114 protein-coding genes and 2 pseudogenes (1 of these 116 running past the window's edge) are annotated in these 115,343 nt (G+C 50.9%); 45 read left to right on the top strand and 71 right to left on the bottom strand.

Going from position 1 to position 115,343, the window contains the following annotated elements; all coding sequences use genetic code 11:
- Positions 1-577 carry the 5' portion of a GIY-YIG nuclease family protein gene (locus tag KW848_RS24035; RefSeq protein ID WP_218538267.1) on the bottom strand. 173 nt of this gene lie to the left of the window's left edge, so only the first 577 of its 750 coding nucleotides appear in the window; its start codon is at positions 575-577; the stop codon falls past the left edge of the window.
- Between the two features lie 1,132 nt (positions 578-1,709).
- Here KW848_RS24035 and KW848_RS24030 point away from each other — a divergent pair.
- The 7 genes from KW848_RS24030 to KW848_RS24000 all read left to right on the top strand — a co-directional run bounded on the left by KW848_RS24030 (position 1,710) and on the right by KW848_RS24000 (position 4,430).
- Complete coding sequence (locus tag KW848_RS24030) at positions 1,710-1,856, top strand: hypothetical protein (RefSeq protein ID WP_218538266.1); 147 nt, start codon at positions 1,710-1,712, stop codon at positions 1,854-1,856.
- Positions 1,857-1,948: 92 nt separating this feature from the next.
- Positions 1,949-2,356: a hypothetical protein gene (locus KW848_RS24025; RefSeq protein WP_218538265.1), complete on the top strand. Its 408-nt coding sequence runs from the start codon at positions 1,949-1,951 to the stop codon at positions 2,354-2,356.
- 126 nt (positions 2,357-2,482) lie between these two features.
- Positions 2,483-2,926, top strand: coding sequence for a hypothetical protein (locus tag KW848_RS24020; protein WP_218538264.1), 444 nt, complete (start codon positions 2,483-2,485; stop codon positions 2,924-2,926).
- Positions 2,927-3,222: 296 nt separating this feature from the next.
- On the top strand, positions 3,223-3,420 hold the full coding sequence (locus KW848_RS24015) for a hypothetical protein (protein WP_218538263.1): 198 nt from the start codon (positions 3,223-3,225) through the stop codon (positions 3,418-3,420).
- A gap of 26 nt (positions 3,421-3,446) precedes the next feature.
- Positions 3,447-3,740, top strand: a complete 294-nt coding sequence (locus KW848_RS24010; protein ID WP_218538262.1) for a hypothetical protein — start codon at positions 3,447-3,449, stop codon at positions 3,738-3,740.
- A gap of 70 nt (positions 3,741-3,810) precedes the next feature.
- Positions 3,811-4,113: a hypothetical protein gene (locus KW848_RS24005; protein WP_256365263.1), complete on the top strand. Its 303-nt coding sequence runs from the start codon at positions 3,811-3,813 to the stop codon at positions 4,111-4,113.
- An 11-nt stretch (positions 4,114-4,124) separates the two neighbouring features.
- Positions 4,125-4,430: a hypothetical protein gene (locus KW848_RS24000; protein WP_218538261.1), complete on the top strand. Its 306-nt coding sequence runs from the start codon at positions 4,125-4,127 to the stop codon at positions 4,428-4,430.
- A gap of 417 nt (positions 4,431-4,847) precedes the next feature.
- Here KW848_RS24000 and KW848_RS23995 read toward each other — a convergent pair whose 3' ends face one another.
- Positions 4,848-5,780, bottom strand: a complete 933-nt coding sequence (locus tag KW848_RS23995) for a restriction endonuclease (protein ID WP_218538260.1) — start codon at positions 5,778-5,780, stop codon at positions 4,848-4,850.
- Between the two features lie 627 nt (positions 5,781-6,407).
- On the opposite strand from KW848_RS23995, the gene KW848_RS23990 reads away from it, so the two are divergent.
- The 5 genes from KW848_RS23990 to KW848_RS23970 all read left to right on the top strand — a co-directional run bounded on the left by KW848_RS23990 (position 6,408) and on the right by KW848_RS23970 (position 9,103).
- Entirely contained in the window at positions 6,408-6,668 is a 261-nt protein-coding gene (locus KW848_RS23990; RefSeq protein WP_218538259.1) for a hypothetical protein, read from the top strand.
- A 17-nt stretch (positions 6,669-6,685) separates the two neighbouring features.
- Positions 6,686-7,006, top strand: a complete 321-nt coding sequence (locus tag KW848_RS23985; RefSeq protein ID WP_010466309.1) for a hypothetical protein — start codon at positions 6,686-6,688, stop codon at positions 7,004-7,006.
- Between the two features lie 18 nt (positions 7,007-7,024).
- A complete protein-coding gene (locus KW848_RS23980) occupies positions 7,025-7,261 on the top strand; it encodes a hypothetical protein (protein ID WP_218538258.1) in 237 nt (78 codons plus the stop codon).
- Positions 7,262-7,402: 141 nt separating this feature from the next.
- The gene (locus tag KW848_RS23975) at positions 7,403-7,666 is read left to right on the top strand and encodes an antirestriction protein ArdR (RefSeq protein ID WP_218538257.1); all 264 of its coding nucleotides are present in this window, start codon (positions 7,403-7,405) and stop codon (positions 7,664-7,666) included.
- Between the two features lie 171 nt (positions 7,667-7,837).
- Positions 7,838-9,103 carry a hypothetical protein gene (locus KW848_RS23970; RefSeq protein ID WP_218538256.1) on the top strand — a complete coding sequence of 422 codons (1,266 nt, stop codon included), beginning with the start codon at positions 7,838-7,840 and terminating at the stop codon, positions 9,101-9,103.
- A 385-nt stretch (positions 9,104-9,488) separates the two neighbouring features.
- Here KW848_RS23970 and KW848_RS23965 read toward each other — a convergent pair whose 3' ends face one another.
- A complete protein-coding gene (locus tag KW848_RS23965) occupies positions 9,489-10,136 on the bottom strand; it encodes an SOS response-associated peptidase (protein WP_218538255.1) in 648 nt (215 codons plus the stop codon).
- A 124-nt stretch (positions 10,137-10,260) separates the two neighbouring features.
- The gene (locus tag KW848_RS23960) at positions 10,261-10,902 is read right to left on the bottom strand and encodes a hypothetical protein (protein WP_218538254.1); all 642 of its coding nucleotides are present in this window, start codon (positions 10,900-10,902) and stop codon (positions 10,261-10,263) included.
- A gap of 502 nt (positions 10,903-11,404) precedes the next feature.
- On the opposite strand from KW848_RS23960, the gene KW848_RS23955 reads away from it, so the two are divergent.
- Positions 11,405-11,689: a hypothetical protein gene (locus KW848_RS23955; RefSeq protein ID WP_256365262.1), complete on the top strand. Its 285-nt coding sequence runs from the start codon at positions 11,405-11,407 to the stop codon at positions 11,687-11,689.
- Positions 11,690-11,993: 304 nt separating this feature from the next.
- Here KW848_RS23955 and KW848_RS23950 read toward each other — a convergent pair whose 3' ends face one another.
- Positions 11,994-13,031: a hypothetical protein gene (locus KW848_RS23950; RefSeq protein WP_218538252.1), complete on the bottom strand. Its 1,038-nt coding sequence runs from the start codon at positions 13,029-13,031 to the stop codon at positions 11,994-11,996.
- A gap of 441 nt (positions 13,032-13,472) precedes the next feature.
- On the opposite strand from KW848_RS23950, the gene KW848_RS23945 reads away from it, so the two are divergent.
- The 3 genes and pseudogenes from KW848_RS23945 (at position 13,473) to KW848_RS31930 (ending at position 15,178) form a co-directional block, all read left to right on the top strand.
- On the top strand, positions 13,473-13,913 hold the full coding sequence (locus KW848_RS23945) for a LexA family transcriptional regulator (protein ID WP_218538251.1): 441 nt from the start codon (positions 13,473-13,475) through the stop codon (positions 13,911-13,913).
- Positions 13,910-14,356, top strand: a pseudogene (locus KW848_RS31935) (ultraviolet light resistance protein B); the annotation flags it as partial. The gene KW848_RS23945 and the pseudogene KW848_RS31935, both read left to right, overlap by 4 nt.
- A gap of 291 nt (positions 14,357-14,647) precedes the next feature.
- Positions 14,648-15,178, top strand: a complete 531-nt coding sequence (locus KW848_RS31930) for a DUF4113 domain-containing protein (protein ID WP_256365271.1) — start codon at positions 14,648-14,650, stop codon at positions 15,176-15,178.
- A gap of 71 nt (positions 15,179-15,249) precedes the next feature.
- On the opposite strand, the gene KW848_RS23935 is transcribed toward KW848_RS31930, so the two are convergent.
- Positions 15,250-15,555, bottom strand: coding sequence for a hypothetical protein (locus tag KW848_RS23935; protein WP_010466333.1), 306 nt, complete (start codon positions 15,553-15,555; stop codon positions 15,250-15,252).
- Between the two features lie 58 nt (positions 15,556-15,613).
- Positions 15,614-16,078, bottom strand: coding sequence for a conjugative transfer protein MobI(A/C) (gene mobI, locus KW848_RS23930; RefSeq protein WP_010466334.1), 465 nt, complete (start codon positions 16,076-16,078; stop codon positions 15,614-15,616).
- A 509-nt stretch (positions 16,079-16,587) separates the two neighbouring features.
- Between mobI and KW848_RS23925 the strand changes: the two genes are divergently transcribed.
- The 3 genes from KW848_RS23925 (at position 16,588) to KW848_RS23920 (ending at position 19,455) form a co-directional block, all read left to right on the top strand.
- On the top strand, positions 16,588-17,607 hold the full coding sequence (locus KW848_RS23925) for a ParM/StbA family protein (RefSeq protein ID WP_218538249.1): 1,020 nt from the start codon (positions 16,588-16,590) through the stop codon (positions 17,605-17,607).
- Between the two features lie 622 nt (positions 17,608-18,229).
- Positions 18,230-18,625 (top strand): helix-turn-helix domain-containing protein, encoded by a 396-nt coding sequence (locus KW848_RS31925; RefSeq protein WP_256365260.1) that lies wholly within the window; start codon positions 18,230-18,232, stop codon positions 18,623-18,625.
- Positions 18,529-19,455: an IS3 family transposase gene (locus KW848_RS23920; RefSeq protein ID WP_309140083.1), complete on the top strand. Its 927-nt coding sequence runs from the start codon at positions 18,529-18,531 to the stop codon at positions 19,453-19,455. Before KW848_RS31925 ends, KW848_RS23920 begins: the two co-directional genes overlap by 97 nt.
- Before the next feature lie 49 nt (positions 19,456-19,504).
- On the opposite strand, the gene KW848_RS23915 is transcribed toward KW848_RS23920, so the two are convergent.
- On the bottom strand, positions 19,505-20,200 hold the full coding sequence (locus KW848_RS23915) for a hypothetical protein (RefSeq protein ID WP_148306051.1): 696 nt from the start codon (positions 20,198-20,200) through the stop codon (positions 19,505-19,507).
- Between the two features lie 453 nt (positions 20,201-20,653).
- Between KW848_RS23915 and KW848_RS23910 the strand changes: the two genes are divergently transcribed.
- The 8 genes from KW848_RS23910 (at position 20,654) to trfA (ending at position 29,339) form a co-directional block, all read left to right on the top strand.
- Entirely contained in the window at positions 20,654-21,214 is a 561-nt protein-coding gene (locus tag KW848_RS23910; protein WP_218538248.1) for a transglycosylase SLT domain-containing protein, read from the top strand.
- Positions 21,211-21,717: a hypothetical protein gene (locus KW848_RS23905; RefSeq protein WP_010466342.1), complete on the top strand. Its 507-nt coding sequence runs from the start codon at positions 21,211-21,213 to the stop codon at positions 21,715-21,717. Before KW848_RS23910 ends, KW848_RS23905 begins: the two co-directional genes overlap by 4 nt.
- On the top strand, positions 21,710-22,147 hold the full coding sequence (locus KW848_RS23900) for a hypothetical protein (protein ID WP_218538247.1): 438 nt from the start codon (positions 21,710-21,712) through the stop codon (positions 22,145-22,147). The genes KW848_RS23905 and KW848_RS23900 overlap by 8 nt, the downstream gene beginning before the upstream one ends.
- Before the next feature lies 1 nt (position 22,148).
- Complete coding sequence (locus KW848_RS23895) at positions 22,149-22,922, top strand: FlhC family transcriptional regulator (RefSeq protein ID WP_218538246.1); 774 nt, start codon at positions 22,149-22,151, stop codon at positions 22,920-22,922.
- Between the two features lie 4 nt (positions 22,923-22,926).
- Positions 22,927-24,357 (top strand): 3'-5' exonuclease, encoded by a 1,431-nt coding sequence (locus KW848_RS23890; RefSeq protein ID WP_218538245.1) that lies wholly within the window; start codon positions 22,927-22,929, stop codon positions 24,355-24,357.
- Positions 24,358-26,545: 2,188 nt separating this feature from the next.
- On the top strand, positions 26,546-27,376 hold the full coding sequence (locus tag KW848_RS23885; protein WP_010466349.1) for a ParA family protein: 831 nt from the start codon (positions 26,546-26,548) through the stop codon (positions 27,374-27,376).
- A complete protein-coding gene (locus KW848_RS23880) occupies positions 27,373-28,380 on the top strand; it encodes a ParB/RepB/Spo0J family partition protein (RefSeq protein ID WP_218538244.1) in 1,008 nt (335 codons plus the stop codon). The genes KW848_RS23885 and KW848_RS23880 overlap by 4 nt, the downstream gene beginning before the upstream one ends.
- A gap of 11 nt (positions 28,381-28,391) precedes the next feature.
- On the top strand, positions 28,392-29,339 hold the full coding sequence (gene trfA / locus KW848_RS23875) for a plasmid replication initiator TrfA (protein WP_158491256.1): 948 nt from the start codon (positions 28,392-28,394) through the stop codon (positions 29,337-29,339).
- 771 nt (positions 29,340-30,110) lie between these two features.
- Here the strand turns inward: trfA and KW848_RS23870 are convergent.
- The gene (locus tag KW848_RS23870; RefSeq protein WP_218538243.1) at positions 30,111-30,584 is read right to left on the bottom strand and encodes a hypothetical protein; all 474 of its coding nucleotides are present in this window, start codon (positions 30,582-30,584) and stop codon (positions 30,111-30,113) included.
- 1,399 nt (positions 30,585-31,983) lie between these two features.
- Here KW848_RS23870 and KW848_RS23865 point away from each other — a divergent pair.
- From KW848_RS23865 to KW848_RS23855, 4 genes are all read left to right on the top strand, one after another.
- Entirely contained in the window at positions 31,984-32,955 is a 972-nt protein-coding gene (locus KW848_RS23865) for a DNA replication terminus site-binding protein (protein ID WP_218538242.1), read from the top strand.
- A gap of 54 nt (positions 32,956-33,009) precedes the next feature.
- Entirely contained in the window at positions 33,010-33,741 is a 732-nt protein-coding gene (locus tag KW848_RS23860) for a hypothetical protein (RefSeq protein ID WP_218538241.1), read from the top strand.
- A gap of 90 nt (positions 33,742-33,831) precedes the next feature.
- The gene (locus KW848_RS31920; RefSeq protein WP_256365260.1) at positions 33,832-34,227 is read left to right on the top strand and encodes a helix-turn-helix domain-containing protein; all 396 of its coding nucleotides are present in this window, start codon (positions 33,832-33,834) and stop codon (positions 34,225-34,227) included.
- Positions 34,131-35,057: an IS3 family transposase gene (locus tag KW848_RS23855; RefSeq protein WP_309140083.1), complete on the top strand. Its 927-nt coding sequence runs from the start codon at positions 34,131-34,133 to the stop codon at positions 35,055-35,057. Before KW848_RS31920 ends, KW848_RS23855 begins: the two co-directional genes overlap by 97 nt.
- 44 nt (positions 35,058-35,101) lie before the next feature.
- Here KW848_RS23855 and KW848_RS23850 read toward each other — a convergent pair whose 3' ends face one another.
- Genes KW848_RS23850 through KW848_RS23835 form a run of 4 tightly spaced genes read right to left on the bottom strand, consistent with a single transcriptional unit; the run spans position 35,102 to position 40,881 of the window.
- Positions 35,102-38,134 (bottom strand): conjugal transfer protein TraG N-terminal domain-containing protein, encoded by a 3,033-nt coding sequence (locus KW848_RS23850; protein WP_185710113.1) that lies wholly within the window; start codon positions 38,132-38,134, stop codon positions 35,102-35,104.
- Positions 38,134-39,561: a conjugal transfer protein TraH gene (locus KW848_RS23845; RefSeq protein WP_010466363.1), complete on the bottom strand. Its 1,428-nt coding sequence runs from the start codon at positions 39,559-39,561 to the stop codon at positions 38,134-38,136. The genes KW848_RS23850 and KW848_RS23845 overlap by 1 nt, the downstream gene beginning before the upstream one ends.
- Positions 39,545-40,576 (bottom strand): conjugal transfer protein TraF, encoded by a 1,032-nt coding sequence (gene traF, locus KW848_RS23840; RefSeq protein WP_218538240.1) that lies wholly within the window; start codon positions 40,574-40,576, stop codon positions 39,545-39,547. The genes KW848_RS23845 and traF overlap by 17 nt, the downstream gene beginning before the upstream one ends.
- Positions 40,577-40,578: 2 nt before the next feature.
- Complete coding sequence (locus tag KW848_RS23835; protein ID WP_218538239.1) at positions 40,579-40,881, bottom strand: hypothetical protein; 303 nt, start codon at positions 40,879-40,881, stop codon at positions 40,579-40,581.
- Between the two features lie 318 nt (positions 40,882-41,199).
- Here KW848_RS23835 and KW848_RS23830 point away from each other — a divergent pair, with 318 nt between their 5' ends.
- From KW848_RS23830 to KW848_RS23810, 5 genes are all read left to right on the top strand, one after another.
- The gene (locus tag KW848_RS23830; RefSeq protein WP_218538238.1) at positions 41,200-43,119 is read left to right on the top strand and encodes a hypothetical protein; all 1,920 of its coding nucleotides are present in this window, start codon (positions 41,200-41,202) and stop codon (positions 43,117-43,119) included.
- A gap of 252 nt (positions 43,120-43,371) precedes the next feature.
- Entirely contained in the window at positions 43,372-44,223 is an 852-nt protein-coding gene (locus tag KW848_RS23825) for a phospholipase D family protein (RefSeq protein WP_375154732.1), read from the top strand.
- A gap of 58 nt (positions 44,224-44,281) precedes the next feature.
- Positions 44,282-45,013 (top strand): hypothetical protein, encoded by a 732-nt coding sequence (locus tag KW848_RS23820; RefSeq protein WP_218538236.1) that lies wholly within the window; start codon positions 44,282-44,284, stop codon positions 45,011-45,013.
- A 119-nt stretch (positions 45,014-45,132) separates the two neighbouring features.
- Positions 45,133-46,551 (top strand): site-specific integrase, encoded by a 1,419-nt coding sequence (locus KW848_RS23815; protein ID WP_218538235.1) that lies wholly within the window; start codon positions 45,133-45,135, stop codon positions 46,549-46,551.
- A 36-nt stretch (positions 46,552-46,587) separates the two neighbouring features.
- Positions 46,588-47,073 carry a DUF6998 domain-containing protein gene (locus KW848_RS23810; RefSeq protein ID WP_256365259.1) on the top strand — a complete coding sequence of 162 codons (486 nt, stop codon included), beginning with the start codon at positions 46,588-46,590 and terminating at the stop codon, positions 47,071-47,073.
- A gap of 39 nt (positions 47,074-47,112) precedes the next feature.
- Here the strand turns inward: KW848_RS23810 and KW848_RS23805 are convergent, their stop codons facing one another.
- The 7 genes from KW848_RS23805 to KW848_RS31915 form a co-directional block, all read right to left on the bottom strand.
- Positions 47,113-47,556 (bottom strand): hypothetical protein, encoded by a 444-nt coding sequence (locus KW848_RS23805; protein WP_218538234.1) that lies wholly within the window; start codon positions 47,554-47,556, stop codon positions 47,113-47,115.
- Between the two features lie 11 nt (positions 47,557-47,567).
- Positions 47,568-48,293, bottom strand: a complete 726-nt coding sequence (locus KW848_RS23800) for a hypothetical protein (RefSeq protein WP_218538233.1) — start codon at positions 48,291-48,293, stop codon at positions 47,568-47,570.
- A gap of 385 nt (positions 48,294-48,678) precedes the next feature.
- Positions 48,679-49,815: a toprim domain-containing protein gene (locus KW848_RS23795; RefSeq protein ID WP_218538232.1), complete on the bottom strand. Its 1,137-nt coding sequence runs from the start codon at positions 49,813-49,815 to the stop codon at positions 48,679-48,681.
- Positions 49,816-49,951: 136 nt separating this feature from the next.
- Complete coding sequence (locus KW848_RS23790) at positions 49,952-50,740, bottom strand: hypothetical protein (protein ID WP_218538231.1); 789 nt, start codon at positions 50,738-50,740, stop codon at positions 49,952-49,954.
- A 69-nt stretch (positions 50,741-50,809) separates the two neighbouring features.
- Positions 50,810-51,136 (bottom strand): hypothetical protein, encoded by a 327-nt coding sequence (locus KW848_RS23785; RefSeq protein ID WP_218538230.1) that lies wholly within the window; start codon positions 51,134-51,136, stop codon positions 50,810-50,812.
- The gene (locus tag KW848_RS23780) at positions 51,133-51,288 is read right to left on the bottom strand and encodes a hypothetical protein (RefSeq protein WP_218538229.1); all 156 of its coding nucleotides are present in this window, start codon (positions 51,286-51,288) and stop codon (positions 51,133-51,135) included. Before KW848_RS23780 ends, KW848_RS23785 begins: the two co-directional genes overlap by 4 nt.
- Positions 51,278-51,400 carry a hypothetical protein gene (locus tag KW848_RS31915; protein ID WP_256365258.1) on the bottom strand — a complete coding sequence of 41 codons (123 nt, stop codon included), beginning with the start codon at positions 51,398-51,400 and terminating at the stop codon, positions 51,278-51,280. Before KW848_RS31915 ends, KW848_RS23780 begins: the two co-directional genes overlap by 11 nt.
- 65 nt (positions 51,401-51,465) lie before the next feature.
- On the opposite strand from KW848_RS31915, the gene KW848_RS23775 reads away from it, so the two are divergent.
- Positions 51,466-51,858, top strand: a complete 393-nt coding sequence (locus KW848_RS23775) for a hypothetical protein (RefSeq protein WP_218538228.1) — start codon at positions 51,466-51,468, stop codon at positions 51,856-51,858.
- A gap of 107 nt (positions 51,859-51,965) precedes the next feature.
- Here KW848_RS23775 and KW848_RS23770 read toward each other — a convergent pair whose 3' ends face one another.
- From KW848_RS23770 to KW848_RS23640, 27 genes and pseudogenes are all read right to left on the bottom strand, one after another.
- On the bottom strand, positions 51,966-52,343 hold the full coding sequence (locus KW848_RS23770; RefSeq protein WP_010465787.1) for a hypothetical protein: 378 nt from the start codon (positions 52,341-52,343) through the stop codon (positions 51,966-51,968).
- 100 nt (positions 52,344-52,443) lie between these two features.
- Positions 52,444-52,761, bottom strand: coding sequence for a hypothetical protein (locus tag KW848_RS23765; RefSeq protein ID WP_185710100.1), 318 nt, complete (start codon positions 52,759-52,761; stop codon positions 52,444-52,446).
- Positions 52,762-53,076: 315 nt separating this feature from the next.
- Entirely contained in the window at positions 53,077-53,217 is a 141-nt protein-coding gene (locus tag KW848_RS23760; protein WP_218538227.1) for a hypothetical protein, read from the bottom strand.
- Between the two features lie 63 nt (positions 53,218-53,280).
- Positions 53,281-53,457: a hypothetical protein gene (locus KW848_RS23755; protein ID WP_185710098.1), complete on the bottom strand. Its 177-nt coding sequence runs from the start codon at positions 53,455-53,457 to the stop codon at positions 53,281-53,283.
- Positions 53,447-53,731, bottom strand: a complete 285-nt coding sequence (locus KW848_RS23750) for a hypothetical protein (RefSeq protein ID WP_010465784.1) — start codon at positions 53,729-53,731, stop codon at positions 53,447-53,449. Before KW848_RS23750 ends, KW848_RS23755 begins: the two co-directional genes overlap by 11 nt.
- Before the next feature lie 300 nt (positions 53,732-54,031).
- The gene (locus KW848_RS23745; RefSeq protein ID WP_158491248.1) at positions 54,032-54,172 is read right to left on the bottom strand and encodes a hypothetical protein; all 141 of its coding nucleotides are present in this window, start codon (positions 54,170-54,172) and stop codon (positions 54,032-54,034) included.
- Positions 54,173-54,238: 66 nt separating this feature from the next.
- Positions 54,239-54,490, bottom strand: a complete 252-nt coding sequence (locus KW848_RS23740; protein ID WP_158456555.1) for a hypothetical protein — start codon at positions 54,488-54,490, stop codon at positions 54,239-54,241.
- 199 nt (positions 54,491-54,689) lie between these two features.
- On the bottom strand, positions 54,690-55,571 hold the full coding sequence (locus KW848_RS23735) for a DNA adenine modification methylase (RefSeq protein WP_218538226.1): 882 nt from the start codon (positions 55,569-55,571) through the stop codon (positions 54,690-54,692).
- A gap of 698 nt (positions 55,572-56,269) precedes the next feature.
- Complete coding sequence (locus KW848_RS23730; RefSeq protein ID WP_218538225.1) at positions 56,270-57,823, bottom strand: DNA cytosine methyltransferase; 1,554 nt, start codon at positions 57,821-57,823, stop codon at positions 56,270-56,272.
- 193 nt (positions 57,824-58,016) lie between these two features.
- Positions 58,017-58,325 (bottom strand): hypothetical protein, encoded by a 309-nt coding sequence (locus KW848_RS23725; protein WP_218538224.1) that lies wholly within the window; start codon positions 58,323-58,325, stop codon positions 58,017-58,019.
- A 56-nt stretch (positions 58,326-58,381) separates the two neighbouring features.
- On the bottom strand, positions 58,382-59,050 hold the full coding sequence (locus tag KW848_RS23720) for a hypothetical protein (RefSeq protein ID WP_185710095.1): 669 nt from the start codon (positions 59,048-59,050) through the stop codon (positions 58,382-58,384).
- Positions 59,051-59,261: 211 nt separating this feature from the next.
- Positions 59,262-59,723, bottom strand: a complete 462-nt coding sequence (locus tag KW848_RS23715) for a hypothetical protein (protein WP_218538223.1) — start codon at positions 59,721-59,723, stop codon at positions 59,262-59,264.
- 466 nt (positions 59,724-60,189) lie between these two features.
- Positions 60,190-60,651: a hypothetical protein gene (locus KW848_RS23710; protein ID WP_218538222.1), complete on the bottom strand. Its 462-nt coding sequence runs from the start codon at positions 60,649-60,651 to the stop codon at positions 60,190-60,192.
- 202 nt (positions 60,652-60,853) lie between these two features.
- Complete coding sequence (locus KW848_RS23705; RefSeq protein WP_218538221.1) at positions 60,854-61,051, bottom strand: hypothetical protein; 198 nt, start codon at positions 61,049-61,051, stop codon at positions 60,854-60,856.
- A 529-nt stretch (positions 61,052-61,580) separates the two neighbouring features.
- Complete coding sequence (locus KW848_RS23700; protein ID WP_218538220.1) at positions 61,581-62,516, bottom strand: hypothetical protein; 936 nt, start codon at positions 62,514-62,516, stop codon at positions 61,581-61,583.
- Between the two features lie 188 nt (positions 62,517-62,704).
- Positions 62,705-63,508 carry a hypothetical protein gene (locus KW848_RS23695; protein WP_218538219.1) on the bottom strand — a complete coding sequence of 268 codons (804 nt, stop codon included), beginning with the start codon at positions 63,506-63,508 and terminating at the stop codon, positions 62,705-62,707.
- An 82-nt stretch (positions 63,509-63,590) separates the two neighbouring features.
- On the bottom strand, positions 63,591-64,013 hold the full coding sequence (locus tag KW848_RS23690; RefSeq protein WP_218538218.1) for a hypothetical protein: 423 nt from the start codon (positions 64,011-64,013) through the stop codon (positions 63,591-63,593).
- Between the two features lie 71 nt (positions 64,014-64,084).
- Entirely contained in the window at positions 64,085-65,890 is a 1,806-nt protein-coding gene (locus KW848_RS23685; protein ID WP_218538217.1) for a VWA domain-containing protein, read from the bottom strand.
- A gap of 69 nt (positions 65,891-65,959) precedes the next feature.
- On the bottom strand, positions 65,960-67,186 hold the full coding sequence (locus tag KW848_RS23680) for a DUF3150 domain-containing protein (RefSeq protein ID WP_218538216.1): 1,227 nt from the start codon (positions 67,184-67,186) through the stop codon (positions 65,960-65,962).
- A gap of 200 nt (positions 67,187-67,386) precedes the next feature.
- Complete coding sequence (locus tag KW848_RS23675; protein WP_218538215.1) at positions 67,387-67,710, bottom strand: hypothetical protein; 324 nt, start codon at positions 67,708-67,710, stop codon at positions 67,387-67,389.
- Positions 67,711-67,765: 55 nt separating this feature from the next.
- A complete protein-coding gene (locus KW848_RS23670) occupies positions 67,766-68,230 on the bottom strand; it encodes a hypothetical protein (protein ID WP_185710084.1) in 465 nt (154 codons plus the stop codon).
- An 11-nt stretch (positions 68,231-68,241) separates the two neighbouring features.
- Positions 68,242-69,276 carry an AAA family ATPase gene (locus KW848_RS23665; RefSeq protein ID WP_185710083.1) on the bottom strand — a complete coding sequence of 345 codons (1,035 nt, stop codon included), beginning with the start codon at positions 69,274-69,276 and terminating at the stop codon, positions 68,242-68,244.
- A gap of 197 nt (positions 69,277-69,473) precedes the next feature.
- Positions 69,474-70,487, bottom strand: coding sequence for a YqaJ viral recombinase family protein (locus tag KW848_RS23660; protein WP_218538214.1), 1,014 nt, complete (start codon positions 70,485-70,487; stop codon positions 69,474-69,476).
- A 69-nt stretch (positions 70,488-70,556) separates the two neighbouring features.
- Positions 70,557-71,720, bottom strand: coding sequence for a RecT family recombinase (locus KW848_RS23655; protein ID WP_218538213.1), 1,164 nt, complete (start codon positions 71,718-71,720; stop codon positions 70,557-70,559).
- 178 nt (positions 71,721-71,898) lie between these two features.
- Positions 71,899-72,261 (bottom strand): annotated as a pseudogene (gene ssb / locus KW848_RS23650) (single-stranded DNA-binding protein); the annotation flags it as partial.
- A gap of 226 nt (positions 72,262-72,487) precedes the next feature.
- Positions 72,488-72,676 (bottom strand): hypothetical protein, encoded by a 189-nt coding sequence (locus tag KW848_RS23645; protein WP_010466589.1) that lies wholly within the window; start codon positions 72,674-72,676, stop codon positions 72,488-72,490.
- A gap of 110 nt (positions 72,677-72,786) precedes the next feature.
- Complete coding sequence (locus KW848_RS23640) at positions 72,787-73,098, bottom strand: Loki-CTERM sorting domain-containing protein (RefSeq protein ID WP_185710079.1); 312 nt, start codon at positions 73,096-73,098, stop codon at positions 72,787-72,789.
- Positions 73,099-73,552: 454 nt separating this feature from the next.
- Here KW848_RS23640 and KW848_RS23635 point away from each other — a divergent pair, with 454 nt between their 5' ends.
- Complete coding sequence (locus KW848_RS23635) at positions 73,553-74,215, top strand: hypothetical protein (protein WP_218538212.1); 663 nt, start codon at positions 73,553-73,555, stop codon at positions 74,213-74,215.
- 38 nt (positions 74,216-74,253) lie between these two features.
- On the opposite strand, the gene traN is transcribed toward KW848_RS23635, so the two are convergent.
- The 20 genes from traN to mobH all read right to left on the bottom strand — a co-directional run bounded on the left by traN (position 74,254) and on the right by mobH (position 103,323).
- Positions 74,254-77,613 carry a conjugal transfer protein TraN gene (gene traN, locus KW848_RS23630; RefSeq protein ID WP_218538211.1) on the bottom strand — a complete coding sequence of 1,120 codons (3,360 nt, stop codon included), beginning with the start codon at positions 77,611-77,613 and terminating at the stop codon, positions 74,254-74,256.
- 9 nt (positions 77,614-77,622) lie between these two features.
- Positions 77,623-78,669 (bottom strand): TraU family protein, encoded by a 1,047-nt coding sequence (locus KW848_RS23625; protein ID WP_185710076.1) that lies wholly within the window; start codon positions 78,667-78,669, stop codon positions 77,623-77,625.
- Between the two features lie 5 nt (positions 78,670-78,674).
- Positions 78,675-79,358, bottom strand: a complete 684-nt coding sequence (locus KW848_RS23620; RefSeq protein ID WP_309140082.1) for an EAL domain-containing protein — start codon at positions 79,356-79,358, stop codon at positions 78,675-78,677.
- A gap of 2 nt (positions 79,359-79,360) precedes the next feature.
- Entirely contained in the window at positions 79,361-80,512 is a 1,152-nt protein-coding gene (locus KW848_RS23615) for a TrbC family F-type conjugative pilus assembly protein (protein WP_218538209.1), read from the bottom strand.
- On the bottom strand, positions 80,506-80,997 hold the full coding sequence (gene lepB / locus KW848_RS23610) for a signal peptidase I (RefSeq protein ID WP_218538208.1): 492 nt from the start codon (positions 80,995-80,997) through the stop codon (positions 80,506-80,508). Before lepB ends, KW848_RS23615 begins: the two co-directional genes overlap by 7 nt.
- Positions 80,990-81,316, bottom strand: coding sequence for a hypothetical protein (locus KW848_RS23605; RefSeq protein ID WP_218538207.1), 327 nt, complete (start codon positions 81,314-81,316; stop codon positions 80,990-80,992). Before KW848_RS23605 ends, lepB begins: the two co-directional genes overlap by 8 nt.
- The gene (gene traC, locus KW848_RS23600; RefSeq protein ID WP_218538206.1) at positions 81,313-83,715 is read right to left on the bottom strand and encodes a type IV secretion system protein TraC; all 2,403 of its coding nucleotides are present in this window, start codon (positions 83,713-83,715) and stop codon (positions 81,313-81,315) included. Before traC ends, KW848_RS23605 begins: the two co-directional genes overlap by 4 nt.
- Complete coding sequence (locus KW848_RS23595; RefSeq protein WP_218538205.1) at positions 83,712-84,401, bottom strand: DsbC family protein; 690 nt, start codon at positions 84,399-84,401, stop codon at positions 83,712-83,714. The genes traC and KW848_RS23595 overlap by 4 nt, the downstream gene beginning before the upstream one ends.
- Before the next feature lie 113 nt (positions 84,402-84,514).
- Positions 84,515-91,291, bottom strand: a complete 6,777-nt coding sequence (locus tag KW848_RS23590) for an Ig-like domain-containing protein (protein WP_218538313.1) — start codon at positions 91,289-91,291, stop codon at positions 84,515-84,517.
- Positions 91,292-91,369: 78 nt separating this feature from the next.
- Positions 91,370-91,741 (bottom strand): TraA family conjugative transfer protein, encoded by a 372-nt coding sequence (gene traA, locus KW848_RS23585; protein WP_185710069.1) that lies wholly within the window; start codon positions 91,739-91,741, stop codon positions 91,370-91,372.
- A 35-nt stretch (positions 91,742-91,776) separates the two neighbouring features.
- Positions 91,777-92,304 (bottom strand): type IV conjugative transfer system lipoprotein TraV, encoded by a 528-nt coding sequence (gene traV, locus KW848_RS23580; RefSeq protein WP_185710068.1) that lies wholly within the window; start codon positions 92,302-92,304, stop codon positions 91,777-91,779.
- Between the two features lie 66 nt (positions 92,305-92,370).
- The gene (locus KW848_RS23575; protein WP_218538204.1) at positions 92,371-93,723 is read right to left on the bottom strand and encodes a TraB/VirB10 family protein; all 1,353 of its coding nucleotides are present in this window, start codon (positions 93,721-93,723) and stop codon (positions 92,371-92,373) included.
- Positions 93,724-93,732: 9 nt separating this feature from the next.
- Positions 93,733-94,908 (bottom strand): type-F conjugative transfer system secretin TraK, encoded by a 1,176-nt coding sequence (locus KW848_RS23570; RefSeq protein ID WP_218538203.1) that lies wholly within the window; start codon positions 94,906-94,908, stop codon positions 93,733-93,735.
- Positions 94,898-95,536: a type IV conjugative transfer system protein TraE gene (locus KW848_RS23565; RefSeq protein WP_218538202.1), complete on the bottom strand. Its 639-nt coding sequence runs from the start codon at positions 95,534-95,536 to the stop codon at positions 94,898-94,900. Before KW848_RS23565 ends, KW848_RS23570 begins: the two co-directional genes overlap by 11 nt.
- A 7-nt stretch (positions 95,537-95,543) precedes the next feature.
- The gene (gene traL, locus KW848_RS23560) at positions 95,544-95,825 is read right to left on the bottom strand and encodes a type IV conjugative transfer system protein TraL (protein ID WP_010466560.1); all 282 of its coding nucleotides are present in this window, start codon (positions 95,823-95,825) and stop codon (positions 95,544-95,546) included.
- On the bottom strand, positions 95,825-96,637 hold the full coding sequence (locus KW848_RS23555) for a thioredoxin domain-containing protein (RefSeq protein WP_218538201.1): 813 nt from the start codon (positions 96,635-96,637) through the stop codon (positions 95,825-95,827). Before KW848_RS23555 ends, traL begins: the two co-directional genes overlap by 1 nt.
- A 122-nt stretch (positions 96,638-96,759) precedes the next feature.
- Positions 96,760-97,413 carry a DUF4400 domain-containing protein gene (locus tag KW848_RS23550; RefSeq protein WP_185710063.1) on the bottom strand — a complete coding sequence of 218 codons (654 nt, stop codon included), beginning with the start codon at positions 97,411-97,413 and terminating at the stop codon, positions 96,760-96,762.
- A 2-nt stretch (positions 97,414-97,415) separates the two neighbouring features.
- Positions 97,416-97,829 carry a hypothetical protein gene (locus KW848_RS23545; RefSeq protein ID WP_218538200.1) on the bottom strand — a complete coding sequence of 138 codons (414 nt, stop codon included), beginning with the start codon at positions 97,827-97,829 and terminating at the stop codon, positions 97,416-97,418.
- Positions 97,830-97,852: 23 nt separating this feature from the next.
- Positions 97,853-99,724, bottom strand: coding sequence for a conjugative transfer system coupling protein TraD (gene traD / locus KW848_RS23540; protein ID WP_185710061.1), 1,872 nt, complete (start codon positions 99,722-99,724; stop codon positions 97,853-97,855).
- Between the two features lie 5 nt (positions 99,725-99,729).
- The gene (gene mobH / locus KW848_RS23535) at positions 99,730-103,323 is read right to left on the bottom strand and encodes a MobH family relaxase (protein ID WP_218538199.1); all 3,594 of its coding nucleotides are present in this window, start codon (positions 103,321-103,323) and stop codon (positions 99,730-99,732) included.
- A 138-nt stretch (positions 103,324-103,461) separates the two neighbouring features.
- On the opposite strand from mobH, the gene KW848_RS23530 reads away from it, so the two are divergent.
- Positions 103,462-104,001, top strand: coding sequence for a hypothetical protein (locus KW848_RS23530; RefSeq protein ID WP_218538198.1), 540 nt, complete (start codon positions 103,462-103,464; stop codon positions 103,999-104,001).
- A gap of 32 nt (positions 104,002-104,033) precedes the next feature.
- On the opposite strand, the gene KW848_RS23525 is transcribed toward KW848_RS23530, so the two are convergent.
- Positions 104,034-104,402 carry a hypothetical protein gene (locus KW848_RS23525; RefSeq protein WP_218538197.1) on the bottom strand — a complete coding sequence of 123 codons (369 nt, stop codon included), beginning with the start codon at positions 104,400-104,402 and terminating at the stop codon, positions 104,034-104,036.
- Positions 104,403-104,685: 283 nt separating this feature from the next.
- Here KW848_RS23525 and KW848_RS23520 point away from each other — a divergent pair, with 283 nt between their 5' ends.
- Positions 104,686-105,819: a hypothetical protein gene (locus tag KW848_RS23520; RefSeq protein WP_218538196.1), complete on the top strand. Its 1,134-nt coding sequence runs from the start codon at positions 104,686-104,688 to the stop codon at positions 105,817-105,819.
- A gap of 67 nt (positions 105,820-105,886) precedes the next feature.
- Here KW848_RS23520 and dnaB (KW848_RS23515) read toward each other — a convergent pair whose 3' ends face one another.
- The 3 genes from dnaB (KW848_RS23515) to KW848_RS32515 all read right to left on the bottom strand — a co-directional run bounded on the left by dnaB (KW848_RS23515) (position 105,887) and on the right by KW848_RS32515 (position 109,500).
- Positions 105,887-107,281, bottom strand: a complete 1,395-nt coding sequence (dnaB, locus tag KW848_RS23515) for a replicative DNA helicase (protein ID WP_218538195.1) — start codon at positions 107,279-107,281, stop codon at positions 105,887-105,889.
- Positions 107,282-107,347: 66 nt separating this feature from the next.
- Entirely contained in the window at positions 107,348-108,871 is a 1,524-nt protein-coding gene (gene dnaB / locus KW848_RS23510; protein ID WP_218538194.1) for a replicative DNA helicase, read from the bottom strand.
- Between the two features lie 140 nt (positions 108,872-109,011).
- Complete coding sequence (locus tag KW848_RS32515; RefSeq protein WP_220383065.1) at positions 109,012-109,500, bottom strand: PD-(D/E)XK nuclease family protein; 489 nt, start codon at positions 109,498-109,500, stop codon at positions 109,012-109,014.
- A gap of 141 nt (positions 109,501-109,641) precedes the next feature.
- On the opposite strand from KW848_RS32515, the gene KW848_RS23505 reads away from it, so the two are divergent.
- From KW848_RS23505 to KW848_RS23485, 5 genes are all read left to right on the top strand, one after another.
- A complete protein-coding gene (locus KW848_RS23505; protein WP_218538193.1) occupies positions 109,642-109,863 on the top strand; it encodes a hypothetical protein in 222 nt (73 codons plus the stop codon).
- Positions 109,864-109,941: 78 nt separating this feature from the next.
- Positions 109,942-112,056: a type I DNA topoisomerase gene (gene topA / locus KW848_RS23500; protein ID WP_218538192.1), complete on the top strand. Its 2,115-nt coding sequence runs from the start codon at positions 109,942-109,944 to the stop codon at positions 112,054-112,056.
- A gap of 95 nt (positions 112,057-112,151) precedes the next feature.
- A complete protein-coding gene (locus KW848_RS23495; protein ID WP_185710052.1) occupies positions 112,152-112,616 on the top strand; it encodes a hypothetical protein in 465 nt (154 codons plus the stop codon).
- A 283-nt stretch (positions 112,617-112,899) separates the two neighbouring features.
- Positions 112,900-113,091 (top strand): carbon storage regulator CsrA, encoded by a 192-nt coding sequence (gene csrA / locus KW848_RS23490; protein ID WP_218538191.1) that lies wholly within the window; start codon positions 112,900-112,902, stop codon positions 113,089-113,091.
- A gap of 1,073 nt (positions 113,092-114,164) precedes the next feature.
- The gene (locus KW848_RS23485; protein ID WP_218538190.1) at positions 114,165-114,824 is read left to right on the top strand and encodes an inovirus Gp2 family protein; all 660 of its coding nucleotides are present in this window, start codon (positions 114,165-114,167) and stop codon (positions 114,822-114,824) included.
- Positions 114,825-115,343 lie beyond the last annotated feature (519 nt).

The following is a 115,343-nucleotide window of genomic DNA, read 5'->3' as shown; positions in this document are numbered from 1 at the left end:
AATCAAAGTCAGTGATCGGGGTGGACTTGATAATTTCGTGAAATTTACTTTCTCCAGGGTACGTCACGTGCTGCCACCAACGCAGCGTAAACGGTTGCGTGGTCTGACCTACGTACACCCTCCCGGTTGAAATTTGCCGTACCTGGTAGATGACCGCCGGCACTTTCCCCTCCACGACAAGCTTGAGGTCATGAATATCACGTGCCTTTCCAGCGGTGGCGCATCTTGCTGAGCAGTAGTCAGCACCATTGTTGTCTGAGTAGGGATCGTTGTATTTGTCGATCGGTCGAAATTTAGCCCCGCACTCTTTGCACTGCGTTTCCCGGAACCGCCTGAGGATGTATTCATCACTTGGATCAATCTCCGATATCCGTAAAAGATAGTGATGCTCATCGAGGTCTTTTTTCAGGACCCGTACCGGGAACTGGCGGCCGTACTCCTCCTCAATAATTTCCTTTGCCTTTTTCCTGTCTGCGGCGGTGACAAGGCCGCTGAAGGCCGGAGGAAACGCCCATTCCGACTCACCGTCGTATTCGGACGTCTTACGTGCTTTGATCTGGTAGTAATAGTCAGGCACGCGACGTCCCTCCGATGGCACTTAGACTATGGGTACCAAGCTTTCGCAAGCAGTAGTAGCAAGTCACCTCCGACTTGTTGAACGTCACCAACCGCATGTAGCCGCAAAGGGTATCCCGCTCGCCACGGCTGTAGTGATTTCGAGAGATCTCAACGGGCATACCCCGCTCTGGCTCAGGACAGAAGAAATGAATCTTTCTCGGTCTCATAGTCGGTCACCCTCCTCACCCGGCCGCGTGCACGTTTTAGGTCGACGAGTTTCTTTGTCGTACAGGGTGAAAAGCGCTTCATGACGTAGCTCGATGAAGCGAACCAATTGAATGTTGTCCGAGCAAACAATTCGGTAACGCCTGCCGAACTTGTCGAGGTCATCGTTTTCTTGATCGCAACTCATCGCTAGGCCGTATTGGTCGACTACGGCCGACGTCGGTACCGATGAGATTTGATACAAGTATCGAACACCCTTCACACAGGTCCAGCTGACGCTGTGTCTGCTGTCTGCATATGCTGTCGGGAGCTGCCGAGGCGGCAGGGGCTTGGGGGTCACCGCTATGTACACGGCGCATGCTGAACCGATGATAACGATCAGCCACTTGAGAAGGCTCAGTGCCGGTTTGAGTTTAGTGGGTAGTGTTCTAGGGGGCATTTGAGGGTTCTCTCAGGCATCTATCTCTGGACGATGCCCAATTTTCTCACCCTGCCAAAAAGCGCAACCCCTCAATCAACACCCAAGCAGGGGCAAACTTTTATGGCTACCCGCTGCGCTGATTCCCTTAGCCCTGGTCAATTTCGCCACCTGATCCGCGTCAGACCATGCTGGTCACCAGTACCTGGATCACCGCAAGCCATTTCTAACCGTCGATCCAGCCACCATTCGGAGTGCCTTTGAATTGGCCTTGGTCTTGTTTCAGGTGTATTGAGAGCCTGGATTTGGGCTTGCATTCCCCGCAGTTGTGGGAGAATTAGCGCATCGAGTTGGGATTTGGCGATCTGCCGTTATCCTTGCTACCAGTGACTGAGGGAACGGGATGGGCAAACACATTAACTGCACCAAACTCACAGAGACTCTAACGCTCTCGGAGTGCAGCGACGGATTCTGGCTGTATGACAAGACTCGCAGCATGAATCTAAGTATGCGCGCAAAAACGACACAGGATGCCTTCGTAGAGTGCATTTCCTACTACCAGAAGCGACTCGCCGAAGTGGAAAGTGAACACCGCGAACTGACGGCCAAGGTTGGCGCCTTTGTAAGCCAGTTTGTGGAAGGCGATGGCGCCTGACGGCTGCGTTTAACATAGCCTGCGAATGGTGAAACGTGGTTCAGGATTGTCAGAATCTATTTTTATGTGGTCGCCTGATAAGAAAACCGGCCATGGAAAATCGGGAGGTTTTAGTGAAAAATTTTACATCACAAAATCAGCGCGATGAGTTCAAGGCTTTAATTTATAACCACGTGATTGCAGAGCTGCCCCAAGAAGAGTGGAGGCTATTGCGTGGGCGTGCATTGGATCAGCTTGCTGGCGTGCATCCATATCCAATGATCAATTCCGATGAGGGGGCCGAACAGTTGATTCAAAACAACGTCCTCGAGGATGGCGGTGAAGATATCGAGGTAATCATAGAAGCTATTGGGGCTCCCGTTACCGAGATTGGTTCTATTGAGGGATCCCCGGTTTTTTATCTTGAGGGCACCGGAATCTACCTCTGGGATCCCAAAGGCCAGACCGGACATTATTTGTCGTTTTGGATCACTTTTCCGGCCTACCCACCGGGCTGGTGAAATCAAAGAAAAGTCGCTCAGATGCACCCCAAGCCCCGGCACTGAAAAAGCCGGGGCCGAGGACGTAGAAACAGGCCACTTTCGGCCCCCGGAACGAGCAGGACAACGCCCAGGAGGGCAAAGCAAATGGCTGTAGTTATCGATATCCAATCGTTGCTCCCGCGCATTACTGCCGTTGGTTCCGCGCTTGATGTGTTGGCCGGCATCACTGATGCGAGTGAGCGCGTGTCTGAGCCAACGACACCAGAGCAGCAGGCTGCAATGCAGCAGGTGAACACCGAGCGTGGCAAATTGTATGAGGACTTGCTCACGTTGCTGGTCAAGCCTCCTGCCAAGCGTGCCGCTGAGGCTGCGGCGTTGCGGGCTGTATTCGCACAGGTATCGCGATGCATCAAAGATCAGCCTCTCGCTCTTGAAACGCTTGAGGCCTACGAAGAAGACGCTGCAAATAGCCATTCAGACGTGCCACGCCTGCGGGGGTTCCTGCAAGGTTTGTACGCCGGTAAGTCGCTGCTATTTGAGGACTATTGCGAAGTTGATGCCCTCATCGTGTCGGCCTTCGATTTGTAGGTGAATCCGTTCGCGATGATGAGTGCCCAGCCTGCCAGATCCTCATTCGCCTCGACTCATTTAAGTAAGAGGGAAAATCAATATGAGCAACGACACGAGAGCAACTCCGAAAACCAGCATGCAGGCTTTCGCCTGGACGGAAACGAGGTGGTACGCAAACTGTACGCACTGCACTGCGCAGAACGAAGTTGATTCAGACGCCTGTTTATCAGGCTCTGAGAACAGCCAAAAATGCTCGGTATGTGGCGATGTATTCGCATTCCGTGCAGGAACCTAAAGATCGAGGAATGCCCGCCATGGGCAAAAAGCTGACAGCCAAGCAGATGGAAGCTCGCTACGAGGCGCTAAACGAGGCGTCAGAGCATCTGCATCTGGATTGGACCAGTAGCGCCCTTGAAAGCTCTGAAGGGCTTGTGATGGCAGACTGGCTCAAAGAACAAGCCCTGAAATGGCTGGATAAAGCGAACGGCGCACACAGAGGTGCCGGACAGTAAGAAAACCCCATCCAAGGAATAACGATATGGCTGCATCGAGCAAAGCACAACGGTTTCAAGAGGACATGATCCGCTGCCGTGGAATCGAGTTCGCTCGATTGGGCATGATGGTCGAGGTGAATGGTGAAATGGGTACCATCCAGGGCATGAACGGCAGCGCGAATCTGGACGTGCTGTTCACCAACCAGCTCAAACATGGCAAGCGCAGCCATAACTGCCACCCCACCTGGAACGTGAAGTATTTCGATGAGAGCGGCGCCCTCATTGCTCACTTCGCTGAGAACGAATGCGTGCTCCGACCTGCACCGGCAGCGGCGTAGGAAAAATTCATGCGCAATTAGTCCGCCTCGTGCGGGCTTTGCAGTCCTCGGGATCAAGCAGGAATTAACGATGGCTTTTACATGGGACCGAAATGAAAGCTTGGAGCATTACGCAGCGCGCATGCTTGGCTATGGGGATCGGAATCCCTTCGATGCGCCTGATGCTTGGCGTTGGAGTGATGTTGATACACCACCTCCCCCTGCGGCGGATTGGGCCGAGCGAGCAGCCAGGGCGATCATAAGTGAGTTTGATGATCGCGGCGCTGCAATGAACGATGCGTTGCATCCGGAAAAGGTGGATGAAGACACCCGGAAGGAAATCATTGTGGTGATGGCTGCGATTATCCGCCAAGCGGCAAAGGCTGGATGTTGAGGGAAAAAACCATGGATTTGAATCGTGACCCATATCGCTACATTACCGCCGAAGACCTACTGCCGGAGTTTGAAAACTCCCTAGAGCCGGAGGACGGTGCTCGTTATGTCGTCGCACGACACGGGCCGGACGGGATCATGACTGTCTACACCCTTCGCCCGTATTATCGGAAGGCAAGCAATTCGTGGCTCTTTACTTCAGGTTTGCAAGCGCGCAAAGATGAGGATTATTGGCTGCCTGAACGGCTGTTTGATGAGGCCATTACGAGGGCTGAGGAACGCAGCCAATTACGCCGATTGGGCATCTTCAAGGCTTAGTGCTCCAACAGCCACGAATGCGAATGCTGGCCTCGATTACGCGCGTGTAACGATATCATTGCGAGTTTCAGAAGTGGCGTGGGTGCGACCACTTCTGTGCCAGCTCTCCGTCGTTCTGCAGCTCACGTAATACCCAACACATTCAAAATCGTTCCGCGTCGATGCACGATCAACGCGGACGCGATCCCCGCCGCGGGTGAGATATTCCCCCGGACCATCAACGACCACTACTAGGGAGATTAAGGGGACGAAATATGCGCTCATGATGGTTCAGCTCGACTGTCTTTGGGTTTGGGAATCGGCTGGTACCGAAGCCCAACTCGATACACGAAGTCTCTCAGATCACCGCAAAGCGCAAGCCCCTTATCCACTATGACTTGGGCGAAACGATCCCTCGCATCGGCACGACGAGTAAGTTCATTCGACCAACGTCCGGGTTCCACGGCATGAAGGGAAGTTAAGGCATCCCAAGAAAACATTGTTCGAAATGCCCTGACTGTTTGATTGAGAGAAACGAGGCTTCATTCCACCGCCACAGCGTGGGCATAGCTGCTTGGCCTTTTCCATTTGCATGCATTGGTCCCCATCCAGCTCTTGATTTGCCCCTCGCGCAGCAGTGACACCAGCTGTTACGGCAGCCGACGTACCGTTCATGGACGGCGGATTCTGCTCACCTGTAGAAACTGTCCCAAACCACTCAACAAGGCGATTTCCGTCAATTAGGCGCACGCTTGTTCCCTTAGCGAATTTCCAAGCATCCTTGGTGAATACACCTGAGGTAACCACATACCCCCCTGCCGCTCCTCGAGCAGACATTACGCCATAGAGTTCGCGCACGACCTGAACGCTCACCTTTTCCGCGCGCCATTGCTTGCATTGAACCAGGAACAACTCGCCTCCGCGGCGCAACTCAAGATCGATACCACCATCAGGTCCCTTCGCCGTTTCATTGACCGCGTATCCCTGCCTGCGGAGAGCTTCGCCTACCATCCGCTCGAATTGATCCCAAGTCAGATTGCGGATTAGAACGCCAGGTTGAGAGGACCGGGAGATGCTTCTAAATTTTCGCGCGCGGATCGTTCGTTTAATCCATCCCAAAATCCCGCCCAATAGAAAAATGGGCGGAATTACAAACTGTCCTATGAATGCGGCCAGCCGAAGAATGTAAAAGCCGATTGATTCAGCGAGATAGCCCGTTTGTACGACCCCCATTGTCGGTAACTCAGAACCACCGTAGTAACGCAGCGTCACGAATGAACCGCCTGCGATTAGTAAATTCGCCCACAGAGGCATCTTCATCGCCACTTTCAGAAGGTCATCGAGGGTCGAGGTCCTGCGCCGATAGGCCATATGGTGCTCCGCAATCAAAAAATGACATTTTGGGGGAATGAAGTATGTACGAACTGCCGATTGGCCCCTGCCCAGGTACTCATCAGTACTTTTAGTGTCGTTCAGGCAGTCATTCTGCTGGCGGTATCACTGGCGCGATAAACTGAAAACTTCTCCAATAATGGGTTCTGCATAGATTCTGGCAAGTTTCTGCATGTCTACGCTGACCAGCTGGAGGGCGAGCACGAACCCTATCGGCGCTGGCAGTCGAGGCGCTGGGGTTAACTGCTCCCATAAGGGGGGTTAACTTCGAGGTTGCGTTATTTCTTGTCGTGGGAAGATTGCGTAGGTCGATGCTGCGAATTCAACTCATGCCCAAGCAGCGACCTAATGAGGAAAAGGCAGCATGAAATATTGGATTGCAATGGGCAGTTCGTGCGGCAGCGTCAAGGTCGCTCAGAAGAGCAACCTACCAGTTGCAAAGAACAGGTCCGAACAGGTGAGCGCTCAATCCTCCGTTGCGGGAATGAACTCACTGCCCAGCAGGATGTACCCGCAAAAGGTGTGGCTGCAAAAGCAGCTCAGGTGGTGTGATTGATGCGCCCCCGACGTGTGTTTGACAGATCCATAGGCATAGGAATTTCGATCATGAAAACTTGCAAGCCCAAACAGCAGAATTTGTCATGGACCCGCAAGGTGGAACAGGTGTTGCGTAAACTCAATTACCAGAGAGCACGCAAGCATCAATGGGGTTCTTTTTGGTCCGTGGGCTTTTATGGCTTGCTGTGGAATACCTTTTGCGAAGTAAAAGCGACTCATTTTTTCGGCGATCAGGCGCAAGAATTAGAGCGCCGTATTATCAGAATTGAACACAGGTATATTCGCCGAAAAGTCGTCATGCCTGCGTGAGCAAACAAGAGAATCAGATGATGATAGTGATACTTGAGTTTTTGATTTTTCTGTTCCTGCTGCCGTACATCCTGTTTGGCGTATTGCTCGCCAAGATATGGGAATCGGTCTGCATGGTCTTTCAGCCGGTTCTTTTGCTTGTTGCGGTCTGGATTGCTTCTCTTGGGATGTTTTTCCTTCCAAGCATGGCACCCAACGATCGCCCGTGGCTGTCGCTGGTTGAATCCATCGCACAAAGCCATGTGTTTGGCGTACCAACACCATTTGCCATTTTTGGCATAGCAGCATGCGTTTTGATCGTGTCTGTAATCGCGAGACAACGGGATCCTGCTCATTGATCTGGGAAAAGACCAAGAATGAATGACAACGAGCTGGAGAAGTTAAAACGGCAGTTAACCGCCCATATTGAACATCAAACGCGGTGGGTGCGCAGGATTCCCACCCTGCTGGGCGTTTTGGGAATCGTGTTGACCCTGATTGGCTACTGGCGTTCGGTTGGCCCTCTAACCGCTCTTGGCGCATGCGTTAGCATCGTAGGTTTCGGCGCTCAAGCTGTCCTTTGGGTTGGACTTCACGATGAAGACAAGCGATGAAAGGATTGCCTATGGTCCCCAATGGGAGATGCTGCACCGACCAGGACAAGTCGCGCAATTAATCAAGACATGGACTAAATTCGGGTTAAGTCCGTAAAAGAGGGTGCTTTTGGCTCCCCTGGATCGAGCAGGAAAGGATCAATGGGCGAACTTCTCGAAGCGCTACGTGCAATAGCCACCAATTGGCGAGCAGCCAACCTAGAACACCCTGGCGGCGTCGTACTGATATGGCAACGATCCGTTTACGGCTGGAAGAATTCGTTGCGTGACGCGTCTCACGAGCGCCCTGGCGTGTATGCCATTGACGAGGCTGGCCACGTCTTCATTGCCGAAGGCGGCGACGAGTACAACGGCGCTAAATGCTGGGTCGTAGCTGACACGACCAACGATGAACAACGAGCTTAGGCCGACAGCATTGCTGGGCAGTTCGAAACGATTCGTGACCAGGTTGTCGCAGCGGAATACAGAAACGATCTGAGCGATGAGGAAATTGCCGAGTTGCGGACAAAAATGGCGGAGCTATCGAGCCAGTATTTCAATTTCACCGGCGAATCCCTGAAGTAACAAGGAAAAATCATGTCTGATGACAAAAACACAAAAGCTGAACATCCGCGTGTGTTGTTCGTCGACGAGATGAGCAGCTACATGGGCGGCCTAAACGATCGTTTGAAGGAAGACCTGCGCGAGATAGCTGGCGTGCCCAACGCCAAATACCTGGTCAGGGATGGGATGGTTTTCGTCTTCGATAAGTTGGTTCAACTGGTGAAGGAGCGCCAGGAAGGTCAGTCAGACACGCCACTGGCCGAGCTGGCCTGCAGTATGATCGACGAGGCCACCGTTTCGGCAAAAGAGGCGGTCGAGGCCTGGGGCGTAGTACCAGTTCCCTACGAAATGAAAGCCTTCGTTGCTGGAGAAATAGCCCAAACGCCAGCGAATAGTCTTCTAATCCGGCACCGCCCTTTCAACGCTTACCTGCCAGGGTCTTACCAGGACGAAAACGACGTAAAAGCTGTATTCGCCAATTTCCTAGTAGGTGGAGTTCAGGCTGGTAGCGGTGATTTCACCTATCGTGGACAGCCAATGACGCTGTGTGAGCCCCTAGATCTGGCGCTGCTGCCGACGCGGCCTGTAACCCGTGAAGGTTTGGAGCCTGCAAGCTGGGTCTACACCGAGTTGGGTAGCATCACCTTCGAGGCCGGTTTTGAGCCCGTCCCGGAAGAGCTGTTCAATCGAGTGAAGGAATCAGAAGCGAGTTGGCGTGACGATATCGCCCGCGCAGCTAAGCACGTTCAAAACCGGGCTGACGAATTGTGGGCTCAAACGGCAGATCTGCGAATCGAAACGCTGAACGACCCGTCGGATGAGGTTCCGGAGTACGGCCTGGAAGACTTGGCGGAGCTGCGATCGTATTACCCCGAGCTGTCCTTGCTGTCGGACGGCTCTCTCTACTCATTGTTCGATGTATTCCAGATGGAGTGTCGGTTCATCAATGGGTGGTCGGCGAACCGTGACAATGACTTTCTGTTTTATCTGCTTGGTAAGGTAGTTGATCGCAAGAACGATCACGAGTCGGCGAAAGATGTCGGGGAATGGGTTGCTGATGCCTTGCTGCACGGCGACACCCTGGATGCGGCTCTGGGTTTCGGTCGTGATGCCGCTCGGTACAACAAAGCAATTGGCAAGCTTGCGCACCGTGTAGCCTCAGCCATGCGGTTCCTGGCTGAGGACAAAAAGGCAACTGATCTTCGTGGCCACTCCATCACGACAATGGGGGACGCATTCCGGAACGGCAGGAAATTCAACACCACGGTGATGGTGGTAGAGCAGAAGCTTCCACTCTGATCTCACCGGCGAAATACAGCTGCACCACTAGCCCCGCAATGTCGGGGCTATGTCACATCTGGGGGTACGGTTTGCGCGCCCACGTTGAGGGACGGCCGCTACACCATTAATCTGGATGCATCTTCGACCATGATGCAGTAAGCAGGACATTCCGATTATGCCGACTACCAACATCCCGCTTGTTCTGTATGTGTACCGCTGCACCGCGTGCGGCCATGCGGGCGAGTTGAGACTGCCTGAATCCTCGCCAGAGGTGACTACAGCGTGCTCCGCTTGCGGGGCCGAAGTTCGGGCAGAGTGGGACGGCGGCGTAGAGTTAACCACCAACGTATCCGAGTAACAGTCAAGCCGTCCCGGTCACCCTAAGTTTGCAATTAGGAGCGTCCTAGCCGATGGTTGCTACCAATCGATCGGCCGGATACTGCCTCAGAAAACTCATAGTGCTGCTGATGGGCGCGTCCAACCACTCGTCAAACTGTGCCGGGGAAAGGATTGCCACCATCCGCTTTTCGTCGCCGGGCTTGTGAAAGTTTTCCATGAGCTGGTGCCCAGAGGCGTTCACAGTCAGCATCGTGAAACTCAAGCCTTCTCCCTTCAATGGATCCTCTGGACGCCTCCACTCCCAGAGTCCAGCAATCCCCATGAGCTCTCCGTCCGCGCGGGCGATTCGCGTTGAGATAGCCTTTCCGGTACGCCAGTCAGGCTCGAAAATGCATTGTGCTGGGATGATGCACCGCTGGCCTTTTTTCCAAGCGTTTCTAAACGATGGTTTCTCCGCGGCAGTCTCACTGCGCGCGTTGTAAGTGGACCGAGCCAGTGCCGCGGACTTCGCCCAAAAAGGAAGAAGACCGAAAGTGCCTGCCGAAACGTCGTATCGAGGCACTGCATCGTCCTGGGCATCGGCATGAGGGTGACGTCGTACAAACGCGCCTGTGTAGCCAGGCCACAGATCCGTCACGTAGTCGCCCTCAGGCTGCGTACCGAATGCGATCGCCAACTGCCGTGGTTCTGGTGCGTGAAAGTGGCTGCACATGTCTAACCCCCATTCTCAATTGGGCGTCCATAACCGACTGGGGACGCCTTCAGGTGTTGGAATCCATTTACGGACATTGGTTCTGCCCGCGGGACGACACGCCCCTCCTGCCCTACCCTCCCGCTTATGCACCTCCGGGAGATGCAGCTGCAGGCGCAGAGGTGAACACCGTCGTTTTCGCATGAGCTTCGTTCACAAATGCCGTGATGTACTCAATAACCCGCGGTTTCAGTCGTGAGTAGTGCGTACCGAGATCCTCAATAGGTTCACGCTCGACCCAGGCAGGAAAGGCCGTGGCCAATTTCGTATCGACCACTGAACTGTTGTGTTTGACGCAGTTGTTAATCATCCGCAGTTCATTGGCCGCGTCATAACCAGCCAAACTCGGGCAATCGATCAACCCAGACTTGCCTGCAATCAGGTCCTGTTTTTTTGCGGGAGCTAGACCCGGAAATGTTCCTCTCAGAACCTTGCTGATCTGGATTTCTACCAAGCGGTGAAGGCCGACGATTGAAAGCTCCTCCCCGAGGCTTCTAACCTCCTGAGCCTGGTGGTAGTCATCCTCGAGAGAAGACACAAAGCCCTCGAAATCCTGCTCGTGCTCGAAATCACTAGCGGACACACCTCCAAAGGACTCCCTGAGGGTTTGCTCTTGGGCGGAAATGGAACGGTAGAAATGATCTCGGAACTCGTCGAGCACGTCTGTATTGAAGTTCAAATGCATCAACTTCATAAGGGGCCCAAGGCCTTGGTTTTTCTTGAACATGAAAAATCGTCCCCGCCTCACTCTATGTGAATGCCCGGCTCAAAGACCAGGCGTAACGGGGACGATCATAAACAACTTGGGGATGTGTGGCAGCTTAGGTATCTCGGACAAGCACGACTTAAGGCACCGGCAACCGATCAGCGTATTCGCCGTCGGCATTATGCAGCTCCTCTGCCTGCGCATTCACGCTGGAGGAATCGGTACCGATCGCACCAGGGCAGCCTCAAATGCCGCCGATACAATTTGGCTCCCTTTTACAGCTTGCTGGCACCGCCCCCTCAAATGGACATGATATGCAAGGTAGGCGGTCAGCTGGGCTCACCAAACTTGAGAACATCCTCTCACCCTATTTGGGATGTGCAACGGGGGGCAAACCAGATCTGTCACAGGTGAGTAAGCACGCGGACTCTATTGCCTAGACGCACTGTACCTTTCGTTTCACTTCGGGACTTGCGAATATGCGCGCGTGATACCAAATGGAATTTCCACGCTCAACCTGGACATGCACTTGAAACTTCAATACGAACTGCAGCTCAGCGCCTCTCGAAATGCCGTGTGGATACATGCCAGCGATGGTTCGACGGTTGGCCGCTTTGGGAGGATGGGCATCGACCTTCACAACACCGTGACCGAACAGATGGCCGGAGCCTCCGAGTGCCGCCTTTGCACCCACGGACAGCCCAGCATGGAAGATTGGGAACTGTTTCGTGCTAAGGCCCTTGAGTGGTGGGGATTATCGGTACCAGTTGATGCGTTCGATAAAACCTTTCTAAACACGTCTGCATAGTCCCGCGGTACACCAGCTAGGCCTACTCCAATTTTGGCCGTGTATCAGCTGTAATTGGACAGGTTGCAAAGCTGGCAGCTGGCACCCGCCTTTCATTTCCACGATCGGCCACGCAGGATCGATCATGTATGTCCAAACGGGACGATACACTTACCCCATAGTCAGCTCATCATCGCGTATAGCCCTAAACTGACTATGGAGTAAGAAACGTATGTCTGTTTCTGAGCGCTACCAACCTCGCGACTTGACTGGAACGCACCCACACCATGCATCGGCGCCAGCGACCTGACGTGCCGGTTGGCTTTCAACCTTTGGTTTCGTCCCGCAGGTTGCGCGGCCCCACAAAACGCATCACCACCAAACTTGCCAGCATTCCAACCGCGCTGCCGAGCAGCAACCAAGCGCCAGGAGCGATTGCGGGGCTGTCCGTGAGCAGGCCCAGCCCGCCTGCAATTGCAGCGCAACCAACCGACCTGAAGAACGGCTTGGCCTTCAACTGAAGAGGAGCAAGCTCGTCGACGCGTCGCTCGATCTCCTCCGCACCTGCAGCGGTCTGTTGTCTGATCGACTCGCCGAACTTAACGAGGTCTAGCGTCCGTTCGTCTTCCGCTGTCGTATTCTGCTCTCGGTGTAAGCGCCGATCGTAAACTGCCTTCCGGACTATCGACTCGTCAGGCAGTCCTGGTACGGAATTCCAATGGCATGTTTTGACGCCATAAGCGCTGAGAAATCGAATCGAGACGTGCGGTCGTTTTAGGACCTGAAGATAACGCTGATCAAGCACAACGACCCACTCATCCCTATCATCACTCGGCGCAACGATCATCATCCGCTCCGCAGCAGGGTATTTTGCTTCACTGACCCAGGCAGCAATTGATGACTGCTCGTGCCTTCGCATCAACGCGACACGGTGCTTGCCTTCGTGTGCAAAGAAAATCCCCAGTGCGGGATACCAGATGTACAGCACATCATCAGATGTGCAGAAGTCGCTCTTGTATTTGGTGATCCTTTTCCAGACTTCATCGTCACTGACGTCCTCAGGAAATCCCCCAATGTTGGAGCCGACGACGTAGCGAGGATCCACGTAGGCACGCAAGGCCCGCTGTTGCAGGTCCTGCTCCCAATTCAAGAAAGGTAATACCAGCCGCATAAAGTCGCTTGGCCAATATGCACACGTGTTACCGCGTGCTGAGGCCATCCAGTCATCCTGAAGAGCCTGGCTCGCTCCGCTTTTGGAAAGTCTGTCCAACGTGATTTTCAGGTCGCACAAATATCGGACTTCACGCTCAAGGGCGTCCGGTACCGTCGATTGCAACAGGTTCAGTGGTTCATCATTTTTCACGCAAATGCCACCTCACATAACACTGCCGACGTTCGAGCTCGGGGCACGCATTCCTTTCGGCGGATTGAAGGAGACACGCTTTCAGAACTGGTCCCGAATCCGTAATGGATTGTCATCTCGGCTCCTCGATTGGTCGTCCGATTCTGACTCTAGGTTTCGGAATTGTTGCGTCTGTTCGTGACGCTGCCGCAGGCCAGAGGCTCACTGTTCGTATAATACGGCTAGCGCATGAAAATGGTCGTAGTTGGACTTCTCACCATACGGAATTACCCCTTAATCAGGTAGATATCCCGATTTCGAGGGATCGGCTTCGCACCGCTTCGCGGGTCGTCTCCCTAGCCATTTTTTCCCTGCGCAAGCGCCTTTCGGCGCGTGGAATTTGTGGCGAGTGCCCTTCAGTGTATGCTTCGCCCATATACTGTACATTCATACAGGCACAACATGAACGATATTGCCATTCTCGGGCGCGTCCGCCTCGAACTTCCCGCCGCGGCACTTCCCTTCTTCACATCGACGCTGAGTTGCGGCTTTCCGTCTCCTGCAGAAGATCTGATCGAGGAAATGAGCTCGCTGGACGAACTCGCCATCTCGAACCCACCGGCAACCTACCTGGTGCGATGCGCCGGGGACTCAATGATTGATGCGGGGATCTATGAGGGCGACGTCATTGTCGTCGAAAGATCCAAGAAGGCTGTGAATCGTTCGATCATCGTTGCTGTCTTTGAGGGCGAGTTCATCTGTAAAAGATTAATTTTTAGCGCCGGTAGCGTTCTGTTATGCCCTGAAAATAATAATTATTCTCCGATTGTGATTAAAGACATCGAAAACCTAGTGGTGTGGGGCGTCTGTACCTTCAACCTCCACAAGCTATCCACGATATGACCCGCAAGGCGTTCATACTTATTGATGCCGACAATTTTTACTGCTCCTGTGAAAGAGTTTGGCGGCCTGAGCTCTGGAATAAACCGGTGGTCGTCGCTGGAAGTGGTGATGGTTGCGTTATTGCTCGTAGCCCTGAGGCCAAATCTCTCGGAATCAAGATGTCCGACCCTGTACACCTAGTCCGGGAAGAACATTGGCGCTCGGGACTTATTATCTGTTCCGCGAATTTTCCACTCTATGGGGACTTGTCCTCAAGGATGATGCGCACCATCGCGCCCCTTGTACCCGCCTTGACGGTTTACTCAATCGATGAGGCCTTTTGTTTATGCGATGGAATGAGCGATGACCAGTTACACCAGGTGGCTGTACAGATCCGCGCAAGGGTCTTGGCATGGTGTGGGCTGGGAACTGGTGCTGGCATTGGCCCCACCCCCACCCTGGCAAAGCTCGCGTCCTACGCCGCGAAGCGTGTGACGAAAACCGGACTGGTCAACCTAATGCAAACCGAAGACCGGCTCATGATGCTCCACCTCGCGCCCGTCTCCGAGGTTTGGGGAATTGGACCTGCCGTAACTGAGAAGCTCCGGTTGATGGGGATAAACACCGCGGCGCAATTCGCTCAGCTCCCGCGACACGTTGTTGAAAGGGAGTTTCCTGTCACCGTCCTGAGAACCCAGCTAGAGCTCAATGGCGTCTGTGCTGTCCCTCTGACTGGAAACGACGGAGTACGTGACATGATCAACGTCTCCCGCAGTTTCACCGCGAGAATCGAGTCAGAGAAGGACCTGGTTGCTGCCACTGTGGATTTTGCCGCTCGGGCTTCGGCGAAACTGAGGCAGCAAGGTTCAGTGGCATCCGCCATGCGGGTATATGCGCGAACAAGCCCCTTTGACAACAAGCAGGCACCCTACGCTAAAACGGTGACCGTCCCTTTCTCTCAGCCGGTGGCTGATGCTCGGGTCTTCGCTCGTAGCGCCGCACAAGCCGCACGATCGATTTACAGGCCTGGCGTTCGTTTTTCTAAGGTGGGGATTCTGCTCATGGGGCTGCAGTCCGCAACGGAAATGCACCAGCAAGACATGTTCGGATATGACGCTGGCGCGGAGGAGAGAGTAATGGGGGCAATTGATCAGATTAATGCCAAATACGGTCGAGGTACCGTAAAGCTTGGTCGTTCGATTCTGTCGGCTGAAGCAGAAGGTCGCGGTAAAAACGTCAGCCCCGCTTTCTCGTGCCGGGTGTCTGACTTGAAATTGGTTTACTGACAGGAACTACTGCGCACTACTGCAAGCAGCAAGCTGCTTGTCCCTGTCCATTTTCCCTTCGGGCTGCGACCTCAGTCCTTCTTACTGAACACCAGAGCAAGGTGGTTCCGCTGTGGTGCAGTCTTACCCCACGCCTCCTCGATACGTTGCTTCGCGTGGACTTGTGCCGGCATTAATGGCTGGTGTCCGTGCTCCAGACACTCCAGGGCGGTACCCTGACCTGCCTCCTCCAGATAGCGGTACGGCGCTTCTATGAACGTCGCAAAGGGGACGCTCGTTATCCGACTTACCCTGGCTTCACAGTAAATGTCTGCCCACAGGTTTAGCTCGTTACGACCTATGGTGATTGGGGTGCCCGCATCGCCTTCGTTGGACATTTGTTTTCCTTATGGTTTGAGATGGCCAAAGCCTACAACATGTCAGCGAAATGCAACCCTAGATAGGAGGGTTGGCATTGACCCTGCGCTGCAGCTCGAGCAGTTGCTTACGCGCCTTCATGTTCATGACCAAAGCCTCCCGAAGCATTGCGAATTTTGGTTCGTATTGGTGAAACAGCTGCTGAAGCCAGTAGTCCGCTTTTCTGATGACCGCATTCGGATTGTATGTGTAGCCATCCCCTTTCCTGATCACCTCCTGCCGTTGCCTCTTACCACCACCTGGCTTGTCGGAAAAAATAATTCGCGTCCATACGATAGACACCGAGCCTTCTCTGTTTGTCTTCACTTGGACACTCCGATAGAGAAGCTTGCCCTCATCCTTGGCATCTTGGATGAAACCATCTTTCAACCGGAGGGCTTCGGTTCTGAGTAGGTCGTGGATGGCATCGCACTCCTTAATCATTGGCAGGTAACGGGCACTCAGCTCGCCGCGAATGGCAGCGCCAGTGATAGGTTCGATCATTTCACTACCCTTATAAGAGAAATCCAGCGCCCCACATTTCCCTTATTAGGGTCGACATCAATCGGCGCCGAGCAGCAAGGGAAAGGAGGTCTACACACTATTGCGATTTCTAAAGTCACATTTCCCTTATAAGGGAAATTTCAACAGACTCTATAATCATTGATACCAAATCGTATCTTCATTTCCTTTATAAGGGAAATATAGATCAAAGCGCTGAGGCTGAACGGCCGAGACCAAACCACCGTTTTTTCAGGGGTTAGCAGGGCATTTCGATTGATTTTTTGATCGCCCGGACATGGGGTCGAATTGGGGGGTTGCATATCTGAAATCGATGGCAGGATTTGAACGTAGGACGTTTGTAGACCGTTTGTTGTTTGCCGGAATGCCAACGTCGTTGCGCATACGTTTTTTGAAACCCATCGCGAGTGGTCGATTGACGAACGATTGTCGACCGATTGTCACCGCGACTTTTCAGAGCATCTAACCCAAGCAAGGCGCTAAGGAGCACCATGGCCACTAAACAGAAAGGCACCCAACCATTTGTCGTGGGATTGGATATCGGCTATTCGAACGTCAAGCGCGTTTCTGGCTATGCCGACGATAACGATCCCGAAGTCGTAGTTCGTCCAGCACAAGCGGCTCCCATGAGTAGCCTCAACGGCAATTCGACGCTTAAGGAAGGTGAGCACTTTGTGCACGTCAATAACGTGCCATGGGTTGGATTTGTAAGCCCTGGTCGGGCAGGAGTGAAGCGAGAGCTTCATGCTGATTACCCTGCGACAGATCTGTACAGAGCACTGTTTAACGCATCCATCAGCGACGCATGCAAGGATGGTCGGACTGAAATCGATCACCTCATCACTGGCCTACCTGTAAATCAATCACGCAACCCGGACCTGGTTGAGCGACTGACCAAACAGCTTTCGGGGACTCACGTGGTCGCGCCTAAACGCGAAATAACCGTGCACAAAGTCACCGTGCTGCCTCAACCGGTGGGCATTCTCAACCACATTTACGCATACCATCCTGACGCCGAAATTTTGGATGAGTCGGTCGTTCTCGTCCTCGATCCGGGCTTCTTTTCCGTAGATTGGGTAGTTTTCCGCCGTGGGGACATTGTGCGGGATTCGTCGGACTCCTCTATGGATGCGATGAGTGCACTCCTTGATGCCGTTAACGCCGAAATTGCCAAAGACTTCGGCGGTAACGGTCCAGGGCGGGACAAAATCGAGATCGCCCTGCAGAGCGGCAAGCAATACGTTTACCTGTATGGTGACGCGGTTGAACTAGCACCCTACATACAGCGAGCATCCTCAGTCGTCGCGCCGAAAGCGCTTCTCAACATGAAGCAGCAGATGCGCTTTCTCGAAGGCGAGGCCATTGACTATGTGCTGTCCGGAGGGGGTGGCGGCGAGTACTACCTTGAAGCTGCAAAGGACGTATTTCCTCGCTCCAAAGTGTTATCGCCTCCTGCGCCAGTTGCCCCTGTTGCTTCTGTTGCCTATGGCTACTTCCTACAACATCAGTAAGGAGTAGGTGATGAGTGAGATGGATGATGACGAGTCGACCCTCAAAACGCTTGTGAAGCTCACTGCGGAGTCAAAGCTTCTGTACCAGGACCTTCAGACCACACCTAAAATGCGAAGGGCCCGACGCCTCATCTATCTCGCTCAGATGGGCTTGATGGCTGAAAAAAGCATGGAAGCTGGGCATTCGCCCATAGGGCAAGTCTCTTCGGTTCCTGCTGGTCCTCCAGCAATAACCCCTGAAAAGGTCGTGGTTAAAGCAGGCTGCACGTCACTAGACGAGGGGAGGAATTCTAGCGAACGAGTCTGCAGTGTTGTCGAAAGCTCAACAAAAATCCGGGAGGAAGAACAGACTCACGCCGGCAATCTGCCACCTCCATTCAGTGAAACCGCTGTCGGCCCTGCCCTGCCAGCCGAAAGGGTCGTACGCATTGACGTAGAGCCTTCCCGGCCCAGGGCTTCTGAACCGGCCGGAGCTGTTCGGCAAAGGCGAGCCCCCGGATGGTCGGCAGACCTAACCAAAACATCATAAAAAAAGCCCGCAAAATATTGCGGGCTTTTTTTTAAAATGTGTCTCGTCCTGAATAAGGTTTACACCTTCTGGCTTCTCATCAGGAAGGTGCAAATGAATACGGGCGTAAAACGCAGTCAGCGCGATTACACGCTGACTTTTAAATTGTCGGTAGTCGACCAAGTCGAAAAAGGCGAGTTGAGTTATAAAGAGGCTCAACGGCGCTATGGGATTCAAGGCCGGTCGACGGTGCTGGTTTGGTTACGCAAACATGGTCGTCAGGACTGGAGCCAAGGCGCTTCCATTCGCTCCCAGAGGGTCCGACCGATGGATGAGCCCACTTTGCCATTAACTCCCGAGCAGAGAATTAAAGAGCTTGAGGAGCAGTTGGCGCTGGCGAATCAGAAAGCCAAATTCTTCGAAGATGTGGTCGATGTTCTGAAGAACGACTACGGCGTATCCGTCGTAAAAAAGCGGCCCGGCAAGTCGTTGCGCAAACCCAAACCCTGAGTGTCAGCAGGGCTTGCCAGTTTATGGGAATCAGTCGCCAAGCCTTTTACAAGCGTGATCGGGTCTATCGAGCTCGGATCGAGCAGGATCAGAAGCTCATGCAGTTTGTGCAGGAGATCCGCGTACGCCAACCCTGCCTGGGCACACGCAAACTGCACTCATTGATGCATGAGAAGCTTGATAAGCCAGAGTTGCATGTTGGCCGGGATCGTTTATTTGAGGTTTTGCGCGAGCATCGGCAGTTGGTTCGCAGGAAACGGGCTTATCACAAGACGACGGACAGCCATCATCACTTTCGATGCCATCCCAATCTGCTGAAACCTGGCCCGCAGCAAGTCGCCGCTTCCGGTCCGGAACAGGTCTGGGTGGCGGATATTACGTACCTATCCACCAAGCGGGATGATCCGGTGTACCTGAGCTTGGTGACGGATGATTTCTCGAGGAAAATTGTCGGTTATCACGTGCATGGCAGCCTGCATGCCGACTCGGTAGCCCAAGCCTTGCGCATGGCGCTGAAGACCCGTCGAACACGCCAGAAACTGGTTCATCACTCCGATCGAGGTGTGCAGTACTGCTCAGCGCTATATCAAAAGCTCCATGCCAAGCATGGCATCACATGCTCGATGACCGATGGTTACGATTGCTATCAAAACGCCAAAGCAGAGCGGGTTAACGGCATCTTGAAAAACGAACTCTTGCTCCACCGGCCGACAGACTTGGCACAAGCGGAGCAGATGGTGCGGGAGGCAGTCTTGATCTACAACCAGGAACGCCCGCACCTGTCCTTGAAATACAAAACGCCCGATGCGGTGCATCGGGCGTTAGGGTGAAACAGGTGTAAACCTATTTCAGGACTAGACAATGTGAAATATTTGTGAATTAAAGTGCGCTTAACGAAACTTTACAAACCAATTTTCCAATAACAATTGTATCGGGACTCTTAAGATCGCCCGTTTCCGGCGTAACCGATACTGTTGTGCCCATGATATTTGGATTGGTTGAAGTAAGTGCAAAACCTGTAATTACAGGAGAAACCTGACGAATAAGAACTGAATTACGCATCGCGATAAGAAAAACACCTTCGTCAAGTGAATTTCTTGTTATGTCTACAAGGACAATATCATTCCTGCCAACTACTCCTGCCATGGCGTCAGTATTTACCGATACCGCTCTCGTTCTATCAGGTGTCAGACCGTACTCAGACAACAATCTAAGAGGAATGGGCAACGTCTTCATCACCGGATCTACACCACCTTCAGCAGGAGCATGGGGTATGAAATTCAGCGTATAGGCCAAATTTTCCGGGGTTTGTACCAATAAAGATACAGCATCTCCGGTTTCAGGTACGTCGGATCCAGTGCTTAGATACTCGACTGTAGTTTCTAATGCTCGGGCAAGAACGATCAGTCGTTCCCTAGGGCAAGATGTTCCCTTATAGAGCATATTTTTCACCGTCGATTCCGCCTCCTCAATCAAGTGAGCCAGCTTCGTCGCTGAAAGATCCTTCCTCTTCATCAGCTCCTGCACTCGACTAACGAAAGCCTCATGAGTTACGGCTTCAGGTGAATACTGCATTTGTGAGCGGTCCTCGACTATTGCGACCCTGGTGTCACTTCCGACGATGCAAGACTTCGTAGGATTAGGTGTAGATCAGCGTACGCAAAAGGGAAATTTTCATTTATAGGCGGGTCAATTTACACCTATTCATAGGTTCAGATCAAAACAGAAATTCAAATACGTATCAGGGTAGATTTACCTGATGTCAGTGTCAGATTAAGTAATATCATTTTGACGTCACAATAGTGGCCTTTAAGGGCAATGGATCCAAAAACCTCACCTTTTTTAGGGAAAACCTTAGGAGTTCCCCAAAAATCTAAGGTTTTTCCTACCGCTCGTCCGGAAAATAGACCTTGTTTACACTAAATCGGGGTCACATCGTGATGAACCATCTTGAAACATCCTGAACCATGAGTAGAATGCGCCGCATTAACAGCGTCACATTTACACAACGGATGGGGTCAGATTGCGATGGAATGGTTCAACAAATCGCTGATAGCAGCAGTCCTAACTGGGATTGTTAGTCAGCACGCCGCGGCATTCAGCCTGAAAGGGACCGTGTGGGAGCAGGAGGCCAACCGCCAATGCAAGGTTGACCCAAAGCTCCTCTATGCGTTTGCAATTGTTGAATCAAAGAAATACGCAAAGCAGATGGTCACTCCGAATCCTTATGCTTTGAACATCTCTGAAAAGGCATTCCACCCAGCGACCAAAACTGAAGCTGCGACCCTTTTGACGAATGCTTTGACAAAGACTCGATCAGTTGCCGTGGGTGCTATGCAGGTCAGTCTTCGCTGGAATGGTCATCGAGTGGCAAACCCTAGTGAGCTTTTAGACCTCCGGACAAATGTTCGTGTCGGCACCGAAATTCTCTGCGAGTTCTTAAAGGGTGGACAAGGTGATCTACCACTCGTACTGGGTCGGTATCACACACCGAATAAAGACCTGGAAAGCGTAGCCCGCGAATATGGCCGCAACGTAATCGCTGTGTGGCGCAACCTGATAGTCCTGGAACAAGAAGGTGCCAAATGATGGACGCATTTGCTTTAGACCTGACTCTACGCCTTGCCAAGGAATGGGCCGTCAACAATGATCCAGCTTTTAGCCGATACTTCGATCTTTCCCCAGTGGACCGCTTGTGGATCGTTAATGCCACCGACTCAGACCTCTCTGAAGTGTCAGCGATACCCACGTCGATCTTGTTTGTTAACGTCGGAGATTTAGGGGCCCAAACTCCGGTATTCCGCACACCCTCTCCAGCTGTGACTGCGATCAGCCAAATCCTAGGTGCCGTCGCGGACGATCTAAAGACACGCGGCCGGGTTGCTCGAATCAATTGGGGAATCAACAGCGAAGAGAAAGCCGATTGGCTGACGAAAAGCACCATGAAAGACAGGATGCTGCTCGCCGATCAAGGGCGCGTTACGTTCTCGGCGAGAACCCCATTCAGCAAGATTCAAGTGGGTTTTCCGGATAGCAACGTGAGGATTGCCAATGTCATGAGGATATTGTCAGGAGGCCGCCGCAGTGAATAAACATCACCTGGCACTACGCCTTCTCAAAGCCGGTATGAGCTCAGTATTGGTAAGTATTCAAACGGGCCTCTCTTCTGACCAGGTTTTGATACCTGTTACGCGCAAAATACGCTCGATCCGAGATGTAAGCACAGCTAAATCACTTCCTCGCCTTGAAGAGATTCTGGAAAGTGCAACTAAGGCTTCTGATGGCGCAGCCTTGCTCCTGCTCTACACATCGAAGGCTGTTGACTGGCAAATACAGATCGACATTGATGCCCTGGTTAACGCGTATGAGGCATACCTCCGCGAATACTTGGGCAGCGCTGGGGTTAACGCCCCCTCCCCTCTTTCACTTGATGAGGCGTGGATTCTCACTCGAGAGCTCAGGTCCACCAGCGAAGTATCTCTGCATAACAAATTAATCTGCAGCATTATGAAAGGGCGTTGAAATGGACGAATCACTTGCCAAAACCCTCGTTCACGTAGGGTTTCGATCCGCAATCATCCGAATCCACACAGGCATGACTCGTAAGCAGGTCACGAGCTTGCGTAAGCGAGAAGGTATTGTTGGTCCATCCGAATCCGGCCCCCTTCCTAATGCAGAGAGTCTTCTCGCCAAAAAGGAAGCAACCCTAGAAGCAAGCCTTTTCATGCTGGCGTACTTGATCACGGCCAAATCGCCGAGAACAACGATCGACGTCGAAGCTGTTATGGCTGCTCACTCACAGTACTACGACTGCCATGCGGCACTCCGTAACGGTCAACTCGACTTAGAAAACGTTCTGGAGATCGATGACGCGTGGGTTATCGCCCGTGACTATCGCTCCAAAGAAGTAACCATGCGATCTTGCAGCACCTGCCATATTGAATTCGTGGTGAGCATAAATCGTCCTAAACATTGCTGCCCCCTATGCGATGGTGTCCAGGTCCGTGACCGCTTCCATTGCGATCACGCTGATCGAGCTGTTTCTAAGCGGTCAGTTGCAGAGTTGATCGAGCTATCCAGAAAAGTTACCCAGTGGGCGAATTGGGGTTATTCGCCTACAGAAATTCAGAAGGAATTGGGAATCTCGCAAAAGGAATTTGATGCTTGTACAAAACTCCAAGGTTTCACCGATCAGCAGCTTCAAGGTGTGCTCGACAAGTACACAAGCGGTGACTCTCTTGTTAAAGCGCTATTGAAAGATTCCCGTTCGCGGCCTGTGCATTCAAAGGTGCTGTAAATCCATGCATGCGCCGACAGAGGAGCAGGCAGCATTTAGAAGGGCCGCTGTGGAGCTCCTAGAGGCTCCACGAGGTGTTATTAAATCAACCGCTGGGGCAGGTTGCGGAAAAACCACCGCGTTAAAAGGGGCAGCTTTAGACTGCCGTAAAGCCGGCGCAAGCCGGCTTCTTGTTTTGGCATTCAGTAAAAATCTGGTTACCGACCTGCAGGCTACATTTGGTGATGTTGCGGCTGTGCGAAGGTTCAATAGCCTGGCATTTGAATGGGCACGCAATAGCATAACTGGGCGTAACGTCGGTCAGATCTACGCTGCACATGTCATTGAAGCCTTTGATTTAAATAGTAAAAAGCTACCAATTGATCACGTTCACTTTGCAAAGGTGATCATTGGTGTCCTTTCGAATTACTGTTACAGCAGCAACCGCGAGATCAGCCGCCATCACATCCCTTCCTGGGTTCAGGATCCTGTCGTAGGTGACCTTGCCGCAAAATATGCTCAGGTCCTTTTCAATGCGTTAAGGCCTGGCGCCAAAACCCGTTTAAACCTCCCCCATGACGTGTATGTTAAAGCCTGGCAACTCGACGGATGTAATGGGCTATCCGTATTCGATCAGGTCTACATGGACGAAGGAAACGACGCCACAGACGTCATGCTTTCATGTCTAGCATTCGCACGCCGTGCCTGCTACGTGGGTGACGCAGGGCAACAGATCTTTTCGTTTCGTGGATCAAAAGATGCGATGCTCAAGGTTCCTGGTCGGCAATACCCGCTAACCCTTTCATTCAGATTCGGCCCACAAATTGCGAACCTTGCAAATGAAATTCTCTCGAAAAAGTCCACCCCTCCCCCAATAACGCTTCGCGGAATGGCCGGTAAAGCCGGCCGCATCGGACCAGTGCCATCAAAGGAACCACATACTCGGTTGTTTCGCACTAATACCGGCGTTATCCGTGACGCCTTGGTCCTTGGGGATATGGCCGAGTCTTACGCAATAACAGGGGACACAAGTGACATCCGGGAGAAAATCTATTCGACGTATGCCCTGATGAGAAACTCATCAAGGGAGGCAAGGCATCCTGCATATGCCTTCTTCAAAACCCATGACGATCTAGCGCAATGGGCTGCGAGCAACCCACTTTCAGAGATTGGCCTGATTTATGATTTAGCTAGAGACTACTCGGAAAGGGAACGCGACCTGGACAAGATACTTTCGAATCGACATCCCCCGAATAACCCTCGAATTCAATTGATGACCTGCATTAGAGCAAAAGGTCGGGAGTTCAATAACGTCGTAGTGAGAGATGATTTCCGCACACGATCAACCAGCGGTTTCAGGCCCCCCTCCCCCACCCAGTTAGATGATGAACTTAATCTCCTTTACGTCGCGGTCACACGAGCGAGGTACTGCGTTGAGCTGCAACCCGAGTTTTAACCACATCTAACAGAAAGCCCTCCGGGGCTTTTTTTGTACCTGAGATTTACGATGTGTGTTCCTTCGTAATTCCCACCATGGGAATTATATACTGACATTTGTTGACCGATTGTCGACCGAAAGTAGCTCGGTTGTTTCGGCAGCGCATCTGCACGTAATCCTTCATCGCAATTGCCGACCGCTAGTCGATCGTTTTTCGCCCGTTCGTGCCCCCCCCCCAATCAAGCTGCCAAATTAAATCGGATCCGCCATAATTCTTAATAGCGGCGACGAATGGTCAGGGTGATTGAGCGGTAGTGTGTCAGCGACATTCCTTTCATTACCCCATAATCAGCTGCAGCATTAGGATGGACGCCGTTCAACAGCATCCCATTCGCCCCTCGCCTTATCATTTTTATTTAGGCGGTAAATCCAATTCCCACCATGGGAATTTCAACTATCAACTTTAGACTCTGCCTGCCTGAGGGGCTCACCACAAGACCTGCCCTGAATAAACAACTCCCATCGGTCTGTGTGAATTTTGACGTTCCCTGATTGATTTTTCCAATCGCTCCACAAGTCAGACCGAGCCCCGAAAACGGCCGTCGAGCCACCCCTAAAGACACATTCCCACTGGGAATTCTGCCGCAGTTAGGAACACACCAGCCGGCCTGGTTGGGCCTCAACCCTTTCGAAATCAAAGGGAGATCAGCCCTTTCGGCTTGGGGCTTTCAATCGGTACTTGAGTCACATCGTGCCTCAAGTACGACCGCCAAAAATGGCCAAGATCCACATTCCCAGTGGTGGACTTTGCCCACCCAGAATTGGGCTTCCAAACGACAAAGGCAGCTTCACCACGATCGCCGAAGTGAATGAACTCTGAGACGCGGCCAAATTAGTTTGTTGATTCAATCACGTGGCATACGGAGCCGGGACGGGCCCCGCCGTGACATCCATAAATCCCAATTCTCCCAGTGGGACTTTTCATGACTGGTACGTCCTACCAAGCGAACTGGCCGAGCCGTACACGGTCAACGAGAACGAGCTCTGACGCTCTTAGCCTGGGCGCTGACTCGATCACGGGCACTCGAACCCAAAAGGGCACTACCTTGAAAACCACAATTACGAATTCCCACAGTGGGACTTTTCATGGCTGGTGAGTCCTGCCAAGCGAACAGCGCAGGCCGTGCACGGTCAACGAGAACAAGCACTGACGCTCACAGCCTGGGCGCTGACTCGATCACGGGCACTCGAACCCAAAAGGGCACTACCTTGAAAACCACAATTACGAATTCCCACAGTGGGACTTTTCATGACTGGTGCGTCCTGCCAAGCGAACAGCGCAGGCCGTGCACGGTCAACGAGAACAAGCTCTGACGCTCACAGCCTGGGCGCTGACTCGATCACGGGCACACGAAACCAAAAGGGCACTACCTTGAAAACCACAATTACGAATTCCCACAGTGGGACTTTTCATGGCTGGTGAGTCCTGCCAAGCGAACAGCGCAGGCCGTGCACGGTCAACGAGAACAAGTTCCGACGCTCCCAGCCTGTGCGCTGACTCGATCACGCGCACACGAAACCAAAAGGGCACTACCTTGAAAACCACAATTACGAATTCCCACAGTGGGACTTTTCATGACTGGTGCGTCCTGCCAAGCGAACAGCGCAGGCCGTTCACGGTCAACGAGAACAAGCTCTGACGCTCCCAGCCTGGGGCGCTAACTCGATCACAGGCACACGAAACCAAAAGGGGACCACCGTGAAAAACACAATGACGAATTCCCACAGTGGGACTTTTCAAGCTTGATGTGCCCTACCAGGTGATTCGGACAGCCCGTAACAAGGTAGAGAAGAACCACACCGACGCCCCTAGCCTAGGACGCCGATTTGATCACGCGAGATGCACAGCGAGGCCGGCTGCACTAGCAAACAAAGGTTGGATTCCCACTATGGGACTTTTACTGTGAAGGGATAGACTTGATAAATCGGAAAAAAAACAATCACCTGAAGTACGCATGCAGAGATTCCCACTATGGGAACAATCGAGGAATCCTGACACCCAATAGTGATGCGATCGGTAGCGGAAATAAAAAATAATGGGAAGACGAAAACAGACGAAAGGGCGGTAAAAAGATCGGATATGTTGCATAATCCCAAACAAGATGTATGACATACCGAGTACTACATCGACCCATTAGGAGCTCTCATGGCCTCACCAAAAGCCAAAACTGCAGAAATCGAAACAGTCATTATTGCAATCGCCAACCACAAAGGCGGGGTAACGAAAACGACAACTGCAATCAATTTGGCGGATAACCTGGCAAAGCTCGACGAGAATTGCACAGTAGTGCTTATTGATATGGATCCACAGGCGAACGCATCGCAACACATTGGCGTTGCGCACCCGGCAAAAGTTTCACATAACCTAGCCGAGTTAATGCTGAACCCAACCGCAAATATTGCGGCGTTCATTTTTGATGAAACACACGTTGAAGGCGTAAGTCTCATCTATGGTTCGATGAGCCTCGAAAACGTACCGGACATCATCCGGCACGAAGCTGCACGCCCAAATGAGGTATTGAAAGAAAGAATTAAGCCGCTGATTGGCAAAGCCAATTATATCATTCTCGATTGCCCGCCAAATTTAGGGCTGCTGACAATGAACGCCTTGGCCGCCGCTACGCACTACATTATTCCAGTTGAGTCGGGCGCTAGTTATGGTTTGTATGGACTGGCAGACCTCCAGTCTAGGATCACAAAAGTTAAACAGATCAACCCTGATTTGACCTTTCTAGGTGCGCTTCTTGCCAAACACGACAAGAGGATGACTCTTTGCCAAGAAACTGAAAATGATGCAGTAATTTTGTTTGGAAGCGTAGTTCCAGTTTATATATCGCCAACTACAAGAGTTAATCAATCGATTGCTAGAAAACAAACGGTTGGTGATTTCGACAAAAACAACAAGGTAGCGAAGCAATATGCAGAGCTAGCTGTGTACGTTGCAAAAGAAACAAAAGGGAAGGGGCTTAAAGCATGAGCCAGACACAAAAAAATCCCACATCAAAACCAGCTGCAAAACCAGCTGCAAAACCAGCTGCAAAAGCAACTTCTAAAACTGGTGCCAAAACTGAAACACCAGCGCCCCGTAGACGCCAAGGGCTTGGTGCATCGTTGGCAGGATCACTAGTTGCAGGCATGCAGGAGCACCAAGCAGCAATTGATGAGGCTGGCGACAGCCAAACAATGGTATGGACTGCCCGTCCAATTGATCTAACGAGCATCGACCCGAATCCATACCAACCACGGATACGTTTCATAGGAATTGAAGAGCTAGCGCAGCTGATAGATGAGCAAGGGCTCCAACAGCCAATCACAGTTCGTCCATATGGCAATAGGTATCAGATCGTATCTGGCGAGCGCCGTGTACGCGCCCATAGACACCTTGGTAAGACAGTTATTCTTGCACATGTGAAAAACATCACAGAAGAAGAAATGTCGGCTCTGGCGCTAGCTGAGAACCTTGGACGCGAGGATTTGACAGACTTTGAACTTGCTCGATCGTTGTTGAAACACAAAAGTAAGTTTGGTAGTAGTGTTGGTACACATGCTGAATTCGGCTTAACCAAAACTGTCTACTACCGTTTGATGGCATTCGAAAACCTACCGGAAGCTGTTAATACCCTTCTAGAGAAAAAACCAGAACTGATTTCAGGACTGACAGCGGAGAACACCGTTAAAGTAATAAAGAAGCGTGTTGAAGAAGGTATTGAACCTGATCAAGTACATAAAGCGCTTATTTCTATCGTACAAAAAGCGATTACTAGTAATACTCCACTTAAAAATTTGGCAAGTACTCTAGAAGCTAAATTCAATCAAAGCGGTTTGAAAATCACGCCACAAGCGATTGAATCGAATGGTGTAACTATGGGGCAGGTTAAGACCACTAAGACTCACTTCGAGCTGAAACTTAAACGTACTTCTTTTACTGAAGAGCAATTGAAGCAGATCGAAGAATTCGTCAAAAATCTGAAAACTGCCTAATAGGTCCAAATGTGAGCACTGAGAAACCAGACGAGCCCAGAACTCCTGATCTCTTCAAAAACGAAGAAACAAGCGAAGGAAAGACTGCTTCTTCCAAAAGAAAGCCTGGGGATGGTCTTCGTGCAGCAAAAGAAAGAGCAGCTGCCGTTCAAAAAGAAGCACAGAAAACAGCAGAAATACGTCTGAAGGCCTGGGGAGAGGAGGTCAGGGAAGCTCCAAACGAAGCATTACGAAGCGCGTTATTCACGGCAAGGAACCGTAACACACCTCGTGAGCAGATGAAAAATATCGAGGTCGTGTCCTACGGTAACTCAAGACTGATCTACAGCGGCGAAGAGCTTCGTCAAGACGATTTAGACGTTTGGTTCCAAGTGGTTCACCTGGCCAGGGAAGCTGAACTCGGCCACCCGATCTGCTTCAGCCCGCTGGCGATGAAAAAAGACCTGAAAATGCCATACGGTAAGAAACACACCGAACGGCTTAAAAACATTCTGACCAGGCTCAAAGCAACCGCGGTTGCAATTCATTCTGAGCGACTGGGCCGCGGGGTCGTTCTTTCTCTAATTCGGAAATTCGAATACAGCGACGACCTTGAAGAGGACAACACCGGCAGGGACCTAAGCTGGGTGATAGAACTAGAACCTGAAATTGCTAAGCTTTTTGGCGGTGGCTTTTACAGTACCAGGATTGAGTGGGAGCAACGACTTTCCCTAAAAGGTAACCTCGCCAAATGGATGCACGGGTTTTATGCCTCACACTCAGAGCCATACGATCTTAAGGTTGAAACGCTCATAAAGAGTGCCGGATCGAGAGTCTCATCGATCGGCAAGGCAAGACAAATGATTCGCGAAGCTCTCGACGAGCTCAAAAGATCTGGATTTCTCTTGGAAGGATCAATCGACGCCAAGGACAAGGTCGTAGTGAAGCGACGTAAGAACACGACATCAGACCCCGCATAAGCGGGGTTTTTTTTTTGCTCACAGAACATAAAGCCTGATTAAGGCGTAAGCCAGGATCAAGAAGAACACGAGCTACCCACCGTTAATCCACCGCGTAGGTACCGGATTAAGGGGTAACAGCGAAAAAGACCTAGGCCGAGACGAAAAAACTGATTAAGGGGTAAACAGTGAAACGTCACCTCGTACGTTATGGCAGGGGAGGGGATACGTTTAGAAATCACACAAAAATGAACGCAAGCCACGTTATACGCGGCCCTCAGGAGGGTGCAGATAGCGCTTAAAGGGGAGGGGAGGACCAGTAAGATCTTGAACTTTTTACCTCATAATCAGTGGGAAAAAGGCTGTCGTTTCGCTGAAATTCGTGTCAGCAGCCATCAACATAAAAGCCATATAAATCAATAGCTTACGTTAGCTTACCCCATAGTCAGAAACCATACCCCATAATCAGTTGGCCTTACTCCAAAATCAGAAAGAGACTAACAGGGACAAATAACCTTATATATCAACGACTTACAGACGATATTTAAAGTCGGAAAGAGGCTTAAAAATAGGCTTACCTCATGATCAGGTACGATTACCTCATAGTGAGGTACGTTTACCTCATGATCAGGTATCAAAACCTCTTAGTGAGGTAAGAGAACAATCGTTGAAAGCCTTATAAATCAAGGGCTTCAGCCATATTCTTGAGCCCTATAACCGCTCTTAACCGCTTTATAACCGCTTTTAACCCGAAGGGTCTTTTTTCAAATTTTTAAACGTAAAAAGCACAAGCTATTGCAGACCATGAAGAAGCCGGCCAGTTGTACCACGTAATAGAAGAAGGCACGTCTGGGTGTCAGCTCGCGTCTGAAGGGACAGAACCTTCATGCCGATGACACCAAGGTGAAAAACTTTGTCCGCAGAAATTGGAATACTGTGGCCAACCTGACCCTCAGTCACGCGTAAGTACAAAACGCCCTTATCAGACTGGTTAGCTAAGGAAAGTGATTTGTTTTTTTTCGGGCCATGATTTCTTAAATCAAACGACGGAGTGATACCGAGTACCGCGCACATGAGCTGAGGCATCTCACGATCGGTCACCTGGATAGCGATCTTGTTCTCCCAATCAAATGAATCCCTTGAGGGAACACGACCAGCGATGTCGACAGCAAGAACGAACACACCACCACGGTTGGCTACGATTTCAAATTTTGCCGAAGCAGAAGCACCATAAACATGAAAGCCATCTACAAGTTTCTCAGTCACGGAACACCTCAATATTTGTTACGTATGCAGGGTAGGGCAGGTAGGGGTCAGGGCGAAGAGCGAAAGATTCTTTTCCTGCTGATAAACGCTAGACCTTGCCCAAATCTAAACAGAGCACGGCTACTCGAATCACAGATAAACAGTCACTAGGAAATGACGGAAAGGCTTACTCAAGCTGTACATCGCCGAAAATTTCAGCTCCAGCCCAGCGCCAGGCCCAGCTCCAAGGTAAGGCGGTGCTATGCAACATGATCACCAAACATTCGGTGCGTAGTGAACAAATTTACAGGAGAGCGTAGATACGCAAGACCGAATGCCCGCATAAAACATGTTGTATAGATTTAAGCAGACGAGCGATTAGGGGACGTAATGCCAAAACCTCAACGAGCTCAGACTGAGTGATCGAATGACAACCAAAGCATCTTCATGGATCAAGAATATTGAATACTGCGGCTAGAGCGAAGCAACTGTGGTCAATAGGGCTTTAGCGTAAAGAAGGAGGGCAGCCAGTCCAACGAGAGGCAGGCAGCCATAATCACGGACCACATCATAGACCGCAAAAATGGGTCCGGCCGGCTTGCACAATCGCTGGCCAGCCAATCGGTGAGCCGTGGCGAACATCATTTTAAGCCGACAGATCCAGGTAAAAACAATGAGGAAGAGAGGCAATGATAAAAGGCAGGAAACAGACAAGGAGCCGACCATCCAGGAGCACCGCTAATTAGCATGGGCACTATAGATACCCGGTAGGGCACTAATTAACAGCAAAACCGTCGACCGTGGAATGTATGATTTAACCAGGTACCACAAGCCAAACCCGCTCCAACTGCAGATCGTCTCGAAATTAAGTCGCCTCCAACTTGATGCTGTGATGTCGGGCATCAATATTCGGCTACATGGCGAATTGTTGCTTGGTAACCAACTCAGGCAAAAACGCGATTAAACCTCAAACCAGGCCAACCATGGCGCTGCCAATGCAGTACGAGCAGCCCAGTCCAAGGTTCTCTTCATAATCGACAATCGGTCGACAATCGAAAAATCAGTACATCCAGAGGAAGAAACTCCCAGGACGCATTTAATCTATACCACCCCTGCACTATAGAAACGCTCTAAACACCAATCCTTCCCTTCTGCGTACTCTGAAAGACCGCCAAACCCTCACTCTGAGCCCCATAGACCGGCGCTACCGCAGGCATGCACGGGGTGACCCTACCCCCGTGCCTGATCGGCCCGCGTAGCGCGCGATGGAAGGTGAATGGAAGGTCAAAAGGATGAAGAGAGGAAGGTAAAGCGGGCAGCCCCAGTGGGGGAGTGGGGGTGTACAGAGAAAGTCGGGGTGAAAAAGGCACACCACTATGCAGGGGTGGTATAATTATGCAAACCCCATGGAGGCTGCCGTATGTACGACGACATAGAGCGGGCTTACCAGCAGCTGGTGAGAGCTGTCACTCGCTTCAACGCGACATGGCCATCGGTTGTTGTCCGAGGCAAGGTGTGGCGCCTACCTGTGCTGCAGGAGCAACGGACCCCCGACATCATTGACGTGTCAGAGGTTGCTGATGACGAAATCATTGAGGTGACACTGGAAGCAATTGGCACGTTCGAACGAGATCTTGGCCAAGCACCAGGAACAGTGATGCGACTGCCAGGTTATTTCCAACTAAGCGAATCGGTTTTGCCGCTCGCGCTGGAAATCAACATAGCCAAGAAAAAAGTGCTCGACGCGATCGAGGCAGTACGAGTCGCACAAAATCTAACACCCGAGATGCGGCCGCGAATTATGCGCAGGGCGCTCGGTCCGGGTTTCAGCACAAAGCAATTGCAGAGAACACTCCACGCATTCGACGGAGCTCCGCGGCGGATCTCGTTCACGTGGGCTGGCCATACCACAGGGAACGAAAAGATTTCGGTGGCAAAGATTCGGCTTCAGTTAATCAACGAATCAGAAGCCCGTGCAGCAAGTGAAGAAATTCCTGTCCATGACACTCCAGAGTATCTCGACCTACGGGCGATCAATCACCTTGCCGATACCGAAGTTCTGATCAAGCATAAAAGCGTTGCTCCGCATCCAAGGTGCATTATCTGGTTTGGTGAAAAAGGCGAGCGGTGGGACGCGACCATCAAAGCGAACCTTCCCGTATTCGTTCTCGCCGGCGAGCTTGAAATGAAGCTCAGCAAGCTGAAATCATTCAACAAGGCAGCAAGAGGCGAAAAACGACGCGACATTAAAGCGAGAGACGAGGTATGGCCGCAGCGGGATATCTACATGCCAACAGCGGGTGGCCAAGCCCCTGTCCAGGAGAAGCATGAGGTCGACGACCAGGTGCCCTCAACGTATCGGTTGAGCGGCGTGATTTACCAGCGACAGTAGGGTTGCAGTTTAACGGGGTAGGGTAGGATCTAAGTAAGTCGAAAGGAGAATTTCATGAAAGCAATCATCGCTGCCGAAACGAAACGAGCAGAATCACTGATCGAAGGGTTCATGGGCCTTCCACCTGAAACTGTGGACTTGGCCATCTTCAATGCCGCCGTGCTCAAACAGGCTCCGAAGGAATTCGTTAAGGCAGTCGAAGCAATCCAGCGGATCTCCGAAAAAGCTGCCCCAAGCCAGAATGATGCAGCCTTTGCCGTAAACGTAGTTGATTTGATGGCCGAGTATGCGCAGCGCCCTAAGATGTCTCCAGCAATCGAGCCACTCTGGAAAGCTGAACATCTAGTGCGTGAGTCAGGTCTGGGTTGGACTCTTCGGCATCTGCTTGCTGTAGCGCTTTCATTCGGTGGCCTCATCGCCGGCGCCAGCCAGGATATGTCAATGAATGCGCAGGCCTATGCTTACCTTGCACTGATTTTCGCTGTTGGGTCGGGAGCCTTGCATCTGACCCATGGAAGAGAGCCTGAGGTAAAGGTGCCACTGTTTGTCGTTGGTAGTTTGATTGGCTTCTGCCTTCTGACCGCTAAATTTAGCGCAGCTGTAGGATTTCTTGCGTTGCTAGCCGTCTCGGTAATTTTCATGCTATCGAGCCTGATTGGCCTCATGAGTGGAGCGACAAACAAATCGAGCACTTACGAACCACAAATGCCTCATCAGGTGGAATACAACCCTTATGTAATCACTGAGGGGAATGAAATGTCGGAGCCCATGAGACAGCTCAAATAAAAAAACCGGCCATTAGGCCGGTTTTTTTTTCTGCGCTGTCTCGTCCTGAATAAGGTTTACACCTTCTGGCTTCTCATCAGGAAGGTGCAAATGAATACGGGCGTAAAACGCAGTCAGCGCGATTACACGCTGACTTTTAAATTGTCGGTAGTCGACCAAGTCGAAAAAGGCGAGTTGAGTTATAAAGAGGCTCAACGGCGCTATGGGATTCAAGGCCGGTCGACGGTGCTGGTTTGGTTACGCAAACATGGTCGTCAGGACTGGAGCCAAGGCGCTTCCATTCGCTCCCAGAGGGTCCGACCGATGGATGAGCCCACTTTGCCATTAACTCCCGAGCAGAGAATTAAAGAGCTTGAGGAGCAGTTGGCGCTGGCGAATCAGAAAGCCAAATTCTTCGAAGATGTGGTCGATGTTCTGAAGAACGACTACGGCGTATCCGTCGTAAAAAAGCGGCCCGGCAAGTCGTTGCGCAAACCCAAACCCTGAGTGTCAGCAGGGCTTGCCAGTTTATGGGAATCAGTCGCCAAGCCTTTTACAAGCGTGATCGGGTCTATCGAGCTCGGATCGAGCAGGATCAGAAGCTCATGCAGTTTGTGCAGGAGATCCGCGTACGCCAACCCTGCCTGGGCACACGCAAACTGCACTCATTGATGCATGAGAAGCTTGATAAGCCAGAGTTGCATGTTGGCCGGGATCGTTTATTTGAGGTTTTGCGCGAGCATCGGCAGTTGGTTCGCAGGAAACGGGCTTATCACAAGACGACGGACAGCCATCATCACTTTCGATGCCATCCCAATCTGCTGAAACCTGGCCCGCAGCAAGTCGCCGCTTCCGGTCCGGAACAGGTCTGGGTGGCGGATATTACGTACCTATCCACCAAGCGGGATGATCCGGTGTACCTGAGCTTGGTGACGGATGATTTCTCGAGGAAAATTGTCGGTTATCACGTGCATGGCAGCCTGCATGCCGACTCGGTAGCCCAAGCCTTGCGCATGGCGCTGAAGACCCGTCGAACACGCCAGAAACTGGTTCATCACTCCGATCGAGGTGTGCAGTACTGCTCAGCGCTATATCAAAAGCTCCATGCCAAGCATGGCATCACATGCTCGATGACCGATGGTTACGATTGCTATCAAAACGCCAAAGCAGAGCGGGTTAACGGCATCTTGAAAAACGAACTCTTGCTCCACCGGCCGACAGACTTGGCACAAGCGGAGCAGATGGTGCGGGAGGCAGTCTTGATCTACAACCAGGAACGCCCGCACCTGTCCTTGAAATACAAAACGCCCGATGCGGTGCATCGGGCGTTAGGGTGAAACAGGTGTAAACCTATTTCAGGACTAGACACGCTCTGAGCCTTTTACTGACCCGAGCGCGGGATACTCAAACTCATGCGATCTGTAACCGAATCACGATCGTTTAACGTACGAATATCCGCGAGCTGTGCTCCTGACCCGTTATCGTGCAAGCCAGCTTGAATCAGTTGCTGGTACATGCCGTCACGCAAGTCATGGTCCATTCCAACCGAATCCGCATAAGCGTCCCAGTGATCTTTGGAGTTGTCACCGAAACCACCAACACGCGCAGTCGCAAAGACTTCAGCTTGCGCATCATTCAACCCCAGGTGACGGCCTTCCTCAAGGTATTCCTCCCTGTTGCCTCGCATCCCAAGTGTGCTACCAATGTTGTTGGTGATACCAGCAATCCCCCCGCCGGAGGACTCCCCAAAGTCATGCACGTCCTTGGCCAGGCCACGAATGCGACTCTCGGCCTGATCAGCTGCAGGTTTCATAGCTGATTGGCCGTACACCTGCGCGTCGTTTTCCACCACCGGCTGCATGCGCTGGTACTCACCACCAGGATTGGAATTATGGATCGCAGCATCTTTCCTTCCAGCGAATGAAGAATTGAAGCTGGACGTATCAACAGAATGGCCAGCACGCTGCGTTTCTCCCTCGAGGTTACCGGTGGCAGGTGCTCGAAGATTTGCATAGCGATCGTAATCAACAGCTGGACCGTCAAGCGACGAAAAATCACCATGCTTAGCTAGTGTCATAAGAGCAGCAGCAGCGTCAGCTCGACGAGGATCAAGCATTGTGTTGCTCAATTGGCGCTGATGCTCCTGGAACTCTTCACCGTACTTGTTCATCGCATCGGAAACGACAGCACCATCGCGACCCTCACCAACAACCTTACCTGCCCAGGAATCCAATTTAAAATTCTCACTGTAGCCGGCGGACCGCACAAAGGATTCAGCTTGTTGGAACGCCTTCTGATCGGATAGCGTTTGCTGAGCTGATTTAGAAAGACTCTCCTGATCTGATTTGGAGACACCAGCTCTCTCTGAATGGTCAAAATTTTGAGCGAGGTTATAACCCTGTGTACGATTCAAAGAGTTGGCAATTCTCTCGCCAAGAACGGCTTTTACCGCATTGTTAACGTTCTCTGAGCTGTTCATGTTGTCAGATCTGGACGACTGACTGGTATTGGATGCATCCACACCACCGCTAACACCCACCCCAGCACTCCCTCCAGTTCCGCCTGGTGCTTCGGCCTTAGCACTTAGCCCCGCGGTACCAGAGGCACCGCCACGCAAAGCGACACTGGCAATGCCGGCCTCAATTTGAGTCGAGGAGTACCCTTGCTGCCGTAACTGGTCGATACCGGCTTGAAAGCCAGCATCGCTATTCATACCAAAGGAGCTCTGCAAACCACGGCCAACTGCTGCCTGGTCACCGATGCTGTTCGAACTGTCAAGTTGACGGCCGTATGCGCTGGTAAGTTGTTTCGAGAAACTTTCAGCGGAAGCTTCGGCACGAGTGCGCGTGCTGGAGAGCCCCTCGCTCATCATTGAGCCTACTGAAATATCGCCGCGTTGATTTTCTGAACCATTAATACGCAGACCTTTGTCGTAATCACTGGTAGCGAAAGGCGTCGTCTGAAGCCCTGCTGCAGGCGTGATGACGTCTGGAGAAGCAATTTTTTCGTTGATCTGATCAGAACCGTTCATACGCCCGGCGATACCAGATGCAGCGATGGCGGTTCCCGAAACAAGAAACAAGCAGATTGCTGGCACTGATGACGCCATCAGGCCTGCAACGCCAACAGCTTGCTCAAGGGCTGGCTGCATTTGCTTCAGCATCTCAAAAGATACAGCCGCACCGCCCACGTCAAATGACGAGGTATTCAACAACCCCTGCATCACCGACGCGGTGGAGGAAACAGTATATAAATTCACGATGGACAGAGCAGGCATCCACAGCACCATCCATGCGAGCAGCATCATGTACTTACCGATTAGGCTTATGCCAAAACCTCCCATAGCAATTAAGAACGCCATTAGGGGGGTGATCGCATAGATCAAACCTTCGAAGAACGTCATAAAGGGCCGAACGTACTTCGTGAACATTGTACCTTCTGCTGCCCACTGAGTGTTTTGCTGAGCTTGGGCCTGACTCATCATCACGGCATAACTACCCTGAAGATCCTCAACCGCCTTTTGCCCAGGTGCTTGAGTGAAAATCGGGTAAAGGATAGAAGCCATCGTGAACGCGCGGGCATCCATCGAGGAAAGGTTCAATGCATAAAGAGCATCTCCGATCCGTGTGGTGACGTCATCACCACTCACAACCTTGCCTGGACGCTGGAAACCGGCCGTAGCCACTTCCTCCATCACGTTGTCAGCTGACGAATTGGTAGCAGAGACCAAAGCGCTATGAGCATCTGAACAGCTCAACGTCCGGCCGCCGGCGGTGCCATCAAAAATTTGTGTGTAATAGACGTTGCTGGAGAATTTCGCTGATTGCATTGGATCGTTGCTACGAGCGACATTCGCATAAACCGTCATGTCGTCCCCCATGCCGGCGAGGGTGCATTCGCGAAAGTAATTGGACCAGGATGAAAGTAGGTCCTGATTGACGGTACCACCGTTTGTAAAAGCAGGTATCGACATCAAGTTGCCCGTCACCGACCGAACTCTCATAAGAGTCTCGATTGGGTCAGCAAAACCATAATTTGTCATCGAAGGTGTTGAGAACGCCTGCTCCATCAGGTGAGTGATGTTGTAGCCGACGTTGGAGATGGTCGAGCCAACCATCAGCGGCCCCAACGGAACATTGTCTACGACCGTGACGGTGCCGTCATAGACGTCTTCGATGATTGCGCGTCCGGAAGGACCATACATTGCCAGATAGAGGATTAAGCAAACGCCAACCTGGTGGAATGGAATCGCCTGATTCTTATAAACAGCCTGGAAACCAAGAAAAAGCGCGCCAATCAAAAAACCAATTTTAGCCAAAGACTCAACATCACCGGTGCCGCAGATCATGGCCACGGCATTCAACACCTCTTCAAGGTAGGAGGCAGAACCTACCGAATAGATAGTGAACTCCATTACTGAGCCCTCACAGAGCGATTTCCCATAGTCGCAATAAAGTTCGGAGGCGGTATAACTTCCATGCGGACAGTCCAGTCCTTATACATGTCATTATCGTTACCGTATTTAGCTTGAAGTGCCAGATGTTCCGAGGTTAAACGATCACGTGCGTCGACAATAAAATCTCGACTCTTCTCGCCTAATTGATCAACCATTTTCCCCCGTTGAAGCACAGATTCAGCGGTATTAATGTAGGAGGATGTGAGCGAATAAGCCCCTTCCAAAGCAAGCATTTTGGCGTGTGCGGCGACAAATCCTTTAGCCATCGACTCACTTCGCTGAGCAATGCGTTGAATCATTGCGGAGAAACCAGCTTTCTGCAGTGCGCTAATAACAGCTACTTCATCTGCATTGAAAGAACCAACATTGGTTGCCCACTTATAAACGATACCTGGAGAGTTCGAATTGCCATTGAATGATTTAACGATCTTTTCGGCAAGACCATCGAATGCAATTTGCTGGCTCTTGATCTCCATGCACGCAGCTTCATCTGCAGAACAGTCGTAGATCGAGACTTGTTCTTCTTTTTTCCCCTCTACAATATCTTGGAGTGTAATACCCGTCGGACCGAAATACTGGGTCTCAGGGACTTTTCCCTTACCGTCTTCGGAATCAGTCAGGGACTTGATAATTACGGTGCCCGTAAAAGACATGATCATTTCATCAGTCTGCCTTGAACCGTATGTGAAGAAACTTCTTGCACCATACTGTTCCATGGAGCACCAGAGAACGTTGCCGATATCTTCGCAGGACTTAAAATGCCCAGCATCATTTTGCTGTTCTTTAGGAGATTTCGAAGTCAGGCTCCCAGGCATAAGAGAAGCAAACGCATCGCCCACACCCGAAGTGACGTTGATGTTGGCTGCGCGCATTGTTTCCTTAGAGGTGAACGAACTGAACGCGTCAGTCACCAAACCTTGCGCGAGTTGGCAGGAGTTAGACATCAAACTGTTAATGTCCTGCATAACCTCTTGGAGATTCTGAATAACGTTATGAACTGTAGGGCCCATAGCATTCAGTGCAAGCTTGAATGCGTAGCCAGATGCAACGCCAACGGCGTTAGACGCAACAGATCGGAGCGATTGAACGAATTGTTGTGCGTTGATAAACGAGAAAGACCCCGCGAACATATCGATCCCGCCACACCCAGCCTGAAATGACGGTGGTCTGAAGGAGACAATGGGTGTGGTTGAGATCTTATTGCGAACTCGTAAGGAACCCCCGGTGATGACGCCTCGTGTAGCTGTCTCATAAGCACCGGCGTCGGTAACGTTCGACATCGAATCAAACATTGAGTCGAGTTGAGACTGTATATCCGCGTGCGCACCAAGCGGCGCTAAACCCAATAGCGCAGCAAGGATTAAGGTATTACTCTTCAGTCTCATTGTGAGGCTCCCCATCAATAGCTTTGCGTGCCAATTTCTTTTTCATTGCTTCAACGAATTTCTCAGGATTGCTCAGAAGATCTTCGTCAATGCCGTCGTTATCATCTAGGGATAACAGTCCGTTATCGAAGAATGGTTGTGTACTGTCAAACGTCTTCTTATCAATAAGACCTGTATCGCGCGCAGCAATTAAAATTCGATTAAACAATACGTCAAGCGTAATTGCACCATAGCCGACTATTTCAGTCTTGTTTGGAGGAATTGCAAGCGCTAAAGCCGGGGTTTGAAACACTTCGAGTTTTTTAGACTGGCCATCGTCAATACGATAATCAGGAAAAGCGTTGTTATCTAAAGGCTTACCATCCACAGAGACTGGGATAATATTTATTCCAGTGGATGTTGTCAGTGATTGCAAGACACTGGCTTGTTCAGCGCAGAGAATGCAGTTTGATTTAAAAAAGAAAAATAGCCCAACCTTGTTTCCAAGACTTCGAAGAACCTTGTCTTTATTTGATGTAACTTCTCGATTTAGAGCATTTGCTGCGTAAGTCGCAACTGGACGACGACTATCCTCATCCAGGAATGGATCCTTCATGATTACTCTCGACGATGCTTCAGAGAACTGTGAGGCTTTGTCCATCATGACGCGCTGCAAGTAATAATAAGCCTGAACGTTAGCGTCGGTCGGATTATCAATTGCTCGATCACGATAGACAGGGAGGTTTTTCTTAATCCACGCCACGCTGAAAACCTCCGGACCTTTTGGCGCAGGAGGTTCTTGTTTTTCCGGTTCTTTCTCAGGAGCTGGGGCAGGAGGAGGAGGGGGGGGAGGCTTTAAAGGCTCCTCAGGAATCTCCTCAGGGGGATCTTTGTACCAAAACCAGCCTTCTGCCTTCCCCTTATAGAAATTTCCACTTCCTGCAGATGGCAGAGAAGGTTCTTCCTGAGTATCCGCTTTAACTGAATGAGCTAGCGAAATTAACAGAGCCGAAGCTAATGCTAATGAAACCCGCATATTCAACTTCCTTGCCCAAGATAAGTGGCGACTGCAGCAGTTCCATATACCCAGAATCTGCCCCTTTTTTTCCGTGCTGGGTTGATCACCTTCACCCACGCCAGGTGTTGATATTGAGCATTACCGATTTTTTTCCTGAAGTAATTTTCGGAATAATTAAGCTCGCGAGAGACCTGTTCGCTCGTCATGTAATCGCCGTACAGGGCAGATAAGCGCTTAAGGGTTTCTTCAAGAAGTTTTTCGTAGTTTATGGCCACAACCGCAGCTGAGGACTGCTGTCCATGGTCAGACGTGAGTTGAAGCATCGCAGCACCGCATTGTTGATCTGATGCCTTAATGCTATTGACCGAGCGCCTCTGACGGAGGCCAATTGGCACCCTGCCGGGGTACGGAACTCGTCACATCTTAATTGTCTACGTTACGCAGCCCGAGCCGATGAAATGTCCGATCTGGCCCTATCAACCTTAGGATTTAAATAAAAAATCGATATCGTGCATTTATCGTCTACGTTATGTCGAACAGCGCGTTTTCTAACGAGATTAATTTCTGACATGTTCCGAGCGCAGCACAGCCTCTTGAGATAAACTCAGCATTTAATGTCTACGTTATGCAGGAAGACCAGTATGGCCAAGTCGAAGGTAGTGGAGGCCGAAATCAGCGCTGAGCACGTTCGTATAGACGGCGGTACAGACATGCTAGTCAAATGCACCTTGATGGATTCTCAGATCAAGTGGATGGCTTACCGATCGACAAGCGATTCCGCATGCGTAGTCCATCAGCACATCAAGCGAGATCAGGGGAGGAGGGGGACGTGCCTCAATACGAAACCTGGACCTGTACCAGTCGAAAGCATTGAGAGGAAAAGAACCTTTCTATCAACGACCAGAACAGCGCTGACAACCGCCAAATATGCCTTTAAAGCAGAATACTCAGACGCCTTCGCTGACTTTCTTCTTCTGAAAGGCGACGATGAATATGCGCGACAACATATCGTCAACCTTAAAAGGGCATGGCGCATCCACGAGCTAATTTGGCCCAAAGAAAAAGGCCATGACGGTGGCAGATTCCTAGTTCGACTATCCTGCACCAGGAGTGACAGTTACAGCTTTGCGACCACGCAATTTGTTCTAGAGGCGGTCCGGTTTGGCCAGATCGGCCTTCGTAGTCTAGATCCCCGCGGCTACTCACCAGAACCTGAATATGACAAGAAAATTATTGAAGGGATTTCCGATGCTCTGCTGAATGATAATCAACGCATCCTTTCAATGCTCTTGGTTGATCTCGAAAGGGGAATTGAAAACGCCAGAGACGCGCAAATTGTGTTCGACCGCCGGCGCAAAGAACTCGGTGACGGATTTACGTATCTCGACCTGCAACGACCAAATTCAGTTCGACAAAAGGGCGGTGATCTTGAAGCCCGATTGGAGGTCGTCCATTCGTACGATGGGCGACTAGCGCAAGCTTTCTTGATGAAAAACGACGAATTCTGGTTCGTTCTACTCGTCTCGCAAAATGTTTTTGGCAAGGAAAAGATGGCCAAGATCACAGGAGGGAACGGGCACTACAAGGAGGTTGTATTCACCACTCCTATCGAAACAGCGCGACGTTTGCTTGGCCTAGCATCATCAGAAAAGACCGAGGCAGAAGCCAGAATTGAGCTCCAAAAAACGGTTGATCGCGATTTCCAACGGTTGCTGACCGAACACAGTTCTAGGGCTCTAATCACCATCTGCGAAATTGCTGAATTAGAGGGCGGAGGTGCTGCAGCCTTCTACTCAGTCCTACCATCAACTCCGATGAGCTTGCCGGCTAGTTGTCCGCGGCCGATCTATCGAATCAAGGTGCTACAACCTAAAAATTCCAAAGATGGCACCAAAAAAATCTACAGTCTCACGACCCTCCCATCAGGCAAAGATTCATCCGCATTTAATGGAAAGGCACCTAGCGATTTCCTTACTTTCCTGCGGGATGCCATCACCCCAAGTCGATACAGCGAAGCCATCAAATATCTTCAGGATAACGTGTTCCATGATGACCCTGGATACCACCATCTGGACGATGCTTGCAGTGCATGGAGCGCCCTCACTGCAGGAGGCAAGTCGACACAGGTTGATGGATTGGTATGCCCGGTGGGGGCGCCAGTTCTAGAGCGCCTTGGTCAAATGGCTGTAGATCGTGAACTGAATAAAATTAGACAAGGAGTCGAGGATGGCTACTGGGAGGAGGGATACCTTAAGGAGGTCATCGCGAAGCTAGATAAGCTGAAAAGCCTTCCTCCAGAAATCAATGAATGTATTAAGTCTCACACAAAGCAGCACGCGCGTAACGTGGGCAATAATTTGCCCATCCTCACGGCAACCAAAAAGCGTGGCCGCCCCCCAAAGACCTGGGAGAGCGACGAAGCGAAAGCAATTGCACGTCGGGAAGCGAAAGCCCAGTGGGCCAGAGAAGCGCGAGGGGCAGGTAAGCTCAAAGAACCAAAAGAACGAGTTGCCGCTCGACAAGCACAGTGGCGCAAACGTAATGCGGATCGCGACGAGTAGCCAACGGGCGCATCAACTATTTTTTCACTGCCAGATATGCATCATACCGATCAATAAGGACTCTCAATGTTTATTGGGCCCGACCAGTATCAGGATTGTTTTCGCTCTATGGTTACTAGCGAGGACCGGTTGGACGTCGCTGTGGCATTTTGGGGGAGGGGTGCCGAAAAGTTAATTCATCCCAAGCGGAACAAACCACTCCGTATTATTTGCAATCTCAGAAGTGGCGGGACAAACCCCGCGGTTATCAAAATGTTGGTCGCTCGCGCAAAAAAATTAAAACACGTTCAAATCCTTCAGTGCGATCGCCTTCACGCAAAAGTAATCGTCGGGCCATCCCAGGCTATCATCGGATCTGCGAATCTATCAGCCAACGGTTTAGGTTTTGAAGGATCAGAACTCGCCCATTGGTTGGAAGCAGCAATCCACACCACCGAAAAATCGGAGGTTGGTTCAGCGCAGAAATGGTTTGAACAACTTTGGTCGTCGAGAGATACACGAGAAATAACCAACCAGGACCTAATAGACGCAGCAGAGGCATACAAGAGAAATCGTAACGGTCGCCCGGATTACGGAAAAAAGGGGCCATTCTCTTTTGAAAATTATTCGATCTCTGACCTCGAGGGACGGGATGCTTTTGCGTTGCTCTATACGTCGAGGCCAGGCCCCGAGGCGGACGCTCGCAAGGAGCAACACGACAAACAGGAAACCCTGGAACATGGTGACGGTGCTGGAGGTGGAGAGGGGACCGAACGATGGGCATTTGAAACATGGCCAGACGTGCTTGACACCACAGACAAGAATGAATATCTGTGCGTTTTTTGGGACAATCGAAAGCGTATAAGGGTCGACGGCGCGTGCCGCATGACAGATACAAAACTCAAATTCATCTACGAAGAGGATGGAAGCGATGGCTGGGTGGATCTAGCAAAGCCTGCGGTCACGCTGCTCGGCCGCCGGCTTACCACCGGTGATTGCAAGAGGCTTACTACGGAAATCAGGCCAAAATTTGAGGCCGTCTGGAATGCGTCAGAGATGCTGGATGAGGATGCTAGACGAATTCATCTCTCTGACCTTCTAGCTATCATCCAGACAGAATGTTAGGACCTCACCCGGCCAGGCGAAAACCCCTGGTAAATCTTACTCAAGCCACGAGAATGCAATGCCAATTTTTGATCAGCCGCTTTATGCGTTAACGGACGCCTCGAATGTGATGATTGGCGGAAAAGAGCCAGGGCTTGTTGAGCGCGATCTAGCGGATGGTATCGCACGGATTGGGGGCTTCTGGAGACAGCCGAATTACTTCGAGGCGTACCTCCACGCTGCAGAACTGTTGATCGACAAGGGCAAAGAGACGGGCTCCCTTGATGCGATCGGTTTGCCTGGCTTCTACCTTCAGCGTCACACAATTGAGTTGATGATTAAGGGGATATTGGGGTGGCTGACACATATAGCAGATCTGCGCTTTGAACTCGGTCGGTCCACATACCGGCCCTCTAAAAGAATGCTAGACGCAATAAATAGGAGCCATAATCTTAAAGTTTTGCTTGACCACTCCATTACGGCCAGCAGCCAGCAAGACCTACCGTCACCACCTGATGGATTAGTTTCGTTAATCCACGACATGAGCAAGATTGAAACCACTGAAACTTGGTCCCGCTACAGTTCGTCATCTAAAAAGAACGGAAAAGAACCTCCTGCATCTGTATCCCATGTACAGCACATTCCTAGCGAGATCGTAATCCCAATTTGTGAATTTCAGAGGAGACTTTCCGAAGTCGCAGGGCAAGTATCTTCGCGGCAACTAGGAGGCGAATCCTACGAAGATGATTTGCACGATGTTTGGTCTGAACTGAATGCAACTGTAGAAGGTTGGAATGAACATCGAAGGTGATAGGGGGCGCCCTCCACACCTGTGTAATATTCGATAATGTGTAGAACCGTATTTTACAGGGGTCCTAAAATCCGAGTAAGATTTCTCCGTCTTTAATGGAATCCAAAAACGGAAATTTCATGGCCGCTAAGCTGATCCCTTTATTCGAATCGCATGATCGATTCCTTGAGCTTAACCACAACAACTTAGCTCAAGAACAACCGGTAGTCATCAGCTACCTGGAATCCTTCCCGGATGATCTCCGTGCCATCGATGGCTATCGAGCGGTCAGGAGTTTCCTGCGCTCTTACGAAGGCAATTCGGCTACCTTCAATTCCTACCGCACCCACGTCGAGCGCCTGCTGCTCTGGACCCTTCTGGTTTGCAAAAAACCGCTCTTGGAAATGACCCGCCAAGATGGCGAACGCTTCATGGAGTTTTGCATAAAACCACCTGTAGACTGGATCGGCCCAGTCGTAAAGGCTCGCTATCAGCGTGTTGGCGGACGCACCCCCAAACCCACAGACACTTTCACAGTGAACGCTGAGTGGCGACCATTTTTTCTGACAGTCAAAAAATCTGATCTCAAGCTTGCCCAAGAGCAAAACAAAGAGCCCGAGGTTAAACCTTACAGGATGAAACAGGACTCAATCGCACAAATCTTTGCTGTGTGCGGTAGCTTCTTTCAATGGGCAGCTGACGAAGGTCTCTCAGATAACGCCAACCCTATCCGCGCAATCAAACAGAAATCAAAGTACAAACAACGGGTTGTGGCCGACGAACAATCGAAGGCTTTGACCGTGCTGCAATGGAGTTTCGTCCTAGAGACAGCGAAATTAATGGCTGATCAAGCATCAGACGAAGCGAAAACAGAAGCCATAGCCCAAGCAGCAGCCAAAGCGGACATCGAAGAGCTAGACGAAGAGGATAGAAAGGCGCTTAAGACCAAACTTGAGCTTCTTGAGACCAAACAAAAGCATTACGAACGCACCCTTTTCATCATTGCTACCATCTATTCAATGTATCTCCGCGTTTCCGATATAGTTGGAAGGGATAACTGGCAACCCATGATGAGTGATTTCAGGAAGGATGATCATGGAAACTGGTGGTTTCACGTCATTGGCAAGGGCAACAAATCAGCAAAAATTAGCGTCAAGGACGAGTACATAAACGTCTGGATGGACCGCTACAGGCGATTCCTAAATCTCTCTCCTAGACCGTCTCCTGATGATTCTGCGCCACTCCTACAGTCCGTCACAGGCCGTGCAGGTTTGTCAGAGGGCCATATTAGGACCCTTGTTCAGGAAGTCTTCGATTTCGCCCTGGAACGCATGCGTGCGGATGGCTTCCCTGATGACGATATTAAGAACCTCCGTTCAGCATCGCTTCATTGGCTCCGTCACACATCTGCGACAGCCGATGCAAAAGTGCGTGACCACAAAGATCTCCAGGCTGATCTGCGCCACCAGAGCTTGGCCACCACGGTAGACAAGTATTACAACAGCCGGGATGAGGAGCGTCATCGCTCTAACAAATATCTTGTCATCGAAGACCGGTAATATTCCAGCCCCAAGCGATATACAGGCCAGGCATCCTTGTCAGACTCGAACGAAATACTGAATCTTCTGGGACAAGCAAAAATCGTTGCGCAGAAATATCGCGCCCTCACAGGGAAGCCTTTGGGTATCACAGGCGAAGTTGCTGAGTTTGAAGCTGCGCATCTTCTCGGGCTAACCCTAAGCGATGCCCGACAATCAGGCTACGACGCCACTGAGGTGCGTTCAGGGCACACATGGAAGATCCAGATCAAAGGGCGGTGTGTGACTTCCACTTCAGCTATGGGCCGCTTGGGGAGTATCGACGTCACGAAGGAATTTGATGCGGTCATGCTGGTACTGTTGGATTTCAACTTCAACGCGATCGCTATCTATGAGGCGCCACGTGACAAGGTCATTTCGAGGATTGCGGAGCCTGGTTCAAAGGCCCGCAACGTTCGTGGCTCATTGAGAATTCAGCAGTTCAAGTCGATAGCAACACTTCGTTGGAAGCGGACAGAACCTGCCAAACCTGCTTGCGGTTAGCCTCCAACGATTGCCGAACTTCCGCAGGCGACACCCGAGCTAAAGCAGATCGAGTAACTCAGATCCGTGAATCTGCTTGCCTGTCTCCATACTCACGAATTCGTCAAGGCGACCGATCAGGTTGGGCCCTTCAAGGGGTACATCGCGGCCGACGTGATGTACTGGAACACCTACCAATTGAACTGCAAGAGGAAGGCCGCGGTCATCGTAGGTGATCTGCCTGGCCTGCAGTCGATATACCCCCCCATTGGAGATTCGCTGTACGAAGGAGCTCTCGGAAAAGCCTGCTGAGCATAGCGCCCGTTGTGAAATGTTCTGCAGAATTACTGGCTGCCCTATCAGGTAGTCAACTGCTAACTGATCTCTATCAACCGAGCACTCGAAGATTTCCTTCCCTGCTTCCCATGCCGTGGGGTCTGTTATTTTTAGCAGCGAGACTAGATCGTCCATAAACCGTTCAACGTGTTGCTTAAGCCTATCCATTTGCTATTCCGCTATGCCTGCCTTTGATACACCGTCAATGCGACGAGCGCGTCCTTGTTTTCTGTTGGTCGGACAACAATTTGCCAACCTGCTGAGTTGTTCAGGTATCGAACGCCATCTTGAGAGCTGCCATACCGCCGAGCCTTGTAACCCGCCTCCTTATCTGGGAGCGCTGCTTCCCGATCTGCATCCCGCACCAGGCGGCTCAATCTGGCGAAAACATTCTCCTCCTTGCACTCGCCATTGGTCTCGTCCAGGTACTCAACAGCGGAGTGATAGGTCAGGAAAATCTTTCCAAAAAATGGATTGTCAATTGAAGGCTGGGGTGGAGGTTTGCCATCCCATTTGACGCTGATACCCGGATGAGATTCAGCTGTCCACCCTTCTCCCTTCTCAACCGATATGTCATGAAGACCGAAGAGTTGAGTACGCAGCGCATACGCATGCTGATACAGCTCCTCCTTTGAACTCGTGACCATAAGGAGGCGCTTTACAGCGCCACGTGAAACAACGATTTTCAGATTTCGAGATGTGCGCCCAGAGCCGGCAAGCTCAAGCCACACCAAGCAGCACCAGAGCCCGTAGATTTCAATAAAATCTAGCGTGTTCGGCCCGAAGTCACGGGACACGTGAATCTCAATCGAACGAAAGAACCGGTCATCGCCATTAAACAGAACTTGATAGACGCCTGGCTGCGCGGTTGCTGATGTGCTGACTTTGACGACTTTGAAGGTCATGTAAATTCTCTGTTGGACTCACTTCATGAGACCACGCTTATCGTACATTGCAATTGTAATTCTACAGACAGACGGTTAGTGGCGACAAAAAAAAAGGGCCAGCATCAGCTGGCCCTTCTCATTGTGGTTTCCGCAGCGCAAATCCGAGAGAGAATCTCGACTGCAGCTACAGCATATCGTCCCGTAACAGTGATACCGCCCTCCTCTAAGGATCTTGCATGATCCATGATGATGCGACGTGTCGATGGAACCCTGAACCGGCGAACCATCAACAGTCGGTAATCCGCCGACCCACCGATAAAATCGGCGGGTGGCGAGAAAGGACATGACTCACAGCTACCAGGATCAGTTACGACCACCCTTGGGTCGAAGTCGAGGCACTGACTCAAGCCACCGCCCTCCTTCGCTTAGGGAAGCCCATACGGCCGAGCTGGATCAAAACATCATTCCAGTCGACAGATTTATCACCATCAGCGATAGGCAGCGAAGGCATCATGATCTGAGCCTTAATACCTTTCTCCCATAGGCGCCGTTTTAGCTCCAAGGCTGCCTCTTCACCGCGTCCAGACCTGTCTTTATCAGCCCAAATCACCACCATCTTTGTGTTTGGTCCTGGTGTGAAACTTTCAAGCAATGTCGCATTAACGGTAGGAAAAACATCAATTTCCTGATCCATACCTGTCTCGATTGCCCAAGCAGTTTCTAGCCCCTCACACACATGGACAACCTCTGCATCCATGTTGCCGATGATGATTCCGCCTCCCGTCACCAACCTATCGGTTGGATACGAGCACATCTTTTTTGAGCTCTCCACCGGGGCCTTCAGACCTTTATCAGTCAGAAAATACCTGTGAAGCGTTATTGGCACTCCATCTCTGGTGACCTTTGCCACGATTCCGGGAAACTCACCCTCAAACTCCCCGTCTTCGTTGTAGCTGGCCAGCCTTGGATGAAACCTCACTACACGTGCAGCACCTGGCTTGTCCCAGCAAAGAATCTTTCGACTTGCTAGGTAAAGTCGCGCCGGCTCTGCATCGGTATGAGTTAAAGGTAACGTCTCCGACCAGATCTGGTTGAGCCGTGATCGAAGGTAAAGGTTTGAAGACCTTTCCTTCTCCTCAAACTCTCTACGTCGCTCATCAAGCTTGGACTTGTTTTCGCGATTGATACGCTCCTGTGCATGCTCGTCGTCAGTTGAGCGGATGCCCAGTTCATCTCCGACCAATGCAACAGCATCTGCGAAATCAATGCGCTTAAGCCATTGGAGAAGTGCGAAACCGTCCGGAAATAACCCGCACGTATTGCAAACCCCTCCACCTGCGTCCGCGAACGGAATTTTCTTGTTTAAGAACCTGAAACCATCACCACCCCGACTTGGTTTTCCATGGACGGGGCACCGGACGTGACGGCCAGGTTTGTCGAATGCACGAGTTTCAATCTCGGGGCATAGGCTCTGTAGTATCGAATCCCATCCCTTCTGCTTCGCTGCATTACGAACAACCTCTGCTTTTAAGTTTCTCATCATGTACCTCCAGAAAAGCCCAACTCGGGACTTCCCAAAGCCTCCGACACGGGAGCTTGGGGAAGCCCCGAAGCCGGGGGAAAAGTGACTGGAGGTACTCCGCCCCAAGGGGGCCAGAGACCCCCATGGGATTGTTTTATGCTGCTTGCCGCAATCGCGGCTTAAGAAGTTTGGTGTACGTTTCTCGAGCTTCGACTATTGCTTCACGCACCAAAGACCGACTGTGTGGACACAGCCCAGAGATTGACGAGTCCCTAGAGAACCCTTCAAAAACACTCATGGCCAGAGTTGCAACTTCTTCGCCATCATCGTCTAGCATCTCGATTCGAACCTCTAATCCGAGCGCTTCGATTTTTCCATCCAGGACTTCCTGTATGACCAAGTCGAGCTCATCGGTGGAGGTTGCTTCACCAAAAATGTCATAGCGCTCGTCTGAGAACTTATAGACTTCGACTCTGAAATTTCGCCTTGAGAAGCGTCGAATCAGTTTTTCCTCACTTGGATAGGCCTCTATGATTTTGTAGCCCAGTGATGCGAGCTCACTGCCGGTATCGACAATGTCTGCCTCCAAAGCCTGAACCAGACCGTGGAAAGCTACCCGCTGCGCTGCGCCGCCCAACTCGTGTGCCTCAGTGAGCTCAACGCATTTAGCGTCATGGCTTAAAGAGGTGGATCGTTCATGGACATAACGACAGCTACTGATCCGATTGATCGCAAGCTTTTCGTCAAGCTGGAGGCCTTTCCAAATCTCCTCCGAGTACTGTGGGACCAACCGCTTGGCCAGGGTCACAATATCAAGCTCGCCTGCAAAGCTCGCTCCGTCACCCTGGCAGCTACTTAGGGAATAACGGATGTCATCCGTTGGATACCCCTTCGCTGTTAAGTGACGAGTCATTGCTGTTTTGATTGAATGATTCATAGACATAGAAGAACTCCAGTAATGGAGGCTTCTCACCCCACCGGGGCAAAAAGCCCCTGATAGGGATGGTCAGTTTTATTTATTGAAGCTGGAGAGAAAAGTCTCCCACTGCTGATTGCCGTGAGAAACAACCGCTCCGTCGTGAATCAGCACACGTCGTCGACCGGTGTAGCCTCGATCGATCGCATATACCGTCTTATCAGCGGCGGCCGGATATCGACGCATGAGTCGAGACACCGCCAGATTTTGTCGAAGAGCGAAAGCTCGCCGAACAACTTTATCCCTTCCGCCACATCTTGATACCGCTTCAGCCTCGACTCCCCTTGTGAGGGCTTCAGCTTCACCAAGAGTAAGATTCATGGTTTCGCGGAGGAGCTCGATCAGCCTGGGAAATTTCTTCATTTTCCACCCGCCTTGGGCTTCGAAGGAATTCCACACAAACTGCTCATCAGATCAACAAAACGATCATCAGTGAGCGCATCAAGATGATGTCCAACCCGATCTATTGGCTTGGGGACAATAGGCTGCTGTGGTTGCTTGGGCTTATTGCTCATGCAGAACCTCCAGTGCCAGGCTGGAGCAAATCAAGGTCGAAATGCTTTCGAGATGGCCTTGGCCACGTACATGCCGTAATACGGGTAGACGTGGATTTTCAGAATTGATCATGAACACCTCCAGAATGGAGATGAAGTGCCTCCCCAATGAGGGAGGAACCCCATCGGGAGCGGCTGATGCCGAGTGCTGACTACGAGGGTCAGCTGCCTATCAAGAAGAAGCCACAGGGCGTCTTCTGGAATCTACTTTCGCAACACTGGTTTGCGGAAATAGACTCAAGACCTAAGGGTCTATCGCTTCAAGGAAGCGGTAGACCCCGGCCCAGATCGGTTTCACATGATGTCGAAAACGAAGTCGACAATGATGATGATCAAATCGAACATGGTGCACCTCATATTCAAGATGCAGAACCCACCCCTACAGGGGGTAAGACCCTGCAGGGTTGTGTAGCCCGAATGGGCAGTTATGTGCTGCAACGAATCGCGCAGCTTGCGATATCTCCAATCGCACAGGCGAGAGGAAGAATCTTGCTTTGGAAAAACTGGTTTTCCAAAGCAATTCAGAAATAGGAAATGACGATTTGCCTGCCGGCATGAGAGGTGCTGAATCAGCTGTGTTGAAATATAGCACCAGGTATTGAGAGAAGAAAGCGGGGGAAATCCCCCGCTTCTATCACTTACGCACTCTTTCGAACATCCACCATTTCAGCTTTCATCGCCCGGAGTAAATCCAAACTATAAAGCCGCAACTCGGATGCAGGAACATTGCGACATTCCGCCGAGATCTGGTGAACCAACTCAATATGCTCACGAAGATGCTCCGTGGTAGTGATTCCGCGCTCACCGAGCCCTGCATCGATCTCCAGCTGAGAAATTCCAGCCAAAGCCGCCAGGTAGTGAGGACGATCTCTTCGATCCAGCAGAAGGGAATCTGCGAATCCCTCCTCCTCCCCGTTTGGGAACAACCGACGCTTACGCTGCTCGATGATTTCACGATAGTGTGAATACCGAAGCTGCAGGTCATCTGTCAGTTTGTGGACAGGTTCATAATGCATAGGGCCTCCAACAGTTGATGCCGAGACCGCTCCCAATCGGGAGAGGCCCCGACTGGGTTTGCTGCAAACTGCAGCTGTAAATGCACCAAGGTGCGGTTTGTTACCAGGTTGCTTCCACAGCCTCGAACATCATATGAAGTCGAAGAAGCGGCTGCGTGAGAAGCCATTCTCTGGATTCACTGGTGTACTGGACAAGAAGGTTCACAAGGCGGCCGTGCTCATCGAGCTCAGCTTGAGTTGAAACCTTGACCAGTCGCATCCGACATTGAATGGAAAGCAATGTTTGCCTCTCAACCAACGTAAGAGTGTCTTCTGCGCTGCATTCAATTCCATTGGACATCATGCGCGCAACTCGTCCAGGCAGGGTTGCTGCAGCGGAATTCAAGCCTGCTGCTTCAAGCTGTTCAAAAATGTTCATAGGGACCTCCGGAAAAAGGAGATCTCATGCCCACAGGGGATAAGAACCCCCATGGGTGAATTGGCGAATGCCAAAGTGATTGCTGCATAGAGCTGCAGCTGACTATCAGCCTAGAAAACGCATTGCTTCCAGGTGGGATTCAATATCGACATCCAACAGAAGTTGCCTGAAAAATGTCGATATTAAACCCATCGAATTAGATGAGTGAAGAAATCAAATGAGAATCGACTGCCCTAGAGGAGGCGACCACAAACGGGGTGGAACCCGATTGGGAGGGAAAGAAGTTGCCCCTCGAAGAGGGGCAGATTTGAGCTATCAGCGGTTCTTTTTTGCTTGCTGGCGTACAGCTTTTGCGCCCACTACAGGTGCGAAGAAAATCGCCGGAGCAGCTTTGGCAGCAACGGCAAACTCAGCTGCAAAGCCTTTGACGAAGTCTACAAGGTGTTTCCGAACCATGATGAGCTCCTCGCTACGTTCATGATTTGAGCATACTCCTTGAGACTACGTCAGACAATGCAATCAGGCCCGCTTTGGGGTGTCGCCACGTGGTCCGTTTCTTTCACGCAACTTGCGCCATTGCTGAACCACCCCTTGAATCGCTCCACGTGCGGGAGCGAAATAGATCGCCGGCGCTTCAAGAGCCGCTTTGGCAAACTCATCGAAGCTATCAACGATCCAACTTGTATTACTCGCCATCCTTCATCTCCTTAAACGCACTGAGCGCCGTAAAGGCTAAATGTGAAAGAAACAAAGCACAGTCGACCATTAGGATGGTTCGTTCAAGCACTGAAAGGACGCTGATCGTGAACTCATCAACGTGGTATTCCTTAAGTGTGTGCACGAGCCAGCCGAGCGCAACCGCGGGTGTAGCCACGATGACGAAGATGCCGCTCCCGATGATCGAGTGCGCCGCGAAATGAGCCAAAGGCGCATACCACGGTTTCTTGTGCGGAGACGAATTATTCTCCATAGGTACCTCCATAGCAGATGCAGGGAGGTCACCACCCCACAGGGATGGATGTCCCTGCGGGTTTTGGAATGCTGAAGAGAAAGTGCTCAGCTTCACTACTCAACCTGGTCACATGACCGGGCAGAAGATTCTTTGTTACCAGCTAAAACCACTTTGGAAATTCGTTGAATTTCCAAAGCGGTTTCCGAATCAGCATCCTAGGGCTTGTGCCCCAGGATGCGATCAGATCCTGCCCTTGCGGACAGGAAGTGCTGCAGTGCAATTGTGAGTTGGACCGCGGCGGATTTGAAGCAGGAAAGCCTAAGAGTCGAGTCTTGAAACACTATCCACCAGGTTGATGGTTGTGTTCTTCAACAGTACCCATAACGCTACAGCAGGTGCCCAGTAACCAATTGAAGATTGCTTGACGCCACGCTTGAAGCCACGGATGAAGTTATCCATTGGCGAATCCCTCTGTATTTCCTGTTTGTTTGGTAGGCGAGCTTGAGCCGCCTCATTGAGTCAGACTCAGCCACGCAGCTCTTTGCATGCCTTCCAGGTAGAAAAAAGCACCCACCAAGAAACGAACACGCAGTCCGCTACCAAAAGCAAAGATTCTATGAACCCGAGGAAGGGAACGAGATGTTTGCCAGCCTCAAAGCCACCGACCCAGTGGGTTACAACTGAGATCAGCAGACTAGCGAGAGCAAGTATTACGAAAAATACGATGCCCATTAGGATGTGGGCGAAGTACTCCCCCAACAATTCAAGTTTTTTCATGTGTTAACTCCAGAAATGGACGGAGCTAACACCCCAAACGGAGTGCCAAACCCCGTCGGTTGGTTTATGTGCTGATCAAGATGAACAGCTTTTCAGATCAGACGCGCATTGGTCTGATTGAAACCGCTTGAGCAATTTGCTCTTGCCGAAGCGGTCTCTTCATCACTCCGGTTAACCGGAGTGATGTGAGATTCATTCTCTAGGCAGCGAGTCGATAGGTGCCTGGCGCAACACGCTCAAAAAATCGAGCGTCTTGACAGACCTGGCGGATTTTCGCTTCCCAATGTTGATTGGCCCGTGTCTGAGCGTAAGGCGCAATCAATTCATTTATTTCCCGCAAGTGCATCACCTTCCCACCCTGCAGAATTCGCCGAACTGCAGCTCTCCAAGTAGTGCCAATCATCGATGACGCGCGACGATCAACCTTGGCCAGGAAGAGTAGCGAACTTTGATCCTTTCGAAAAACTAGCAATTTTTCGTGGCTTATCCTGACGATATTTCCATAGGATCTTTGATCGGATAAGCAATTGTGCTGAGTCTTGATAATCTCATCAATCAGCTTTCCTGGAGCGACCCGCTCGACCAATGAAGACAGGTTGTAATACTCCCCTTTCCTCCTCAAATTACCCATGAGGATTCCATAAATACCGCCCCGCTCCATCGCGTCGTGGATGTTCATGATCGCAAGCTCAAGTGCTTCAACAAAATCGTTCATGGCCATGCGGCTCATGTCCCATTTGTTTGGCTCTCCCCACATATTTCCACTGTACGTGATCATATCCAGGTAGGCCGGGTGCCAAAAACAGCTGTGGGCCTCCTCTCCAAGAAACTGTCCTACGTCGTCGAGAAGAAGATTGAACCCTTGGTGGAGGTCTGTCCCTTTGAAACGAAGCCCCAATTCTTTGGCTACGTCTACTGACGTCCCACCGCCGATGCTTGGATCAAAGGCTAAACCTTCTTTGTTCCGGTGATAGGTCTCGAAGAAACCTCGGATGACATGCCCACTGCAGTTGCCACGGTACTTGTTGTCACCCCAAGGTCCACGATTTGGAAAGGACAGAACAGAGGATTGAAATTTCATGGTTTGCACTCCGGTTTAGGAGGGCACCACACCCAATGGGAGTGATACCCCCATTGGGTTTTTGAAGTTGATTGAGAAATGCTGAATTGCTGTCAGCTTAGCGATCTGCAGCCGAGCAACGACTGCGAGAGACAATTGCTTTCGCAAAGCATGCTTGGGAAAGAAATCGTGAGGATGGTGGTGTTAACAAGAGTGCTGATCATCCAGCTATGCAGATAAGGCTGTGAAGCCTCAGCAAAACTATACGACAAGAGATCGCGAGATGGTAGAGGCTTCACCCGCCCCAAAGGACAGGTGAAACCAGATCAAGCCGCCATAAAGCGATTGGGTGAGAAAACCCGTGCGTGCCCCCGCTCGTAGTAGTTGAGGAGAGTCTCAAAAGGCTCACCTCGCTCCTTCACACTACGAAAGCAGTGAGTACCTGAGATTGGCGTATCACGAATCAACTCAATCACCTTTCCGTCATCAAGCTCCCAAAGAAAAATCGTACAGGACTCCGTCTTGGCAGTCCCACGTCGAGTCATCTTCCGATCGCCCATCATCCGGGCTGCAAGGAGTATTGGGTTCATGCATGGCACCTATGGCTAAGGCGGACACGCACCCCTGACGGGATGAATGCCCGTCAGGGTAGAAAATAAGGTCAGTTCGACCTCACGTAGTTAACGATGAACACCAGCGCAAACAAGGTTCAGAATTTGCTAGGCGAACTCTAGCGCTACCTGGGAGGGGGAAGGCTGACTGGTGATTAACTGCGGCACCTGATCTGCTTTATTCCCTACTTCCAGAATTACATCCCAATCAGTAACGCCATTCTCAGCAGTCTCCTGACCAGGAAAATCAATCACACCGGATACAACCAGCTCGTTGAAAACGGGCTTAGGCTTTTGATTTGTCAGCGCCAGACCGAGGCTATATCCCACCGCTTCAAAGACCGGCCCAATAACAGATTGACCTAAGAGTTCATGCGCCGTTGTTTCTGAAAGCCCCTCAATAAGACTTTGGGGAACACCTTTCAAACGGGCATGCTCAAGCGGTGTGAAGAGACGGGAGAGGGTCGAATTCTCCGGGTGTTGAAGATGAGGATCTGTACTGCGCACCTTCTGATAACCGCGAGTCATCGTTCCCACTGATGTACTGTCATAGCTGATCAGCTGACGACGAAACCCTTTGCCATTTGCCTTATCGCGCTCCTCCTTGATAGCGAGGTACTCATACGCTTTCCAGCGGTCAGAACTCAGAGAAATTTCGCTGTCAAGAATGTCAGCAACTGTCTGTGTTGTTTTCTTACCCTTCTCAGGGAAAGAAAAGTCCACATCCAGCCCCTTCGTAATGGCAACAAACACCATTCGCTCACGAGCCTCAAGAACGCCAAAATCCGTACCAACGAGAACCGTTTCGTACAGTTTGTAGCCTCTAGAAGTCAGGGTGCTGCGAATCACTGCCATGCCGGCCGAACTCGCATAATCCTTGACGTTTTCAATCAGAATGACCGCTGGATTGGAGGCTTTTGTAAAATCAAGGAAGTCGTTGAACAGCGTTCCTGCCGAATCGTGCTCTTCAGCATGCTTGATCTTATTTTTCGCCTTACCGGACCGACTGGCGCCCGTGCAGGGCACTCCACCGACCACCATCGACAATTGAGGAATGGCATTGCTCATGTCCAGGTCGCGAATGTCCGAGCAGACAGCGATCGAGTCAGCGCTCCATAGCTCTTGATTGTTGCGCAACGATGCATCCAGATAGTCGCCGTTTATCTCAACGCCTACCTGAATAAACGTTGCTACTCCGGCAGCTAGCAAGCCTGAGTGCAACGCTTTATCGAGAACACCTCCGCCGTGAAACAGCGAGCCACATGCCAATTTCTCCTTGTTGGCCAGTTTCTGCTTAAGTCGCTCCACGCGTTCGCGAATCTTCATCTCAACATGCAGCGCTGAGATCGCGAGACGACCATTACGAATCACCACACGAACTTTCTCGCAGCCCTCATAGAAGGACTTGAGCAGCTCGGTGCGAATCTCCAATAGTGGGGTGATCAAACCGTTGCGCTCACGCTTGGAGACGGTCACAAGACCCTCTACAACCGAACCATCATCGACCGGCACAAGCTCTATGCGCTTTTGTGTTTCATCGCCTCGAACCAGGTACTTCGCACCGATCTTGATGCCCGCGTGAACCAGCTTTTGACCTTCCATCCAGACCCGAGCAACGCCGCTTCTGGATTCGCCAATTGTTACGTTTAAAATAGTCGTCATGGTGATACTCCGGTTTAGCAGGAGCACCACCCCCAAGGGGATGATTGCCCCTGTGGGTTTTAAAGTGCTGACGATCGCCAGCTGTTTTTCTCGTCCGCTCACATGAGCAGTCGAAGAATCCTTGCCTATATCCTTTGCGTAGACAGAGGAAAGAATTCTTAAGTTATGGCCGGCCCAAAAAGGGCCGGCACATTTAGGTTTTTGGATTGAGCAGCACGCTAAAATCTTCAGCCGTGGGAGGCCACACCAGATCCTCAACAAGGCGGTCGACATCTACATCACATAGGGACGTAACCTCATCACCATTTGTGGCCAGGTCATGCATTTCATCCGATCGATTAACGGGATCGCACATCCCCTTCTCTTGCCAAAAGCGCAAAGCCGCAATCAGGGTATGGCGAACCTCTTCATCGCGGACGAAAATCGCCGGCGCTGTAGAACTCGTACTCCCAATACCACCGTCAGATTCATTCTGGGTGGCCAAATTCGAATCGGTTGTCATCTCACACTCCTAGAAATGGGAGGAGCAACGCCCCTAAGGGACGATGCCCTCAAGGGTCAGGCCAGAACAGCCAAATCTTTTATGCTTTTCACGATCTGAACTTCAGGCGTCACGTCCTTCACGGACTCGACAACTTGCCCGTTGGCGAACGAAAGCCTTAGCAGATCTAACGGATCCTCAGACGTCACGTCATCCTGATGCAACTGGTTCACAACAGTGATTTTAGTAATGTCCGGCAAGCCAAACGTCTGCACTTGAACTGGGTTTCCGTCATTGAGAATCACTAGGACTTGCGGTGCAAGGGCGTCAAGATTGGAGTGATTAGCCATAACCGCTCGCATGTATTCGTCGTGCACAACGTGGAACTCGCCGGCGGAATAGCCAAGACAACCTTGGATATGCAACCAAAGAGCACTCAATCGAGTGAATCGACCAAAGTTTGCGACCCAGTAGTTCTTTAAGCCCGCTTTGACGAGGAACATCAAACAAGCGGAAATATCTACGTCACCATCGACTACGCAACCCAGATGGGTTGCATTTACTGGTACCTGCGCTGAAAGGAGACCACTGCTGAAATCCCGAAACGATGCCTTGAAGGCCTCGAAAACACTTCCCGCAGTCGCCTGGGATGCATTCGGGATGTCCCCAACGCGCTTGGTTGCTGACAGGTAAACGATTGCCCGACCATCGTTGGTATGGGAAATCCAGGCTTGTAAGTTATTCATGATGCAGCTCCGTGATGGAGCAGAGCCATATCCCCAATGCGGGGTCATGAAACCCTGCAGGGTGATTGATGTGCTGGTAACACCAGCTAGTTTTCTCTGACGCCTCAAGGCAACAGATGAATCTTCTCACCAAGACTTTCAGCTTGGTCAAAGGACTCTTTGATGACGCGTGAGAAAGCCCGACATCTGGGCTATCTCACGCGAAGTATTTCTACATCACATCAACGCTTCCAAATGGAAGGCCGGCCAGTTTTGCAACATCGGCCTTGGACTGAAGCGGCGTCCAGCCCTTCTCCACTTCGAATTTCCCGCCAACGAGGATCTGAAAGCATCCACCTTCATACGGCCCATATATCTCAGGGAATTTTGCGATTTGAGAAACGTCACGCTGCCACTCAGCAAAAAGCCACTGATTGAAAGCCGCAACAAACTCGTTTGTGAGAAGCTCTGGTGGATAGCACGTCACCATTCCAAGCTTTCCATTTACTTGCAATTCCCAGTCAGCCTCAGAAATAGTTGCAGGCTGAATGTATGGCTGGCGTTCCACACGGCACATGAGCCGCACACATTCGCCTCCAGAGCGTCCATTTGGAATGGTAGCTTCATAGCTGAATACGCCCTGGTAGCTGCTAATAAATCGAAATCCGAATTGGGTATCGGTGATGCACGTCATGGTTTCTCTCCTGCGAAAGAGAGAGCCAAGCCCAAGAGGGGCTTCGCTCCCTCGAGGGTGGTTTTATGATGGTGAGCTCACCAAGCCAAAAGCTTGATACGCGCGCTGTGATTAAACCCATGCCACGTCACGACGCCTATCTGAGGTGACTCAGCGGTGTCCGTAAAGTGGAATCGATTGGTATCAATTAGCCTAGGATGCAGCTCTTACCGAAAAGCTGCCCCGCCGCGGATGGCGTCCGCATGGGATGAGATAGTTGCTGGAAATTCAGCTGAGAACAGTCGGCTCAAGCCGAATGAAACTGCTAACGATTGTGCCTGGTGATCACAGGCTGTGCAAGCCAGGCAATACCACACAAAAGCCCTCCCTGTCTGACCTGAAAGGCTCCTACTTTGTTGAGAGCGGACACCATCAAAGGACAATCTCAACAACTGTTATTCCAACCCAATGAAACAGGTTTCGAAACTCACTGAATCTCAATCGTTGGGTCGATGGCCACGTCAAAAGGTATGCCGGCCAAGTTCCTCACATCCTCGAAACTCTGTAGTCGAATCCAGCCCGTCGGGCTGTAAACAGCGCCCACATAAACCTTGAATCCTTCAGGGATAAATCCCTTAAAGCGTTCCGGTTGCTTGAGCATTTCACTTACTTGGGCCGACCACTCCTCGTATCTCAAGCGATTGAACATTGCGATGAAATCGGTAGTGAGCCTTGACGGTGCAGAGGTCACGAACCCGACAGCACCGTTCACCGATCGCTCAAACGATTCCTGGGTCAGGTTTGAGTATTCGGGGTAGCGCTCCTTTGCAATTTGCACCTCTACTCGGAACTGCTCACCCTCGAAAGCACATTCGTAGGTGTGCCGGCCTTGGTAAGACAGCAACCAATGAACACTCGAACGGTGAGCTAAGGTGAATTCATTAAACATAGGATCATCTCCAGAAGACGGACCCCTCCCCCGACGGGGAAAAAGGCCCGCAGGGGTTAAATCGGCATAGGCCGGTGCTGAGTATTCAGCTTTTCCAGTCAGTACACACTGACAACAGAAAACGTATTCCGGAGCAGCTTCATGCTTTGGGATATGTTCTCAAAACGTCCCCCGACAAAGGGGGACGGATATACATTGAGTGTCACTTTCCGGGTTTCAGATACTCATCAATTGCCTTCAGCCCCAGCGGGTCATCGGGCAAAAGCGCGTGCCAGGAAAGATTGCCATACCGGTCAATCACCGCTTTATCAGCCAAAAGTACCTTTGAACTGAATGGGCTTCTGAAAACCGAGATCTGACCTTCGTGTTGGATGGCCTCCTGCGAATTACAGCCGCTCACTGAATGTCCTCCTTTAAGCCGGTGCGAATCCACCCCGCACCTTGCCGATAGACGACAGGTACCACCGTTGGGAATGGGAGCAGTGATGGATCGTTGGGATGAATCACCCCATAACGCTCAGGCTGGCTTGTCAGGCGTAGCACCCTTTCAACATGCACTACATGCCGCCACTCATTGAACGCCACTACAAGCTCATCTGGCACCACGTTGTTGTCCGTAAAGCAGATCGTGTCTCTTCGACCAACGACATCCCGAACGAACTTCGTCACTCAGCCCTGAGAAGTACTCCCGCCGCCCATCGTAGGAATTGTCGCCAACGACAAGCTTGTGTTGTTTTCCGTCGATCCAGCAATCGTGCTCCCATGCTCCGTGGTACCGGAGGCCTTGTCTAAATCGAATATTAGGGTTTTGGTAAGTAATTTGAGTCACGGCTTGCTCCTGGTTTGAAGCAAGACCCCGCCCCAGGAGGGACAGAGCCCTGCAGGGTTATGTGTGATGCGAGCCCCTTCAGTAAGTCGGGGCACCGCGGTTAAATGGCAGGTTCTGAAAACTGTGTTTTTACACACTGATTCACGAAATTTATCCGCTCATCCGCGTTCAATTGGTCGAATCCAGTTGGTAATTTGCGGTCGGCAACATCTCTAACAAGCGACATACCACCGAGATACACTGCTGTCGCTGGCATCCTGACTGTGAGAACAACTTGATCAGCACTATCGTCACCGGTGTCTTCGGTTGCGAGTTCAAGAGCCGAATGCTCGAGTCCAAAATGGCTCGCAAGTGCCTTGGCCCCCTGGATTGTTGCTACCTCTGGTATGCCGTACTTACTAGCATTTGGGTACGACGTATTCATGTGAAGAGCCGAAGCGCCAGCTACATGAGTGCGATCAATCAATACGCGACGTCCCGTAAGGGCGTGTACGGCAGCCCCTAGATCTGGATCCTGAAGGCCATCGGACGTGTCGACATCGAATGTTACTTCAACGGTACATTTCGACAGGTCCAGCTCACCTTGGTGGTTTAAGAGATCACGAGTTTCAAGACTCTCGACAAGCTCATCAAGGGCATCGCCCAGATACAACCCCTTCCCATGAATATTGGCAGCATGAACCGCAATACTCAGGATTTCTGAGATTGCAGCTGTGCTGAGCGCCGGCCATATTTCCCCATAGAGCTCGCCAAAGCGGTCTAGGGTGGATAGCGTCAATTGAATCGACACTTCGCCGGTTGCCTCAAGCGGACGATCAAGTTCAAAGATTTGGTTGCGAACCTGTTTGAGATAGCCAGAATCGACCACCGTTAGGCTGGCGTCACAACCAGTATCGTCGGCAGAAGATATGAGTGTTTCAGCGGCTTCCTGAAGTGACTCCAAAGCAGTCAGATATGTAAACAGCTCTGGAGGAACAGATATTCCCTGGCCACTGAGAACCGTGAGGTATTTTCGAACTGGGTTAATGTTGGACATAGCGACTCCTAGAGAGAGTGAGGCCATACCCCCCAAGCGGGAGTATGAAACCCCGCTGGGTGTTTAAATGCTGATATCAGCTACTCAAGCGTCGGAACATCCGGACGCGATGAATCCTTTTTTGACAACGAGTGGTTCTCGAAAAAGGACTCAGCCAGGGCCGCCGTATGGCGACCCTGACTGAACTACTACTTATCCTGCGGTGGCTCAGGTGCACGTTGATGAACCTTTGCTACCCAGGTGTTGCGCTCTACCCACTTCTTGACAGTGATAACAGACTGATCAGGCTGAATCTCATCTACCTCGACTTCAACAGGCTGCTTACCAACACACTTCAAGGAAATGCGATCACCACGCTTGATGCCGTGAAGATTCACGACACGCTCAAGGTCTATACCCCAAACGTAGTTATGCTGACCCAGGCGAACCAGGTACGACATTGATTCCTTCTGGTCAAACTTGTAACGATAGCGGCCGACCTGCCGAACAACACCCGTCTTAGCATTGGACCAGTCGATCCCCTCGGAATCGTCCACCAATTGCTGCTGAGATTGAACAGTCCGATCATTACCGGTAACCGAGGTTTTTGAGTTCCCGTCATTTCGAGGCGGGCTCAATGCCAAGGTAGGTTGCCCCAAGTCGTCATCCATGCAGAGATTCGCATAGTCATCCAGAGTGCCTATTGGAACCTCATCCAACAGATGATGACTTGCCGCGGTGATAGGAAGATCGAGAGTCAAACGAGGCGCCGGCGGCATCTCATAACCCGCGAAAGACCCACGAAGATCTGCCGGAAACGAGCGAATGGAATCACCCGTAGCTTTCAGCACCTCAAACCGCTTCAGGAAGTCCTTCCGGCGTTCGCAATTCATCTCTTGCTGTTGCGAAGCCATAGCACTGAACTCTGCTCTGGATCGATTGTGGGGCGTCTCCTGATAGGGAAACAGTTCAATGCACAGTGGTTGTGTGATTTGAGCTTGATTAAAACGCATGGGTCTTCTCCGGTTTGGAGGGAAGCTCCTCCCCAAAGGGAAAGATGACTTCCCATTGGGTTATAAAAATTTTGCGGCCTGGTTAGGCAACATGCTGAAGCTGATCAATTACTTTTTCACGACGGCAAAGATGAACGAGGGATTCACGAAGCTCGTCCCCCCTTACACCCGCAAAGTAGGCGCAGACCATAAAAGAAAATGGTCCAACACTTTCACTCATGATCCACCCCCATCTGTCACGACGAGTCGCAACTGCTGCACGCTTGTCCAACAGAACATGGCACGCCTCATGTAGGAGCTTCTCTCGAAGCAAATCAACGTAGTCATCAGTCCACTCGAACTGCTCCAACTGATCTTCCGGCATAGCCAGGAGATCTAGGTAGAGCTGCTCAATGTCAGCATTGGTAAGAAGCTTTTTCGGACGCCGGGTTTTCGGTAATTGCTTACCTAGGAACTCACGCCCCTCAGGGATAAATCCCTCTCCTAAAGCTAAAGCAAATTGCATGGTGGAACCTCCGGGTAGGAGGAGGCGCACCACCCCTAAGGGGGTGATGAACCCCCTAGGGTTTGCCGGTTTTACGCGGCTTGTATTAATACCTGTTGAACCAGGTTATTCAGAGCGTTCCGTAACTGACATAGGTCAGTAAGGAACTCCCAATGGTTGTCACCGAAAATATCCTGAAGCTTTCTGGTGTTCGCCGATCCAAAAGCGATAGCAAACACCTCGATCCCTGAAGCACGGCAACGATCCACCATGTTCCTTGCGGAGTCAGCATGATCAGGGTCGCCGTCGGTAATAACGATCATTACCTTCCGCTCACCTTTGGCTTTCAGAAGATCACCAGCGGCTGGCCACATTGCGTTAGACAATGGTGTTGATCCGCAGGGAACCTGCCCAAAACGACCTTCGCGGAAAGCGTTGGCCAAGTTCTGACTATGCCGCTTCAGCACACCTACGGCGTTCTCACGACCGTGGCTCTTTGGAAAGATCATTGCTCCAGTGGTTACACCGGAAATGCCTTCCAATGCCGTCAAAATTGCATACGCACTTTCTTCGGCGATCTGTAGCGCAGATTTACGAGCGTTAATTACAGCCTCTCGCTCGGCATCTGATAGCACATCAAGGTTTTCATTCGGACCGACAATTTTCATCGCCATCGAAGTAGAGCCATCCAGGACTAGCTGAATAGCGGCATTCGTCCGCTGCACAGGTTCTTGTCGCCGGAAGATCCGGTTTTCCCCAACCCGCACCCGTGCAAGACGACTGCCCTCAATTTTGGTGCCGCTACTTCTCAGACTTGCACGTGCGTTACGAGACCCTTGAATCAGACTGCTCATAACCTGGCGGAGCCCCATGGAAGCGGCCTGGCCATTTTTAAAAACGCGCATTGCCTGCAGCTCAGAACCGATCGGGTCTTTTATTACCAATGAAGGTACTGGCGTTTGATGATCTACAACCGTGGCAACCATGTCGGATGCCAAAGATGCGACATCAGAAATGGCATCCTTCAAGTCGTCATCGGAAGCAGAAAGGATCTTCTTTTTCATATTCTGACCATCAGAAGCACCACTCGCAGGACTTCCAGACAGAGCTGGATCGTCCTTGCTATTCCCTTTATCACCAGCGCCGAAGCCATTGCTTTTGGGTTGAGAATCTTGGTCCTGATCGTTGCCATCCTGACCGGGTCCAGGCTCTCCACTTGATTGCTGTTGCGGCTGGTTTTGCGGGGATTGAGGCTGTTGCGGTTGAGTCGGCGGCTTCTGTTGATCCTCGTCCTCAGCCAGCACATCCAACATCCGGTGCGTCATTTGATACACCGCCTCAGTATCCGGCAGATCGGCGACTTGGCTTAAAAGCCCGAGCACTTTCGTGCTCCTCCCGACACCGAAAACCTTCTTGAACTCCGGCTCGATGATTGCCGCCTCAGCTTGCAGAGGTTGATTCAAAAGCCGAGCCCGACCAATGATCAAACATGCGTTCATCAAGAGTGTTGCTTCGTTCTGGCCGCCAAAATCACGCCCTCCGGCAATCACTTCCTTGACCATCACCGTAAGGGGATGAACCGTGGAAAAATGCTCAGCCATCATCCGTTTTTCGATCCGGATGTCCTCGAGCATGTTCATGAACCGAACGATGAACAATGCCTCAGCTTCAGCCTTGTCATACACCCCATCGTCCGAGTACTTGATATGAGCAGATTCATGCGCAGTCCAACCTAGCGCGACGAGAATCATTGTCTGAGACTCATCGGTAAGCATTGGAAGATAAAGAACCTTGTTTTTGGTCGCGGGCTGATTTCCACCCCACACCACTGTCACACCCAAATCATCGGTGTAGTAACGAGCGATGATTGGAAAAGCATTGTTCAAAGACTTTTGCATAGGTACCTCCAGGAAGTAGAGGCACTCCAACCCCGAGGGGGCAAGAGCGCCCCGAAAGGGTTGGTTTGATTAAAGGCAGAAATCCATGCTGTCGACCGCAAACGAATCGGCAGCCACCACGTGAGCAAACACCTCATTGGAAAGCACTTGAGGTGCTACTTCATCAACATCCGCCTTCTCCGCAGCGGCGTCGATCGCAGCGTTCTGAACCTCGTGAGCCAGTGAAGCCAGCTCGTTAACGTTCAGCGATGTCAGATCGGCGCCGGCCATAAGGTCAGCAAAAGATGTTGCGGAGGACTCAGCTACGAGAGCTGAATCCATCGCTCCAGCCAACACATCAAAGGCAGTTTCATCGTCCAGGATGTTGAAATCGGAGAAGTCTGGAGTTGTGTCATCCGACAGTTGCAGTGTTGGATCAACGAACGCACCTGGTGCATCCGCATTTGACTTCTGGAAGAGCCCCGCCATTTTCAAGATTTTGGTCTCGTCAGACAAAGTAAGAATCAGGGACAATAAATCCTGAAAGTCACTTCCCTTGTAAGGCCCCGATTTTGGAAGCTTACCGATAACATTCGTCATGTAGTCGGCAACCAACGAAACACCAGGGTTCAAAAAGGCCAGCGAGGACAGCTTTTTGTGCATTTTCAGCATCGAGCTCACTGCCTTTCTGCTCACGGAGTCCTTACCGACGAAGCTGTTATCCAGAAGATCTTCAGCAGCATCAGCAATTTCTCGGAACAGTTGGCCGGAAAGGCCATTGACCTCCTGAGCCAGACCTTTCGCAATGCTAGGGTTCGAGGTGTCAGGAGCAACGCGGCAGAGCGTGAAGCGAAAACTAAATTTATGGGCAACCACATCCTTTGGAGTTTTGGCACTCAATACTGCCGAACGCCATTGAGGGTTAGCCCATTTGTTGACCCAAGCATCGAAATTCGAGTCGTAGGCCTTGATAAAGGCAACACGCTGATCCTCAAATTTGCGCTTGATGTCTTCAAGCTCAGCAGCAACCTCCGGTGCAACCTCATCTGGAAGACCGTAGCCACCCAGAAAACGTACGCCGTTAAGCTCGAGCAAACGAACTGCCCTTCGCTTGAGATTTTCGAACTCTTTGAGCTCGTCTGAGTTGATGATTTTCTTACTTCCGAGGGAAGCAAGTTCAGAAGGAGGCAGGGTGACACCTGCTCCAAGATCCTCTGTACGAAGCTTCTTCCTTCCCGACCAAATGCTGACATTTAGGTCGACCAGCAGAAGCTTGCTGAGAGTATCGATTTCTTTTACGGGTGATGAAATTTGCATGAGATGCCTCCGGGTATAGAGGACGGTCTCGCCCCGACGGGGTAAGAACGCCCCGATGGGTTTCAATAGGAAATGCTGTTTTATAGTGAACAGCTATCACTTCACAAGGCCACTCACATAAGCGACCAGAGAACCTTCTTTGCTATAGCCCGACTATAGCAAAGGAGGCTCGAATGAGGGAGCCCTTACGGGCTCCCTTACTACCACTCGAATTGTGGCACGTCTTCATCCAGATACCCGTCTCGATCAAACCCCAAGTAGGTAACATTCTCCTCTGGAGAGATGCACCAATTGAGGATGTCTCGAAACTCGGTTGAAGCGCCGGATTCGATGATGCCACGAACGGTCAATTCACCGATCGGAATCACAAAACCATAGCGGGTTTTAAGCACTACAGGACCAGTCCACCCTTCACAATGAAATCGCTGAAAATGCCGCGCAGATAGGTGCTCTAGTAGCTCGGCATCGCTTTTTCGAAGATGATTGGTGCAAAGCTCTACTGATTTACAGGTTGGAAGATTCATTGATGCTCCGGGTTGTTTTACGGAGCCCTCCCCAGCGGGAAGAGCCCCGCAAGGTTTAGAAACAAAAGTCTATTTCACCGACTGCCTGCGAACCGAAATCCGCATTTGCCAAGCTAGATAGATCGATCGGACGAGGTAGCGCACCGAGCTCAACAAGAGCTTTTACGCACACATCGTATTGCCCTGCTTCCTGGCCAACGATACGCAGCAGGTAAGCATCGACTTGTTTGGAGTCGCCGAAGTTCAGAGCGGCGCCATCAGTATCTGAGAGCGACAGAACAGGGCTTGTGTTACTGGCGTCGCCGAGGTGGTGAGCAACAGCGACCAACAGAAGAACCAAGTTGCGATCCTCTATGAGATCAAGCTCGCCGGCGCCCACTGGGGTAAACATACGGTCGTGAAGATCTGATACAGCGCCCGCAAGACCAAGCACAGCAGCTACAGAGTCGAGACTCTGCAGTGCTTGCTTGATGGTTTCACGGGCCTGATCCTCACTTACAACAGAGAAGAACAGGCTCATTTTACTACCCCTTAGCTAACCACCGGGTCAGCGCCCCAAGCACTACCGAATTTGTCTTTAGCAATGGTATGGAGAACCAGACGCATCGCTTTATCAGCACGGTTGCTCAGAGACTCACGCAATGCTTGAGCCAAAGGTGAAGCGAACGGGAACGAACCCGAATTAGCATTTGCAGCTTTGCTGTAGGTAATGCCCAAACGAGCCCACCGCAGCAGGGTACGAGTCGAGAAGGTCACCGTAATGCCCTGCTCACCAGGTTTGAGATCCATTTCAGGATTGCCAACAAATTGCTTTCGCACTTGGTTAGCGATGTCGACCATGGTTTCCAAAATAGAGATATCTACAGTCGGCATTGTCGATTGAAGAATCGCCATCTCAGACGCCTTATCGATGTATGGCACCTCAAGCAACCGAATACGATCCCAGGACGCAAGGTTCTGCGACAAGGTACCGTTGTAGAGCCCAGTCTCATCACCTTGGCCGCGGGTATTCCCTGTGATGCAGAAACGGAAATTCGGGTGAGCGTGAATGATCTCCCCTCCGTTATCTGCAAGCACCAGGTACCCACCTTCAAGCACGGCATTCAAACCTGCGAAAACGGAGGGATCCAGTACGTCAGCCTCGTTCAGAAGGAATATTGCTCCTTCTTTCATCGCCAAGGCCAAAGGACCATAACGAAACACGGTGCGTTGATCACCGGTCACGGGATCACACTCGAGGCCCATCTGTCCGACCAGCTCAGGAATCTCCATACGGGAGTGAGCATCGATCGTACGAAATGGCCAATTCAAACGAGCTGCGACCTGTGCAACGATTGAGGTTTTGCCAGCACCAGTAGGGCCAACAAGTCCCAACGCATCCCCACCAGGATTGACGAGGAAATTCATTACCGGCAACCGAAGTTCAGGGCGGAATAGGTAATGAGGGTTAACGCTTGGAACAATACCCATCAACTCATGGTCGGGCGCAAAACCTGGGGCTTTAACATCGCCTTGGGGACCTTGGATGCCGAACGAGCTGAGAGGGATAATGGATTGAAGTTTCATGGTGTATCTCCGGTTTGGAGGGACACCACACCCCTACTGGGATGTGAGTGTCCCAGAGGGTTTAGATTTTTGCTGTTGAGCGAACAGCTGCGCTATCGTCCTTTGCCACATGGCAAGGAACAGATTCGAAAGACTCTGGTAAGGAAGCCCTTACCGCAGCCTTCAGAAAGAATACAAGGGCCCGTAGGCCCCTGTTTCTATATGCAAAATGCCTGATCAGACTCATCAAAGTCAACTGTCTGAAGTAGCTGCTCAAGCGGTGCTGTTGTGATCGGCGTTTGTGCATTCACCGTAATCCTGACCCTCTCCGAAGACGCGCCGCGGAAAACATCAAGGTTCTCTGCAGGAAAGTTTGGATAAAGCGAAGTGAACGCTTCCTTCCACCTCACATATCCTTGCTGGTTGTAGCGACAAACTCTAACGCCTGAAGCCTCTGCAAGGAGGTAGTCTCCCATCAAGCTGACAAAGCCCTGCTGGAGTTGCTCACGCTCAGCCTTCAGTTCCTTGATACGTAACTCAAGTGAAGCTAGTTCCGAGTCAAGCGTTGCCGCCTTGGAAGCGTGACCTTCCCACTCAATCAAACCTCCCCCCGTTGGCGTAAAGTAATCACGTTCAGGATCCTTTTCAGGCTCCTTATCCGCGACGACACTAGCCCAAAAACCGAGAGATGCTTTCAGAATGAGTTGGATTGCTTGATCGCTTCGAGCGACCTCGAAAACGATTGGTTGATTGCGAGTATGGTAGAAGACCAGATAACCAAAATCGGCCCCTGATACTGCCAGCTGATGTTGGACCTGCCACCAGTACAGACGGTAATGCGATGACCCCTCACCCTGCTCTGCAACCTCATTGAAATTCGAGTCAGCCAAGATTTTGATCTCAACCGGCCGCATCGTATCCAACTCCACCCCATCGAAGCTTGCTCGAAGCAAAGGATGAAGCGTTGACTCTCCACAGTACGGCATTAGCACCGTGTCGTATTTGTCCTGGAACCACGCTAAAGCATGTGGCTCTAGCATGATTGCCAGTCGGACCTGAGGAATCATCGATAAATCTAATGGAGGTACACGCCCAGTGAGCTCAGCCCACAAACGCCAGCGAGTTTTGTTCGGATGATGACCAAGGATGACAGCTGCAGACGTCGCAGTTACTCCTTGTGCACGCCAGGCATGCCATTCCGGCGTGCGTTGTCGCAAGTCCACAATTTTCATATTCACCTCCAGATTTTGGAGGGACCCAGCCCCAACGGGGAGGAATCCCCGTAAGGGTTGGGCTAGACATTAGGCTGAAGCCTTCTGCCGCTCTTGAAACTCAGCCTCCCCCCTCTTGAAGAGAGCGAAAGCCTCGGCTTGTAGATCGTCGCGGAGATGGGCCTGAGCCCACTCGATTGCGGCGTTCCAACTGCCATTTTTCATGGTTCGATCGTAAACGCTCTGAATCCGTTTTTTGATGACTTCACTAGGATCACCTCTCCCATCAGGTTTGGAGTTATCCAGTGGAATACTCGGCCCTTGAGGTTGAGGATCAGCTGACCGCACTGTCTCACCATCAACATGTTTCGGAGCGTCTCCATCGACGACACTTTGCGGTGCCTCGCGTTGTTGGCCATGCTCGTATACGTTTCCACTTAGATCCACCACATTAGGTGCATGGGAGGTCCCATGCATATCCCTTGCAGCAGTCGCTAGCGAAATCGGCCCAGTGCTGAATCCCTCATCGGCTTCCTCATTGAGGTAGCTAATAACGTTCTCAAGTACAGGACTGGTTTTAGGCCAGTACTTCGAAGCACTTTTGATCCCGGTCTTGATGGCCATCGGCTCAAAATGAGTTTCCCACGGACCACGCTTGCTGGGATCGGTATGCTGAAAGGCCTTTGAGAGCGAGCGAGCTGAATACACATCCTCCGCACTAAGTGGGTCGACAACCAACCTGCCAGACGGCAGGTAAGCTTTGACGTATACCCCCCGAAAACTGCCACGATCTTTCTTGCTAAGAAAAGGATCGAAGACATGATCAGGCTCGGCTGTAGGACCGTTGTAGATGAACCGATCACCGCTATAAACGGCTTCAGCAACCACCAGGTCAACGGCACGAGAATCCGTTGCGATTTTCATGAGGCCGCGATACGAGACATCGGCAATTATCTTGCCCTGACGCGGAACCAAAAAGGCGAGACCGAGCGCAGGGTTGAGCGAAAGACCAGAGGATGCAATTTGCTGCATCGCCAGGTTAAAGCTCCACTCGTTGCTTGCAGCCGTTTCGTACAAAGAAGGGTTAGACATCATCGCGTGATACGCAAATAACGCCTCTTGGGTGAAAACCATTCGACTGTTGAGGGACGAGACGATTTTCTGAAAGTCGTCTTTCGCCTTCAGGATGAGATCGTTAGCTTTCTCAGGTGTGAAGGCAGCCTTAGGACGAGCTACATATTGATTTCTTGACATTGGAACCTCCAGGTTAAATGCGGAGGCGATCCCCATTCGGGGATTGCACCCCGCGCGGGTTTTATTGCATTTCATGACATATCAAACGTGCCTCTGAGCTATCAAGCCCAACGAGACAGAGTTCGATGGTTTACCGGCTACAGCTGGTTGTTCGTTAAGCCTGACGCGATACAGGTGTACCTCTTGAATCACCGCCTGGGCGGGAACCCAAAAGCTGAAGGGTACCTTGCATGTCGACGACAACCTCTGTCGTGTAACGCTTGATACCGTCCTTCTCCCACTCACGTGTTTGAAGCTTGCCCTCGATATAGACCTGAGAGCCTTTGACGATATGTTCACCGGCAATTTCAGCGACTCGTCCGAAAAGACTCACACGATGCCACTCAGTTTTTTCAACTTTCTGACCAGTTTGCTTATCGGTCCACTGCTCAGAAGTAGCCAAGCTAAGGTTGGTAACTGCATTCCCATTGGGAAGGTATTTCACCTCGGGTACCTGGCCACTGGTACCAACCAAAATTACTTTGTTCACGCCACGAGCCATGAAGATCACTCCACGTTTTCGAGGCGTACCAACCCAACTGGGAAGGAATGCCCCAGAGGGGTTAAAAGGGTGCTGGATAAAGCAGTCCAGCTTCTGCATCTGATGGACCACAAGGACCACCAGAAATCCGTGAAGTGAGTTCGGAAGATTCTTTTCCATCGCAGCCGTGCAGTCGATGGAAAAGAAGCCTCAAGGGGGAGCCAGCTCCCCCCAGCCACAAATAGAGCTACATCGTTATCCCGATCTCCGCGGCTTCCGGAATAATGTTGTTGAACACAGCCCATCGCTTTAAATAGCGAATGTCGAGTACATCGGGAGACACCGTCTGAGCGATATTCTCTGGAACCTTAACGGTACCATCGCTCACAAGGAGCTCCCGCAGCTCCATCAAGTAGATTGCTTGTAACTGATTCATGGTGGGGCTCCTCGCCAGGTGGTCCACCGAAATCCTTCTTGAAGGACTTTGGTGGACCACCTAACGGCGGCCCTGCAGCACTACGCCCTCAAGAGGGCGCAGTCCATAACTTAACTTTGAAAGCTAAGCGTTTTGCCAAGACGCAGGTAAGCCGGCTCGTCGTAGACCGAGTAATCGATCCCCTTCGGAAGACGGTTGATACGGGTGGCACCTCGCAGAGCGAAGATGTCACTTTTCTCGAGACCAAGCGTTGCTTGAGCTGCTTTAGCTGGAGCGGCCTTACTAGGCGACACCAGAGAAACATCAGTGGCTTCACGACCGATCGTAGGCTCCTGGCGAGGAGTTACTTTGCGACGACGTGTAAGCAAGAGATAACCAACAACCAAAGCAGCGATCAAGATGACTACAGGAAATGTATTCATTGTGCGATCTCCCCATTCGCGCGCATACGCAGGGCGAAGTGAGTTGCTGAAGTGTTAGCAGGTTGAACGACGCATTCGACCAAAGAAGCTGGCCGAGGGGCGAAGGTAAGCAGGATGAGCTTAGCGAGAGAAGTTTTCATGGAGGCCTCCAAAAAAAAGAGCCTTCCATCCCTAAGGGGACAGAAAGCCCCTCTAGGGTTAGGTCATGACCGCGAATCGTGACCGGATGTGCTGGTATTAGGTGCCCAGCTTCACACAAAACCCGAAAGGCAGAGCCTTCGGGGAACTACACTCAAGCAACATGCTTGGGTGAAGAATGAGCCGAGAATACCCCCACTCCAATGAGCTGTAAAGCATCAGCTACCGCTTCTGACCCCCCTATAGGGTCAGATTAAGAAAAAACGCAACCCTATGCCGAATAAGGTAAAGGCTCCCCAACTCAAGGAGCCAAAACATGGCTAACGGAAACGATTTCAAGCCGCAAGGTAAATACTCGAGCGCTACGCTCACATCCCAATACACCCTGAATACCGAGCATGCGCAGCGAGTTCATCGCCGATGCTTCGAGGGTGCTGCGCGGGCCCTCTTCACCATCGACGTAATCGCAAGAGCCCTGTCACATGGCAACAAAGCATTTAACTATTCAGAGGTCATGGCCGCTGTTGAAACACTGCTGAGCGGCCTGGAGCGCGACGTCATAAATGAGCGTGATCGCTTCAAACATATCCTCGAGCAAAACAATAGCGCCGGCGTAACAGCACGTTATGACAACGCCGCGGAATTCAGCTTCACAGTGTCCACACCGCTGATCATGCGCCTGGCGCAGATCATTCAAGCATTTGACCAGATGCTCATCGCAGCTCAGACCTGCTGGCTCATGTGCTTTCTGGATTCAGACAAGAACGACCTTGTAGCCAATGAACGCATGCGTCAACTTATGCGTGTGATCCGCAAGCTCCAGTTGATGGCAACGGACGCGCGCAAGAAAGCCAAGAAAGACGTAAACGCCGAAGCTATTGCTGCAAATCTCGGCGATGCGGCGGAAGAAAGTGAAGTGGATAAACAAACTGCTTCAGCGATTGAAGAAGAAACCGCGGCGGCAAAATCAGCAGCTTAAACACTGACAAAAAAAAGGGGCCTAGAAGGCCCCTTTTTTTATTTGTTGAACGTGTCCCTTAAGTTGTCCTCAGCTGCCTTCCTTGTCTCAGAGAAACTTTCATTGAGGCCATCCAATCGTTCTGTATTTCGATCAAGTGTATCTGTACGTCCTTCGCCAATATTTAATGCTGAACCCGACCCAGTTAAATTATCTAGATTTATCTTGTCAGCCGTCGGGTAAAAATTGGTGACTTGAAGTAAGCCAATCCATTCAGAGATATCAATTTTACTCCAATCGAGCTTGGCAATCTGATCCACACCAAGTGCTTCGCATGAAGGGTTTTCAGCATCCCCCCATGTCAGGCCCAGTTGAGGCCGAGCCTGCTCTTGAATAATACGACCTAATGGGGAGTTAAAGCAGCAATAAGACTCCCTTTTCTCTATGCAACCAAATGGTGTCTTACTGGCGCAGTAACTACCAACATAATGACAAACTTTTGTTTCCTTTTTCGCACCTAACTCAAACTCTTTGGGCTCACACTCCCAAATGATTTTAACCAAAATGTTAGCAATCTGGTAAACCATATAGGCAATCATTACGACGGACAGAACTGCAGCGAAACTCGACGCCAAAGTTGCATTAGGGGCCGTAGTCACAGCACCTGTAGCGGGGTTTGCGGAGGCAAAAGCCTCAGTAGAGGGACCGTTGGCCGCGATCCCGCTTGCAAAGACCGCATTTGCAGCAGCTGGCCCGAACGTATTTGCGGTCCAGTTTGCGACATAGTTCATCATTTGTTGCTTGAAGCCTTCAATAACGCCGAGTTGCGCGACGTCCGTCACCGCTGCGTTGGTAGCCGAGGCAGCACTCCAAGCGGAATCCCAGCCACTCCCACTTGCCAATTCTTTACCCAGAGTCCAGGCGCTGGATAAGGTAGGCGCGTTATCGATAATTCCGACCTTCTCTGTGAGCTGGATGGTGTTGTACGTAAGTGATATGTAGTCCATTAGCGATACACCGTCCGGCGCCTCACAGCAGTCCACCCATCCCCCTACGGCCTTCTTACACTCCATCATCTCGCCCTTGAACACCTTGCATACGTGGTCGGATGTTGTGTCCTCAGGATTTTCACCGCAGTCGAGATCATGCTCAGCAAATTGCGCAATCTGCAGGGCTGCGGCTGCATAGCCAAACTCTGTGGATTTTTCATCTGTAGGGTTAAAGCACTCCTTCCCTAGACAGCGAACAGGTCCCGCACACTGATATGTTGTCTTGGTATCAGTAGATGGGACTTGCACATCGTAGCCACAATCCCAGACTTCCTCAGTGACATAGCATTGACCAGAATCCCCCTTAGCACCATCCACACACTTCTGAGAGATAAATCCACAGGTTTTATCAGCCTCAAATTTTGCACAGGTATTGAGGTTCATTCCCCCGTTTACACAACCAGTCACTTTCGCCGCTTGAAATAGTTTGTCTACACCCTGGACAGGAGATGGCAGCATTGCTGCATACATGCTATCACCAGGGCATACGGATATACCGTTCAGCGGCAAGCAACCTGATGCCACACCTTTTGTGACTTGAACCGCTCCACCTTCAGAACATTGACCAGATTGAACCTTATTGGCTGCATCAATGCAGAATTTAGGACCATAGGATTCAGCAGCAATTCGAACAGCTTTGAAACGAAATTCGTGAGCATAAAACCAACCTGGAGTTCCGCTACCGGTATCCTTGATATCCACGATCATTTTTAGACCGTTCTCGCAAGCCGGCATCTGAATGATACTGGCGGAATCGACACCCAACGTCTTCGGAGCGTATTTGTGACCGGTCCATAGGTTAATTGAAGAAACAGCAATCTTTTGTGGCAGTGGCCTACCATCCTCTCCTTTTGCCTTGCAGAGGTAATCAAAATTTGCCTGATCAATGCTGGCATCAGATTTTAAAGAGCTAGTCGTGTTTTGGAATGAACCACTCGAAAAATCTACCACTACGCGATTCGTCTCACCCGAACCAGGTGCATCCTCTACCGCAATTTTCGCAGCGAATGGAATCTCCATCACTTTCATATTGTGGTTTACTGAGCAGGTTCTGTCAGTATTGACCGGACACTGTTGTTGCCCTTGCGCGTCGGTATAGCACTCCATATCTCCTTTATAAAAGTTACATTGAGAGTTTATTGATACCTCTTGGCAAAGAGGTGAAATTCCAGGTAAGGGTGGTCCTTTGCCAAACGAACTTTCACAAACGGTAACGCCGTCAATCTCCGCACACCCAGTTTCAGATATAGCTGGCATTTTTGTACAAACAAAAGAGCCCTGGCAATAACCATCATTAATAGATGAAGCTACATCAACAGCTTCCTGCGAATACCATTTTTCTTCACTAACAGCCTTCAACGGATCATAAAGCACGCGCAACTTGGCGTAAGCCTCACCGGCACCCGCGACAGACGCGCGGATTTTAAACTCTTTTCTACCCTTCTCTTTCAGAAGAGAAGTCATATTGACGTTGGGAGCTGTCTCCCATGATGTGCCAAGCTCGCACGCACCTCCCGTTTCAGGAGGAAAGTTCTCGTTGGGACCTGACCAAACTTTCGTGTTGGCGACCCACACCTGCATATAGTCATCCCATTTTGCATAAGTAAGACTTGCAGATTGAATCGCATCAGGATTGACAACTTCAAATGTCATTTTATTTTCGAAAATGGTGCAGTAACCAGACCAATAGTTATCACCTACCTGACCCAACCAAATATCAATACATCCCGGTCCACATGATTGAAAGTTCGTGGGACCATCGACATACTTAACTACCCCTGCCGTGTAGTCATGCTTAAGAGTAAAGGTACCCGACTTATCGGCGACCCGCTCGCAAGTTTTCATGTCAGACACGTGTTTCGACGTAGTTGACTTCGTCGTTTCTGTGGTCTTTTTACAATCAGCGAAATCTTTATTGAATATGTCTTGGTTATCGATTGTCTTGTCAGTATTCGTCCATAGTGGGTCGTTTTTCAAATCAGGTCGTTTAGTGCCAGAAGTATCTTTCAACAAGCGGTAAGCATCACCGCTCATCGAGTTCTCACTCAACAAAGACGTATTAGCAGTAGACCCTGCACTGAGGGTACCTTCATCGTTGCCATAGAGATTTTTCAAGTCGCCAGATTCTGTCGTATCAGATACGCCAGGGAACAGCTCAGACAAATTGATGGTTTGCTTCTGCCCGCCACTACCAAACGTGATCTCAGATGAAGACGCTGTCGGCGCCGACCATGAGTTCATCGCGTCTTGCGCAGCTTTATTACCGGCCGCTGCTGATGATGAAATGCTATCCGCCCATGCAGGCACGCAGATAGCGTACCCGTAAAAGAATAGTGTTACTGCCGCAGTGATCCTGGATAGAGAACGCATGTCAAAATCTCATAGTGTGTTACAGCAGTCATTCCACCGGAACAACATGTAGAGCGCGTCTTCCCCGACTTGAGGAATAACTCTGCCCTCCCCACCTTGCCATGTCATCGGGTGCGACCCGATGTAATGCGCTTCCTTCGACTCTGCACGAGGAAAGAACATAGACATTTTGTATTGGGATTTAGGAACTGTGGGGAAGATTGAGCCCCTACAAATGGTTTCATCGCCAATAGTCAAATGCGCAAGGCCTCGGCGGTGTTGAGTTGCAATAGTGCGCGCAGCTAGTAACGATGTGGTGCGCCCGAAGTCGTTGGGCAGGGCTGTCCCAGCCATTGGATAGATCTCGCCCCAAGTCCCTGCGCACCACCAAAGGGAGGTTAAAGGCTCTTGACCAGCAACACCTAAGGCAGCGTCAGCCGTGCATGCTGCTTGTGCCAGTGGGTTAGCGACGGCTGCGGCTTCAGGGTTAACAAAGAAGGCCAGTTCGTCATTCGTCCAGACCGGATCGATTTCAGTTAACTGAATTATATCGAAGTCAGCATAACCATCTGGAGAACAACGTTTTGGCATGTACATTTCGAGAATCGATAACAGCGGGAACGCGTAATAATGGACGTTGTAGAAAGATAGTTTCTCTTTCGTAATCGTATTGCCGCCAACAGCATCAGATAACGTCCCCCATAGGCGCTTGTCGCCAATAGGTAAAGTTATGCCGCCCAATGCAAGGGAACACCCTGGCTTCCTAACAACTTCGATCAGCCGAGCAGGCTCCCATAGTGAGTTAACAATACCTGGCTTCCACAGGCCTAAGTTGTCCTCACACATGCAGATACTCTTGGTAGAAGCGCCTGACGGTGCATCACCAGGCGTAATGCTCACGCCAGCAATTCGGATAGGAAACAAACACGCCCAACAGACGTCAGTAAATAATTTACCGCTAAAAAGCTCAGCATTAGGGCAGGACAAAGAATCAGTTACAGACTGATCTGAGGCCGAATACTGAGAATAAAAACACAATAACAGAGAGACCATCAGGCCTAAACTACGGATAAACATAACTACTACCTTGAACTCTGTGAAAGCGAAGGCGCTCGATTGAGTACGTCTGGTTTAGAGAGAGCGAAGCCTTGGAGCGAAGCACCATTCAGTGGCTTGAGCCAGCCACTTAGAATGGAAACATCTTCAACTTTCTCTAAAATCAAACCTACATGATTGGCCATGCAGTAATCGCGAATTTCAGTAAGGAGAGCAAGATTAGTCGGGACTAACAAGGCAGGCAGGTCAATTTTGCAGTAATCCCACTTATGTCCGACCAATCGTGCCATATTTGAGTTTTCCGAACCAAAGTCATCAATTGCAACTCCTAAGCCCAAAGACCTTGCAAACAACAACAATGAATCAAGACTCTCGGCACCGTCGGAGTACTTCTCAGAAATTTCAAGCACGATTTCCAATCCTAGCGAACAGACACCGGCTAGCGCCTTTATCAGAGACTTGGCGTCAGAAATCGACGTTAGTGTTTCAGCACTGATATTAATAAATAACGGGCCGATGCCACTTAGCTCAGCAATGTTATCGGCGACTAGAGTTACTATCTCGCGGTCCAATAGAATCCACTCACCTGGTTGCGAGTTCGCCATGAACTGTCCTGGTGAAAGCATACGACCCGAGACAATGCGACGAGCCAACACCTCGTACCCTAGAACCTTACCGTTGGAAAAGTGGATTGATTGGAGCGCTAGCACTGTCACGGCAATGACTCTCCTGCAACTTCTTCAATATAAAAATTTTTATCTGCCGCGGTTACGACTGACGGCGTAAAGTCGATTGAAAACCTCGTTCGCACATCGTCTTTTAAGATGTATACCGCACGGCCTACTTTATTTTGGACCTCTGTAAATCCATCCCAACCTTTCTCACGATCTACCTCTGACAAAATAATCAAAACATTTTGCTTATCACTATATTTTTCTATCTGTGCCTTTGCAAAATTGATCTGTTTTTCATAACTAGGATCGATAATCACAAGTCGCTGAGTAAAAGGTCGAATGTCAAGCGGGTTAATATGATCACCAGCTTTGTGGATTAAAGTTCCGTCAGCGCCTGTGATATCTTGTGGCACCACGACTGAAGGATCCAGCTTTCTGACTCTGCTCGTTGGTGCAGGCACTAATTCAGCGAATACCTGGTTAGACCAAAACCTCCTCAGTGCCTTATCTTTCAGTTCAGCAAAATTAACTTTGGCGAGTCGTTCCTTCATAACCTCGATTAAATCTCGCTCAGCTATTCGCAGGCCGGGCCCAATTGCGTTAGGCTTTGGTGTTTTAAATTTTTGGTACTGCTCTTCCGCTGCTTGAACAGAGGTGGTTCCAGATACCACATAAACTGTTTGCTTCCCTGAAACTTTACGAATCTGGGGGACAGTTTCAATTCCCGACTCCCCAAATAAAACAGGGTTTATCAGCACCGGGGTGTTTGACTTCGTTTCAAGGCTCAACCGCTGTACCTTTGCTAGCGCGTCTTGCAATGAAACTCCGTCAGGTATCCCCCTGAAAACCAGTTCAACTTCTCTATTGCCGTGATACTCCTTTAACAGATTCTTGATCTCACTTTCACCAAGACTCCATGACACGAATATCTGATATGCCCTAGCCTGCTCAACTGGTGCGGGAATGGCTGAATTACTGTCTGGCATCAGCGGTGTTTGGGCAAAACTGAGGTCTTCAGTTTTCAGAACAAAGTCGACTTGCTTGTCTGTGTTGGTCTTTATTCCGTCCAGGACCTCTTTGAAACTCTCAATTGCTGCACTCTCTTGAGCCGCAAAGTCGGTGCTCCCATAAGCTGGCGCGACAGAACCGATTACAACCAAACAAAGAAGGGCTGATCGTAGACTTACCATATCGGGTAGGCTCTCCCGACCACATCAGAACTTGAAACGTAGCCCCAGTATCTCGAATCAAAACTATCGTGAGATGTGCCCATAAACCAAAACATATTGTCTGGAATAATCTCATCTCTTATGTATCGATTTTCTGGCTTACCTAGGCGAGCAGCAAGCAGTAGCCCTTCACCTCTGGAAGTACCATTCACAGAGATCACTTCTTTGCCTACCGTGACGCGATCGCCTGGGATACCGCGGACGTATTTGATGATTTTCGTGCCATTCGGAAAAAATGGCTCCATCTGAGTCGATCGAAACGCATATATTTTGTCACGATCTACTTTCGTATCATATCGATCAACTACAAAGACCCGCCAATTCAAGCACGTGTTTTTTTGTGGATCTATTCCAATTTCATATCGGGACGTCACGTATAAAGCGGCAGCTGCCATAGCTACCGAGAGCGGCAATGCTTTCAAAATGAATTTTAGATGCTTATTCACTTACCGCCCCCTCGGCTCCATCAGTTGCATCACCATGTTCAATTAATGGAATCTCTAGCTCTGGTGGGTATGAAACTAACGATCGTGAGTCGACCACAACATACCCTGCAGCAGTTAATTTATTAGCCGACTCGCGGAGGTTCGTATAGCTTTCTTCAAGCTCCGAGTTCGAGCGTCCAGCACCTTGCAGATTAACAACGTCGTAATTCAGCACAGCGAGCTGAGTAGCTGAAGTTTCACCCTTAATTAAACTGTAGGCTGCAATCGTCCCCAACGAGCACGCGATGGAAACTATGACGTTCACTATTACTGGCTTCATACGGATACTCCCCGATCGCGCAATACAGCGTTGATACCTTCAGCTGTATTCATGCCTTTGTTAACGTAGACATTGATGTCATGCACGTCTTTAGGAGTGGTGGAGTAAAGAAGCTTAGAAAAGTTATCAACTGTCAAACGCCCGACACCGGAGCCTGACTCCGTCATAAAGAATATCTCAGAGTATTGGCCACGGATCGTATGAACTGACTTGAGGATGCTGAACCCTCCATCACTCAAAGCCAGTCGGCCCTCTTTTTTAATGATGTTGATAGCATCATCCTTCTGGCCCAGCAAAAAGGTGTTTGCTGAGTTTTCCGCAATTGCGCGACCTGTCGGGCTTGCATACAAGTCGTTTACAGATTGTGTGATTGTGATTGCAGCGCCGTTGTATTTACGGAAGCGGCGGTAGCCATGCTCGATGAACTTTGCGACGTCACCTTCTGTAAGCAACGACCAAGCCTCATCGATCACAACAATTTTCTGGCGATCTCGATCCCCTAGGAACATTGCCTGCTGAATCTGATAGATGAGCTGGAGTAAAACCACCTGCTGAAGATGCTTCCGGCCCTTCAGCTCCTCGAGCTCAAGAACGGTAAACGGGTTTTTAAAGTCAACGTTATTCTTGCCATTGAAGTACTTCCCGTACATTCCTTTTGACGTAAACGGGTACAGTTGCTTCCCGACGTCCTGGATACGACTGTCTTCATCGCCAAGCAAAGACTGCTCGACGTCATCGACGCTCATATCACGGCCTTTGACTTCCCAAACGTCATGAGTGTGCTTTCGAAGACCTGCGACTTGAAGGTCTTCAAGCGCTTTCGTAGGAGCGGCCATCGCGCAAAGAAGCCCAATGAGGACATCCTCCTCCTCTGAGTACTGTTGAACCAACTCGAAGGGATTCAGACATATCGTGACGTCTGGCTTAAACTCGAGGAAATCACCGTTAAATGCTTTGGCAAGCTTCTCGTACGATCGACCTACGTCAATCACCCATACCTGAGCTCCAGCTGACCGATATGCTGTGATCAAGTAGTTTGTTAAGAATGACTTTCCGCTACCGGACTGCGCAGCTACCGTGGCGTTGTAATTGGTTTCCGAATCGAAAAGGCAGTAGGACATCAACTGCCCGTTACGTGAAACAAACTGCATCATCGGGGAACCGGTGCCCTTCCAATCACCATAAATTGGTAGCAGTGGCAGCGCTTGAGTCACCGACATAGTTTTATAACGATAGCTCTCATTAATTGCATTTGCGTCAGCGCCAAATGGGAGAGCATTCAAAAATAATGGAAGTACAAAATATTTGTCTTCCAGGAACGAAAACTGACGAATACCTAAATAATTTCGTGCTTCGGACGATGCACGTACTAGACGATCACGATCATTAGCAAAAACGATCACTGTCATGTTGCATCGGACTATAGCCTCGCCTTCCTCAATCTCCTTGAACAGGTCATCCATACCCTGCTTTTTTGCACCCAATTTTGGTACAAATTTTAGAAGAGGTCCGTAGGCCTGGTTATTGGCCCACTGACGCTTGGTGTTCATTTTGTCCTTCGCAGCTTGTTGATCAGGAAAATAAACAGTAAAGCTAATTAGGCAATTTTCTCTAATTCCATTGTTTCCGGTAAGTAAATCACCAAGATACCAAGCTGCAGACCCCTGTATCACGCGCCGAGGGAATTTTTTAACACTAAGGGTTTTTACCAGAGTGTTTCCAATTTTTAGATGATCACTGAAAACCTCTAGCGTACGATCATAATCCAAGACCTGTGTTTTAAGCGGCTTATCATCATCCGCCTCCGGCGCCATTCGATCCCGCCAAGACGCAGTTGGTCCTTGATTCAAGATCGACGACATAATTTCCAAATATAGGTTTTGTGTTAAACCTATAGGGCAGAAACCGATACTCTTGAATGTCGAATCAAATTGAGCCCTAAGCTCACTAATGATCTGAATTTCTTTTTCACTTGGCAACGGCTCGGCTATTGGAAACTTGACAGTGATTATTGTGTGAATTTCACGTACTTTGATACCTGAATAATCATCAATCGGTTCGAGAGTTCCTTTGAACAGATACGAAGCGCGGCTCTTGATTGCTTGGTGCGCAATGTCATCTGGAGAATGCATCCGCATTCTCAGCATCGAATTCACTTGATCGTTAATGTTCTGCGATGGGAATGACGAAAAATTAATCATTGTTCCCGCAGGCCATGCTTGTTTCATGACGCTTTTAAGTTGGTCGCCCTCTTTGCCATCGCTTCCAGGCAGCGGGCGACACAAAAAGGCGAACCCAGCCATGTTGTCGTCCATGACGAAGTACTTCTTATCCTCGTCATAGGCAACTACGCTAAGCAAGTCTGCAAGTGGAAATTTAGCTTTGGGAAAGGTGCTCATTTTGCGGCTCCAATCAGCCAAGGCTCGAGCGAACCTTTTGCATATCCTTGGCGCGTTAAACCATCGTCACGAATAATAAACGGGACGCCTTTAAGCCCGAACATTTGGGCTGTAATAATTCTTTTGCCTACTGCAGAAGTGTCGCAATCTGCTCCGCGACTTTCTATCACTCGCGGCTTCTGAAGTCCTACAGCAATTTCATAGGCTTGTTTCTGATCGTTTGCACAATGCATAGATCTAACAATTTTAGAACTTTCTTCGCCGAGGGCTGACAGCTCGACAATTTTGAATGTGTAGCCTTCAACTTTTTTGAGGTCAGTTAGAAGCAAGCTGCATGCCGGGCACTGAGGGTCGGTAAAAATTATGACCTGCTTCTTTCCAGTCCCATAAGTAAAGGGGCTCAGATCGTCAACGTTGAACTTGAGCTTCGCCACATCGATATAGCGGAATGCTTGATCAGCGTCATCGATCGAAGAAATTTCTTTTTGGCTCCAGGTGTCATACAAACTCCCACGAAAAACAAATCGGCCATTATCACTTACGAACGCAAGCTTTCCGTTCTTGACGGCCGCGATCATTCCGTTAATTGGCAATGGCGTTGTTACGTTATTTTCTTGGGCATTTGCAGTGCAGTAGCTGCTTGCAGACGTGATGAGCAAAATTGCGCAGAAGATTCTTCGGAGCATGAGGACACCTCTTTTACGATGTCATCAGGCTATAGCTGCACACTTTTCGAGGGTGTTGAATCTGACCCTTCATTGGGGTCAAAAGAAAGGGCGCCTTTCGGCGCCCTATGGCGTTACCAAACTACTGGTGCTGAGTCCTCAGCAGAGTCATCTGTGGCGTAGAGCAGGATCTTCGGTGCTTCAGGGTACGTTCTTTTCGAAATTGTGATCATCGACCCTCCTAACCCCTGCAATTTGTCATTTACGAACCAATTGTGACGGGCTATCCGGCCATCAGGATCAACACATTTCGCGGTGGCAGTCCACGCTGAACCACTCTCCTTAACCTGCAAGTCGCAGGTAGGTTTCTGGTTCTGCTTCACATCGATAGACACCTCACCGGTTCCTCCCTTGTTCATTTGGGACTGTACAGCCATGGCGACCTGGTACTGACCTTCTGCAGGTAGCGTTGCGCGCGCATATCGAGATCCGCCGGTATCGATCTCAGATCCGTTAAGGGTGTACGTCATGTTCGTAATCCGGTCTTTTGGATGTCCACCAGTGATTTCTGGCCGAACCATGATGCCGAGAGGTGCACGGGCTGCGTTGTTATCACCTGTCCACTTAAGCGTGATTGTCCATGGTGGTGGCTCCTTGAAGATCATATTTTTTTCAACAAGGGTGTAGTTGCCACGAGCGTCGTAAACATGCACCTTGAATGGAAACTCGCCTGGCTCATCGATGGTCAGTATCCGCAGCGCCATGTTGTCGTCTTTCACAACTGAATAACCGGGCATAGCTGGCATCTCCCAGTCGTAATAGACACCCTCGACGGCTTTGAACTCACCGATATTCCTTACGCGTAAGCTCAGGTCGGCCGGTGCGTACTCAGCTGAGAATGTCGGGGAGATCGCCCAGGCCGGCCAATCGTAAATCCAGAAAGTGATTCGCTGCTGAGTTATGCCCTCACCTCCTCGATCACGGTACCCATTGATCCAAGCGCGGTAGCTCAGATAAGTGCGCTCATCGGTGATATCAGAATCCACGGGCGTGTACTTGGCCTCTTGGCCAGGGACGATTGTTTTCCCGTCCGGCATGATGAATTCACCATCCATTGTTAAATCCATGTTCGGGTACGGCATAAGCAAGTTCGCTACCCATGTTGACTCTTTCCCTACTTCCGGACGACGCGGTCCGATCAGCTGCACTCTGGGTGGACGCACCTTTCTGAATGCAACGCCAGAACGAATCGTCTTCCAAACCCGAGGATCGTCGGTCGGAGAATCTTTGTACCTCATTCTCATGTAGACATAGACGCGCTCCTCGGCACTACGAGTAAACACAACGCTATCGCTACCTGGTGTCCACGTGACACCACGGTCATAGCTCCACTCGACATCGATATTTGTAAGATCAATTGGCTGTGCATTCACCTGCAGCACTCTGAATCGAGCATTCGCATCAAGAAACGTGTTGCCCGCGCCTTTGAGTATCCCCTTGGGAATGTTGTAGGCAGCAATCTCAATTTCGTCGGTCATCGATCTTGCGCCAGAGTTCTTGTTAGTGAGCTCCGCGCGAATCTTGTATTTCCCCTTGGCCAGGGTCAGAGCAATTCGTTGTGGTGTGCGGCTTTTATTTGGAATTTCAGTCCATGCACCACCTTCAGTGGATTGCTCCCACCGGACATTACCGAGGTCTTTGGTCCAGGCACGATTGGTGACATCCGCGAACAGCGTTACCCGGAGGGGAGCTTCACCCGTTAACCGCAGCGCACGAATCGATCCGTCTAGCGCTGCGCCGTTCAAAATTGCAAGTGACAGTGGCTGTGGCGATGTTCTGGTAACGGTGTACTCCGGAACGGGAGATATGATCCGAGCCTCCGCGAAGACGCGAAGGTTTTTGCCAGCAAGATCTGCAACGTTCAAAGCGAATGACGCATGACCGGCACCATCAGCTTTTACCCATGGTGCAACTTCCGTCACAGAGTTCCAAGTCGGCTTCTGAATCAGACGAATCTCCCATGACCCCATCGTTGACTCGTTATAGGTCTTGGTTGAGTCGTATGCATCACCGATCCCAACATTAACCTCCAGTGCCTCAGTGGAAAGAATCTTCCCATTTTCGTTATCGATAATCGGAACAATGCTCTCGTCAGGAACCGCAAGAACGTCGACCAGGGAGTGTGTGATCAAATCAGGTAACAGCGTGTAGTTCACATCGACGAAGAGCGAACGTTTTTGCCATAGAGCGGTGAATGGGGCCGTGTAAATACGGCGGTACACCGTCATGATGTCCCCAAAGGAAGGCGCAATTTCCTCACTTTGGACCTTACCTTGATTGACGTTGTTTTTGAGCTGTAGCCGTGCACTCACAGAAGTCACGACGGCATCGCCGATGTAACCACCGGCCAGCGGTGACACCAACAACGAATCGTTTACTTTCGTCTTGGACGTATAGGTAACTGTAGGGAACGACGGCTCAATAACGTCAAAAGTGAATTTGTCCGATCCAAGTTCAATTTTTTTGCCCGACGGTGTGAAGACAGAAAGCTTCCACTGAATTTTGTTTTCGCCGAGCATTTGTGCGTTGCCAACCAGGTATGGCCTTTCCCAATTGGGTCGAATGGTGAGACCTGGAGAAATCTCCTCCCACTCGACAAAGCACAGAGGCTTAGTCGAATAAGACGAAGCTGCAGTCATTGCGCGGCGCTCAATTATCGTCAAATCACAAGCAGTTCCTGACTGCTGAACGAACTCAATATCCAGATCTTCGACTTTGAAATACGCTTTATCGAACGGGTATTTTGGCCCTATTTTCACGGTGGCTACTGGGGAGACAAAGGTCACCGCCTTTGAATAGGTGCCAAGGAGATACTTCTGACCATCAGGTCCAACAATGTAGGAAGAGGCCTCGATTGGGTACGAGCCGACATCCGCGGCGGTGCCCTGCAAAGCCAACGTAGAATCGCTGGACAGGTCCTTGTACTCCGGCAATGCCTTTGTAAACTCAAGTAGACATACCGGATTGTCGTAGGGGTTGGAGTTTTGGGCCGATAGTGTCCGAACCGTGTTCAGACAAACATTATTTCCCGGCTCGAATTGCGCTCGTACAGATTGCAGGCCCAAAGGCACGCTATCCGCTGAAGTCTTTATCGCGCCCTGCAGAGCCCATACTTCATATGGAATCGCAAAGGCCGAACCAGTCAGGTCGCCCCTAAACAGCAGTAGCCTCCCTTTGCCAGCCTCACCTGCAGTCAGGGCTGCGACAGCGGCACCCAGGCTATCAACTGTCACCCGATCAATAGGCAGACGAACTGCTTGACCTGGTTCTAGTGGTTTGCGACCTACCTTCAGACCAAGGCCTGATGATTTCTCTACAAACGCAATAATGTCCGTCCCAAGAGCCTGTATAGCTACAGGCTCTGTCACCATTAACCCTGGTCGACCGTCTGTTCTGTTGAACTCCTTAGTGATGGCAGGGGTGGACAATCTCTCTTTATCAATCTGTTCGATTGGCATCTGATCCACTACATCAGCGATGCTTTTGGGCATGAGCACCACGGTAACGTTCACCGACTCCCCATCCTGGTCTGTGACCTTGATGACGACTGAGGTCTGAGTACGACCGTCAGTCTTGAAGTTCATTTCGTCATTACCGTTGAACCATACATACCCATGCTCAGGCTGCGAAACGACCGCGAATGTATGGGAACCCCAATCGTTGGCGTCTACAGCACTCAGTCGCTCCTTTCCTCCAACCCCCTCGTAGAAATATACGACCGTTGGTTTAAGGCCTGTCGGAGGCGTGTTCTTCCTTAGAACTGCTACTCGAGCTAGAGACTCAATATATTCGCCACCTGCGTCGACCACTCGGAAAGCAAACGAATCATTGCCCACGTAGCTAGGGTTAGGCGTGTAGATGTAGCCATTTTGACTGGCGAGTACGCTACCGTGCGAAGGTTGGCTTACAACTTCGTAGCTGAAGGAATCCCAGACGTTTGGATCATCAACCTCAGGCTTAAAAGCGGCCGACTTGGTGTTTTCGTAGGTGGTAATACTCAGCGCTGCACTCTCTGGCTGCAGGTTGTTTTGGAGTACGTGAACGGCAACCGAACCAGTGGCCTTCAAGCCCCCTAAATCAGTTGCCTCAACGATGAATGAATCATCACCAATAAAATCTTTGGCCGGTGTAAAAATAAGCATATTGCCGGTCACAGCCACGGTTCCGTTTGCAGGTTGGGTAACCACTTTCAGAAGGTGCTGGCCTTGGTCGTACAGATTCTTGTCTGTAATGACAGGGTAATAGGGTGCTGCCGATATGTTTTCGAGGCCTGTGATTAATCCACCCAGTCCCTCTGGCGCCAGGTTGTTCGGTACTACGGTTACAGTAGCCAGGCCTATTACTGTAGATCCCGCTGCGTCTGTAGCACTGATGAGGAAACTATCAGTCCCTGTCCAACCTTCACGAGGGGTATAGCTAACTTTGCCTCCAGCAGCTATAGCGGTGCCTCCTACTGGCGTGCCAATGACCTTAAAGGCAAATGTATCCGTGGGATTTGGATCAACCACCGTTGGAATGCCGGACACAGGCGTGATCTCCGTGGTCTGCATATCAAGTGCGACCATTGTCGGCGGAAAGTTTTTAGCGATAACCGTCACGTTTGCCGTGCCGATCACCTCAGCTCCAGCTAAATCACGAGCAATAAATTTGAACGACGTTTTGCCTTGGAAACCGAACGGTGCGTTGTAAATGAGCTTATTGCTCACCACCTCCGCGACACCCGTCATTGCTTGGATTGGCACACTGAATGTGTGCTGACCAGCGTCGTACAGGTTTTTGTCCGCGACTGTCGGCGCTACAGCAGCTGACGCTTCACCTTCGTATGCTGTAAGGTCAGCACTCGCTGATGTAGGTGCAAAGTTGGTTTTATCGACAATGATTACGCCGTCTTTAACAGCTGATTCCAAGCCGGCTGTATCCCGAACCTTGTATTTGAATGATCCAGGCCCGAAGTAACCTTCAACGGGGGCAAAGGTTACATTCATTCCGACCGCTGTGATTACCCCGACATTTGCCGGCGGTTGTTGCACGATGACAATAGCGTGGGTATCAGGCACGTCGGGATCGTAAGCAACAATCTGATCCGCCTGAACGTTGAATGTAATGGACTGGCTCGCAGAGACAGCGCCGGCAGTATCTGTTGCGGTCACCTTAGATGTCGCCGTTCCTATAAACCCTGTAGCCGGGGAAAAAGTAAGCACATTTTTTACAAGCGTCAGTGAACCCGCGGCGGGTGCTACCGATTGTGCAATAGCAAATGTTAGTGGCGAGTCATGGTTCGCATCTGTCGCGGTCAGCTCCACAGAAACAGGCGTCTCGATCGATGTCAATGCATCAATGGCGTCTACAACCGGAGCTACGTTTACAGGTAGGACTTTGACTGTGATGAACCCCGTATCAGAGCTAAGGCCGAAAGAATCTTTGGCCGTGTACGCAATTACACGACTCCCCACGAATGATGGGGACAGTGTTAATGAAAGCTTTGAGCCGCTGAAAGAATACGAACCAAAGGTCGCGTCTTGTGGTGTTGCGCTGGATAGAGAAAAGGTGTCGACCTTGTCGGGATCTGTTACTGAGAGAGTCACCGACGTCGAGGCGCCCTGATTCATTGTCACAGTCTTACTTTCTACGACCGGCTTGTCTGGAACCGGGTTGACGTTGATTGTCACTACTGCAGGTTTTGAGGAAGTGTTACTGGCGTCAATTGCCGTAACTGAGCATGTGGTTTGGCCGTTCCAGTCTTTCGCGGGCGTGAAAACCACATAATTACCGTCAATACCGCATCCACCAATAGATTTTGAGGGCTGGCCACCTACGGTGAAACGATATGGCGCTTGACCATCTTGGTCGGTAAAAATAATCGGCGCCCTGCCGGCGACGTCCTCGTCAGTGGTAATTGATATTGCATCAACATTCGGAGCGTCGTTGACCGGCTGAATGACAATCCGAATGTCCGTGACGGTACTTTTTTCGCCTGCAGCATCCATTGCAGTGATCTTGATAAAGTCCTCACCATTCCAGTTGAGTTCAGGTGTGATTTTCAGGGAATGGCGATCATCCGAAACCGATGCGGATACGTGCGATCCTTGGGCTTCGACAACGAGCTGATAGATGTCGACGCCATCAATATCCTTCACCACCGGTGTGAAGGTAAAAGGGATGTCCTCTGAACCGACTGCAGGATGAGGTATTACAATTGGCGGATCATTCATGAGGCTGGTGACGATGCGAACATTCGCCACATTTGAGTAAACGCCGTGCTGATCCTTGCCTCGATACGAAAATCCTGTAATACCGCTCCAACCTGGTAGGGGTATGAACGTGACTGTGGTGCCTTTAAGAAGGATTTGCCCTACATTCGAATCAGGCAAATTTTCTAACTCAAATGAATCCGCTGTTACTCCAGCGCCCTTCAATACGAGCGGAATTACGAGAGTTTTATCTTCATCATTCAGCACCTCCATGTCTTCAGCGACTGGCTGCGTTTGCTTGGGTTGAACGATCGTCTCGGCTAATACCCCTCCTACGCTAATAACCAGCGGGCCCGTGAATCCAGCCGGCAATGCTGCAGATCCATTACAGGAAAATTCTTCCTTTGTACGAACACCCTCACATTTTCCGAGCTGCGCACCCTTTGGCCCTCCAATTGCGATCGGAAGACTAAATGAGCCCGTCGAAGTGCAGTCATTGCGCTTCAGTGAGTACGAGACAGTAACGGAACCGCCTTCGAAGGAAGCTATTGGGTTGATGGCCAGCGACTCGGCGCTTTCAATACATTGAGAAGCAGCATTACCGGTCAGCGACCACGATAAGGCCAATGCTGAAAGCGCGAGAATTCCCTTTTTTTTCATCCCGTTCACATTCGAACTCCGATCCCGTTAAGAAAGCCCAAAAGCCGGCAAGGCCGGCTTTGGTTATTGCGTTTGAAACTAGATCTGCTGAGCCAGAGGTACGGCCGCGGTTACCAACGAGTGGGTAGCCGGCAGAGTTGCGGTCATGATCGATTCGATGATGGTCGGAGTGTTGTAGAGACCGACGCCGCCACCGACACCCGTCGCGAAACTCATGATCGACTGTCGAACGATGCCGGAAACGATGCCTACGAGAACCATAGAGCCAGCTACAACTCGGCCCAAGGTGCCTTGCATCCAGTCGGTCAGCGTTACCCAGATGGAGTCGAAGCTGTCACCACCGGTACCTGCCATAGCCTGGGTGGCCATGACTGTAACCATCAGTGCAACACCGAATTTCATAACGTCTTTTGCGCGACGTTTTTGGTGGTTGTTCATGCTCAGTTGCATGGGGTGTCTCCTGCTTATTGCTTTTTGGGGGGGTGTTAGTTTTGTACCGTTGGCGGCACGGCTTTACGCGACTCAAGTGGTCGAATCGAGGCAGTTGGTTTCGGCGCTGGGGTGCCGATCTCCCAGCGACGCGGCTCAATTTCTGTGTACATGTAACCTGGTACGTTCAGATCGCCCTTGTCGGACTCCCATGGGGCAACCCAAATACGCATCACTGTTGCTTGTGAACGAATCGGTATCGGATCACGGGCTGGTTTTGGTACTACGTAGCGCTCACCAGCGGCAATATGCGGGCTTACCGCCGGCATAACTTCCTCGATCGTCTTGCCCTCTTTAATTGCCTCGTCCTTTGCGGCCTGACGTTGCTCTACAACTTGACGAAAGTTCTCGTTTTCCGTCAGCTGATAAACGTCACGTGCAGACATACAAGTAACGCCATCAGGCATGCCCTTACATGAGTAATCCGACTGACCAATCTGAAGAAACGAGCAACCGCTCAGTGCTGAAACAAAGCCAGCAGCGATAAGCAGGCGCGCGAATGTGAACCGTGATTTCATTTTCATGGTTGGAGTATCCGTATTTGAATTTGTAGACAGGGGCTAATCTGCCCCTGTCTAGGGTCTGCGAAATCAGCGCTTTGTTTGAAGCTTTAACTGCACACCCTTCTTCACGACAAAGTCGATTTCACGAGCAGCATCTACCTCAATGACTGGGTAGAGGTTCTCAGCCATCTCGAGGTAGAAATCAGCAATGCGCTCCAAGGCCTTCCCGGTTCCACCGATCGCAGCACCTTGCATTGCTTGCGAGCTGAAGGCCTGTTCGTAAACGGGGCTTACCACCTTGCCCGAGCCACCGCTGCTGCTACCTGTACCCGTAACGTTGATGCTTGGTACTTGGCGGACACTGAATGCTTCACTCACACCCTGCATGAAGCCGGCCATGAGCGACCTCGCCAAAATCGCACCTTGCTTCGAAATCAGTCGACCACGAACGCCAGCTTTACCGTCCTCACCAGAGGCATATGCATCCATACCAGTTTCGATCACAGCGCCGTCGTCACGTACGCAAGAAATCGTCTCGGCTCGCATGTAGGCGCGTTCGGAGGAAAGATCACCAAAGGCACTCGCGATGAGGAAACATTCACGCACATCTGCCCTGAAGCGGTTAGGCAGAACAGCCTCTTTCTTCACACGAAGCAGAACTGGGAAAGGATCTTTCCGAGCTCCACTACCGGTTGGCGCGTCGATACCAGTGATGATTGCGCCAGATAGGATCGAGCCAGCTGGGAGGTAAACCTCCTCTTCCTTGTTCTTGTCCTTGCTTTCCTCAGGCTCAGTTGCGCCGATAGTGCTGATTGTGAGTCGCTCTTCTTTCTTTGGACTCTGCCCTGGCTTTACCGGATCTGCGGCGGGTGCCGGAGCATTGGCAAAAAAAGCACCGATGTTTTTGTTAGGATCAACGGCAGCATTGTTATATCGACGTTGAGCCAGTTGCTCAGCCTTGACTCTCTCTTCCTTCTCTTTAAGAACAGCCTCCTTTTCAGGCGGTGGCGCCTTATCTTGAGTTTCTTTTAAAGCTTGCTGCAGCCTTTCATTGTCAGCTTTAAGTGCTTCAGCTGTCTGAGTAGTCGAACTCAGCTGCGTCGAAACATCCGCAACCTGTTTTGATAGGTCCTTCAGACCATCGCGTAGCTCCTGCTGCTGTGTGGCCCCGTCAAGCAGCGTCTTCACGTTCCGCGTCAGATCGTTGAGATTCTTCCCCTGTTGACGCTGGGTGGCATTTAACGCATCTAGACCGACTGCACGTGGATCGCTGTCAGTTAACACGTTACCGATGGTTTGCTTACCACCAGACTTACGTTTCTCATTGCCGCCAATGGCACTGAGAGCAGTAACTATCGCCAGCACGACAACAATACAGCCGCAAATGACAAGCACTCGCTTAGTGGTGGGGCTCAGGCGAGCCCAGTATGACTTGAGCATGTCCCCTCCTTAATTAAGCAAACTTGGGCGTGCAGATTCATCCGCCGGCGCTTCGCCGACCCTTGTGATGATGTAAACCTCGGTCTTGTCGCCTGGCTCAAGCATGTTCCGCGGCCATGCCGCGGACGCCGCTAGCATTGGATGAGTGCAAGATGTCTCATCGAACATAACCGGTACATTCAATGTATTTCGGACGACGCCAACGAGAACTTTGAAGTTGTGCCCCATCATCAGCTGGGACCGTGAAAAATCGAACTGGATGCCGTCTTGGTAACACGCAGGCAATGTATCGGTGCTGGCCAACTTGCCCATGGAGTAACCTTTTGGAATTCCACCCAATGCTAGCGCCCGCATGATCCCCTTGATGGATTCCATGTAGGGCTGACCCTCCTCCCATTTCTTCGCCTGGCCAGAGTACCGATAACCACCAGCCCCACTTAGACCGCCAGCCTTACCGCCCGAACCAGGTGCCTGGCCGAGTACAAGATTTGCTTGAATTGGAGGAACCTTTTTAGGAGCCAGCGTCAAGCTAATAGCGACTGACTCATCTTCCTTGGGGGTGATGTACATCGTGATGGGAGTTTCATCGTTCGCCGTGACGTAGATGACGTTTTCCTTGATGGTGTAATCCTTTGGATTGGAGGTCGTTTGAACAATCGGCTTTTCAAACGGCGTCACAATCCGGTTCAAATGGTTGATTGCCGCGGGAATGATTGTGTTCACCCCTGGTTGAACAACCACATCAACGAGAGACGCGACCATCTCAGCTGCCGCTTCTGGTGCAGCACCCTTTGCGACCGAAGCCGGTACTGCTTGTAAATCATTGGCCCGACCACCGCCGCTGACTTGCACCAGGTCCTGGGTACCTTTTGGATCAGCCACGGGCTCCTTCTGCTTTGCACCGCCGGAAGCCACCGACGCACTCGATGCTGGTGCTTTTGGTTGCAAAGGTTGGACGGTCTTCTTATCTTGAGCCTCGCTAATTGCTGCGCGAGCTGCGTTTTCGTCTGCCTCTTCAAGGCCATAATCCGCAGGATTAATTTGTGCGGGCGGCACTGCCTCAACAACTTGCTCCTGGCCCGTCGACGATGGCATCTGTGGGATTTTGAGTTCGCGAGCAGAAGCCATTTGCGCGGTTGCAACCGCAGCCAGCAAGATCGCAAGTTTCATGGTTTTAGTTTTCATCGTTATTCCGATCCATACGCTTACGAGCCTCACCAGCTTTCTCCTCACGACGAATTACGTCTTCTGTTCGTGGGGCACCCGAATACACATCAATGAAGTACAGGACTGGCTTATAGTTTTTAACGCGGAGATCAAGCTCGTAGGTTTTATTGTCCCGGACAGGTTTGCCAGTAGGACCACTCATAACGGAGCGGCCAACAACATAGAACTTGTTCGCTTTATTCTTATCCCGAAGAACTTCTTTTGGCTCAAATGCAAGAACAACGCGATCCTGACGAATCTGTTGAACCTGGCTTTCAATTTTGTTGATGACATCCTGATAAATATCAGCAGAAAGAAGTGGCTCAAGAGAATTTCGTATCATGCTTGCAGACTTAGGCTTTACATTGCCCAATCGATCAGCAATGTAAAGCGCCCAGCCCTCCACATAGGCATCCGAGGCACGACTTTCATCAACCCAGGCACGCTCTGCCAGACCCGGCGGCTGCATATCGATCACCGTGCTTTTATTGAGCCAACCAACAACAGATACAAAGTTAGTTGCTAGCAAAGCCGCGATAATAACTCGATGAAATTTGCTCTCATCGACAAGCTGGCGATAAGTTTTTCTTAAATTATCAATATTCATAGATGCCTCAGTGAAACTCCCGAATGAACGAGTTCGGTATCGTTCTGGCCTTGGCGCCTGTCATTCCAGTAAACCAATAAATCATGTGAACCATGAACCCGTCGGGATGATCGTCACGATATTTACGATACCAGCGAGTTAATAAAAAACCGCCGATGGTGCATACGGCTGCGTAGCCGGTGAACATCCCAAAAACGAGACCAATCCCGATTGGCGCAATTTCGTCTGCCTGCCAAAAAAGTAAATGGGGTGGATCATCTACATACTGAGGAATATTAATTGGCTGCATTATTGTGATGCTCCACTGCTTTTAACTAGATTGGCCATCGCCTTCAAAATATCTTCAGGCGTCTTTGCACCGCTCAGAACAACTTGTTTATTGGTCGGGTTGTAGCGAACAACCGTCGTAGGCGTTTCTTTGATACCAAGATCGATAGCTTCTTTAAAATCTGCTTTGATCTTGTTGTAAAAATGGCCTTCGTCTATGCATTTAGACAAGTCAGAACCTTTAAGCCCGATTTTGTCTGCAACGACACTTAAAGGCTCGTTAGTTCCAGTTCCATTTGCTTGAGTCGAGCTAAATATTGCACCGGCCATGCGATAAAATGCGTCGTTGCCGCCCTGCGCCCCTGCACATTCAGCTGCGTAAGCCTCCTTCCTAGAGGCCTCACCATGAATAGGAACATGCTTAAAGATCACCGAGATATTTCCGCGGGAGCCGTCTGCTAGAGCTTTAGGAACAGGGAAAAACTGACTACAGAAAGGGCATTCAAAATCGGAGTATTCGATCAGAGTAAACTGGGCTTTAGGGTCACCGTAGCGACGCTCAATATCTCCGGGGTAGCTCTGAGGGTTTGTCTTGCTCGGCTGAGAAGTTTCTTTTCCAGAAATCAACGATTGAAGCCGTGCTTCCTCCAGGACCGCGTCCAAAGCATCTCGCTGCAAAGCCCACGGCTTAACCTTTGCGAACGAGCGATTGGTTTGCTCGGATAGACGAGCAGCCTCATCAACCTTCTTGTTTAACGCAAAAAATGCACCTGCGCTGGCAACCGTCAAGGTCGCCAGGCAGATGGACAAAACTGTGTTGGAGTTGAGCTTCATAGATACCTCACCGTATGTATAAATAGTGAGGCCTTAATAATCTGCGGGGTGGCTAATCTGACCCGACAACGGGGTCAAAATGCAGTTTCCAGATGGGACCTGGATTCAGTACGAGCGCCGATCTAGAGGCGTTTTGGCAGGTTACCGATCAGCAAGCTGGAGGCTATGGGCATGAGCACAATGATGACGACCGGGATCACCATCGGCGGTATGGGTAGCGGCGCAATGAAGCTGATCATCAAGGACACGACGATGAACGATATGATTTTCGAGCTATATGTATTCAGGAACGGGGATGAGTGCTGAAACGTATATCGTTTTATGTTCCAAGTCATATACCCACCCAGAACAGATGGCGCCAGTATCACAAGCATGTAAGGCAACCACATTACTAGCAATAAAAATCTGTAGTAAACATGGTACAACACCTTCGTTAGTGCCTCTCCACGATTGGATAGAAATTTAAACCACAAATTACCAAGATTTTCCCAAGCTTTAGATTTCTCTCGCTCTTCATCTGTAGGAACGAAAAGGCTCCCCACCCATTTGTTAAGACCGTTATCTAGATGTAACTGTGTGTAAAGCGAATCTGTATCGCGAATAAGCTGCTCATGTTGAGATTTACCCATGAGAGCCTCTCCCCAGTCCTGCTCCTTAAGGATGGCTGTATCGATAAAACTGTTGGGCACAAGTACGACTATCAACAAGATTTCAATACAGATAAATACAAGAGCAGCCCAAAGAGTTTTGGGCATCTTCTCTTCAACGTCAGCCATTGTCAGATCGCCTTGATGTCGCGCCAGACCTGGCCAATGGAAGAATCTTCTGGAAGCAGAAGGCTCTCGATTCGATTACGTGCCACTAGATTCGCATCGGCTTTTACCAACCCATCCAGAAGCGCTTTTAATTCCAGGACAGCTTGCGTTGGCGCAGGGTCAAGAAGCAATAAGTCCGCGAAACCAGACAGAAACGGCTCCAAAAACGCTTCGAGACGATCGCGATCGCGACCACCTAAAGACTGCTGGTATGAGGCCAAAGATACTTTCAATAACGCAACGCATTCTGGACTTGTAGATTCCCTACTCACCATTTTCATTGCTTCTGGAATAACCTGTACGGCGGTAGGCCAATCTGCATCAAGAATATTGAGCACCATGCGTGCTTTGTCATCTTTATCAAGAAGTCGTGTCACGCTATCATTTCGTAGTCGCACGATTAAGCTGCCTCTCTTACAAGCAGTCGAGCTTTTTCAACTGCTTTATCAAAAACTTTTGGTCGAGTTAGAACTGGAATTCTGCCCTTCTCAATTTGTCCGCCCGCCAAAATGGCAACAAATTCGAGATTAGGTAATTGCCCAAATAGCTGCGCTGGGAACAACTCTCCCTCCTCATCCATCAACCGTTCGCCAACATTCAAAGAGTGCATATGAGGATCATCTTTGGTCGAGTTGCCTTGTGTGCGCATAACGTACTTGTAGTACGTTTTAGGGATCTTGTCGGCAATATACTGCTGTGTGTCCTGATCAGTGATACGAAGTGCAATTGTATGGTTAGTGTTGCCAAGCACCTGTCTTGCTTTAGCAGGCGACCCCATTCGAGCTTCAAAGTCCGCAATTGTCTGAGTCGCAACATAAAGGCGCATCCCTGCTCCACGCCCTTTGTTAAGAAGCTGTACTAATTGATCATTTACTGTTTCTGCAGCCTCATCAACAAAGATATTAACAGGGCGGCGTTTTAATTCTTCTGCATCACCGAAGTTATACCGTTGACCTGCCACCGCAGCCAAGTCAGCCAAAAAGATAGAGCCAATCGCGGAGCCGACCATGGAGTCGGATAGAGAGTCGAGCCCCATGTATAGGACTTCTGCGCCCTGGATAACTTTACTGGAGTCAGTAATTTCACGTTCGTCCTCTGGATCATCCATATTAGGGGAAAGAATCGGTCCCATATGCCCAGAAGTAAGCATGTTCAGCACTGGCAGCAGGGACGCAATCATTTTGCCGAAGTGAGCCTTGTCGTGCTCGAACATTGAAAGCAAACCTTCAAGGTCCGAACTTGGTTGCAGCGGAACAATTTCCTCACGATAGAGTTTGAGAAGATTCTTGGCCTTCATCTCATCATTTTTAGCCGACGCCAAAGCACCACGCTGCAGTGCTTCATAAAGTGGGTGAACCTTTGAGCCGTAAGCATTAATAGCTCGAATCACCAACGGTGCTAGGCCACCCTCAAGGCAGCGGCGAAGCTCCACCAAGGTCGGCAAAACTCCACAAAGCAACAGAGCCTGGATAACGTTGTTAAGCGCCATCTGAGCAAATGCTTGGAACGGGTCACCGCCCTCAGATTTCATAAGTGCAGCGATGCGTGAGGCAACTTCTGTCGCCCGACCAAAGTTCTTGGTTGGGGAGATCCGAACGCTTATTTCCGGGAAGGCTGGGTGGAAGTACTTAAACCGCTCAGGGCGTCCTGCCAACTCGCAAGCGCGCTTGGCGTTCTCGGCCATCTCCTTGTCGCCCTTCGGATCTAATATAATTACAGCTTCATTTCTAAGAACGGCCTGACTTATAAGTAAATCGAATAGGCGAGTTTTTCCGGAACCTGTGGTACCCACAATTAGGGTATGGAGCGACGACAAGTCTTCCTGGAAACCAATAGGGCGATCAGGCTGTAGCGAAATCCCATGAATCCAAGGCGAGCCCATGTATCCATCAGGAATCTTGGGCATAATTTTGGTAATGTCCCGCTTAAGCAGTTCGAATACCTGCTGACCTTCCCTTTGAGTCCATTTAAACCCGGTACCCAGGAATAACTTCCCGCGGTTTTCCAGCATCTGCTCAATGAGTTCATCCTGCCCCATCAGGACAACGTCTTTTGCTCGTAAACCTTGACGGACTCGATAGAGATGGACAGCAGCTGGCACACGCCTTAGGGCGAATCCTCCCATCACAATCATTGAGAGATAAAACGGCTGAGATGGCAAACTGGTGTAGAAGTGGACAGCACTTGTTGCCGCCATTCCAAGGACCCAGCCTCCTACCTCGAAAGCCTCAAAATTTGGCCTCCAAGGCATCTCATATGCCCACTCACTCATCTCTTTCAATCCATCAATTCAATGACATGATTGTTCCTGACCATGAGGTATTGATGGGTCGCTATTAGCGCCCTCTTGAGGGTCGATTCGTCGACCTGCAGGGCATTCGAGATTTCGCTCAACTTTCGAGGTTGGATGCTTACGACTCGCCGCCCGTTCATCTCATGCTCTTTGCACAATGAGATTGCCGATTCAGCGACGTTAGCCAAGTATCTCGCCTCCTCACGATTACGAGCCGAAGCCATGGAGTGTCTGTACTTGCCTTTTGTGAGGTACTCGAAGATCTCACCTAGGTAACTCGTGAGAAGCACCCCTTTGGGGTTCTTCCTATTTATTGTCCCAGTGAAGTCGTCCCACAGCCACCCGGCACGCTCCAGCTTAGGAATGTCATCAATGACAAAACCCTGACCTTCGAATGTGAAAAACGGCTTATAGCTATTCATTGACACTGTCTTATCGAGATTTTCCGCATACCACTTCAATGCCCTCCCCAATTCCGGAGTGACTTCAAGGTACGCATCAAATTCCTCAGCCAAATCTTGCGCACAATAATAATCCCCTCCGGAAGACGACAGCGGCTGTACTTCAGTCGTAGCTGGGGGCTTAACAGGAGTGGCAGACAGCGGCTCGCGCGGTTTACGTGGCTGGCCTATACGGATTTCTGAAGAAACCTCAGAACCGCTTTGTACCTTGATACCGCCGGGGCCTCCCGGTGATCTACCACTATTTTTTTGTGATCCAATGCCGCGTTTCACCGTTTCTTTCTTTGGCAGGATTTCTAGCGGAGGCTGAACACGATTTTGTGGCTTCAACTCTTGACCATCGCTTGTTTGTAACGAGCTGACAGAAGTGCTGCCTTGCTCAGTGTGAGTAATTGCCTCCTGAAACAGTGGCTCATCGAATACTGGCCAATCGGCGTCACGATTTAAATCGGGACCGTCCCAAAAACCCTCTGGTGGGGGTTCTAGAAAGACGCCGGCGCTTAAGTTAGGAAGATCGTACTCTTCTGTAAAAGCACTAAAAGATTCTTCTTGGGGTGATAATTCGACGGTAGATGGATCATATTCGTGATTTATTAGATCTGAAGGAGGAAGGTCAAAGCCTCCAGACGAATCATGCGACGTTATGCCTGCAGGATCTGTAAACCGCTCTACTCCCTTTGGCAGGTTCACAGTTAACGGTGAATCCGCAGGGATTTCTCCGATGAACTGAAGAGAAAGGTCCACGTTAAAGTTGTTGAAACCAAATTCATCTGAAAGAGCCAGTTCAGGTGGAATCACCAGTTGTGAATTAGCAGTATCCAGCTTCTTTTCAGTCCGAGGAGATTTGAACTCAACGGAAGCCACGCGAGGTGGTTGGGGCTCCGCGAAAACATTCTTATCGAGGGCAGGCTCAGAAGCCGAAATGGGCTCTTCATGCTTAATATCCAGACGCAAGGATCTATCAGGCAGATCCATGCCGGCCAGCTCAAGGACTTCGTCATCGATATCACCAAAGTCGTAAGTGTATGCCCTGGCAGCATCGTCATTTGCCGCAAAGGCCTCACATTCCGATTGCAATTGGTCAGTTGCTGGCGGATGGAATGCGATGCTACCTGAATCGCTCTGGTCGCCAGGCACATTAAAAGTTGAGTTAGCGTCAGATGCAAAATCACCCAATTTTTCTAGCTTTTCACCGCGGGCGGATAGATCCTGTTCGGTCCTAGTTTTTTTCTTGTTTTTCTTCGTCTGAGTTTGTCCCGCAAGCGCAAGAAGTGGAGCTACCCCCCCTCCAACTCGAATTCCCAATTCCGCGCCTGGAATCGCACCAGCCACAATGATCGCACCGTCCGGCTTCACGCCTATGCTATCGGCACCTTTTACCCTTATGGTGGTATCCGATGCATCTTCGATTGCTACCAGGTGAACTGCGCCTGCACGCGGCGTTTTTTGGCCAGATGGCGTTGGCCCTTTTGGAGACGCTTGCTTGATTGGAGCAGATGTCTCAGGTCTTGTGCTTGGCGCCTGAATATGAGGCGGAGACTGTTGGATGGACTGAGCATCTGATGGTTTCGGCGTCACAGTGCCGAATGGATCCTGCATGCCGGCCGGAACAGAGAAATCAGGAGCTTTAAATTGCTGATGGACAATCTCCGCAGCTTGGGGCGTCGAGATGGCCTCTTCACTCGGCATCGTGAACATGGCGGTCATTGCACCATCTGCAGATAGCCCGGCGAGGTCAGAGTTGGACCCGTCAATTATTGAAACAGCCAACGGGAGACTTCCAACCGGATCACCAGTAGCAGACGAACCAACGCTGAATCTCATTTCATGCTCATCATCTCCCACCGTACCTATAGCAGACGCAGGAAGCGGTTCGAAAGGAAATAACAGCGTCGACGATGAAAGCTTCACGCATTTGAGCTTTATTGGCTTCGACCGTCCAGCATTAAGAATGTCAGGCGCTACAGACCAATAAATCGAGCCCTCCGGCGAGCGTTCAATGATGTTGTGGTCTAGCAGCATCTCACCCAAGGCATCCGGGCTTCTTGGCACTGCCTTTATCCCTTTCTCCACCAATGATTCAGTGATATCACGGACACCTTGCGCCCAAACGACAAACACACCGTCACCGAACACCCATACTCGCTGCCCGCTTTCATTGATCTTCCACGTACCAACACTTTTTAGTAGCCTCATCGCATCCACAACCAGGGATGCAACTGGAACACCAATCCCCATAGCAGACTGACCAGAAGCATCTCCTCCATATTTACGAAGATCCGCTTCCACAGAGCTTGAGTCCGCCTTGATAACAAGGCCAGTTAGAAGCCGCTTTTCATCCTCGCAAGCAATGGCGCTGATCATCTCAAAGTAGAGATCTTGGCCTGCCTCCATCAGCCATAAACGCAGATCCCTGTGCAACAATCGCTCAACCATCGTCGTTGAGAGGTGCTTATGGATTTCGTGTCGATTGGGGTTCCAATGAATAAAGTATCGATCAACACTATGTTCTTCAGCCCACTCAGGAATTGTGTTGGCCACAGGGTGCCAAATCTTTTCCGCGGAGCCATCCGTGACTCGCAAATCGTAAAGCGGCTTACCAACATCATGCAGAAGAGCGGCCAGTACAGCCGCAACGTTCCAGCGGTCGCGCCGCTTGATGCGTTCAGCGGGATAGCGATCATGGTCAAAACTTGTCACTTGACATGAGTTGAGAGCATGAACGGCTGCCTCTAGGGAGTGAGCAAGCAGCCCCCCCGGCCCTCTATGATGATGTGCCTGCGATGCAGGCAGCATGTGAACAAAGTCGGCGAAGGCGTCCAAAACAGGAAGGATTAAACGATTAAATTCAGCAGGCGGCAGACCAATGCCACTGGCGATCTGTCGGACTTTTGAAGCCTGAGCATCCAAAAGTACGCGGCCAGGCACATTCGCCAACCATCCTTTTTGGAAAGGTGGATATCGCAGTGATGCCTCGTCACCGGTTTTCAGATACTTCTGAATTTCAGGGGACCTGAGATCGAGTACTTGAATCTGGTTATCTGTGAGGCTGCCTGGCCGTTTTGACGCAGGCACATTCGCCTTGCCGAGGCCTAATAGCTTTTTGAGAAATTGCATTCCACTCTCCTGTTGCAATGCATTCTCCGCAGCCCAACCCTTCCCTGTTGACCAATCCGAACCCATAAGGGGGACAGACTCGAATCCGTACGCTTAATGGCACCCATATGATCCCCAATACACAAACCGGGGGGCGCCATGCTCAAGACCAAACTCATAATCCTAGCCACAGCGGTTTTTCTATCTGCATGCTCTACGCATGAAAATCCATACGATGCTCAGTCAGCAGCAACCACCACTTACGTGCCTGTTCGATTAGCACACGAGTTTTACAGCAGCTGGGGACACGACGGACGCGGTGGAGCGGCCTTAAGGAAGCCTGCCTATCAACACGTGATGGGCAGCGAAGAAATGGTCATGACTACGCACGGTAACTATGCAGATCTGCGCTCGGGGAGCGGAGTTCCTCCTGGAGACAGCGTAATTGTGACTGCCCTCAACAGCGGGATGAACTCGGCGATCGATAAAGCCTTAACCGTCGCGCCTGAACGGCCAATCACCACAACCTCGTCTCGTGCTCCCTTGCAAGCTACAGAGGCTGAGTATCTGATTGCCTATCGGAAGTTCTGCAAGGGCGCCGGTTCGGAGCTGACTGAGCGCGAATGGGAACTCGTTGCTCGTGGTGGCCCTAAAGGCATTCCACCCTCATTGCGAGGGAAATGCCTTCAGATGAAATGACCTTAAAAAAACCCGCTCGTGAGCGGGTTTTTTTAGATTCCTAAGAAGCTAAGAGTAGCTTCACACGCACTGGAGCCGTATGACAAATAACCCAGGATTGGCCCAATCACAAAGCCAATACAAATTGCGAAAAGGACGGCGTGGCCAGGACGGATTTCAAGCGCACCGTCATAATCGGAAACCATAACGGCACCTACGTTACCTTTCACCCCTCGCTTTTCGTCATGCTCGACCAGCTCGCCATTTGCGGGTTGAATCTTCGACTCTAGCAGTCTTGAGATATCGCTCAAGATGGCAGCAAGACCATCAATGGACTTCACGATGCTCTTGATACTGCGGGCAGGTTCATTTTTCCGAACAAAGATGGTCATAAATCGTCGTCTTGTCTGCACACCGTTCATAGCAGCTCCTCGGCCATTTGGAATGCATAGACGGTAAACACAATCAACCCCAAACAGCGGCCTATTCGGTACCAATCCTGGGTTCGATATACGGACTGCGCTGTGAAATTTCTCGATATGGTTGTCACAAAAGCTGAGTTGGTTATCGACGCCCTGGTATCACGCCCCTAGCCAGACATTCAAAAACGATCGTTCTCGGACGATAGCAATCCCGATCTGGTCAATGCCCGCTCCACGGTCTCCTGCCTCAGCGGCCAATCACAAACTTCGAAGAATCTGACTTATGACTAATCACGAGAAACTCACTGATAGCATTCCAACAGACAATGAAACCCAGAAGTCGAATGACCTACAAAGCTTCGCGGAAGCAGTAGCTGAAAGGGATCAATCGCTTGTCGGCGAAACGCAGATGACCTGGCTGTCGCCTCTTCTGATCGAGGAGGAGGAAGGCTTCAATGAGCGTGACTACAACCTTCCGCACACGATCGCGCATATCGAGATGCTTGCCAAAGCATGGGCTCAAAGTGCTCAGATGAAACCAATCGAAGTTCAAGTTGTTGATGGCCGATGCTTCGTTCGGGACGGGCATTGCCGCCTGCGTGGAGCCCAACTGGCAATAAGCCGGGGAGCGATGATCAAACGCATTCCCGTGATCGAGCTCAAAGGTAACAACCAACTCGCTAGCCTTCGAATACTGACCTCGAACGAACAACTAAAACTGACAATCATGCAACGTGCCAGAATCTACCAGCGGTTGCGCAGTTGGAACTGGGACGACCATCAGATAGCCGAACACATTGGTAAAACCTCCACCCATGTGCGCGAGACGCTTCGCCTCCTTTCACTGCCGGCACAGATTCAAACCCTGCTCGAACAAGACGTAATAAAGCCGCATCTTGCGTTGGACCTCTTTCGCAAATACGGTGATGAGAGCGTCGAAATCATTATGAGCTCCTATCGTAAGCGCCAAGAAGAGATTGAGGGTGCGGACCCGCTGCAGCTGGACATTGATCAAAGCTCCAATACCGATGCAAGCGATCTTCAGCAGGCAGCTCCAACTCAGGTCACTAATGAAGCATTCGAATCATTGCAAGTTGGGAAGAATGCGCCTCAGGTGGCACAGGCGAAACCTGGGAAACAGATCAAACTGACTAGTAAAAACATCGCCGTACCAACCCGGCGAATAGGCAAAAAACTGGTGACGAACATGACATCCTCTATGACGGGCATTTCGCAAATTATGCGCAAGACAGCCGTGGTTGACGCTAAGGGTGGCACCGTTGCAGTGGCCATTCCCGTCGAGCTGTACGAGCAGTTTCTCCTAGTCTCGGATGAAGCAGCGCGGCATCGTAAAGAGGAACCTAAAAGCTCAGAAGGCGATCAGGAGAAACAAGAAAACTTGAGCCTAGCGAGTTAATTCGTTAATTCAAAAAAACGCCCTTGTAGGGCGTTTTTCATTGATGCTGTAGAAAAGCTGGCGTTGATCACTCATCGTCGAAGTTATAACTGCCCGGAGCCAGGTTCTCGAATCGGGTGTATTTACCGATGAACGCCAGTCGAGACGTACCGATCGGACCGTTCCGCTGCTTGCCGATGATGATCTCGGCGATGCCTTTGTGCTCGGTTTCCGGGTGATAGACCTCGTCCCGGTAAACAAACATGATCACGTCGGCATCCTGCTCGATTGCTCCTGATTCCCGGAGGTCAGAGTTGATCGGGCGTTTGTTCGGTCGCTGCTCAAGAGAGCGGTTGAGCTGGGACAACGCCACCACCGGGCAGTTGAATTCCTTAGCCAGTGCCTTCAGGGAACGGGAGATCTCGGAAATCTCATTGGTCCGGTTGTCCCCCCCGGAGCCCGGAATCTGCATTAACTGCAGGTAGTCGATCATGATCAAGGCCACGTCGCCGTGCTCACGCACCAGACGCCGGGTACGCGCACGCATTTCCGAAGGGCTGATGCCGGCCGTGTCGTCGATGAACAACTTGCGATTGTTTAGGAGGTTGACCGCCGAGGTCAGGCGCGGCCAATCGTCGTCCTCGAGGCGACCGGCACGGACTTTGGTCTGGTCGATGCGCCCGAGGGACGACAACATACGCATGATCAGCGATTCGCCAGGCATCTCCAGAGAGTAAACCAGTACGCATTTGTCGCTGCGCAACACGGCGTTTTCCACCAGGTTCATCGCGAAGGTGGTTTTACCCATTGACGGACGGCCGGCGACGATGATGAGGTCTGACGGCTGCAGGCCGCTGGTCTTCTCGTCGAGGTCGGTGTAGCCGGTGGACAGGCCAGTGATGGCGTTATCGGTGTTGAACAAGGTGTCGATGCGGTCGATGGCCTTGGTCAGCAGGTCATTCACGCTCACCGGGCCACCGGTTTTAGGCCGGGCCTCGGCGATCTGGAAAATCTGCCGTTCGGCTTCGTCGAGAATCTCTTCAGCCGTGCGGCCTTCGGGGTTGAAGGCGCTGTCGGCAATCTCGGTGGCGATGCCGATCAACTGACGCAAGGTTGCCCGCGCGCGAACGATCTGCGCATAGGCCTTGATGTTGGCGACGGAGGGCGTGTTTTTAGCCAGTTCACCGAGGTAACCGAGGCCACCGACTTGCGAGGTCTGACCTTCCTTGTCCAATTGCTCGGCCAGGGTCACGACGTCGATCGGTGAGTTCTGGTCGGCGAGCTTGGCGATCGCGCGGAAGATCAGGCGGTGGTCATGTCGATAGAAATCACCGTCGGAGACTTGATCGAGCACGCGCTCCCAGGCGTTGTTGTCCAGCATCAGACCACCAAGCACTGCCTGTTCGGCTTCAATGGAATGTGGTGGGACCTTTAAAGCGGAGGTTTGAAGGTCGTACTGAGAGGGTTCAGTAATTTCGTTCATTGATCGCCTTCTATTTTCACCCTTAAGGGCTGTTCGTTAAAGACAAGCGAAACTCACGATCTAACCCTAAGGAGACCGGCGTTTAGCCCTTGGGGTCCTACTCCTGCGTTCTTTCTCTGCCTTCACAGCGGTCGCCACAACATGTGCGTTAACACGCCCGAGCCTTGGGTTTCGAATAACTTGCGGCACGCCCATCTCTGTATCTGTAAATTCGTGCGAGCCAGGCTTAAGCTCCTCAAAGCGAGTGTATCGACCATCAAAGCCTAATCTGACGAAGCCAATCGGGCCTTCACGTTGCTTCCCAATAATGATTTCCGCTGTCCCTTTGAATCTGGAGTCAGGGTTGTAGACTTCATCCCGATACACGAACAGGATCACATCGGCGTCCTGCTCAATCGCGCCGGATTCACGCAGGTCTGAATTAATCGGCCGCTTGTTGGGTCGCTGCTCCAGCGAACGGTTGAGTTGCGATAACGCCACAACTGGGCAGTCGAATTCTTTAGCCAGCGCCTTGAGCGAACGCGAGATCTCCGAGATTTCGTTGGTTCTATTGAGTCCGCCAGCTCCAGGCACCCGCATGAGTTGCAAGTAATCGACCATTATCAGACCGATTTCACCGTGAACACGGCGAATTCGCCGCGTTATTGATCTCATCTCAGATGGGCTGAGGTTCGCCGTATCGTCGATAAATACACGGTCATGCTGATTAATTATTTCCGCCGCACTGACCAGCTTGGGCCAGTCCTCATCTAGCAACTGGCCAGATCTGACACGTGACTGCTCTATGCCGCCGATAGAGGAAATCATTCGGCTAACCAACGTATCTCCTGGCATCTCAAGCGAATACACCACGACAACCTTTTCTGATCGTTGTATGGCGCTTTCCACGATGTTCATAGCAAAGGATGTTTTGCCCATCGACGGTCTTCCAGCAACGATTACAAGATCAGCAGGCCGAAGGTAATTGAGACGCTTATCCAGCTCCTCAAAGCCAGTGGAAAGACCAATAGCCTCCCCACCAGATTGGTTCAGTGTGGTGATTGTATTTACGGCTTTACTGAGAAGCTGCTCCAGTCCAACCGGACCGCCCTCCTTCGGCCGCGTACCAGCCACACCCAGAATCGCTTGTTCTGCCAGATGTACTAGGTCGTCAGCGGACTGGCCCTCTGGTCTGAGTGCGCTTTCTTCAATGTCCTCACATGCCTTAATGATGCTTCGAAGTCTTGCACGCTCACTGATTACACGCGCGTAAGAGACGATATTGGCAACAGAGGAGGTGTTTTCATACAACTCGCTCAGATAGCTGAGACCGCCGGCGGCCTCCAGGTGACCGTTGGTTTCAAGAACGTCGTTTAATGTCACCACGTCCATCGCTTTACCGGATTCAGCCAGAAATTCGAGAGCCTTGAAGATCAGCCTATGATCACCACGAAAGAAATCATCTCCGGCCAGATAACCTGAAACCTTCATCCAAGCCTGATTTTCACGCAGCAGCCCGCCCAAAACCGCCTGTTCAGCCTCAACAGAATGCGGTGGCTCCTGATTGGATAACCCGACAGCTTCGGAAGGGGTGAATAGGAGATCGTTCAAGCGGTTAGCCTTGGTAAGTAAGTCTTGTTTGGGTGGTTGATCAGGGCACGGCCCGGAAGATTAGCACGCCAGATGATCAACAACCCGCCATAACCCAGACCAACAGTCGGGGGCAAATTCACAGCCTAGAAGCCTTGGAACTACCGGACCCTCCTACCCACTGGGCAATTGAGTCGCTTAGGGCAACCGGAGCAAGAAGCGGCATTGGGATGCGTCGGACGCGCCCTGAGGCCTTCTGAACGCAGAAACCAATAACGATTCCAGAGGCTGATTACTTGACTGCTGTTCAGCAGCTGCACGGGCTTGTATTCAGTACCACGGGGGGTCACACAGCGAACAAATCCAGTAGCGGAAACAGGGTAGTTCACACCAAACAGTGCAGTGGACTGGCGTGCCAGAATGAATGCATAGACACTTAACTGAATCACGTCCTTCATGTACACGCGTGCAATTTTTCGCCGCTTTGTATCGACGGCAACAAGCCAACCGCGGGCAAGAAACACTTGATCTCCACGGCCATGCAAAGGGACGGGGATTTCAGTCGATAAATTGCGCTCAGACAGCACTACCTGCGCACCACGCAGTTGCTCTGGTAACGCCTCTCTCCAACTACCTATCCCGTTGCTCATCCTGTCACCTTTCCCACTTCTTATTTCCACACTATCAGCCTTTGGTGAATTGCAACCCGTAAGCTAAGAAGATGGAAAATTGCATTTTTGCTGACCTGTGCGAAGGTGGTTTTGACAACGAGTCAATGAATGAGGTGAGTGATGGCAGAACGAAAAAGACGGCTCCATGCGCATTCCGTTTCGGCAACAGAGCTTTCCAAGCTTGGACACTGTGAGCTGATGGTGGCGTTGAATATTCAGGATGACGGAAACAGCGATAGCGCTGTGGCCGCTCACGAAGGCAACCAGGAACATGATCGTTTCCATGTCCGAGCGGTACTAAATGCGGGTTCAGCAGCAGAGGTTGAGCGTCTACATCGGTAACGGGGTAGGGATCGAATAGCCGCCCCGTTCACCTGTCCTCTTGGCATTGTGGTCTCAATCAATAGGAGACCCGCCATAGTGTTTGATCTGGTCGTTGTAGAGTCGCCGAAAAAGGCGAAAACAATTTCAAAATACCTCGGTGATAACTTCAAGGTAGCGGCTTCAGCTGGACATATTCGTGACCTTCCGGCTCGGGAGATGGGTGTCGAAGCACCTCACTATCGACCTCAATATGAGGTGTACGACGAAAAGAAGAAAACGGTTGGCTGGTTAAAAAAACTAGCGCAGGAGGCCCGATCCGTTTATCTCGCAACTGACCTTGATCGGGAAGGTGAAGCAATTGCCTGGCACCTGCTTGAGGTGCTCAAGCCGAAGCATCACAAAAGAATGGTTTTTAACGAGATCACAAAAAAAGCACTATTGGCTGCGGTCGAAAGCGCAGGCCAGATCGACATGGCAAAGGTCGCAGCCCAAGAGGCAAGACGCGTTAGCGATCGAATTGTTGGTTACACGGTTTCTCCCCTCCTTACAGAACTGACTTCTGCTCCTACCCACCTTTCCGCTGGCCGAGTGCAAAGCTCTGCCCTCCTTTTGGTAGTTGAGCGGGAGGAGGCGATCCGGGCATTCAAGTCAGTTGACTATTACAAGTTGTCTGTCGGATTCCCTTGGCCGGGGAAAGAGGAAGGCTGGAAAGCCCAATGGCTACATAAACCGTTCCAACAGGCATCGCAAGTAGCGGTTACTGAGGTTTTCACTCAGCTTGATGTTGTACGCGGACTCGAGGATGCAATCAAAAAGCTACCGGTCTTCATGGTTTACAACGTTGAGTCGAAAGAGGCGCTTCGAAATGCCCCTCCTCCATATACGACCTCGACTCTTCAACAAGCGGCAAGTAACTCATTAGGAATGGAAGTCGACGACACCATGAAGCGTGCACAGGCGCTTTTTGAAGCCGGTCTGATCACCTACCACAGGACTGACAGCGTCAACCTTTCCGAAGAGGCCACGACGGCTATTAGGGAGTGGCTGACCTCAAACAAATATCCAGTACCGGACAAGCCGAATAAATGGTCATCGAAAGCTGATGCTCAAGAAGCGCACGAAGCAATTCGACCTTCAGATGTGGCAAATCTGGAAGCAGATGAATTTTCAGCCGACAGCCCAGAGGGACAGCTATACAAGCTCATTTGGCAGAGAACGATGGCCAGCCAAATGCTCCCAGCCCGGTACAACGCCAAAAAGATTCTTTTACTCTCCGCAGTGAAAGTTGCAGACCAGCACCTCCAATTTTTAGCCACTGGCAGAACACTTACGTCGCCTGGTTGGTTAGCTCTAACGCCCGAAGATGCCGCCGTCGAGGTTAGTGAGGATGAAAATGAAGAGGGGAATGCACTCCCAGAGATCGCTGAAAACACGCGACTTCAATGCAAGGAGCTCAGTGTTACGCGGTCTGCTACCAAGCCGCCGCCGCGGTTCACTGACGCATCACTGGTAAAAGCACTGGAATCGCACGGGATAGGCAGACCGTCGACTTATGCGTCCACCATGGCTACGTTGTTTAAACGATCCTACATAAGCAAAGAAGGTAGAAAGCTGTTTGCCACAGAGCTTGGCATGGGAATCATCGGCCTTACACGAGGGCGCTTCAGCTTTGTGTCCCTCGACTTCACTCGCATGATGGAAGGTGCCCTCGACCAAATTGCGCAAGGCCAAGCATCCTACATCGGGGTGGTTGCCTATCAGCATGATTTGCTTCTTAAGGAAGTCGCCGGTATCAAAGCCGATCCCACGATTACGGCCCTCGCCCAGGAAAAGCGGCTTTTGATGTTCGGTCCTCAACAAATCTGTCCCATCTGCAAAGTAGGCGAGATGAGGCGGCGAGGCTCCTCCACTAATGGGTTTTGGGGTTGCTCAAACTATCCCACCTGTACAGCTACATGTGGTGAAACAAAGTCTCGAGGAAAAGCACCGGCACCAGACTTGGCCTCTATTAGACTCAAAAGCACAGGCTCGGAAGCATCCAGCAAAGCTGAGCTGGTTAAGTCGGAAGAGAAATGCCCCAAGTGTAAAAAGAACCATTTAGCCTTAAGAAACGGCAACAACGGACCATTCTGGAGCTGTCTCGGGTATCCGAAGTGCAAATTCTCCACGAACGATGATGGCGGGAAGCCCGCTGTCAGTTCTGGAAAATAATCGTGATTCGCCCCATTTCAAGGGGCGAATTCATGAAACAGCGGCAGCCGAAGCTTTGATAATCCGCACCACGAATGGATCATCGGAAAAAAGTTATGTGCATCGACGCCGCGATTGCGGTTGCCAGCTATTCATCTGCCAATCACAGACTTCCAATTGAGATTGGTATCGCCACGGGACATAACACGCTCAATATCGTGATCAGGCGGGTTCCTGGCCAAATTGAACTTCATGAGGAGCATGAGGAGGCAGTGGGCCTCAGCTCCATCGAAATGGATGCTGTAGGCCTTTCAGCCGAGAAGGCCTGTGACCTCATAAATGAATTTCTGGTCGGCGGCATCGTCGGTTGCAGAGACTCGCGCGAGAAAGAGGCCCTTGACTGCCTTTTCCAACTGGCCAAGCAAGAAAAGGAATTCCAACTCCATGAGCTTGGTAGCTTCAACATCATTGCGCCACCGTGTGAGGACAAGTCTTGTGTCGAGATGGAAGCCAGAATGATGGTCTTCATGGCCAAACAACATCGCTCAAGGAGCCAGACATGCTTCGTAGCCACGGCCTGACTGGTGAAGTACGAGAACAGCTGCAGAGACTTGTTGATTTAACCGCGGCACTTGAGCGAACCCAGACGAAGATTCTTTACGGGCATCAGCCCACACCCGACGACTACCAAATGCTTGGCGAGGGCCGTCGTGAGTTCGGCGACTTACTGTCATCTTTTGAACTACTCCCGCCGACGTCGAAGAGCTAGTTGCATACGTAAGAACGTAGGTTATTAGTAGTTCAACACTCAACAGACGTCCTTAATTCTCAAGGGCGTCGCTCATACCGAAAGGATCGGAAACAATGCTCATACTCTCCCGCCGCGTTGGCGAAACCATCTGCATCGGCGATGACATCAAGGTCACCGTATTGGCTGTTAGCGGTAACCAGGTGCGAATCGGCATCGACGCCAAACGCGATACCCCAGTCCACCGTGAGGAGATCTATCAACGAATTCAATCCGGGACGGGTTACCAGGACAAAATTACTGCGTAACCTGTACTGCTCACTCAAGCCGGCCATGTGCCGGGTTTTTTATTCGGTTATGGCCTTGTTTCATTGGTGGGCGAGGCGGCGGGTGATTTTTATCCCCCCATTTATCCCCCCACTCCAGATTTGCGTGAGTTCATTTCCTACACTTTTCAGGCTGGGGTTCTATCGTACACGCTGTAGGCATGTCGAAATCAATAATTTGGCGAGTTGTCAATCATCCTGATGTCTGCTGTCAAGCCTCACCTTTCTTGTAATCGTCTGAATTTAGCTGGAGGGCTTTGCAGGTTGCTGGGTAATTCTTAAAGTCAGACAGCTTGAGCGTAGATAGCGATGAGCAATGTACAGGCATCACGACTGGGGTGACTCCCGTCGTGATGCCTGTATGCCGTATGACCCCCGACAGAGTACGGTTGCTGTTCTCGCGGTAGGCAAGACCTGTTGGCAAGCGCTCAGTAGCCAGGGTGGCGAGCGGTCGATGGGATGAGCTTCAATCGAGTCATTCGGTTGGCGTTCCTGCTGACCTTTTCGCTCCGAGCTTGTGGTTTAGTTCCAGAGTATCGAAGTCATCGAAAAGACTATGTTCCTCCCGTGTGCTCCGGTCATTCGCTGCTCAACTCCCTGGCTGGAGCGGAGGTGTGAATCTCGGTATTAGTATTATTAATACACTCCATGATTACTCTTTACTAAATACTCCTCGATTGCACACTCTCTACATCCATATTTCTATACATACCTTACTAAGCCTTTACTTCACCATTCCTTACTACGCCCTGTTACTACACTCTTCGCTACACCCATTACTACACCTTCTATTAATCATTACTGATCTTCAAAAGGCTAATAGATTCTTACATCACGAATCATCAATATAGATACCAATCTAGGTCCTATTCAGAGGGCTATTAGGCTTCCCTCTCAATGGGGTAAGCAACATGAACTCCATCACTCTGCTTGCTGTAGCTCAGCCAGTCACAAGACCAGTGCCATACGATGATCTGAGGTCAGTCCATGGTGATCAAGCCGTAAATAAATACTCATCCCACTGAGGTTATGTATTCACTCAGCGGATCACCTTCATGGCTAACCAAACCAAGCGTCACATCGGCAACAGCAATCTTCACCTGCACCACGAGCACAGCTTTCGCGGCCTACCCGTCATGGTGTCCTACAGCCCGTTCATTTCTGAATACCTTGAACGACTTTACCAAACCACTCAGCTCGCACTGAGCGATCATCGCCAGGTGTTCGCACTCCGTTTCGATCTACGCTTTCCTGATGACTCATTGCCCGATTCAGGCAGCACCGTCATTTCCAGGTTTATTGATTCCCTGACCTTCAGGATCCAGTCAGCTCGGAAGCGTTCAGAGCGCCTGAACGGCTCTGCTCATCGAACCAGTGTCCGCTGGTGCTGGGTCAGGGAGATCGGACAGAAAGGTCGGCCGCACTACCACTTCGTGCTGCTACTCAATCGGGATGCGTACCACACCGTGGGGCGCTTCCAATCAGAGAGGGAGAATCTCTACAGCCGTATTCAGGCTGCCTGGGCGAGAGCGCTGAGGGTTACGTTCGAGGAGGCAGAGGGCTTGGTGCATATCCCTGCAAACGCCACATTCCACCTCTCTCAGGATGATTCGGGGGAGATGGATCGATACTTCCATCGGGTGAGTTACCTCTGCAAGGCTGAGACCAAGGAGTACGGTCAGCGATGCCGTGCGTTTGGTTGTAGCAGGGGATAATGAGCCCTGTATAGGGCTCCATGATCGAACGGGGGATGCCCCGTCGATAGCAGTCGTCGATGAGGTCAGGGACGTGCCTACTGACATGCCCCTGATTTCCTAGATTCCTCAGTCGGCCACCTTAGGCGTCGAGATTCTGGATGGAGTGATGGTGTACTGCTAGTCTGCAATACGACTACCGCGCCTCGAGATTTGATGCCTCAATCGATCACTTGGCTTCGACTCTCGATGAAGCCTGAATAGGTCGGTGCGCACCGGTGATACGCGTAGAACACGACGTACGCCGAATGTACATACTGGCTGATCGTGTAAACCGCGGTACCCGAACGCGATTTGATGTCTGGCGAGCGAGCAAAGTCAGTACGCCTACTCACATCGATTTGACCGATACAACTTCCACGAACCTGAATTTCTTTCTGGCCATCTTAGTCGCTTCTTGCTCCGCAACCAGGGAGCTCAGCGTATCGGCCTCATGTACCATCTCGTGCATCTTGCCTTCAAATTCATTTCCGACGCGCA

The sequence above is a fragment of the Pseudomonas sp. PDM25 genome (genome assembly GCF_019219045.1).
In the GTDB taxonomy this organism is placed as follows: domain Bacteria; phylum Pseudomonadota; class Gammaproteobacteria; order Pseudomonadales; family Pseudomonadaceae; genus Aquipseudomonas.
Note: the sequence above shows the minus strand (reverse complement) of the source record. Positions and strands in the feature narration are given on the sequence as shown.

Excerpts from the sequence above, each read along its gene's own strand:
- KW848_RS24030 (WP_218538266.1), top strand. The coding sequence starts at position 1,710 with ATGCGCGCAAAAACGACACAGGATGCCTTCGTAGAGTGCATTTCCTAC.
- KW848_RS24025 (WP_218538265.1), top strand. The coding sequence starts at position 1,949 with ATGGAAAATCGGGAGGTTTTAGTGAAAAATTTTACATCACAAAATCAG.
- KW848_RS24020 (WP_218538264.1), top strand. The coding sequence starts at position 2,483 with ATGGCTGTAGTTATCGATATCCAATCGTTGCTCCCGCGCATTACTGCC.
- KW848_RS24015 (WP_218538263.1), top strand. The coding sequence starts at position 3,223 with ATGGGCAAAAAGCTGACAGCCAAGCAGATGGAAGCTCGCTACGAGGCG.
- KW848_RS24010 (WP_218538262.1), top strand. The coding sequence starts at position 3,447 with ATGGCTGCATCGAGCAAAGCACAACGGTTTCAAGAGGACATGATCCGC.
- KW848_RS24005 (WP_256365263.1), top strand. The coding sequence starts at position 3,811 with ATGGCTTTTACATGGGACCGAAATGAAAGCTTGGAGCATTACGCAGCG.
- KW848_RS24000 (WP_218538261.1), top strand. The coding sequence starts at position 4,125 with ATGGATTTGAATCGTGACCCATATCGCTACATTACCGCCGAAGACCTA.
- KW848_RS23995 (WP_218538260.1), bottom strand. The coding sequence starts at position 5,780 with ATGGCCTATCGGCGCAGGACCTCGACCCTCGATGACCTTCTGAAAGTG.
- KW848_RS23990 (WP_218538259.1), top strand. The coding sequence starts at position 6,408 with ATGAAAACTTGCAAGCCCAAACAGCAGAATTTGTCATGGACCCGCAAG.
- KW848_RS23985 (WP_010466309.1), top strand. The coding sequence starts at position 6,686 with ATGATGATAGTGATACTTGAGTTTTTGATTTTTCTGTTCCTGCTGCCG.
- KW848_RS23980 (WP_218538258.1), top strand. The coding sequence starts at position 7,025 with ATGAATGACAACGAGCTGGAGAAGTTAAAACGGCAGTTAACCGCCCAT.
- KW848_RS23975 (WP_218538257.1), top strand. The coding sequence starts at position 7,403 with ATGGGCGAACTTCTCGAAGCGCTACGTGCAATAGCCACCAATTGGCGA.
- KW848_RS23970 (WP_218538256.1), top strand. The coding sequence starts at position 7,838 with ATGTCTGATGACAAAAACACAAAAGCTGAACATCCGCGTGTGTTGTTC.
- KW848_RS23965 (WP_218538255.1), bottom strand. The coding sequence starts at position 10,136 with ATGTGCAGCCACTTTCACGCACCAGAACCACGGCAGTTGGCGATCGCA.
- KW848_RS23960 (WP_218538254.1), bottom strand. The coding sequence starts at position 10,902 with ATGTTCAAGAAAAACCAAGGCCTTGGGCCCCTTATGAAGTTGATGCAT.
- KW848_RS23955 (WP_256365262.1), top strand. The coding sequence starts at position 11,405 with ATGCACTTGAAACTTCAATACGAACTGCAGCTCAGCGCCTCTCGAAAT.
- KW848_RS23945 (WP_218538251.1), top strand. The coding sequence starts at position 13,473 with ATGAACGATATTGCCATTCTCGGGCGCGTCCGCCTCGAACTTCCCGCC.
- KW848_RS31930 (WP_256365271.1), top strand. The coding sequence starts at position 14,648 with ATGATCAACGTCTCCCGCAGTTTCACCGCGAGAATCGAGTCAGAGAAG.
- KW848_RS23935 (WP_010466333.1), bottom strand. The coding sequence starts at position 15,555 with ATGTCCAACGAAGGCGATGCGGGCACCCCAATCACCATAGGTCGTAAC.
- mobI (WP_010466334.1), bottom strand. The coding sequence starts at position 16,078 with ATGATCGAACCTATCACTGGCGCTGCCATTCGCGGCGAGCTGAGTGCC.
- KW848_RS23925 (WP_218538249.1), top strand. The coding sequence starts at position 16,588 with ATGGCCACTAAACAGAAAGGCACCCAACCATTTGTCGTGGGATTGGAT.
- KW848_RS31925 (WP_256365260.1), top strand. The coding sequence starts at position 18,230 with ATGAATACGGGCGTAAAACGCAGTCAGCGCGATTACACGCTGACTTTT.
- KW848_RS23915 (WP_148306051.1), bottom strand. The coding sequence starts at position 20,200 with ATGCAGTATTCACCTGAAGCCGTAACTCATGAGGCTTTCGTTAGTCGA.
- KW848_RS23910 (WP_218538248.1), top strand. The coding sequence starts at position 20,654 with ATGGAATGGTTCAACAAATCGCTGATAGCAGCAGTCCTAACTGGGATT.
- KW848_RS23905 (WP_010466342.1), top strand. The coding sequence starts at position 21,211 with ATGATGGACGCATTTGCTTTAGACCTGACTCTACGCCTTGCCAAGGAA.
- KW848_RS23895 (WP_218538246.1), top strand. The coding sequence starts at position 22,149 with ATGGACGAATCACTTGCCAAAACCCTCGTTCACGTAGGGTTTCGATCC.
- KW848_RS23890 (WP_218538245.1), top strand. The coding sequence starts at position 22,927 with ATGCATGCGCCGACAGAGGAGCAGGCAGCATTTAGAAGGGCCGCTGTG.
- KW848_RS23885 (WP_010466349.1), top strand. The coding sequence starts at position 26,546 with ATGGCCTCACCAAAAGCCAAAACTGCAGAAATCGAAACAGTCATTATT.
- KW848_RS23880 (WP_218538244.1), top strand. The coding sequence starts at position 27,373 with ATGAGCCAGACACAAAAAAATCCCACATCAAAACCAGCTGCAAAACCA.
- KW848_RS23865 (WP_218538242.1), top strand. The coding sequence starts at position 31,984 with ATGTACGACGACATAGAGCGGGCTTACCAGCAGCTGGTGAGAGCTGTC.
- KW848_RS23860 (WP_218538241.1), top strand. The coding sequence starts at position 33,010 with ATGAAAGCAATCATCGCTGCCGAAACGAAACGAGCAGAATCACTGATC.
- KW848_RS31920 (WP_256365260.1), top strand. The coding sequence starts at position 33,832 with ATGAATACGGGCGTAAAACGCAGTCAGCGCGATTACACGCTGACTTTT.
- KW848_RS23850 (WP_185710113.1), bottom strand. The coding sequence starts at position 38,134 with ATGGAGTTCACTATCTATTCGGTAGGTTCTGCCTCCTACCTTGAAGAG.
- KW848_RS23845 (WP_010466363.1), bottom strand. The coding sequence starts at position 39,561 with ATGAGACTGAAGAGTAATACCTTAATCCTTGCTGCGCTATTGGGTTTA.
- traF (WP_218538240.1), bottom strand. The coding sequence starts at position 40,576 with ATGCGGGTTTCATTAGCATTAGCTTCGGCTCTGTTAATTTCGCTAGCT.
- KW848_RS23835 (WP_218538239.1), bottom strand. The coding sequence starts at position 40,881 with ATGCTTCAACTCACGTCTGACCATGGACAGCAGTCCTCAGCTGCGGTT.
- KW848_RS23830 (WP_218538238.1), top strand. The coding sequence starts at position 41,200 with ATGGCCAAGTCGAAGGTAGTGGAGGCCGAAATCAGCGCTGAGCACGTT.
- KW848_RS23825 (WP_375154732.1), top strand. The coding sequence starts at position 43,372 with ATGTTGGTCGCTCGCGCAAAAAAATTAAAACACGTTCAAATCCTTCAG.
- KW848_RS23820 (WP_218538236.1), top strand. The coding sequence starts at position 44,282 with ATGCCAATTTTTGATCAGCCGCTTTATGCGTTAACGGACGCCTCGAAT.
- KW848_RS23815 (WP_218538235.1), top strand. The coding sequence starts at position 45,133 with ATGGCCGCTAAGCTGATCCCTTTATTCGAATCGCATGATCGATTCCTT.
- KW848_RS23805 (WP_218538234.1), bottom strand. The coding sequence starts at position 47,556 with ATGGATAGGCTTAAGCAACACGTTGAACGGTTTATGGACGATCTAGTC.
- KW848_RS23800 (WP_218538233.1), bottom strand. The coding sequence starts at position 48,293 with ATGACCTTCAAAGTCGTCAAAGTCAGCACATCAGCAACCGCGCAGCCA.
- KW848_RS23795 (WP_218538232.1), bottom strand. The coding sequence starts at position 49,815 with ATGAGAAACTTAAAAGCAGAGGTTGTTCGTAATGCAGCGAAGCAGAAG.
- KW848_RS23790 (WP_218538231.1), bottom strand. The coding sequence starts at position 50,740 with ATGTCTATGAATCATTCAATCAAAACAGCAATGACTCGTCACTTAACA.
- KW848_RS23785 (WP_218538230.1), bottom strand. The coding sequence starts at position 51,136 with ATGAAGAAATTTCCCAGGCTGATCGAGCTCCTCCGCGAAACCATGAAT.
- KW848_RS23780 (WP_218538229.1), bottom strand. The coding sequence starts at position 51,288 with ATGAGCAATAAGCCCAAGCAACCACAGCAGCCTATTGTCCCCAAGCCA.
- KW848_RS31915 (WP_256365258.1), bottom strand. The coding sequence starts at position 51,400 with ATGATCAATTCTGAAAATCCACGTCTACCCGTATTACGGCATGTACGT.
- KW848_RS23775 (WP_218538228.1), top strand. The coding sequence starts at position 51,466 with ATGCCGAGTGCTGACTACGAGGGTCAGCTGCCTATCAAGAAGAAGCCA.
- KW848_RS23770 (WP_010465787.1), bottom strand. The coding sequence starts at position 52,343 with ATGCATTATGAACCTGTCCACAAACTGACAGATGACCTGCAGCTTCGG.
- KW848_RS23765 (WP_185710100.1), bottom strand. The coding sequence starts at position 52,761 with ATGAACATTTTTGAACAGCTTGAAGCAGCAGGCTTGAATTCCGCTGCA.
- KW848_RS23760 (WP_218538227.1), bottom strand. The coding sequence starts at position 53,217 with ATGGTTCGGAAACACCTTGTAGACTTCGTCAAAGGCTTTGCAGCTGAG.
- KW848_RS23755 (WP_185710098.1), bottom strand. The coding sequence starts at position 53,457 with ATGGCGAGTAATACAAGTTGGATCGTTGATAGCTTCGATGAGTTTGCC.
- KW848_RS23750 (WP_010465784.1), bottom strand. The coding sequence starts at position 53,731 with ATGGAGAATAATTCGTCTCCGCACAAGAAACCGTGGTATGCGCCTTTG.
- KW848_RS23745 (WP_158491248.1), bottom strand. The coding sequence starts at position 54,172 with ATGGATAACTTCATCCGTGGCTTCAAGCGTGGCGTCAAGCAATCTTCA.
- KW848_RS23740 (WP_158456555.1), bottom strand. The coding sequence starts at position 54,490 with ATGAAAAAACTTGAATTGTTGGGGGAGTACTTCGCCCACATCCTAATG.
- KW848_RS23735 (WP_218538226.1), bottom strand. The coding sequence starts at position 55,571 with ATGAAATTTCAATCCTCTGTTCTGTCCTTTCCAAATCGTGGACCTTGG.
- KW848_RS23730 (WP_218538225.1), bottom strand. The coding sequence starts at position 57,823 with ATGACGACTATTTTAAACGTAACAATTGGCGAATCCAGAAGCGGCGTT.
- KW848_RS23725 (WP_218538224.1), bottom strand. The coding sequence starts at position 58,325 with ATGACAACCGATTCGAATTTGGCCACCCAGAATGAATCTGACGGTGGT.
- KW848_RS23720 (WP_185710095.1), bottom strand. The coding sequence starts at position 59,050 with ATGAATAACTTACAAGCCTGGATTTCCCATACCAACGATGGTCGGGCA.
- KW848_RS23715 (WP_218538223.1), bottom strand. The coding sequence starts at position 59,723 with ATGACGTGCATCACCGATACCCAATTCGGATTTCGATTTATTAGCAGC.
- KW848_RS23710 (WP_218538222.1), bottom strand. The coding sequence starts at position 60,651 with ATGTTTAATGAATTCACCTTAGCTCACCGTTCGAGTGTTCATTGGTTG.
- KW848_RS23700 (WP_218538220.1), bottom strand. The coding sequence starts at position 62,516 with ATGTCCAACATTAACCCAGTTCGAAAATACCTCACGGTTCTCAGTGGC.
- KW848_RS23695 (WP_218538219.1), bottom strand. The coding sequence starts at position 63,508 with ATGCGTTTTAATCAAGCTCAAATCACACAACCACTGTGCATTGAACTG.
- KW848_RS23690 (WP_218538218.1), bottom strand. The coding sequence starts at position 64,013 with ATGCAATTTGCTTTAGCTTTAGGAGAGGGATTTATCCCTGAGGGGCGT.
- KW848_RS23685 (WP_218538217.1), bottom strand. The coding sequence starts at position 65,890 with ATGCAAAAGTCTTTGAACAATGCTTTTCCAATCATCGCTCGTTACTAC.
- KW848_RS23680 (WP_218538216.1), bottom strand. The coding sequence starts at position 67,186 with ATGCAAATTTCATCACCCGTAAAAGAAATCGATACTCTCAGCAAGCTT.
- KW848_RS23675 (WP_218538215.1), bottom strand. The coding sequence starts at position 67,710 with ATGAATCTTCCAACCTGTAAATCAGTAGAGCTTTGCACCAATCATCTT.
- KW848_RS23670 (WP_185710084.1), bottom strand. The coding sequence starts at position 68,230 with ATGAGCCTGTTCTTCTCTGTTGTAAGTGAGGATCAGGCCCGTGAAACC.
- KW848_RS23665 (WP_185710083.1), bottom strand. The coding sequence starts at position 69,276 with ATGAAACTTCAATCCATTATCCCTCTCAGCTCGTTCGGCATCCAAGGT.
- KW848_RS23660 (WP_218538214.1), bottom strand. The coding sequence starts at position 70,487 with ATGAAAATTGTGGACTTGCGACAACGCACGCCGGAATGGCATGCCTGG.
- KW848_RS23655 (WP_218538213.1), bottom strand. The coding sequence starts at position 71,720 with ATGTCAAGAAATCAATATGTAGCTCGTCCTAAGGCTGCCTTCACACCT.
- KW848_RS23645 (WP_010466589.1), bottom strand. The coding sequence starts at position 72,676 with ATGAATCAGTTACAAGCAATCTACTTGATGGAGCTGCGGGAGCTCCTT.
- KW848_RS23640 (WP_185710079.1), bottom strand. The coding sequence starts at position 73,098 with ATGAATACATTTCCTGTAGTCATCTTGATCGCTGCTTTGGTTGTTGGT.
- KW848_RS23635 (WP_218538212.1), top strand. The coding sequence starts at position 73,553 with ATGGCTAACGGAAACGATTTCAAGCCGCAAGGTAAATACTCGAGCGCT.
- traN (WP_218538211.1), bottom strand. The coding sequence starts at position 77,613 with ATGCGTTCTCTATCCAGGATCACTGCGGCAGTAACACTATTCTTTTAC.
- KW848_RS23625 (WP_185710076.1), bottom strand. The coding sequence starts at position 78,669 with ATGTTTATCCGTAGTTTAGGCCTGATGGTCTCTCTGTTATTGTGTTTT.
- KW848_RS23615 (WP_218538209.1), bottom strand. The coding sequence starts at position 80,512 with ATGGTAAGTCTACGATCAGCCCTTCTTTGTTTGGTTGTAATCGGTTCT.
- KW848_RS23605 (WP_218538207.1), bottom strand. The coding sequence starts at position 81,316 with ATGAAGCCAGTAATAGTGAACGTCATAGTTTCCATCGCGTGCTCGTTG.
- traC (WP_218538206.1), bottom strand. The coding sequence starts at position 83,715 with ATGAGCACCTTTCCCAAAGCTAAATTTCCACTTGCAGACTTGCTTAGC.
- KW848_RS23595 (WP_218538205.1), bottom strand. The coding sequence starts at position 84,401 with ATGCTCCGAAGAATCTTCTGCGCAATTTTGCTCATCACGTCTGCAAGC.
- KW848_RS23590 (WP_218538313.1), bottom strand. The coding sequence starts at position 91,291 with ATGAAAAAAAAGGGAATTCTCGCGCTTTCAGCATTGGCCTTATCGTGG.
- traA (WP_185710069.1), bottom strand. The coding sequence starts at position 91,741 with ATGCAACTGAGCATGAACAACCACCAAAAACGTCGCGCAAAAGACGTT.
- traV (WP_185710068.1), bottom strand. The coding sequence starts at position 92,304 with ATGAAAATGAAATCACGGTTCACATTCGCGCGCCTGCTTATCGCTGCT.
- KW848_RS23575 (WP_218538204.1), bottom strand. The coding sequence starts at position 93,723 with ATGCTCAAGTCATACTGGGCTCGCCTGAGCCCCACCACTAAGCGAGTG.
- KW848_RS23570 (WP_218538203.1), bottom strand. The coding sequence starts at position 94,908 with ATGAAAACTAAAACCATGAAACTTGCGATCTTGCTGGCTGCGGTTGCA.
- KW848_RS23565 (WP_218538202.1), bottom strand. The coding sequence starts at position 95,536 with ATGAATATTGATAATTTAAGAAAAACTTATCGCCAGCTTGTCGATGAG.
- traL (WP_010466560.1), bottom strand. The coding sequence starts at position 95,825 with ATGCAGCCAATTAATATTCCTCAGTATGTAGATGATCCACCCCATTTA.
- KW848_RS23555 (WP_218538201.1), bottom strand. The coding sequence starts at position 96,637 with ATGAAGCTCAACTCCAACACAGTTTTGTCCATCTGCCTGGCGACCTTG.
- KW848_RS23550 (WP_185710063.1), bottom strand. The coding sequence starts at position 97,413 with ATGGCTGACGTTGAAGAGAAGATGCCCAAAACTCTTTGGGCTGCTCTT.
- traD (WP_185710061.1), bottom strand. The coding sequence starts at position 99,724 with ATGAGTGAGTGGGCATATGAGATGCCTTGGAGGCCAAATTTTGAGGCT.
- mobH (WP_218538199.1), bottom strand. The coding sequence starts at position 103,323 with ATGCAATTTCTCAAAAAGCTATTAGGCCTCGGCAAGGCGAATGTGCCT.
- KW848_RS23530 (WP_218538198.1), top strand. The coding sequence starts at position 103,462 with ATGCTCAAGACCAAACTCATAATCCTAGCCACAGCGGTTTTTCTATCT.
- KW848_RS23525 (WP_218538197.1), bottom strand. The coding sequence starts at position 104,402 with ATGAACGGTGTGCAGACAAGACGACGATTTATGACCATCTTTGTTCGG.
- KW848_RS23520 (WP_218538196.1), top strand. The coding sequence starts at position 104,686 with ATGACTAATCACGAGAAACTCACTGATAGCATTCCAACAGACAATGAA.
- dnaB (WP_218538195.1), bottom strand. The coding sequence starts at position 107,281 with ATGAACGAAATTACTGAACCCTCTCAGTACGACCTTCAAACCTCCGCT.
- KW848_RS32515 (WP_220383065.1), bottom strand. The coding sequence starts at position 109,500 with ATGAGCAACGGGATAGGTAGTTGGAGAGAGGCGTTACCAGAGCAACTG.
- KW848_RS23505 (WP_218538193.1), top strand. The coding sequence starts at position 109,642 with ATGGCAGAACGAAAAAGACGGCTCCATGCGCATTCCGTTTCGGCAACA.
- KW848_RS23495 (WP_185710052.1), top strand. The coding sequence starts at position 112,152 with ATGTGCATCGACGCCGCGATTGCGGTTGCCAGCTATTCATCTGCCAAT.
- csrA (WP_218538191.1), top strand. The coding sequence starts at position 112,900 with ATGCTCATACTCTCCCGCCGCGTTGGCGAAACCATCTGCATCGGCGAT.
- KW848_RS23485 (WP_218538190.1), top strand. The coding sequence starts at position 114,165 with ATGGCTAACCAAACCAAGCGTCACATCGGCAACAGCAATCTTCACCTG.